The 109,780-nt window shown below is 68.9% G+C and carries 110 protein-coding genes, 3 tRNA genes and 1 pseudogene (1 of these 114 running past the window's edge); 60 read left to right on the forward strand and 54 right to left on the reverse strand.

Going from position 1 to position 109,780, the window contains the following annotated elements; genetic code table 11:
* Positions 1–149 precede the first annotated feature (149 nt).
* Together DFR41_RS13130 and chrA are read left to right on the forward strand one after the other, a co-directional pair.
* Entirely contained in the window at positions 150–1,697 is a 1,548-nt protein-coding gene (locus tag DFR41_RS13130; RefSeq protein WP_017762229.1) for a helicase HerA-like domain-containing protein, read from the forward strand.
* 478 nt (positions 1,698–2,175) lie between these two features.
* The gene (gene chrA, locus DFR41_RS13135) at positions 2,176–3,525 is read left to right on the forward strand and encodes a chromate efflux transporter (protein WP_114802990.1); all 1,350 of its coding nucleotides are present in this window, start codon (positions 2,176–2,178) and stop codon (positions 3,523–3,525) included.
* Between the two features lie 243 nt (positions 3,526–3,768).
* Here the strand turns inward: chrA and DFR41_RS13140 are convergent, their stop codons facing one another.
* The 3 genes from DFR41_RS13140 to DFR41_RS13155 form a co-directional block, all read right to left on the reverse strand.
* A complete protein-coding gene (locus DFR41_RS13140) occupies positions 3,769–4,056 on the reverse strand; it encodes a hypothetical protein (RefSeq protein ID WP_114802991.1) in 288 nt (95 codons plus the stop codon).
* Positions 4,053–4,724: an SOS response-associated peptidase gene (locus DFR41_RS13145; RefSeq protein WP_114802992.1), complete on the reverse strand. Its 672-nt coding sequence runs from the start codon at positions 4,722–4,724 to the stop codon at positions 4,053–4,055. Before DFR41_RS13145 ends, DFR41_RS13140 begins: the two co-directional genes overlap by 4 nt.
* A gap of 236 nt (positions 4,725–4,960) precedes the next feature.
* Complete coding sequence (locus DFR41_RS13155; RefSeq protein WP_114802994.1) at positions 4,961–5,155, reverse strand: hypothetical protein; 195 nt, start codon at positions 5,153–5,155, stop codon at positions 4,961–4,963.
* A gap of 55 nt (positions 5,156–5,210) precedes the next feature.
* Between DFR41_RS13155 and DFR41_RS13160 the strand changes: the two genes are divergently transcribed.
* From DFR41_RS13160 to DFR41_RS13250, 20 genes are all read left to right on the forward strand, one after another.
* Positions 5,211–5,453: a hypothetical protein gene (locus tag DFR41_RS13160; protein ID WP_147284348.1), complete on the forward strand. Its 243-nt coding sequence runs from the start codon at positions 5,211–5,213 to the stop codon at positions 5,451–5,453.
* On the forward strand, positions 5,437–5,679 hold the full coding sequence (locus DFR41_RS13165; RefSeq protein WP_244917741.1) for a hypothetical protein: 243 nt from the start codon (positions 5,437–5,439) through the stop codon (positions 5,677–5,679). Before DFR41_RS13160 ends, DFR41_RS13165 begins: the two co-directional genes overlap by 17 nt.
* A gap of 62 nt (positions 5,680–5,741) precedes the next feature.
* Positions 5,742–6,719 (forward strand): hypothetical protein, encoded by a 978-nt coding sequence (locus tag DFR41_RS13170; RefSeq protein WP_114802997.1) that lies wholly within the window; start codon positions 5,742–5,744, stop codon positions 6,717–6,719.
* Positions 6,716–8,332, forward strand: a complete 1,617-nt coding sequence (locus tag DFR41_RS13175; protein ID WP_114802998.1) for a hypothetical protein — start codon at positions 6,716–6,718, stop codon at positions 8,330–8,332. The genes DFR41_RS13170 and DFR41_RS13175 overlap by 4 nt, the downstream gene beginning before the upstream one ends.
* Positions 8,333–8,342: 10 nt before the next feature.
* Positions 8,343–9,842 carry a hypothetical protein gene (locus DFR41_RS13180; protein WP_211322583.1) on the forward strand — a complete coding sequence of 500 codons (1,500 nt, stop codon included), beginning with the start codon at positions 8,343–8,345 and terminating at the stop codon, positions 9,840–9,842.
* 4 nt (positions 9,843–9,846) lie between these two features.
* Positions 9,847–10,923, forward strand: coding sequence for a hypothetical protein (locus DFR41_RS13185; RefSeq protein ID WP_114802999.1), 1,077 nt, complete (start codon positions 9,847–9,849; stop codon positions 10,921–10,923).
* Positions 10,924–12,131: 1,208 nt separating this feature from the next.
* Complete coding sequence (locus tag DFR41_RS13190) at positions 12,132–14,795, forward strand: phage protease (protein ID WP_114803000.1); 2,664 nt, start codon at positions 12,132–12,134, stop codon at positions 14,793–14,795.
* 5 nt (positions 14,796–14,800) lie between these two features.
* Positions 14,801–15,310 (forward strand): hypothetical protein, encoded by a 510-nt coding sequence (locus DFR41_RS13195; protein WP_114803001.1) that lies wholly within the window; start codon positions 14,801–14,803, stop codon positions 15,308–15,310.
* Positions 15,311–15,329: 19 nt separating this feature from the next.
* Positions 15,330–15,953, forward strand: coding sequence for a hypothetical protein (locus DFR41_RS13200; protein ID WP_114803002.1), 624 nt, complete (start codon positions 15,330–15,332; stop codon positions 15,951–15,953).
* Entirely contained in the window at positions 15,953–16,486 is a 534-nt protein-coding gene (locus DFR41_RS13205) for a hypothetical protein (protein ID WP_114803003.1), read from the forward strand. The genes DFR41_RS13200 and DFR41_RS13205 overlap by 1 nt, the downstream gene beginning before the upstream one ends.
* Positions 16,483–16,917 (forward strand): hypothetical protein, encoded by a 435-nt coding sequence (locus tag DFR41_RS13210; RefSeq protein WP_114803004.1) that lies wholly within the window; start codon positions 16,483–16,485, stop codon positions 16,915–16,917. Before DFR41_RS13205 ends, DFR41_RS13210 begins: the two co-directional genes overlap by 4 nt.
* A complete protein-coding gene (locus tag DFR41_RS13215) occupies positions 16,914–17,234 on the forward strand; it encodes a hypothetical protein (RefSeq protein ID WP_114803005.1) in 321 nt (106 codons plus the stop codon). Before DFR41_RS13210 ends, DFR41_RS13215 begins: the two co-directional genes overlap by 4 nt.
* Entirely contained in the window at positions 17,231–17,791 is a 561-nt protein-coding gene (locus DFR41_RS13220) for an N-acetylmuramidase family protein (RefSeq protein ID WP_114803006.1), read from the forward strand. The genes DFR41_RS13215 and DFR41_RS13220 overlap by 4 nt, the downstream gene beginning before the upstream one ends.
* Positions 17,792–17,793: 2 nt before the next feature.
* Complete coding sequence (locus DFR41_RS13225; RefSeq protein ID WP_114803007.1) at positions 17,794–18,210, forward strand: 3TM-type holin; 417 nt, start codon at positions 17,794–17,796, stop codon at positions 18,208–18,210.
* Positions 18,211–18,236: 26 nt separating this feature from the next.
* A complete protein-coding gene (locus DFR41_RS13230; RefSeq protein WP_114803008.1) occupies positions 18,237–18,422 on the forward strand; it encodes a hypothetical protein in 186 nt (61 codons plus the stop codon).
* Positions 18,412–19,344 (forward strand): phage tail tube protein, encoded by a 933-nt coding sequence (locus tag DFR41_RS13235; protein WP_147284349.1) that lies wholly within the window; start codon positions 18,412–18,414, stop codon positions 19,342–19,344. The genes DFR41_RS13230 and DFR41_RS13235 overlap by 11 nt, the downstream gene beginning before the upstream one ends.
* A 2-nt stretch (positions 19,345–19,346) precedes the next feature.
* Positions 19,347–19,706 (forward strand): hypothetical protein, encoded by a 360-nt coding sequence (locus DFR41_RS27370; RefSeq protein ID WP_147284350.1) that lies wholly within the window; start codon positions 19,347–19,349, stop codon positions 19,704–19,706.
* An 86-nt stretch (positions 19,707–19,792) separates the two neighbouring features.
* Positions 19,793–20,089 (forward strand): DUF1799 domain-containing protein, encoded by a 297-nt coding sequence (locus DFR41_RS27700; RefSeq protein ID WP_280525157.1) that lies wholly within the window; start codon positions 19,793–19,795, stop codon positions 20,087–20,089.
* A gap of 9 nt (positions 20,090–20,098) precedes the next feature.
* The gene (locus DFR41_RS13245; protein ID WP_114803011.1) at positions 20,099–22,759 is read left to right on the forward strand and encodes a phage tail tape measure protein; all 2,661 of its coding nucleotides are present in this window, start codon (positions 20,099–20,101) and stop codon (positions 22,757–22,759) included.
* Between the two features lie 2 nt (positions 22,760–22,761).
* The gene (locus DFR41_RS13250) at positions 22,762–23,124 is read left to right on the forward strand and encodes a hypothetical protein (RefSeq protein ID WP_114803012.1); all 363 of its coding nucleotides are present in this window, start codon (positions 22,762–22,764) and stop codon (positions 23,122–23,124) included.
* 8 nt (positions 23,125–23,132) lie between these two features.
* On the opposite strand, the gene DFR41_RS13255 is transcribed toward DFR41_RS13250, so the two are convergent.
* Entirely contained in the window at positions 23,133–23,609 is a 477-nt protein-coding gene (locus tag DFR41_RS13255) for a hypothetical protein (protein ID WP_114803013.1), read from the reverse strand.
* 296 nt (positions 23,610–23,905) lie between these two features.
* On the opposite strand from DFR41_RS13255, the gene DFR41_RS13260 reads away from it, so the two are divergent.
* The 10 genes from DFR41_RS13260 to DFR41_RS27375 all read left to right on the forward strand — a co-directional run bounded on the left by DFR41_RS13260 (position 23,906) and on the right by DFR41_RS27375 (position 35,612).
* Complete coding sequence (locus DFR41_RS13260; protein ID WP_114803014.1) at positions 23,906–24,250, forward strand: hypothetical protein; 345 nt, start codon at positions 23,906–23,908, stop codon at positions 24,248–24,250.
* Positions 24,251–24,354: 104 nt separating this feature from the next.
* Positions 24,355–25,230 (forward strand): DUF5131 family protein, encoded by an 876-nt coding sequence (locus DFR41_RS13265; protein WP_114803119.1) that lies wholly within the window; start codon positions 24,355–24,357, stop codon positions 25,228–25,230.
* Positions 25,185–26,153, forward strand: coding sequence for a three-Cys-motif partner protein TcmP (tcmP, locus tag DFR41_RS13270; RefSeq protein ID WP_114803015.1), 969 nt, complete (start codon positions 25,185–25,187; stop codon positions 26,151–26,153). Before DFR41_RS13265 ends, tcmP begins: the two co-directional genes overlap by 46 nt.
* A gap of 76 nt (positions 26,154–26,229) precedes the next feature.
* Entirely contained in the window at positions 26,230–26,706 is a 477-nt protein-coding gene (locus DFR41_RS13275; RefSeq protein WP_114803016.1) for a DUF1833 family protein, read from the forward strand.
* Positions 26,707–26,711: 5 nt separating this feature from the next.
* Entirely contained in the window at positions 26,712–27,134 is a 423-nt protein-coding gene (locus tag DFR41_RS13280; protein WP_147284351.1) for a hypothetical protein, read from the forward strand.
* Positions 27,131–31,552, forward strand: a complete 4,422-nt coding sequence (locus DFR41_RS13285) for a host specificity factor TipJ family phage tail protein (protein WP_147284352.1) — start codon at positions 27,131–27,133, stop codon at positions 31,550–31,552. The genes DFR41_RS13280 and DFR41_RS13285 overlap by 4 nt, the downstream gene beginning before the upstream one ends.
* Before the next feature lie 2 nt (positions 31,553–31,554).
* The gene (locus DFR41_RS13290; protein WP_114803019.1) at positions 31,555–32,163 is read left to right on the forward strand and encodes a hypothetical protein; all 609 of its coding nucleotides are present in this window, start codon (positions 31,555–31,557) and stop codon (positions 32,161–32,163) included.
* Between the two features lie 3 nt (positions 32,164–32,166).
* Positions 32,167–32,493, forward strand: coding sequence for a hypothetical protein (locus tag DFR41_RS13295; protein ID WP_114803020.1), 327 nt, complete (start codon positions 32,167–32,169; stop codon positions 32,491–32,493).
* Entirely contained in the window at positions 32,493–34,859 is a 2,367-nt protein-coding gene (locus DFR41_RS13300) for a hypothetical protein (protein ID WP_114803021.1), read from the forward strand. Before DFR41_RS13295 ends, DFR41_RS13300 begins: the two co-directional genes overlap by 1 nt.
* A gap of 9 nt (positions 34,860–34,868) precedes the next feature.
* On the forward strand, positions 34,869–35,612 hold the full coding sequence (locus DFR41_RS27375; protein WP_147284353.1) for a hypothetical protein: 744 nt from the start codon (positions 34,869–34,871) through the stop codon (positions 35,610–35,612).
* A gap of 62 nt (positions 35,613–35,674) precedes the next feature.
* On the opposite strand, the gene DFR41_RS13305 is transcribed toward DFR41_RS27375, so the two are convergent.
* Complete coding sequence (locus DFR41_RS13305) at positions 35,675–36,034, reverse strand: hypothetical protein (RefSeq protein ID WP_147284354.1); 360 nt, start codon at positions 36,032–36,034, stop codon at positions 35,675–35,677.
* Positions 36,035–36,113: 79 nt separating this feature from the next.
* On the opposite strand from DFR41_RS13305, the gene DFR41_RS27380 reads away from it, so the two are divergent.
* The 16 genes from DFR41_RS27380 to DFR41_RS13365 all read left to right on the forward strand — a co-directional run bounded on the left by DFR41_RS27380 (position 36,114) and on the right by DFR41_RS13365 (position 47,285).
* Entirely contained in the window at positions 36,114–36,278 is a 165-nt protein-coding gene (locus tag DFR41_RS27380; protein WP_147284355.1) for an Arc family DNA-binding protein, read from the forward strand.
* A gap of 47 nt (positions 36,279–36,325) precedes the next feature.
* A complete protein-coding gene (locus tag DFR41_RS13310) occupies positions 36,326–36,805 on the forward strand; it encodes a phage regulatory CII family protein (RefSeq protein ID WP_114803023.1) in 480 nt (159 codons plus the stop codon).
* A gap of 470 nt (positions 36,806–37,275) precedes the next feature.
* The gene (locus DFR41_RS13315; RefSeq protein WP_114803024.1) at positions 37,276–37,941 is read left to right on the forward strand and encodes a tyrosine-type recombinase/integrase; all 666 of its coding nucleotides are present in this window, start codon (positions 37,276–37,278) and stop codon (positions 37,939–37,941) included.
* Entirely contained in the window at positions 37,938–38,225 is a 288-nt protein-coding gene (locus DFR41_RS13320) for a hypothetical protein (protein WP_114803025.1), read from the forward strand. The genes DFR41_RS13315 and DFR41_RS13320 overlap by 4 nt, the downstream gene beginning before the upstream one ends.
* Positions 38,210–38,488 carry a hypothetical protein gene (locus tag DFR41_RS13325; RefSeq protein WP_114803026.1) on the forward strand — a complete coding sequence of 93 codons (279 nt, stop codon included), beginning with the start codon at positions 38,210–38,212 and terminating at the stop codon, positions 38,486–38,488. The genes DFR41_RS13320 and DFR41_RS13325 overlap by 16 nt, the downstream gene beginning before the upstream one ends.
* A complete protein-coding gene (locus tag DFR41_RS27705) occupies positions 38,464–38,640 on the forward strand; it encodes a hypothetical protein (RefSeq protein WP_211322584.1) in 177 nt (58 codons plus the stop codon). Before DFR41_RS13325 ends, DFR41_RS27705 begins: the two co-directional genes overlap by 25 nt.
* A complete protein-coding gene (locus DFR41_RS13330) occupies positions 38,637–39,074 on the forward strand; it encodes a hypothetical protein (RefSeq protein ID WP_114803027.1) in 438 nt (145 codons plus the stop codon). The genes DFR41_RS27705 and DFR41_RS13330 overlap by 4 nt, the downstream gene beginning before the upstream one ends.
* A gap of 67 nt (positions 39,075–39,141) precedes the next feature.
* Entirely contained in the window at positions 39,142–39,267 is a 126-nt protein-coding gene (locus tag DFR41_RS28170; RefSeq protein ID WP_280525156.1) for a hypothetical protein, read from the forward strand.
* A complete protein-coding gene (locus DFR41_RS13335) occupies positions 39,264–40,598 on the forward strand; it encodes a hypothetical protein (RefSeq protein WP_114803028.1) in 1,335 nt (444 codons plus the stop codon). The genes DFR41_RS28170 and DFR41_RS13335 overlap by 4 nt, the downstream gene beginning before the upstream one ends.
* Positions 40,595–42,535 carry a DNA cytosine methyltransferase gene (locus DFR41_RS13340; RefSeq protein WP_114803029.1) on the forward strand — a complete coding sequence of 647 codons (1,941 nt, stop codon included), beginning with the start codon at positions 40,595–40,597 and terminating at the stop codon, positions 42,533–42,535. The genes DFR41_RS13335 and DFR41_RS13340 overlap by 4 nt, the downstream gene beginning before the upstream one ends.
* Positions 42,532–43,179 (forward strand): DnaJ domain-containing protein, encoded by a 648-nt coding sequence (locus DFR41_RS13345; RefSeq protein ID WP_114803030.1) that lies wholly within the window; start codon positions 42,532–42,534, stop codon positions 43,177–43,179. Before DFR41_RS13340 ends, DFR41_RS13345 begins: the two co-directional genes overlap by 4 nt.
* Positions 43,176–43,598, forward strand: coding sequence for an ASCH domain-containing protein (locus DFR41_RS13350; RefSeq protein WP_211322585.1), 423 nt, complete (start codon positions 43,176–43,178; stop codon positions 43,596–43,598). The genes DFR41_RS13345 and DFR41_RS13350 overlap by 4 nt, the downstream gene beginning before the upstream one ends.
* 25 nt (positions 43,599–43,623) lie before the next feature.
* A complete protein-coding gene (locus DFR41_RS13355) occupies positions 43,624–43,917 on the forward strand; it encodes a hypothetical protein (RefSeq protein WP_114803031.1) in 294 nt (97 codons plus the stop codon).
* Positions 43,914–44,150, forward strand: coding sequence for a hypothetical protein (locus tag DFR41_RS13360; protein ID WP_114803032.1), 237 nt, complete (start codon positions 43,914–43,916; stop codon positions 44,148–44,150). The genes DFR41_RS13355 and DFR41_RS13360 overlap by 4 nt, the downstream gene beginning before the upstream one ends.
* Positions 44,151–44,212: 62 nt before the next feature.
* The gene (locus DFR41_RS27385; protein WP_147284356.1) at positions 44,213–44,491 is read left to right on the forward strand and encodes a hypothetical protein; all 279 of its coding nucleotides are present in this window, start codon (positions 44,213–44,215) and stop codon (positions 44,489–44,491) included.
* The gene (locus DFR41_RS13365; RefSeq protein WP_114803033.1) at positions 44,460–47,285 is read left to right on the forward strand and encodes a toprim domain-containing protein; all 2,826 of its coding nucleotides are present in this window, start codon (positions 44,460–44,462) and stop codon (positions 47,283–47,285) included. The genes DFR41_RS27385 and DFR41_RS13365 overlap by 32 nt, the downstream gene beginning before the upstream one ends.
* Positions 47,286–47,408: 123 nt before the next feature.
* On the opposite strand, the gene DFR41_RS13370 is transcribed toward DFR41_RS13365, so the two are convergent.
* Positions 47,409–47,675: a hypothetical protein gene (locus DFR41_RS13370; protein ID WP_114803034.1), complete on the reverse strand. Its 267-nt coding sequence runs from the start codon at positions 47,673–47,675 to the stop codon at positions 47,409–47,411.
* Positions 47,676–48,293: 618 nt separating this feature from the next.
* Between DFR41_RS13370 and DFR41_RS13375 the strand changes: the two genes are divergently transcribed.
* The 3 genes from DFR41_RS13375 (at position 48,294) to DFR41_RS28265 (ending at position 51,649) form a co-directional block, all read left to right on the forward strand.
* Complete coding sequence (locus DFR41_RS13375) at positions 48,294–49,319, forward strand: tyrosine-type recombinase/integrase (protein WP_114803035.1); 1,026 nt, start codon at positions 48,294–48,296, stop codon at positions 49,317–49,319.
* A 447-nt stretch (positions 49,320–49,766) separates the two neighbouring features.
* On the forward strand, positions 49,767–50,081 hold the full coding sequence (locus DFR41_RS13380; protein WP_114803036.1) for a hypothetical protein: 315 nt from the start codon (positions 49,767–49,769) through the stop codon (positions 50,079–50,081).
* Positions 50,078–51,649 carry a recombinase family protein gene (locus DFR41_RS28265; RefSeq protein WP_425326702.1) on the forward strand — a complete coding sequence of 524 codons (1,572 nt, stop codon included), beginning with the start codon at positions 50,078–50,080 and terminating at the stop codon, positions 51,647–51,649. Before DFR41_RS13380 ends, DFR41_RS28265 begins: the two co-directional genes overlap by 4 nt.
* Here DFR41_RS28265 and DFR41_RS13395 read toward each other — a convergent pair.
* A tRNA-Asn gene (locus DFR41_RS13395) sits at positions 51,608–51,683 on the reverse strand. The two genes, DFR41_RS28265 and DFR41_RS13395, sit on opposite strands and share 42 nt — an antisense overlap.
* A gap of 279 nt (positions 51,684–51,962) precedes the next feature.
* Between DFR41_RS13395 and DFR41_RS27995 the strand changes: the two are divergent.
* Together DFR41_RS27995 and DFR41_RS28000 are read left to right on the forward strand one after the other, a co-directional pair.
* A pseudogene (locus tag DFR41_RS27995) lies at positions 51,963–52,532 on the forward strand (SOS response-associated peptidase family protein); the annotation flags it as partial.
* A gap of 27 nt (positions 52,533–52,559) precedes the next feature.
* Entirely contained in the window at positions 52,560–53,612 is a 1,053-nt protein-coding gene (locus DFR41_RS28000; RefSeq protein WP_425326703.1) for an HD domain-containing phosphohydrolase, read from the forward strand.
* Between the two features lie 45 nt (positions 53,613–53,657).
* On the opposite strand, the gene phoR is transcribed toward DFR41_RS28000, so the two are convergent.
* The 7 genes from phoR to pstS form a co-directional block, all read right to left on the reverse strand.
* Positions 53,658–55,016, reverse strand: a complete 1,359-nt coding sequence (gene phoR, locus DFR41_RS13405; RefSeq protein ID WP_114803122.1) for a phosphate regulon sensor histidine kinase PhoR — start codon at positions 55,014–55,016, stop codon at positions 53,658–53,660.
* Between the two features lie 112 nt (positions 55,017–55,128).
* The gene (phoB, locus tag DFR41_RS13410) at positions 55,129–55,821 is read right to left on the reverse strand and encodes a phosphate regulon transcriptional regulator PhoB (protein WP_114803038.1); all 693 of its coding nucleotides are present in this window, start codon (positions 55,819–55,821) and stop codon (positions 55,129–55,131) included.
* A gap of 178 nt (positions 55,822–55,999) precedes the next feature.
* A complete protein-coding gene (phoU, locus tag DFR41_RS13415; RefSeq protein ID WP_043113809.1) occupies positions 56,000–56,701 on the reverse strand; it encodes a phosphate signaling complex protein PhoU in 702 nt (233 codons plus the stop codon).
* Between the two features lie 20 nt (positions 56,702–56,721).
* On the reverse strand, positions 56,722–57,501 hold the full coding sequence (gene pstB, locus DFR41_RS13420) for a phosphate ABC transporter ATP-binding protein PstB (protein WP_017762158.1): 780 nt from the start codon (positions 57,499–57,501) through the stop codon (positions 56,722–56,724).
* 19 nt (positions 57,502–57,520) lie between these two features.
* Complete coding sequence (pstA, locus tag DFR41_RS13425; protein WP_043113807.1) at positions 57,521–58,387, reverse strand: phosphate ABC transporter permease PstA; 867 nt, start codon at positions 58,385–58,387, stop codon at positions 57,521–57,523.
* A 32-nt stretch (positions 58,388–58,419) separates the two neighbouring features.
* Positions 58,420–59,343: a phosphate ABC transporter permease subunit PstC gene (pstC, locus tag DFR41_RS13430; protein ID WP_017762160.1), complete on the reverse strand. Its 924-nt coding sequence runs from the start codon at positions 59,341–59,343 to the stop codon at positions 58,420–58,422.
* Between the two features lie 218 nt (positions 59,344–59,561).
* On the reverse strand, positions 59,562–60,599 hold the full coding sequence (pstS, locus tag DFR41_RS13435; protein WP_114803039.1) for a phosphate ABC transporter substrate-binding protein PstS: 1,038 nt from the start codon (positions 60,597–60,599) through the stop codon (positions 59,562–59,564).
* A gap of 218 nt (positions 60,600–60,817) precedes the next feature.
* Between pstS and DFR41_RS13440 the strand changes: the two genes are divergently transcribed.
* Entirely contained in the window at positions 60,818–62,335 is a 1,518-nt protein-coding gene (locus tag DFR41_RS13440) for a Ppx/GppA phosphatase family protein (protein ID WP_114803040.1), read from the forward strand.
* A 158-nt stretch (positions 62,336–62,493) separates the two neighbouring features.
* Here the strand turns inward: DFR41_RS13440 and DFR41_RS13445 are convergent, their stop codons facing one another.
* From DFR41_RS13445 to DFR41_RS13455, 3 genes are all read right to left on the reverse strand, one after another.
* Positions 62,494–62,955, reverse strand: coding sequence for a SixA phosphatase family protein (locus DFR41_RS13445; protein ID WP_017760638.1), 462 nt, complete (start codon positions 62,953–62,955; stop codon positions 62,494–62,496).
* A gap of 33 nt (positions 62,956–62,988) precedes the next feature.
* The gene (ppk1, locus tag DFR41_RS13450) at positions 62,989–65,127 is read right to left on the reverse strand and encodes a polyphosphate kinase 1 (RefSeq protein WP_052383788.1); all 2,139 of its coding nucleotides are present in this window, start codon (positions 65,125–65,127) and stop codon (positions 62,989–62,991) included.
* A gap of 97 nt (positions 65,128–65,224) precedes the next feature.
* Entirely contained in the window at positions 65,225–66,049 is an 825-nt protein-coding gene (locus tag DFR41_RS13455; RefSeq protein ID WP_114803041.1) for a GNAT family N-acetyltransferase, read from the reverse strand.
* Between the two features lie 312 nt (positions 66,050–66,361).
* On the opposite strand from DFR41_RS13455, the gene DFR41_RS13460 reads away from it, so the two are divergent.
* Entirely contained in the window at positions 66,362–67,069 is a 708-nt protein-coding gene (locus DFR41_RS13460) for a glutathione S-transferase N-terminal domain-containing protein (protein ID WP_114803042.1), read from the forward strand.
* Positions 67,070–67,083: 14 nt separating this feature from the next.
* A tRNA-Pro gene (locus tag DFR41_RS13465) sits at positions 67,084–67,160 on the forward strand.
* Positions 67,161–67,204: 44 nt separating this feature from the next.
* On the opposite strand, the gene DFR41_RS13470 is transcribed toward DFR41_RS13465, so the two are convergent.
* From DFR41_RS13470 to DFR41_RS13570, 21 genes are all read right to left on the reverse strand, one after another.
* On the reverse strand, positions 67,205–67,783 hold the full coding sequence (locus DFR41_RS13470; RefSeq protein ID WP_114803043.1) for a MarR family winged helix-turn-helix transcriptional regulator: 579 nt from the start codon (positions 67,781–67,783) through the stop codon (positions 67,205–67,207).
* A gap of 221 nt (positions 67,784–68,004) precedes the next feature.
* Complete coding sequence (locus DFR41_RS13475; RefSeq protein WP_114803044.1) at positions 68,005–68,790, reverse strand: SDR family NAD(P)-dependent oxidoreductase; 786 nt, start codon at positions 68,788–68,790, stop codon at positions 68,005–68,007.
* 2 nt (positions 68,791–68,792) lie between these two features.
* The gene (locus DFR41_RS13480) at positions 68,793–70,400 is read right to left on the reverse strand and encodes an ATP-dependent acyl-CoA ligase (protein WP_114803045.1); all 1,608 of its coding nucleotides are present in this window, start codon (positions 70,398–70,400) and stop codon (positions 68,793–68,795) included.
* Positions 70,387–71,124, reverse strand: coding sequence for an ABC transporter ATP-binding protein (locus tag DFR41_RS13485; protein ID WP_170159368.1), 738 nt, complete (start codon positions 71,122–71,124; stop codon positions 70,387–70,389). Before DFR41_RS13485 ends, DFR41_RS13480 begins: the two co-directional genes overlap by 14 nt.
* Positions 71,125–71,186: 62 nt before the next feature.
* Positions 71,187–72,974, reverse strand: a complete 1,788-nt coding sequence (locus DFR41_RS13490; RefSeq protein ID WP_114803046.1) for a branched-chain amino acid ABC transporter ATP-binding protein/permease — start codon at positions 72,972–72,974, stop codon at positions 71,187–71,189.
* Positions 72,971–74,026 carry a branched-chain amino acid ABC transporter permease gene (locus tag DFR41_RS13495; RefSeq protein ID WP_114803047.1) on the reverse strand — a complete coding sequence of 352 codons (1,056 nt, stop codon included), beginning with the start codon at positions 74,024–74,026 and terminating at the stop codon, positions 72,971–72,973. The genes DFR41_RS13490 and DFR41_RS13495 overlap by 4 nt, the downstream gene beginning before the upstream one ends.
* Before the next feature lie 61 nt (positions 74,027–74,087).
* The gene (locus DFR41_RS13500; RefSeq protein WP_114803048.1) at positions 74,088–75,257 is read right to left on the reverse strand and encodes an ABC transporter substrate-binding protein; all 1,170 of its coding nucleotides are present in this window, start codon (positions 75,255–75,257) and stop codon (positions 74,088–74,090) included.
* Between the two features lie 39 nt (positions 75,258–75,296).
* Complete coding sequence (locus DFR41_RS13505) at positions 75,297–75,776, reverse strand: aromatic-ring-hydroxylating dioxygenase subunit beta (RefSeq protein ID WP_114803049.1); 480 nt, start codon at positions 75,774–75,776, stop codon at positions 75,297–75,299.
* Positions 75,773–77,086: an aromatic ring-hydroxylating dioxygenase subunit alpha gene (locus DFR41_RS13510; protein ID WP_114803050.1), complete on the reverse strand. Its 1,314-nt coding sequence runs from the start codon at positions 77,084–77,086 to the stop codon at positions 75,773–75,775. The genes DFR41_RS13505 and DFR41_RS13510 overlap by 4 nt, the downstream gene beginning before the upstream one ends.
* Positions 77,087–77,109: 23 nt before the next feature.
* Positions 77,110–78,261 (reverse strand): ABC transporter substrate-binding protein, encoded by a 1,152-nt coding sequence (locus DFR41_RS13515; protein WP_114803051.1) that lies wholly within the window; start codon positions 78,259–78,261, stop codon positions 77,110–77,112.
* Between the two features lie 125 nt (positions 78,262–78,386).
* The gene (locus DFR41_RS13520) at positions 78,387–79,553 is read right to left on the reverse strand and encodes an ABC transporter substrate-binding protein (protein WP_114803124.1); all 1,167 of its coding nucleotides are present in this window, start codon (positions 79,551–79,553) and stop codon (positions 78,387–78,389) included.
* Between the two features lie 216 nt (positions 79,554–79,769).
* Positions 79,770–80,510 carry an SDR family oxidoreductase gene (locus DFR41_RS13525; RefSeq protein WP_114803052.1) on the reverse strand — a complete coding sequence of 247 codons (741 nt, stop codon included), beginning with the start codon at positions 80,508–80,510 and terminating at the stop codon, positions 79,770–79,772.
* A complete protein-coding gene (locus tag DFR41_RS13530; RefSeq protein WP_114803053.1) occupies positions 80,507–81,328 on the reverse strand; it encodes a cyclase family protein in 822 nt (273 codons plus the stop codon). Before DFR41_RS13530 ends, DFR41_RS13525 begins: the two co-directional genes overlap by 4 nt.
* 22 nt (positions 81,329–81,350) lie before the next feature.
* Positions 81,351–82,604 carry an SDR family NAD(P)-dependent oxidoreductase gene (locus DFR41_RS13535; RefSeq protein WP_114803054.1) on the reverse strand — a complete coding sequence of 418 codons (1,254 nt, stop codon included), beginning with the start codon at positions 82,602–82,604 and terminating at the stop codon, positions 81,351–81,353.
* A gap of 31 nt (positions 82,605–82,635) precedes the next feature.
* A complete protein-coding gene (locus tag DFR41_RS13540; RefSeq protein WP_017757233.1) occupies positions 82,636–83,811 on the reverse strand; it encodes a thiolase family protein in 1,176 nt (391 codons plus the stop codon).
* A complete protein-coding gene (locus tag DFR41_RS13545) occupies positions 83,811–85,439 on the reverse strand; it encodes an AMP-binding protein (protein WP_114803055.1) in 1,629 nt (542 codons plus the stop codon). The genes DFR41_RS13540 and DFR41_RS13545 overlap by 1 nt, the downstream gene beginning before the upstream one ends.
* A gap of 13 nt (positions 85,440–85,452) precedes the next feature.
* Positions 85,453–85,950, reverse strand: coding sequence for an aromatic-ring-hydroxylating dioxygenase subunit beta (locus DFR41_RS13550; RefSeq protein WP_114803056.1), 498 nt, complete (start codon positions 85,948–85,950; stop codon positions 85,453–85,455).
* A gap of 2 nt (positions 85,951–85,952) precedes the next feature.
* Positions 85,953–87,272, reverse strand: coding sequence for an aromatic ring-hydroxylating dioxygenase subunit alpha (locus DFR41_RS13555; RefSeq protein ID WP_114803057.1), 1,320 nt, complete (start codon positions 87,270–87,272; stop codon positions 85,953–85,955).
* 31 nt (positions 87,273–87,303) lie between these two features.
* Positions 87,304–88,308 carry a PDR/VanB family oxidoreductase gene (locus DFR41_RS13560; RefSeq protein WP_114803058.1) on the reverse strand — a complete coding sequence of 335 codons (1,005 nt, stop codon included), beginning with the start codon at positions 88,306–88,308 and terminating at the stop codon, positions 87,304–87,306.
* A gap of 12 nt (positions 88,309–88,320) precedes the next feature.
* The gene (locus DFR41_RS13565; protein ID WP_114803059.1) at positions 88,321–89,886 is read right to left on the reverse strand and encodes an indolepyruvate oxidoreductase subunit beta family protein; all 1,566 of its coding nucleotides are present in this window, start codon (positions 89,884–89,886) and stop codon (positions 88,321–88,323) included.
* A gap of 19 nt (positions 89,887–89,905) precedes the next feature.
* The gene (locus tag DFR41_RS13570; RefSeq protein WP_114803060.1) at positions 89,906–92,077 is read right to left on the reverse strand and encodes a thiamine pyrophosphate-dependent enzyme; all 2,172 of its coding nucleotides are present in this window, start codon (positions 92,075–92,077) and stop codon (positions 89,906–89,908) included.
* A gap of 142 nt (positions 92,078–92,219) precedes the next feature.
* Here DFR41_RS13570 and DFR41_RS13575 point away from each other — a divergent pair, with 142 nt between their 5' ends.
* Positions 92,220–92,696, forward strand: coding sequence for a MarR family winged helix-turn-helix transcriptional regulator (locus DFR41_RS13575; protein ID WP_114803061.1), 477 nt, complete (start codon positions 92,220–92,222; stop codon positions 92,694–92,696).
* Between the two features lie 69 nt (positions 92,697–92,765).
* On the opposite strand, the gene DFR41_RS13580 is transcribed toward DFR41_RS13575, so the two are convergent.
* Genes DFR41_RS13580 through DFR41_RS13595 form a run of 4 tightly spaced genes read right to left on the reverse strand, consistent with a single transcriptional unit; the run spans position 92,766 to position 96,559 of the window.
* Complete coding sequence (locus DFR41_RS13580; protein ID WP_114803062.1) at positions 92,766–93,632, reverse strand: quinone oxidoreductase family protein; 867 nt, start codon at positions 93,630–93,632, stop codon at positions 92,766–92,768.
* Positions 93,629–94,435: an alpha/beta fold hydrolase gene (locus DFR41_RS13585; RefSeq protein ID WP_114803063.1), complete on the reverse strand. Its 807-nt coding sequence runs from the start codon at positions 94,433–94,435 to the stop codon at positions 93,629–93,631. The genes DFR41_RS13580 and DFR41_RS13585 overlap by 4 nt, the downstream gene beginning before the upstream one ends.
* Entirely contained in the window at positions 94,432–95,496 is a 1,065-nt protein-coding gene (locus DFR41_RS13590; protein ID WP_114803064.1) for a 3-hydroxybutyryl-CoA dehydrogenase, read from the reverse strand. The genes DFR41_RS13585 and DFR41_RS13590 overlap by 4 nt, the downstream gene beginning before the upstream one ends.
* Complete coding sequence (locus DFR41_RS13595) at positions 95,486–96,559, reverse strand: NAD/NADP-dependent octopine/nopaline dehydrogenase family protein (RefSeq protein WP_043118972.1); 1,074 nt, start codon at positions 96,557–96,559, stop codon at positions 95,486–95,488. The genes DFR41_RS13590 and DFR41_RS13595 overlap by 11 nt, the downstream gene beginning before the upstream one ends.
* 287 nt (positions 96,560–96,846) lie before the next feature.
* On the opposite strand from DFR41_RS13595, the gene DFR41_RS13600 reads away from it, so the two are divergent.
* Positions 96,847–96,922 (forward strand) — tRNA-Lys (locus DFR41_RS13600).
* A gap of 88 nt (positions 96,923–97,010) precedes the next feature.
* Positions 97,011–97,172 carry a hypothetical protein gene (locus DFR41_RS27710; protein ID WP_017757712.1) on the forward strand — a complete coding sequence of 54 codons (162 nt, stop codon included), beginning with the start codon at positions 97,011–97,013 and terminating at the stop codon, positions 97,170–97,172.
* 71 nt (positions 97,173–97,243) lie between these two features.
* On the opposite strand, the gene DFR41_RS13605 is transcribed toward DFR41_RS27710, so the two are convergent.
* The 12 genes from DFR41_RS13605 to DFR41_RS13660 all read right to left on the reverse strand — a co-directional run bounded on the left by DFR41_RS13605 (position 97,244) and on the right by DFR41_RS13660 (position 108,927).
* Entirely contained in the window at positions 97,244–97,984 is a 741-nt protein-coding gene (locus DFR41_RS13605; RefSeq protein ID WP_114803065.1) for an IclR family transcriptional regulator, read from the reverse strand.
* Positions 97,985–98,092: 108 nt separating this feature from the next.
* On the reverse strand, positions 98,093–98,689 hold the full coding sequence (locus DFR41_RS13610; RefSeq protein WP_114803066.1) for a nitroreductase family protein: 597 nt from the start codon (positions 98,687–98,689) through the stop codon (positions 98,093–98,095).
* 194 nt (positions 98,690–98,883) lie between these two features.
* Positions 98,884–100,311 (reverse strand): NAD-dependent succinate-semialdehyde dehydrogenase, encoded by a 1,428-nt coding sequence (locus DFR41_RS13615; protein ID WP_114803067.1) that lies wholly within the window; start codon positions 100,309–100,311, stop codon positions 98,884–98,886.
* A 22-nt stretch (positions 100,312–100,333) separates the two neighbouring features.
* Entirely contained in the window at positions 100,334–102,040 is a 1,707-nt protein-coding gene (locus DFR41_RS13620; protein WP_114803068.1) for a bifunctional 3-(3-hydroxy-phenyl)propionate/3-hydroxycinnamic acid hydroxylase, read from the reverse strand.
* Between the two features lie 41 nt (positions 102,041–102,081).
* Positions 102,082–102,378, reverse strand: a complete 297-nt coding sequence (locus DFR41_RS13625; protein ID WP_017757010.1) for an NIPSNAP family protein — start codon at positions 102,376–102,378, stop codon at positions 102,082–102,084.
* Positions 102,375–103,247: an alpha/beta fold hydrolase gene (locus DFR41_RS13630; RefSeq protein ID WP_017757011.1), complete on the reverse strand. Its 873-nt coding sequence runs from the start codon at positions 103,245–103,247 to the stop codon at positions 102,375–102,377. The genes DFR41_RS13625 and DFR41_RS13630 overlap by 4 nt, the downstream gene beginning before the upstream one ends.
* Positions 103,248–103,266: 19 nt before the next feature.
* The gene (locus DFR41_RS13635) at positions 103,267–103,869 is read right to left on the reverse strand and encodes an amino acid synthesis family protein (RefSeq protein ID WP_017757012.1); all 603 of its coding nucleotides are present in this window, start codon (positions 103,867–103,869) and stop codon (positions 103,267–103,269) included.
* A 44-nt stretch (positions 103,870–103,913) separates the two neighbouring features.
* Positions 103,914–104,414, reverse strand: a complete 501-nt coding sequence (locus DFR41_RS13640; RefSeq protein WP_114803069.1) for a VOC family protein — start codon at positions 104,412–104,414, stop codon at positions 103,914–103,916.
* A gap of 16 nt (positions 104,415–104,430) precedes the next feature.
* Entirely contained in the window at positions 104,431–105,468 is a 1,038-nt protein-coding gene (locus DFR41_RS13645) for a WD40/YVTN/BNR-like repeat-containing protein (RefSeq protein ID WP_114803070.1), read from the reverse strand.
* 35 nt (positions 105,469–105,503) lie between these two features.
* On the reverse strand, positions 105,504–106,298 hold the full coding sequence (locus tag DFR41_RS13650; RefSeq protein ID WP_114803071.1) for an SDR family NAD(P)-dependent oxidoreductase: 795 nt from the start codon (positions 106,296–106,298) through the stop codon (positions 105,504–105,506).
* 40 nt (positions 106,299–106,338) lie between these two features.
* Positions 106,339–107,901 (reverse strand): acetolactate synthase large subunit, encoded by a 1,563-nt coding sequence (locus tag DFR41_RS13655; protein WP_114803072.1) that lies wholly within the window; start codon positions 107,899–107,901, stop codon positions 106,339–106,341.
* A 39-nt stretch (positions 107,902–107,940) separates the two neighbouring features.
* Positions 107,941–108,927, reverse strand: a complete 987-nt coding sequence (locus DFR41_RS13660) for a Bug family tripartite tricarboxylate transporter substrate binding protein (RefSeq protein ID WP_017762379.1) — start codon at positions 108,925–108,927, stop codon at positions 107,941–107,943.
* Between the two features lie 503 nt (positions 108,928–109,430).
* Here DFR41_RS13660 and gstA point away from each other — a divergent pair.
* Positions 109,431–109,780, forward strand: partial view of a glutathione transferase GstA gene (gene gstA / locus DFR41_RS13665; protein WP_017759580.1) — the 5' portion only. The gene runs 277 nt beyond the window's last position; 350 of the gene's 627 nt are visible here — the first part of the coding sequence; it begins with the start codon at positions 109,431–109,433; its stop codon lies beyond the right edge, outside the window.

A 109,780-nucleotide genomic window follows, 5' to 3' on the forward strand; every position in this document is an offset into this window, starting at 1 on the left:
ACCGTCGGCCACAGCCCGTACGGCAAAAGAGAAAAATTATAGGAGTCGCCCCGATGGCCATGGCCGCGGCCGGCGCGGCCGCGACACCCTGGCGCAGCCCTCGCCCTTCGGTAGACTGCCGCGGTTTTTCGCCCTCATCCGGGAGTCCCATGGCCGATCCTCTGCTGCTGGCGCGCCACGGCGCCATCGAATGCTTCCTGCTGCCCGCCCTGGCCAATCGCCATGGTCTGATCACCGGGGCCACGGGCACCGGCAAGACCGTCACGCTGCAGACCCTGGCCGAGCGCCTGTCGGGCATCGGCGTGCCCGTCTTCATGGCGGACGTGAAGGGCGACCTGAGCGGCATCAGCCAGCCCGGCCGCATCGGCGAACGGATGGCTGCCACGCTCAAGGAGCGCGGCATCGAGCTGCCCACGCCGCAGGCCTGCCCCGTGACGCTGTGGGACGTCTTCGGCGAGCAGGGGCATCCGGTCCGGGCCACCATTTCCGACATGGGGCCGCTGCTGCTGGGCCGAATGCTGGACCTCAACGAGACCCAGGCCGGCGTGCTCAACCTGGTGTTCAAGATCGCCGACGACAACGGCCTGCTGCTGCTCGACCTGAAGGACCTGCGGGCCATGCTGGCCCATGTGGGCGAGAACGCCAAGCAGTACACCACCAGCTACGGCAACATCAGCGCCGCCAGTGTGGGCGCCATCCAGCGCGGGCTGCTGGCCATCGAATCGCAGGGCGGCGACCGCTTCTTCGGCGAGCCCATGCTGGACATCCAGGACTTCATGCAGACGGTAGAGGGCCGCGGCGTGGTCAACATCCTCGCGGCCGACAAGCTGATGAACGCGCCGCGCCTGTATGCCACCTTCCTCCTGTGGATGCTGTCGGAGCTGTTCGAGCAGTTGCCCGAGGTGGGCGACCTGGACAAGCCCAAGCTGGCCTTCTTCTTCGACGAGGCGCACCTGCTGTTCAAGGACGCGCCCAAGGCGCTGGTCGAGCGCATCGAGCTGGTGGTGCGGCTGGTGCGCTCCAAGGGCGTGGGGGTGTACTTCGTGACGCAGAACCCGCTGGACATCCCGGACTCGGTGCTGGCCCAGCTCGGCAACCGGGTCCAGCACGCGCTGCGTGCCTTCACGCCGCGCGACCAGAAGGCCGTGCAGTCCGCCGCCAGCACCATGCGCCCCAAGCCGGGCCTGGACATCGGCCAGGCCATCACCGAACTGGCCGTCGGCGAGGCCCTGGTCAGCCTGCTGGATGAAAAGGGCCGGCCCGGCATCACCGAGCGGGTGTTCGTGCTGCCTCCCGCGGGCCAGATCGGGCCGGTGTCGCCGGAGCAGCGCCGCTCGCTCATGAGCGGCTCGCTGGTGGCCGGCGTTTACGAACAGGCGGTGGACCGCGAATCAGCCCACGAGAAGCTCAAGGGCCGTGCCGCGTCGGCACCGGACGCGCCGGCGACGGCCCGGCCCGACGGGAACCGCCCTGGCAGCGCTGCGGGAACGGGGGCAAACGGAGGAAATGCGGGCCAGGCCGAAGGAAGCTTCCTGAACGATCTGCTCTTCGGGACGACCGGGCCGCGAGGCGGGCGCAAGGACGGTCTGGTGCAGACGCTGGCCAAGTCTGCGGTGCGCACGGTGGGCACCAATGTGGGCAAGGAAATCCTGCGCGGCGTGCTCGGCGGCATCTTCGGCGCCAAGAGCCGGCGCTGAGACTGCCGCCTGTTTCAAGCAGTGCCGCGGCCGCATTGCGGCGTCGCGAAGGAGCGCACGGCGATGTCACCGGCATCCGATGCCGGCTCCTGCGGCGGCAGACGACCTTAGTAGGTCGGATAGCGCACGGCGTCTTCTTCGGCGTTGCGGCTGCGGCCGACCATGAAGCCGACCAGAACGGTGCCGCACACCACGCCCAACATGAATCCTGCAATGACCATCAACATGGCGCGTCTCCATTCGTTGTGAGGGAAGCCCTGGCGGCCGCTGTCGGACGCCCGCCGTGCTTCCTGAATGTGACGATACCGTGATCGTTCCTCCGCAGCGATGGGAGTTAACCCAGTGTTAACAACTCCGACCTGCGCGTCGGTGAGGGCCGCGCCAGCCCGTCGGCGGCGACGCGCGGCGCGCCGGACTGGCGATTCAGTCCGCCGTCATGGCGCGATGGGATGATCCGGAGTCGCTGCCCCTGCAACCCATGCCGCCATCGCCCGACACGTCTTCCAATACTCCGCCGATCGGCTTCGGCCGCGCCCTGCTCTTCTGGCTCAAGCTGGGCTTCATCAGCTTCGGCGGGCCGGCCGGCCAGATCGCCATCATGCATGCCGAACTGGTCGAGCGCCGGCGCTGGATCAGCGAGCGCCGCTTTCTGCATGCCCTCAACTACTGCATGCTGCTCCCCGGCCCCGAGGCACAGCAACTGGCCACCTACCTTGGCTGGCTGATGCACCGCACCTGGGGCGGCATCGCGGCAGGCCTGCTGTTCGTGCTGCCCTCGCTGGTGCTGCTGATCGGGCTGTCGTGGGTGTACATGGCTTTCGGGCAGCAGCCTCTCGTCTCCGCGGTGTTCCACGGCATCAAGCCGGCGGTCACCGCCATCGTGCTCCAGGCGGGCTGGCGCCTCGCAGGCCGTGCGCTGCACAGCCGCCCGCTGATGGGCATCGCTGCGGCGGCCTTCATCGCGATGGCCGTGCTGCACCTGCCTTTCGTGCTCGTGCTTACCCTGGCGGCACTGGCCGGGCATTGGGGCGGAAGGCGCTGGCCCGGTGCTTTCCAAGGCCGGGGGGCCCCTGCAGTTGCGGCGTCCGGCGATGCGTCGGCGCCCGCCGCCTGGATCGACGACCACAGCCCGCCCCCGGCGCACGCCCGCTTCTCGCGCGGCCGGATGGTCCGCGTGGTGGCGGTGTGCGTCGCCCTCTGGGCTGCGGGCATGGCCGCCGCCATCGCCATCGGCGGACTTCAAGGCACCCTGGCGCGCATGGGCTGGTTCTTCACCAAGGCGGCCTTCATGACCTTCGGCGGCGCTTACGCCGTCCTGCCCTATGTGTACCAGGCGGCCGTCGAGCACTACCACTGGCTCTCGGGCCCGCAGATGATCGACGGGCTGGCGCTGGGAGAGACAACGCCCGGCCCGTTGATCATGGTGGTGGCGTTCGTGGGCTTCGTGGGGGGCTGGAACCAGCTGGCACTGGGCCCGGACCTGCCTTTCCTGGGCGGCGCAGTGGCAGCGGTGGCCGTGAGCTTCTTCACCTTCCTGCCGTCGTTCCTGTTCATCCTGGCGGGTGGCCCGCTGGTGGAGTCGACCCGCGGCCGCCTGGGGCTGGCCGCGCCCATGGCGGCGATCACGGCGGCGGTCGTGGGCGTGATCGCGCAGCTAGCCCTGTTCTTCGCCGGCCATGTGCTGTGGCCCGAGGGACAGGGCTTCGATGCCGGGGCTTCGGTGCTGATGGTGCTCGCCGCCTTTGCGCTGATCCGGTTGAAGTGGGGCGTCATGCCGGTGCTAGCGGCAAGCGCGGCGGCAGGACTGGCGCTGCGGATGCTGGCCTGAGCAGACGGCGACGCGGGCGATCGGATCGACGAAGGCGCGACCGTACAATCCGCGCCCGCCGCTCCAAAGCAAAAAGCCCGCACTGGGCGGGCTTTCTGAGCAGCCTGGTGACGACCACCAAGTGCTTCGTTTGGCTCCCGAGGCAGCTATCACTACGAACAACTCGGGTGCAACTGAATCTGCCGCCCTCTCTCACACGAGAGCCCAAAAGCCGCAGTGAGGAGGGTATGACCAGCTAGCTGGTCACTCCTCCCGAAAGCTGAGCATCGCGGGCCGGCCAGGGGGGCAGTTCAGCACCTCGCATGCGGCCACCTGGGCCTCCGAGAACACTTCGACGGCGCGCTGCTCGGTGGGCGTCAGCCCGGCATCCTCCGGGAAACCCCTGTCGTCCCAGTCTTCCTCCATGGCCAGCGCGCCCCAGGCGGCCATTGGATCCACGTCAGCCGCGGCAAAAACCGCCATTGCGGCCCTCAGGGCCGCCTCCAGTTCGGCTGGCGTGGCGCCCTCGTGCACTACTTCCAACTGCATCATGGGGTGATCTCCTCGACCGGGCCGGCCCGGAAGACTTCGACAGGGGCGAGGCGCAGCAGCGAGCGTGCTTCCTCGACGGTACCGGCCAGCCACTGGTCCCAGTCGCTGGACTCCAGCGGGATGACGCTCCGTTTGTCCTGCTGGTCGGACGGCAGTTTCGGATCGGGCTTGTGCATGCGGCGCATCAGAGGATGCTGGTCGGCATTGACGGTCAGCATGGTGTAGCTCTCGACCGTCTCGCCGGTGGCTTTGTCCGTCCAGGTGTTCCAGAGGCCCGCCAGGCCCCACGGCGCACCATCTGCACGGCGAAATGTCCACCAGACGTTCCGCCCGCTTTCCCAGTTTGGCTCGTCGAAGCTCAAGGCCGGGATGATGCACCGCTGACCGCGCTTCCATGGGTCTCGGAACGTGGCCTTCTCCGCCAGCTCCTCAGAGCGGGCATTGTTGGTGGAGTAGGTCAACTTGGCCGTCTTGGCGAACCACGGCACCAGACCCCACTGCCCCACGATCAGCTCGCGCTCGTAGCCCGTTTCGTTCCGGGCGCGGCGGATGAAGGGGGCCGGTGCACGAGGGAAAACGTGCTGCTTCCAGGGCATCGGGTTGCGGGCACCAATGTGGAACAGCCGTTCCAGCTCGGCCTCATTCGGAGCGACGTATCGGTTGCACATGTCCGATTCTGTGGCGCCGCGCTGGCGCGAGCCAATAGGACCACGCCCCTTTCGCCCAGGCAGCGGTGTACAGCATGGCCAGCGCGAACATGCCCCACTGGCCTGCGCTCCAGGTAGACGCGAGGAAAAAGGGCTGGCTGACCAGCCCGAAGAGGCATGCCCATCGCGCCCAGCTGGGACGACGATCCTGCGACAGCCAGGCCGCGGCCGCGCCGCAGGCCAGGATCACGGCCTGATCAGCTCCCACGAGCCGATTCCACCGGGGCGAGCCAGCGTGCCGCGGCCGCGGCCGGCGCGAGCTGACGCAGATCCGCGTCGTGTGCCAGTTCGCGCGCAGTCGCCTCCAGTTCGAGGGGATCGACAGAGCGCCAGTGCTGCTGGAGACGGTGGGCGCAAGCCGCAATCCATAGTTCGTCGTCGTGGTGTTCCATGAGCGCAGTCTAGCCATTAACACTGTATATTTCACCAGTGTTTTCGGAGATATTCATGACATGGAACCAAAGCAGCGGCGTGCTCTGCAAGATGCTGGGACCGGAGGTGTCCGATGCGGCGCGGTTGCTGCCGACCCCCGGCCCTGACCAGCCGAAGACCGCAACGGTCGAGATGGACACAGCCCAAACGGGACGGGTGCGGGTGACGCTGGAATGCCGGCTCTGGAAGCATTACAAGATGCGCCACTGGGGCTGGCACGCTATCCACGCGGAGCGCATCGATGGCAAGGATCAATGAGCCCATGGCCGCGAGCGCCCTGGGCCACCCCACCCTATTGCGCGTGCCGGCCTGGTACAGCGAACGCATCCAGGACGAGATCGTGCTGCCTCTCCCTCCGGAGGAATACGACATCGAGCCCGGCGAGGGCATCAATGGGCGCTGGGTGGTGACCAGCAGCAGCGGCGCGGTCGTCTACAACGGCATCGGCCCGGTCGAGGTGGTGCGCTCACCCGCGCCGTTCTGAGCCATTCCAGGGCCGACCGCCCCCCTTTTTTCGCCTTGCGTCGGTGCCCATGATGGCCGACCGTGGCAAAAGACTGGTCATCGCAGCTCAATCAGGTCAACTTCCAGTGTCGGCTGTGCCGCCACGCGTGGGAGGGACCGCCTGACCTGATCGAGGACGATCCGGAGGCCGAGCACCACCCCTACCGGTACTTCGCCGACTGTCCACGGTGCGACTCGCCGAAGCAGCCGCAGGCCGGCTGGGCCCGCGCCCTGCTCAAGGCCCACCAGGCTGCCACCGGGCCGGTGACGCCGAAGGGCAAGGCGGCAACCGCGGCCAATCTGGCCGGCCACCCCACGCCAGAGGAGACGCTGCGGACCCGCTTCAACGCGATGAAGCACGGCATGGCGGCGCGCACGGCCACCTACTTCCCGGCCAAGCCTGACCGCTACGCCTTCTGCGAAGGCTGCGAGGTCAATCGGCTGTGGTGCTCGGAGCAGCCGGCCTGCGTGAAGCAGACCGAGATCTTCATGCTGCACCACGCCGCCTTTGAGCAGCGCAATCCCAAGGTGCTGGGCAAGCTGCATGCCGACCTCCAGGCCTCCCTGACCGCGAGCCTGCAGATGCTGCTGCAGTCGGTGCTGGGGGATGGCGTGGTCATCAAGACGCCGCGGGTGGAGCTGTCCCGGGAGGGCGTGCCTGTGGCGCTCACCTACACCGACGCCGCCGGCGAGGTGCACCACATCTACGACTACCGGGCGAACCCTGCATTCAAGCCCATCGCGGACCTGGTGACGCGCCTCGGCCTGTCGATGGGCGATCTGGGCCTGACGGTGCGCGCGGGCGAGAGCGAAGAAGACCGGATGGCTGGCACGCTCAAGCTCGACCAGGCCTCCAAGGAAACGCTGGTCGAGTTCAACCAGCGCATGGCGGTGGGCGTCGAGGCGATGCGCGAGCGCCTGGGCCGCGCTGGCCAGCGCATGCGCGCTGATCCGGTCCTGATCGAGCACCAGGCGCAACAGCAGGCCGAGGACCGCCGAACAGGCGGCAAGGCCGAATGAGCCGCACCAGCGCGGCCCAGCGCCGCAAGAGCAGCATCGTCGCGGAGGAGGAGATCCTGCGCTTCGCGTCGCCCGATCCGGCCACCGGCGTGCGCCCGCATGCCCTTTGGCACAAGCACATCCATAACGTCGAGCTCGACCCCATGCAGCTGCTCAAGATGCAGGAGATGGACGAGCACGAGAACACGGTGGACTTCAGCTGCCGTCGCACCGGCAAGACCGCGGTGAAGGAGATGCACATCCTGGAGCAGCTGGCGACCCGCCCTCACCAGGAATGCGGCATCGTGGCGCCGCGGATGCAGCAGAGCCTCAACAACCTCACCTACCAGACCGACGCCATCAAGCGCAGCCCCATCCTGAGCGCCTTCGTGGCCTATGAGGCCGGCCGCCCCCAGATCAAGGACACCGGCTTCGGCTTCGTGAACAAGAGCAAGGCGGGCGCCTACGGGATCATGTCGCAGATCGACGGCGACTCGATCACCATCGCCGACATCGAGGAAGTCGACGACATGCCGCAGGACCGGCTGCTGAGCCGCTTCCTGCCCATGCTGGGCGCCGCCCGCCGCCTCGGCGCCGACCCGCGGCAGCATCAGTTCAAGCCCAGCGTGCGGATCACCGGCGTCTACAAGGGCGCCGACGTGCTCAAGAGCCTGATCGACACCGGCGAATACCACGTGCTGCCCGCCGTCGACGTGCACCTGGGCGTGGAGATGGGCATGGTCGATGCCGGCTGGGCCGACAGCATGCGCAAGCAACTGCCGGCGGATGAATACCTGCGGCAGTTCCTCTGCCAGAACGTCCAGGCCCGGAACTGGATCTGGGAGACCTACATCAAGCGCGCCGGCGCGCTCGGCCTGGAGGCCGGCCTGCAGCGCGCGCAGCCGCTGCCCGGCGTCCGGTACCGCCGGCGCGGCCTGATCGGCTTTGGCTACGACCACACCGGCCACGGCGAGAAGCCGGAGGCCTCGAAGAGCGCCCTGGTGGTGACCGAGCAGCTCGGCAACTGGCTGACCTTCCCCTTCGTGTACGTCTGGCCGCCCGGCATCGACGACAGGGTGATCGGGCGGGACCTCGTCGCCTTCTGGGACTACTTCCGGCCCGACTACGCCATCGGCGACGCCTACGGTGTGGGCATGCTCACCGCGGTCAACGACGATCTGTTCCAGAAGGGCCTCACGCACGTCAACCGCGAGACGGTCAACGACGGCGAGAGCAATGCCAGCGCCTGGAGTGGCTGGGCCTTCGCTCCCATGCGCTTCGAGGGCATGACCAAGCACGTGATGGCCAGCGCGCTGCGCGAGGCCTTCCACCACGGCCGCGCCGCCTATCCCTACGTCGACCTGCTGGACGATGCGCACGAGCCCGACGAGTGGCTGGCCTTCGTGCGACAGCTCGGCAACATGAAGGCCGAGCCCACCAAGGCCAGCTACAGCAGCTTCGTCATGGCCGACCCCAAGGTCGGCGACGACTTGTTCGACGCCGCGTGTGCCGCCGTGTACGCCCTGCTCACCCGAGGCCTGGCCGATGCGCCGGCCGTGATCTCCCAGCGCAAGATGACGCGCGAGCAGCTGCTGGCCTCGCCCGCCGCCGGCCTGGCGCTGGGCTACCGATGAGGACCATCCCATGAACACCGCTCCCACCGGCGCCCCGCGCGGCCTGCTCGGCGCCCTGCCCGCGCTGTGGTCCCGGCTCTTCCAGCGCTCACCCGCCGCGGCGCCGCGGGCGCTGGCCGAGGCGCAGCCCTCCAAGCCCATGGGCGAGGCCTTCGCCGACTTCAACCCCGGCGCGTCTCGGCCTCCGAACGAGGTCGGCGCGCGCGTGCCCAGCGACCTGGCCATGGAGCGGCTCTACCGCACCATGTGGATCGACACCGAGCGGCGCGCGCTCATCCGCTCGATCCGCGAGATGGACGTGCTCGACGGCCGCGTGAAGCGGATCCACGGCCGCGTGGCGCGCGACTGCATCCGCGGCGGCCTCGTCTTCCAGGCGGCCGAGCGCAGCAGCAGCCAGACCCTGAAGCGCGAGTGGGAAGCCTTCCGCGGCCGCCTGCAGCTCGACGTGGGCGAAAAGCTCAAGAGCGACGCGCGCGGCTTCGTGATGGAGGGCAATCTGCCGCTGCAGCTGGTGCTGGACGATGCCAGCCCGCGGCGCGTGGTGTCCGCCATCCGCATGCCCAGCGACACCATCCAGCCCATCACCGACATGAACGGCCGCTTCAGCGACCCGGCCCGCGCCTACGAGCAGCGCGACGTGATGACGGGGGAGGTGCTGGCCCGCTTCGCGGCCTGGCAGCTCATGATGGCCCGGCTGGACCCGGACAACTATGACGATCAGGGGAGCCTCGGCCGGCCCTTCCTCGACGCCTGCGCGACCACTTGGCGCAAGCTCGTGATGACCGAGGAAGACCTGGTGATCCGCCGGCGCGTGCGCGCGCCGCTGCGCCTGGCTCATGTGCTCGAAGGGGCCGACGATGCGGTGATCGCCAAATACCGCCAGGACGTGGAAGGCGAGCAAGGCCAGATCACGACAGACTTCTACCTGAACCGGAAGGGCAGCGTGACGGCCATCCAGGGCGACGCCAAGCTGAACGAGATCGAGGACGTGGTCCACCTCCTGGACACGTTCTTTGCCGGCTCGCCAGCTCCCAAGGCCTTGTTCGGCTACACCAACGGCCTGTCGCGCGACATCCTGGAGGATCTCAAGCGCGACTACTACGACGAGGTGGACGGCGTGCAGGACAGCCTGGCGCAGGCCTACAACCTGGCCTTCCGCATCCACCTGCTGTTCCGCGGTATGGATCCGGGCGCCGACGAGTTCACCATCCGCTTCGCAGAGCGCCGCACCGAGACGCCGAACCAGGTGGCCGACCTGGCCCTGAAGTGGCTGGCCCTCGGCTTGCCACGCGACTTGATCTATGCCGACATGGGGCTGGATCCGGCCTTCGTGCGCTCCAAGGCAGAAGAGGAAGCACAGCGCACCGACCCCTACCCGGTGCCCCCCGGCGGCACCGGCGCGCCGCCCACGCCCTCGCGCGTGAGCATCACTCCCGGCAACGCTCGCAAAGGCGAGAGCGGCACGGCCGTGAGCCAGCCGGGCAGCAACGGCGGCGCCGGCCGCGCCTGAGCCCATGAGGGAGGCCGCCGCCATCCGCCGGGCCAGCCGGCAGGCCCGCGTGGCCATGCAGGCGTTGGACCAGGCCAGCGCCGAAGAGCTGCTGCAGATCCATCAGGACGCCGCCGCCGAGGTGCGCGCGCGCATCGCCGCGGCCGCCGACGCCGGCGGGCTGGTGCAGGTCGCCCAGCTGCGCAACCTTCTCCGCCAGATCGAGGACGTGATCGACACGCTGGCGCAGCGCCGCGACGAGCTGCTGGCCAGCCGGCTGGATGACGCCGCCCGCCTGGGCGCGCGCCCGTTCACCCTCCAGGGCGTGGCCGCCGTGGGCGGCGGCACGGCGCCGCTCGACTCGGCCATGGCAGACCAGATCGCCACCAGCGCCGTCAATTTCGTCCGCTCCCTTCGAGAGGCCGATGGGTTGGTGCTGTCCGATCGGCTCTGGCGCCTCAACCGCGGCGCGCGCGAAGCCGTGACGCGCGTCGTCGAGCAGGCCGTGGTGCAGGGCACCAGCGCAACCCAGGCAGCGCAGCAGTTCATCCTGCGGGGCGAGCAGGTGCCAGGCGACATCGCGGCGCGCGTCATGCGCGGCCGCGCGAGCGAGCTGGCCCAGGCCGCTGGCGATCTGCTGGGCGACCGCAACCGCGGCGCCTTTGCTCAGGCCGAGCGCGTCATGCGCACCGAGATCAACCGCGCCCACGGCGAGGCCTACATGGCCGCCGCTGTGCAGACGCCCGGCTTCGCGGGCTTTCGGTACCTGCTGAGCCCGGCCCATCCGGCCCCCGACATCTGCGACCTGCTCTCGACGCAGAACCTGCACGGCCTTGGGCCAGGTGTCTACCCCTCCCGGGAAGAGACACCATGGCCAGCGCACCCCAACACGCTGAGCTTCCTCGTGATGGTGTTTGCCGACGAGATCACCGACCAAGACCGCGCCGGCAAGGAGACGCCCCTGCAGGCGCTGGGCCGGCTCACTGCCGAACAGCGCGACGGCGTCCTGGGCAAGACCAAGGCGAGCTACTTCGACCAGGGGCTGCTTCGCACTGGGATGATCCGCAGCCCCCTGCGCGCGGTGCGCGGGCGAGTCGAATAGCGCGGTACCTGCGCATCGAAGCGGTGCAGTTCTTCAACTTTGGTCGCGAAAACTTCGAAGTTTTCAGCCGCTGAATTTTCAGACTCGAAGAAGGGGCTCCGAAAATTAGGCCCTCTAAAACAAGTGTAGATAAGCGTAGACAAGTGGCGTTGGGTTCGCGGGAACGAATTTCTAACCTAATATTTGAAAACCAATTTGATGCATTGTTTGATTAATCATTTGATAGTTCTAATTAGAGAATCAAAAATAGACAGCGATTTCCGCGAGCGAAACAGGGCTCCCGAACCGAACCGCCGCGCCCGCGCTCACGGCCGCCGCGCTCGCGGCATAGGGCCGCCGTGCTCGCCGTACCGGGCCGCCGTGCCCGCGCCGTGCGGCCGCCGTGCCCGCGGTACCGGGCCGCTATGCTCGCGCCGTGCGGCCGCCGTGCCTGCGGTACCGGGCCGCCGTGCTCGCGCGGTGGGGCCGCCGTGCTCGCGGTACCGGGCCGCCGTGCTTGCGCTGTAGGGCCGCCGCAGCAGCGCGCGCAAGCCTGCATGCGCGCGAATCCGTAGCCACGCCGTGCGGAAATTCGCGACCGCACTGACACCACAACCGTCCAGACGACGGGGCAGCGCCGGCGCATCGCGTCCACGCCAGTCCGCCAGAGTTCACGGCCGTCCAACTCCCATCACGATTCGGTTCGATTCGGCCTCATTGAGCACTATTTAAATCTAGGACGTCAAAGACCTTTAATTGCCGCCCGGAACCTGTTTATGATTGCTGCCAACTCCCAGGCGCAAAAAAGGCCAGGTCCGGTTAAGGAACTGGCCTGGTTTGCCCTCGGAGGAGGAACCATCAGGGTGACACCCGGACGGGCTTGGTCGGCTCCCCGAGTGTCACCTCTGCTGGATGTTTCGACAACCTAAGCAGAAAGGAGGCACGGATGGCTGCATGTATGCACTGCCGTCCAGCAACCTCCCGCGTCATGCTGAGCCCTGAGCTTGTCCGCCTTGTCGGCGGCGCCATGCTGTCTCAGCTGATCGGGAAGGTGTTGGAGGCCCTGCAGAGTCTGTTCTGACTGCGCACGAGTGGTGGACCTGTTCTGCGGAACAGGTGGGTTCGCCGTAGTGGGCGAACCGCTTTCAAGACGATCCAGGGGGCCGGTTGGCCCCCTTTTTTTGCCCCGATGAAGCCCGAATGATCCAGCCCGCAACGGGTACTGGATCATGAAGAAACAACGCTCCCTCATCGCCCTGGCGGCAGCACTGCTCGCAGGCTCTGCAGCAGCGCCGGCCGGGCGGCACATCCGGCTCGCCGAGGATGACAAGCCCACGCCTGGGCTGGTGCGCTTCCTCTCACAGGCGATCACGCTGGCCGATGGGGCGACGCAGTCCTGGGTGACGGTCACCCGGGCCGGCGACTTCTCCGACCCGCGCTACGGCAACTTCAGCATCACGCTGTCGATGCTGCAGCAGATGGTGCGCAACTTCGACGCACGCGTCGTAGGACAGGACATCTTCCTGGACGTCGCGCACCGGCACAGCGATGGCGCCGCCGCGAAGGTGCTCAAGCTGGCCGTCGAAGGCAGCAAGCTGCGCGCCCTGGTGGAGTGGACGCCATTCGGCATCCAGGCCGTCAAGGACCGCGGCTTCGCCTACCTGTCCGCTGAGTACCACGAGGCCTTCGAGGATCCCGAGACCAAGAAGCAGCACGGCTGCACGCTTCTGGCCGCCGGCCTCACCACCCGCCCCGTCATCAAGCGCCTGGACCCGATCCAGCTGTCGGCCGACGACGCCGACCACGACGCCCCCGCACGGACGGCGATCTCCCCTTCCCTTCTTCGAGAACTGCAGGAGCAGCACGTGAACTATCTCGACCAACTCAAGGCCAAGTACAAGGCACTGGGCCTTTCCGACGACGTGGCGACGAAGCTGCTGGCCGAGGCCAAGAAGCAGTTCGACGCCGCGGCCAGCGACCAGGTGAAGAGCCTGGCCCTCGTCGACACCTGGGCCGCCGCCGGCCAGAGCGTGCTCGACCAGCTCAAGGCCCTCGGCCAGGGCAACCCGGCCCAGCCCACGCCGCAGAACGTCACCATCACCCTGGCCACGCCCCAGACCGACGTCGCCGCCGCAGTGCAGAAGGCGCTGGCCGATCGCGACACCGCCGCGGCCGATGCCCAGACCAAGCTGCAGGGCCGCCTCACCCTCCTGAGCGACACCCTGAAGGCCGACCTCAAGGAACTGGCCGAGCCCGAGATCAAGGCGCTGGCCGATGCCGTGGCGCCGCTCATCACGGTGGCCAGCACCGACGACCAGGTGAAGGCCCTGGCTGGCCTGCAGGTGCGCCAGGTGCAGCAGCTGTCCGCGCAGGCCAAGCTGCAGGGGCTGGGCTACGTGGAGATCGCAGGCAGCGCCCGCATCGCCGTGGACAGCAGCAACAGCATCAAGTCGCTGCAGGAGACCGTGGACAAGCGCCTGGGCTACACCGGCATGAGCGAGGCCGTCCGCTTCGAGAAGACCGGCGGCAAGCTGCTTGCGGCCAACAAGGAATTCGCCGAGAAAGCCCTGGCCGCCTTCGACCGCGAACACGGCCACAAGCTGGACGCGGAGCACAAGATGCTCGCCGGCGGCGTGGGCAGCGTGGCCGACGTCAAGGTGCCCGTGGTGGCCGAGCGCACGGTGCTGCGCGAGGCGCTCTACCAGCTCACCAGCCTGAACCTGGTCAACGTGGGCACGGCGCCGTTCGCGAACGTCATCACGGTGCCCTTCAGCTACCGCGACGTGACGGCCGCCGGAGTCTCGGCGCTGCGCCGCTACGAAGGCCAGGGCATCCGCCGCGCTGGCGTGATCCAGACGCAGGAAGAGGCCCGCCCCCTGCCGCAAAAGCTCGCCTACCTGGTCAGCTCCGAGCTGAAGCTGCTGATGAGCGCCTCCCCCATCGACTGGGACCCGGTTGCCGAGAACGTGCGCAACATCGTCCGCATCGTGGCCGAGGACACCGAGGCACTGAACTACAACGAACTGGTCTTCAGCGCCGACGAGGCCGTGCTGGCCGACCTGAACGACGTGCTGACCGCCCAGGTCAACGGTAACAACACGGTGTTCGTCACCACGAAGTTCCCCGTGGTGCGCCCCCGCACGATGTACGACATCCAGGGCAATCAGGTGGGTGCCACCGTCAATCCGCTGACGGTGACGCTCAACGGCGTGGCCCGCGCACCCTACGTGCTGCCGGCGGACGGCTCGGCCCTGGCCAACGGCCTCTACTACGTCATGGACTGGAACCTGGGCGAGCTGCGCTTCGTCGACCAGACCGGCGCCGTGGTGGCACCCACCAACGGCTGGGTGCTCTCCGTGGTGGGCAAGGCCAGTACCAACCGCTCGCTGTTCGACACCGACGCGGTGAACGGCGAGACGGTGCGGCAGCGCTACGACCGCCTGCTGACCGCCATCGGCAGCCGGAAGGTGGTGGTGGAGAACGACCGCTTCTACACGGCCAACGTGGCCATCATGAGCGGCGCGCTCGACAACGCCTTGACGCAGGCCGAGAGCTTCACTGCCTCCGGCGCGCGCACGGCCACGGGCCTGGGCCCGGACGGCAGCGTGGGCATCACCAAGGGCGTGCCCACCTTCAACCCGCGCGCGCCGGGCCTGGTGATGGGCGACACCCGCATCATGGTGGGCGAGCGCGGCAACACCCGGTTCCGCATGGTCAAGCCCTTCTCCATGACGGAGCAGCAGCAGGTGCGCAACGCCCAGGGCCTGTTCACCGACCAGCAGGAGGCCTTCGGCACGCAGTGGGTGGTGTCGCACACCCCGACGCCGCTGAAGAACAGCCTGACCAGCATCATCGTGTACAGCGCCGGCGCCCGGGTGGCGCGCGTGGCCTGATCGCCATGGCCAAGAAGTACATCGAGAACACGGGCCGCGAGGTCATGTTCGTGGGCGGCTGCATGATCCAGCCCGGCGAGGGCCGGGACATCGACGAGATGTTCCTGCCGCCCGAGCACCGCACGCCACCGCCCGCCGACGAGCCGCCGCCCGCCGCCTCCCAGGACGAGCTGCTGGAGCAGCTGCGCGCCCAGTCGATCGCTGCCATCAAGCCGGAGCTGTCTGCACTCAAGCAGGAGGCCCTGGACCGCTTGGCGGAGCTGGAAGGCGCCCAGGCCACGCCGCGCACCACGCTGCTGGGCCTGATCGACGCGGAGCGCCTGCGCCGCTCGAACGAGGCGCTGGAGGCCGAGCAGGAGGCCCATCGCATCGCTGCGCTGGGCACTGCGGAGCAGCGCGTGAAGGACGCCGAGGCCCTGCTGGCCGCCGCGACGCCCGAGACCCGCGCGGCCGCCGATGCCGAGCTGACCGAGGCGCGCGCGGCACTGGCCGCCCTGCAGGGCCCGGACGCCTGAGGCGCACCAGGGGAGAACCATGGCCGGCACGATGTCGCTCGAAGACCTGATCGCGGACCTCAAGGAGACGCTGCACGATGCGGCGACCGTCTTCGAGAGCGACGACGACGCGGCCTTCAAGCGCTTCCTGGTCCAGGCGCTGCCGGACATGGAGACCAAGCGGCCCCTGACGCGCCTGGGCGGCGTGGAGCTGCAGGCTGGCCTGCCACGGTACAGCCTGGCCAACGTGCCGGACTTTGCCGCCTACAAGACGCACCTGTGGGACCGGTGCATGCCGCGCCCCTGGGAGCCGGGCTATCCCGGCGCCCTGCCCCGCGTGAGCGCCGCGCGCGACGATGGCCAGTGGTGGCTGCTGTTCGACCCCGCGCCGACGTGGAAGCACATCGGCGCGCTGGGCTACAGCTTCCGCTTCTGGTACTTCGGCCGCCACGTGCTCGGCGCGGTAGCCGAGAACACCACCATCGCCGAGGCCGATCGCGGCCTCCTGCTGCTGCGCGCTCAGGTCGAGGCCATGCGCGAGCTGGCCATGCGCAACGCCGGCAAGCCCGTCCAGATGCGTGACGGCGTGAGCGGCGTGGCGCGCAACAGCACGCCGGCCGCGCTGTACGAGCAGCTGCTGCGCGTCTTCAAGGAGACCCGCTGATGTCCGGCGTGCAGCACAACGCACACGAGGCCGCGGCCCGCATCGCCGCCCGCGCCGCGGCGCTGCCCGGCGCCGTGCGCCGGGAGATGCTGGTGCAGGGCGGCCGCGTGGCCGTGCGCATGCGCGAGCTGGCCCCCAAGGCGCAGTCGCTGCTGGCCAACAGCATCCGCCCGGTGCTGGAGGGCGACACGGTCGCCATTCGGCCCGCGATGCCCTATGCCGGCTGGCGGGAGCGCGGCACGCGCCCCGGCCCCATTCCGCGCTTCGAAGATCCGGCCGCCACCGACCTGGTCCGCTGGCTGGAGCGCCGCGCCTTCGCCGGCACACGCACCCCGCGCCGCGGTTCCCGGGCCGCGGCTGGCCGAAGCCGCGAGCTGCGCGACCGCTACGAAGGCCTGGCCTGGCACATCCGGCGCCGCGGCACCCAGGCCACGCCCTTCGTGGAGCCCACGGCGCGCGAGCTCGCCGGCAGCGTGGCGCAAGCCCTGCGCCGCGTGGTGCTGGCCAGCAGCGGCGCAGGGGGTACGTCATGACCTCGGCCCGCGTGAGCCAGCGCGACACGCTGCTGGAGCTGATGAAGACCGACATGCAGACGCTGCTGCCCACCCGCGTGGTACAGCGCACGCTGCTGGACCCCGCCCAGATCCCGATCAAGGACCTGCAGAAGGGCGTGGTGTGCGTCGTCGCCGCCGGCGGAGGCAGCTTTGCCAACTACCAGGGCCGCGAGGGCGAACTGGGCACCGTCAAGGGCTCCATCGTGGGCTACGTACAGGTGGGCGAGAAGGAAAAGCCCATCGAGACGGAGCGGGCCGAAACGGCGCTGCTCGAAGAGGTGCTGGGCTGGTTCGGCCAGGCCCACCCGCCCGGCCTGGGCAGCGCCTACCCCCTGGAGTACACGCAGAGCCAGCAGATGGAGCACCCCATCGGCTGGTTTGCCCTGCGCTTCGAACTGAGGCACGTATGACCGACGACACCCCGCATTCCGAGGAAAGGCGCCTCATGAAGTTCGACCCGACCATCAACACCGGGACGATCCTGCAGATCTGCGTGCTCGTGGTCGGCATGGTGATGGGCTACGCCGCCCTCAAGAGCGAGCTGGAGACGCAGAAGGTGGAGGTGACCGCCAACAAGCTGGCCGCCGAGCGTGCCGACCTGGCGCAGGAGAACGCGCTGAAGGATCTGCGCACCGACATGCGCGAGCTGCGCAAGACCGTCGACGACATCAAGGAAGGCGTGGCCATCCTGCGCGGCCGCGCGGCGGACACGGGGGCCAAACGATGAAGCCCGTCCTGACGCCGGCGGACTTCGCCCGCGCCGCCGCCACGCTGGGCTGCGAGATCGCCGCCATCCAGGCCGTGTGCCAGGTGGAGGCACCCCGCGGCGGCTTCCTGCCCGATGGCCGGCCGGTGATCCTCTTCGAGCGGCATCAGTTCAGCAGACGAACGGGCAGGGCCTACGACGCGAGCTACCCCGACATCAGCAGCCCCAAGCCCGGCGGCTACATCGGCGGAGCGGCGGAACACGACAGACTGGCCCGCGCCGCCGCTCTTGACCGTCCCATGGCTCTGCAGTCGGCCAGCTGGGGGCGGTTCCAGATCATGGGCTTCAACTACGAGGCCTGTGGCTTCAGCAGCCTGCAGTCCTTCATCAACGCGATGTACCGCAGCGAGGGTGACCAACTGGACGCCTTCGTGGAGTTCATCGCCTCCGAGGGGCTGGCCGACGAGCTACGCGAACACCGCTGGGCCGACTTCGCGCGCCGCTACAACGGCCCCGAATACGCCGCCAACCGCTACGACACCAAGCTGGCCGCCGCGTACGCGGCCGCGAAAGGCTGACCATGGGCGCCCTGCTTCAGCTCCTGCCGTTCATCACGCAGATCTTCGACAAGGTGCTGCCGGACAAGACGGCCGCCGACGCCGCCAAGCTCCGCCTGGTCGAGCTTGCCCAGCAAGGGGACCTGGAACAGCTCAAGGCCGACGTGGCCATGGCCACGGCCCAAACGGAGGTCAACCGGATCGAGGCCGCCAGCACGCGCCTCTTCGTCGCCGGCTGGCGGCCCTTCGTCGGCTGGACGTGCGGGCTGGCCGTGGCCTTCAAGTACATCGGTGGCCCCGCCCTGTTCATGCTGTGCCAGGCCATCGGCCATCCGGTGACCCTGCCCGAAATCGACACCGCCGAGTTGTGGCCCCTACTGCTGGGCATGCTGGGCCTGGGCAGCCTGCGCACCGTCGAGAAGGTCAAGAAGGCCGCCTGAGCACCTTCGCACTTCCAGGAAGACCCATGCCCAAGAGAACCAGCCCCGACACCTCCACCGCCACACCGGGTGCACCGGTACCCGACCGCGGCGGCGTCTACCAGCTCGACCCCGCCGCGAACACCCTGACCCAGCTGGAGGGCCTGCCCGACCCCGCCGCGGCGCCACCGGCGCCCACCGCACAACCCGAAGGAACCAGCGATGAAAACTAACCGCCGCCTCGTCCAGGTGAAGGTGGAGGCCACGCCCGGCACGCCGGCCGTGCCCAACCCGGCCACCGACGCCCTCATGGCCGTCGACTTCAAGTGGGACAACGCCGCCGAGCCCGTCACCGACGAGTTCAAGTACGCCGCGGGCTACTACGGCGCCAAGGACAGCTTCACCGTGAGCCTGTCGCGCCGCTGCAGCTTCACCCTGCCCGTGGTCGGCGGCGGCACGCCGCTGGGCACTAACCTGCCGGCGCCGCTGCTGGCCATGTACCGCGCCGCCGGCCACGCCGCCGTCGTCACCGCTGCCACCAGCGTGGTGTTCAACCCCGTCTCCGATGCGATGGAGGCGGCGACGCTGCTGGTGAACGACGACGGCTTCCTGCGGCGCATGACCTACTGCCGCGGCGACGTGAACTGGGTGTTCGAGGAAGGCAAGGTGCCCCGCGCGAACTTCTCGCTGCTCGGCACCTACGAAACGCCGACCGACCAGGCCATGCCGGCCGCCACGATGCCGACGCTGCAGAAGCCCCAGGGCTTCAACAAGAGCAACAGCGTGGTCACCCTGGGCGCCCTGGCGCTCAAGTGCCAGCGCGTCGAGATCCGCGCCGGCCGGCAGAACAGCTACCGCAACTTCGCTGGCGCCGAAGACGTGGTGCCCACCGACGCCGAGGCGCAGGCCATCCTGAAGTTCGAGCTGCCCACCGTGGCCCAGTCCAGCGTCTACGCTGACCTGGAGACGAACCAGGTGCGTGCCCTGTCGCTCACCCACGGCCAGGTCGCCGGCAACCGCGTGGCGTTCGGCGCCGCCGCGGCGCAGCTGGTAACCCTCTCCGAGGAAGAGGACCGCGGCATCCTGATGGTCACGGCGACCTACAACCTGAAGCCGCAGGCCGGCAACGACCAGTACCTGATCACCCTCACCTGACCATGCCTGACGACAAGACCCCGTTCTTCGCCCTCGTGGAGCCCAAGGACTTCCGCTGGGAGGTCAAGGTGCCCGTGCCCGCCGATGGTCGCTACGTGTTCGCCACCTTCACGGGCGTGTTCCGGTACCGCCGCGCCGAAGATCTGGCGGAATGGCTCGCCCCCGGCGGCAAGCCGCGCACCGACGCCGACCTGGCTGCAGACGCCCTGATCGCGGTCGAAGACGTGCGCGGCGATGACGGCGACTGGCTGCCGAGCGACGCTGCGCTGAAGGCCCGCATCCTCGCCGTCGACCGCGCGCCGGCGGCGGTGGTGGCGACCTACCTGGCGGCGCTGCGCGGGGTGGCCGCCGAAAAAAACTGAGGGCGGCCGCCCGGCACTGGGCCCGCAGTGCCAGGCGGCCCAAGCGCGACGCCGAGGCCGACCGAAGGGAGCGGCAGCGCTGGGGCATCGATGAGGCAACGTGGGAGGCCGCAGGCGCCTGGGCCGATGAGGACAGCGGACGCGACGACACGCCGGCAGCGCCGGGCCCCTTCGCGGTGTGGCCGGAGAACTGGCCCGCCATCGCGCTGTTCTGGCGCGTGCAGCGCTGCTGGCGGCTGGCGCCGCTCGGCGGCTGGGTGGGACTGGACTGGGCTCAGTTGCGGGCCCGGCTCGGCCCCAAGGGCCAGGACGAGGTGGACGCCCAGGCCCACCGGCTGGACATGATCGAAGACGAGGTGCTGGACGTGCTGGCCAGCGATTGAAGGAGGCCCATGAGCCAGGTCGAAGAAGTCGGAATCATCATCCGCGCCGATGGCACGGTCGAGCTGGCCAACGGCATGAAGCTCTCCAGCGACCAGGTGAAGAACCTGGCCCGCAACCTGGACGAGATGAGCGGCCGCCTCGACACGGCCGACAAGAACGCGAAGAAGGCCGCGCCCACCATGCGCGAGATGGGCGAGCAGCTCGGCCAGGCGGGCCAGGCGGCCGTCCAGCTCGGCAAGGACCTCGCCTCCGGCAACCTGCAGGGCGCTGCCGGGAGCCTGGGCACGCTCACGAACGCCGCCGGCGGCCTGAACCTGTCGCTGGGCGCCATGGTGGGCATCGGCGCCGCGGCCGCGGCCGGCGTGGCGCTGGTGGGCTATGCGGCCTCCAAGGGCAAGGACGAAGTGCGCGGCCTCGCCGACGCGCTCATCCTCTCCGGCAACTACGCCGGCACCACCTCCGCCCAGATGTTGGACATGGCGGCCAGGATGGACAAGGTGATCTCGACCGAGTCCAAAGCCATCGACGTTCTGCAGCAGCTGACGGCGAGCGGGCAGATCGCCGGCAACGAGTTCGAGAAGCTCGGCGTGGCCGCCATCGCATGGGAGCGCGCCACGGGCACGGCCATCTCCAACACGGTCAAGGAATACGTGCGGCTGGGCGAGGACCCGGCCAAGGCCTCGGCCAAGCTGAACGAGCAGATGAACTATCTCTCCATCAGCACCTACAAGCGGATCCGGGACCTGGAGGAACAGGGCCAGAAGGAAGCCGCTGCCGCTGTTGCCCAAGAGGCCTACGCGCAGGCGCTGAGCACCCGGGCCCGCCAGGTCGAACAGAACGCCGGGATCATGACCAAGGCCTGGCGCGCCGTGCGCGACGGGGCCATGGAGGCATGGGACGCAATGCTGGGCATCGGCCGAACCTCGTCCACGAACGAGAGGATCGCCACGCTCGAACGGCAGATCTCCGGCATCCAGACAGGCACCGAAGGCCGCTCGGCCAGCGGCCAGACTCGCCTCGCAGGCCTGCAGGCGCAACTGGCCGCCCTCAAGGAGGTAGAGCTGCTGCAACGCCGCGCCGCGACCGCGGAGGGTGACCGCGCTCGCGAGGTGAAGGCCTATCAAGCCGCCGATCAGGAGTGGAGCAAGATCGTTCAGGCCAACCTGACCAAGCAGGAGCAGCTCGAAAAGAAGATCGACAACATTCGCACCACCGGCCGCGCGATGAAGTTGCCCGAGAAGGACATCGAAGAGCAGGTGCGCCGGGCTCGCGAGGCCGCGGCCGAGAAAGGCAGCGCCCCCAAGGCCTACACCGACGACGCAGCCACCCGCTATCTGCAGGGCCTGCGCGACTCCAATGCGGCGACGCTGGCGCAGCTGGCCAGCACCGACCGCCTGACCGAAGCCCAGCGCAAGCAGGCCGAGTTCATCCAGCTGATCGCCGACCTCAAGGAGAAGAAGGTCCTGACGGCCGATCAGAAGAGCCTGCTGGCGGCCGAAGGCCTCATCGAGGCTCAGCTGAAGGAGAACGTGCTGGCCGAGCGCCTGGTGGCGATCAAGGACGCCCAGGCCAAGAAGGAGAAGGAGCGCGAAGAGGTGGCCAAGCGCGCCGAGCAGGCGCTGATCGGGCTGCGCGCGAACCGGGAGGAGCTGCAGCGCAACCTCACCCAGCAATACGACCGCCGCCTGGCCGTCTTCGGCCTGGGCAGCGAGGCGCGTGAGCAGCTCGAATCCACCTTCAACCTGCAGGACCGGTATGTGAAGCTGCAGCAGGACCTGACCGAGCGCGCGTCAAAGGGCGGCTGGATGGGCTCGGCCGCCTACCAGGCTGAAGCCCGCGAGATCGAGCTGGCCCTGAAGAAGTCGCTGGCGGATCACGACGCCTACTACGCCGGCCTGAAGGAGCGGCAAGGCAACTGGGCGTTGGGCGCCCTGCAGGCCTTCAACAACTACCAGACGAGCGCCGCCGACGTGGCCGGCCAGACCGAAGCCGCCTTCACCAACGCCTTCAAGGGCATGGAGGATGCACTGGTGAAGTTCGCCCAGACCGGGAAGCTGGACTTCAAGAGCCTGGCCAACTCGATCATTGCGGACATCATCCGGATCCAGACCCGCGCGGCCATGTCGGGCGTGCTGAAGTCGATCATGGGCGCCGCCTCCGGATGGCTTGGCGACGAAGCCGGCATGAGCATCAACAACACGTATGGGCCGAAGACTCAGGCCGGCATGGACAACCTGGTCAACAACATCCTGGCCGATCCGACCAAGAACGCCAAGGGCGGCGTCTACACCTCGCCCTCCCTGTCCGCCTTCAGCAGCCAGGTCTACAGCAGCCCGCAGTTCTTCGCCTTCGCCAAGGGCGCCGGCGTGTTCGCAGAGGCCGGGCCCGAGGCCATCATGCCGCTCAAGCGCGGCCCGGACGGCTCCCTGGGCGTGGGCGTGCACGGGGCTGGCGCCGGCGCCGTCACGCTGCCGGTGCAGGTGAACGTGACGAACAACGGCCAGCCCGTCAGCGCCACGGTACAGCAGCGCCGCACCGACCAGGGCCTGCAGATCGACATGGTGCTGGACCAGCTGGAGGGCCGCATGGCCGAGCGCGTGGCCACGGGCCAGGGATCCATGAGCCGGGCGATGGAAAGCCGCTACGGCTTGTCGACGGCGGTGGGCTGACCATGGCAGCCTTCCCCCACGACTACGTCCGGCTGAGCTGGACCGACAGCGCCGACAAGCCCGCGCCCATCATGCTGCGCAGCGAGATGGAGCGCGGCGTGCCCAAGCAGCGCCGCATTGCCGCCGACGCGCTCACCGAGGTGCCGGTGACGCTGTTCTTCAACACGGCCCAGGCCGCGGCGGACTTCGAGACCTGGTTCTACAGCCAGGGCCTGGCCTGGTTCGACTTCACCCACCCACGCACCGGCACCGTGGTGCAGGCCCGCATCGTGGGCGGCGACCTGGGCGCGCTGACGCCGGCGACGGGCACCTGGGCGCGTAGCAAGCGGCAGGTGACGGTGGAGTACCTGCGCGCCGTGCTGTAGCCCAGGCCCTATTTTCTGATCGCCGACGGCATCAGGGCCCAGAACTCTCTTGCCTTGCCGCGAGACACGACGATGGAAAAGCTGTCGACGAACAGGAAGGTGTGCGTCTCGTAGTCATCCAACTGCAGCACCAGTCTGTCCCCACCTCCGAAGGTGTCGATGGAGGCTTCGATCAGCCGGGCAATGGGGATGCGCTTCAGGATGCTGAAGCGATCCGAGTCCCACTGCTCGATGTAGATGCTCTGATTCGTCAGCACGATCACGCCGGACTTCGGATACGAAGCCATCCGGAGATTTCTGGCATCGCTGAAGCCGCGCGTGTTCGCGTGCCATTCAACGGGCGAGACGAAGCGCACCGCGTTGTCTGCGACGGGCAGCGCATCTGCGGCACTCTGCTGGAGCCTCTGCGCATCGACGGGCCCCACCGCGCATCCCGCCAGCGCAACGACAGCGAGAACAGCCCCCAGCAGCCTCCACAGCTTCATGAACGTTCCCTCTCCTAGTTGATCACTGCGACTTTAATGCAGTAAAGTCGCAGTGCCTGATGGTGAATCAGGCCGAGTTTGACAGCTCGAAGATCACTGCCGCGTCGGCCGCATCAACGCTTCCTGTTGAAATGCGGCTTTTTCGTTCGCGCCCCAGTTTTGGCGGCTCGGCGGGAGGGCTCACGCCCTGCCGGCTTACGCAAGTGGTCCCGGTCTGTCAACCCGTTCGAGCCGCCGCCCTCGTTTGACAGCGGGAGCGGTGGTTGTAGCAAATCGACCATCTGCGAGGCCACACCATGGCTACCACTGCCACCGCCACCGAGTCCGTCAGGGCTCCCTCCCCCTTCAAGTCCTACCCCGCCAAGATCCAGCGGCAGCTCAGCATCGAGCTGATCGACATGCTCTCCGGCGTCACTGACGACGCTGCCCGGGCCAGCAGCGCCCTGCAGGGCCTGGCCCAGCTGCTGGAGGGCTGCGCCCCCGGCCACGAGCTGCAGGCCGGCAACCTGCGCGAGCTGGTGGAGCCCATCTGCCTGTCGATGGACAACGTGGCGGCCGACCTGGCGGCCATGCTCAACGTGGAAGGCTGGCGCGCCCGCGCCGGCGCACTGGCCAACGCCACGAAGGGCGCTGCGGCCTGATCCGACTGGGAGCGCCGCCCGCGCTGCTCACCGGACAATGGCGGCGGCGCCCCTACCTTTCGGCCGATAGCGGCCGTGCCCCCAACACATAGACTGGACTGAACATGGCCAAGGATTCACGCATCGAGTGGACGCACCACACGTTCAACCCCTGGTGGGGTTGCGTCAAGGTGTCGCCGGCCTGCGATCACTGCTACGCCGAAGCCTGGGCCAAGCGCGTTGGCTCGGACGTCTGGGGCCCCGAAACGGGCCGCCGCTTCTTCGGCGACGCTCATTGGAAAGAACCGCTGAAGTGGAACCGCGACGCGGAGGCCGAAGGCGTGCGCCGCCGGGTGTTCTGCGCCTCCATGGCGGATGTGTTCGAAAACCGCGACGACCTGATCGAGCCCCGCAAGCGCCTGCTGGACCTGATCGAGGCCACGCCCATGCTGGACTGGCTGCTGCTGACGAAGCGCATCCACCTGGTGAAGAAGCTGCTGCCCAAGGGCTACAAGTTGCCAAAGCACGTGTGGCTCGGCACCACGGTGGAAAACGCCGAATACGCCAAGAAGCGGCTGCGCTACCTGCTCGAGTTCGACACGCCCTCGGTGCGCTTCGTGTCGTGCGAGCCCCTTCTAAGTGAGTTGGATCTGACCGCCTACCTGCAGCCGAATGCCGCAGGCGTGCGTGTCGACTGGGTGATTGCGGGTGGTGAGAGCGGGCACGGTGCAAGACCGATGAACCCAGCGTGGCCGGAGGCGCTGCAGAAGCAGTGTGCCGACGCGGGCGTGCCCTTTCACTTCAAGCAATGGGGGCACTGGGCTCCGGTCGATCCCCTTGCACTTCCGCAAGGCCTGCCGGAGAAGAAGGTCGTCCGCTTCTACCGCGGTAGAGAGGCCGTGCCTGTCGTCAGTGTTGGCAAGACCGCCGCAGGGCGCATTCTTCGAGGACGCACATGGGATCAATTCCCCGCGACAAGGGGCCTGACACACACAGCCTGAAGCTTTTCGACGCCGACGAGCTGACCGACCCGCCGCAGACTGCCGGCGGCGTGGTTGAGATGCCGTCCACCTTCCGGAAGAGCGCCTTCGATGGCTATCCGGTGTGGACCGAGAACAAGTCGAAGCTGATTCAGCAGTACGTCTACCACTTCATCATGGTCACGCACCATGGGACGTACATCGATGGCTTCGCCGGCCCCCAGGTCGAGGAATACAACGACGATTCCTGGTCGGCCAAGCGTGTGCTGGAGATCAAGCCGCCATGGATCAGGCGCTTCATGCTCTGCGATCTATCCCCCGCCCAGGTGGGCCGCCTGGAACAACTGAAGCAGGAGCGCCGGGACGCCGGCGACAAGCGGAAGATCGAGATCCTCGGCGGCGACTTCAACGTGGTGGTCGACTCGATCCTGACCCCAGACAACATCGGCGAGCGCGAGGCAACCTTCTGCCTGCTGGACCAGCGCACCTTCGAATGCCAGTGGAAGACGGTGGAGAAGCTGGCGGCTTACAAGTCGCTGTCGAAGATCGAGCTGTTCTACTTCGTGCCCGTAGGCTGGCTCAACCGGGCGATGTCGCGAACCACCAAGCAGGAGGACAAGCTGCGGGCCTGGTGGGGCCGTGACGACGTGGACATCGTGCGGAATGCACGGCAGGTCGACGTGGCCGAGCTGTTCGTGGACCGCTTTCAGCGGGAGCTGGGCTACAAGAAGGCCCTGGCGTGGCCCATCCACGACCGCGGCAGCGAAGGTCGGGTGATGTACTACATGATCCACGCCACGGACCATCCGCAGGCGCCGAAGCTCATGAACCGGTCCTATTGGAAGTCCACCAAGGCGGCCGAGCCCATGGCCCACACCCAGGCGGTGCTCGAGGGCTTCGAGCTGGGTGGTGCGCCACTCCAGGGGCCGCCGGCGGGCGAATAGCGCCGGCACGCCGTGCACTCTGGGGGCCGATTGGCCCCCTTTTTTCGTCCTGCCGCGGCACCTAAGGTGCCGGGCCATGAGCTTGACTCCCAGCACTGTGCGCGCCCTGCAGCGCGTGGACGACACCGGCGGCATGCTGGTGCTGCTGGACATCGACCATCCCTCCCTGTCGGGGCCGGTCCACATCGTCAACGACACGCGCGGGCTCACCAGCCGCGGCATCGACTACATCGCCCTGCCCTTTGCGGTGACCCTGCCGCAGGACAAGAGCAAGGAGATCCCGCGCGCCCAGCTGCAGGTGGACAACGTGGGCCGCGAACTGACGGCCGAGCTGGAACGCCTGCCGCCGGGCGCGGTGCTGACGGCCACCATCTCCATCGTGTACCGCGGCTCGCCGGACACGGTGGAATACGCCTTCACCTCGCCGCTGTCGTCGGTGCGGGCAACCGTGCAGAGCGTTTCCGCGTCGATGGGGCCGGATGACGTGATGCGCCTGCCGGCGGTGCGCGTGCGCTTCGACCCGCGCACGGCGCCGGCCGTCTTCCCGGGGTGATGGGCATGGACGAGATGCTCCGGCGCGCCCAGGCCTACGTGGGCCTGCCCTACCTGGATGGAGAGTTCGACTGCGCCGACCTGGCCGTGAAGGTGCAGTGGGAGCTGTGGGACCGACTGGTGACCCTGCCGCTGCACCGGCGCCGGCCGATGGGGGCCCGCGGCCAGGCGGCGCAGATCCGCGCGCTGCGCGACGAGCTGGCCGACCGGATCGAGGCGCCGCAGACGGGCTGCGGCGTGCTGCTGCTGACCGCCGACGACGCGGGCGCGGAGCTGTGGCACATCGGCACCGTGTTCCAGTCCGCCGGCGAGACCTGGGTGCTGCACAACAGCCACGCCCTGGGCTCGGCCCACCTGCAGCGGCTGGCGGACCTGCGCCGGCGCGGCATGCGCGTGGAAGGCTTCTACCAGTGGCGGGAGGCACTGTGAGGCGGCCGGACCCGGACGACGTGCTGGAGGTGCAGGCCCGGGTGGTGCCGGACGCACCCGACGCGCCGGAGGCCGTGCAGGCGGCCAAGGTGCCGGCGCTGATCGTCACGCCCCACCCGATCACGCTGGCGGGCCAGCGCGTGCTGGACGTGCGCCATGCGGCCCTGGTGCCGGGCGAGACGCTGGCCGACCTGCTGGCCCGCCAGGGCGTGCTGCCGGCCGAGCGCTGGGCGGTGACTGTGGGCGGCCTGGCCGTGCCGCCGGCGATGTGGCACCGGCTGAGGCCGAAGCCGGGCATGCTGATCGAGGCGCGCCGGGCGCCCGGCAAGGAGTACATCGGCTACATCGCGGCCATCGTGATCGCGATATTCGCGCCCTACGCCGGCGCAGCTATGGCGGGCACATGGGGCATCGGCGCAGCAGGGTGGACGGCGATCTTCTCCATCGCTGGCTCCATGATCGTCTCGAAGCTGCTGGCACCCAAGGCCCAGAAGCAGCTGAGCAACGCCACCCAGGGCCTGACCTACAGCCTGCAGGGCGGCCGCAACAGCACGCGCCCCTTCGAGCCCATGGGCCTGGTGCTGGGTGAGCCCTACTGCGTGCCCGACCTGGCCGCGCAGCCCTTCGTGTTCTTCGAGGGCGACGATCAATACCTGCTCCAGGTCTTCCATGCCGGCCTGAACTGCGGCCACGTGCACAGCCTGCGCCTGGGCTCCACCAGCATCGACGGCTACAGCGGCGTGACGCTGAGCTATGACGGCTTCAGCACGGGCAACACCGGGTTGCCAGCCATGTACGGCAACGTGGACACCGTGGCCGGCGCGGTGCTGACGGCCGAAGGCGGGCCCGGCGCGTGGGTGATGCGGACCACGAGCCCGAACACGATGCAGATCGCGCTCGACTTCGAGCTGATCGGAACCGCCACCAATCCGCAGAACGGGCTCTTCATCCTCCTGGTGATCGAGCTGCAGATGGAGTTCCGCCCGGTGGGCGGCAGCGACTGGACGCGCTTCTGGGACGGGGTGAACGAGAACGACGCCGTGGCCTGGGGCACCTACGGCAGCAAGCCGGCCCGCCACACTCTGCGCCGCAGCGTGCCGCTGGGGCAGTACGAGGTGCGGGTGCGCAAGTTCAACGCCGACTACCCCAGCGGCTTCAGCAGCGTGCAGATGGTCACCACCTGGGTGGGCCTGAAGAGCTACCAGCAGGACACGGCGAGCTACGGCGGCCAAGGCCGCGTGGGCCTGCAGATCAAGGCCAGTGGGCAGCTCAACGGCAGCGTGGACACGCTCAACTGGATGGCGGTGGCGCGCTCCATCCCCTTCTGGAACGGCGCCGCCTGGACCACGGCCACGAACCGGGATAACGGCCTGTCCAACCCCGGCGCGCAGATCCTGATGCTGGCCCGCGGCATCTACGAGGACGGCGAGCTGGTGGCCGGCCTGGGCCTGCCCGACGAGCAGATCGACATCGAGAGCCTGAAGGGCTTCATGGTGTTCTGCGCGGTGAAGGGCTTCAAGTTCGACTTCTTCCTGCAGGAGACGATGTCGATCGGCGACCTGATCGACACCATCGCCGCGGCGGGCATGGGCTCCAAGAGCTGGCACACCGGCAAGCTGGGCGTGATCTGGTTCAGCGACGACGATCCCATCGAGGGCGTGCTGAACATGGGCACGATCAAGGCCAAGAGCTTCAGCGTGACCTACGACACGCTGGCCACGGCCGACGAGCTGGAGTACCAGTATTTCGACCGGGAGCGGGAACACACCTGGCAGAGCATCCGCGTGCTGGCCCCGGGCGTGGTGAACCCCACGCAGACGGCGCGCGTGCAGCTGCAGGGCGTGACCACCGAGGCGCATGCCGCGCTGCTGGCCCGCTTTGCGATGGCCCAGAACGTCTACCAGCGCAAGACTGTGGCCTGCGACGTGGACCTGGAGCACCTGGTGTTCCGCCGCGGCACCGTGATGGCGGTAAGCCACGACCTGACCCAGTGGGGCTACAGCGGCCGCCTGAATGGCTTCAGCCGCGACGGCGGCGGCATCGTGACGCTGACGCTGGATGACCTGGTGCCGGCCGTCTCGCCCACCGGCGCGACCAGCCGCTACGTGGGGCTTCGCCTTCCTGGGGAGACCGGCTACCGCGTGTTCGCTGTGGCCGCCTTCACGGGCGAGACGCGCACCCTGGTGCTGGCGGGCGCCTGGCCGGCCGGCGCCGCGCTGCCGGGCACGGCCGACAACCCCGCGCACGACACCGTCTGGATCTACGACTTCAAGGCCACCCCCGGGCAGAAGCTGCGCGTGGCCGACGTGTCGCCACAGGGCAACCTGGACGGCGCCAAGGTGTCGCTGGTGCCGGAGTCGCCCGAGTTCTGGAACTACGTCTGGAACGGCATCTATGCGCCGCCGCCGGACAACAGCTTGCTGGCCCAGGACCTGCCCAAGGTGCAGGCCCTGCGCGTGGTGCCGGAGCAGGAGCGGCAGGGCGAAGCGTGGGTGACCCTGCTGCACGTGCTGTGGGAGGTGCGCGGCGCCTTCGCCGTGGCCCAGGTGTGGGTGGGCGTGGACGGTGCCGAGCTGCGCCAGGTCGCCGGCGACGTGGTGGTGCAGTCGTACACGCTGCAGGCCCAGCGCGATCAGACCTGGCAGATCGAGATCCGCGTCTTCGACAGCCTGGGGCGTGCCGGCGAGGCCGGCCGCATCACCTATCACGTGGCCGCCGTGCAGCCCGAGGACGTGGCCGGCCTGGCGCTGACGGTCGGCGATGACGGGATCTACGCCAGCTGGACCCTGCCGCAGGCCCTGGCGGGCGTGGACTGGTCGACCACGGCGCTGCGCAAGGGCGACACCTGGGAAGACGGCGTGCCGCTCTTCGAGGGCAAGGCGGACTCGTGGCGGCTGGGCTGGATGCCGGCGGGCACGCTGCGCGTGTGGGCCCAGCACAAGAACACGGCCGGCGAGGTGAGCACGCCTGTCTCGGCCACGCTCGAAGTGCTGGACCCCGACACGCCCACAGTCGCCGGCGTGGCCATGGGCCGCACGGTGAACCTGGCGTGGCAGGACTGCCGCACCACCCAGCCGGTGGCGCGCTACGTGGTGAAGCTGGGCGACTTGGAGGCGACGGCCGAAGAAGTCGGCCGGACGCCGGCCACGTCGCTCCAGCGCATGGAGCCCGACAGCGACGTGCTGGTTTGGTACCACGTGCAGGCCGTCGACGTGGCCGGCAACACGAGCGACTGGGGCTCGCGCTCGGTGATGCTGCTGCCCTACTTCGACCAGATTCCGGAGCTGGGGCAGTACATCGAGCGGGTGGACACGCTGGCGATCCAGTTCCGCGACGAGCTGGCCGCACTGGGCCTGAACGGCGTGCTGCGCAGCGAAGCCGCCGTGAGCGAGGCCCGCAAGCAGACGAAGCGGCAGGTGAACATCCTCGAAGCGAAGGTGGACAACAACTACGCGCTGTATGTCGAGCAGGTGGAGCTGCTGGTGACGGCGGACGAAGCCATGGCCAGCCAGATCAGTCTGCTGAGCGTCGGCCTGGACGAGGCCCGGGCGGACATCCTGGAGGAGAAGACGGTGCGCGCCACGGCCGACACGGCGCTGGCCAGCAGCATCACCACGGTGGTGGCCCGCGTCGACGACATCGAGGCGGCGTACGTCAACCAGATCGAGGTGGAGGCCACGGTGAATTCCGCCGTGGCGCAGAACAACACCTATCTGACCAGCAGCGTGGGGCCCATCGGCACGCTGTCGGCCACGGTGAGCAGCCAGAGCACCACCATTGCCACGCTGGACGGCAACCTGGCGGCGCAGTCGCTCATCAAGACCGAGATCGTGGGCAGCACGGGCAAGCGAGCCATGGCCGGCATCCGCATCGGTGTGAGCAGTTCCAGCGGCGGCAGCGACGTGCAGAGCGAGGTGGTGGTGCTGGCCAGCAGCTTCCGGGTGGCCAACGACCTGGGCGGCACCGGGCTCTTCGCCCCCTTCAAGGTCGAGGACGGCGTGACGTACATCGACGTGGCGCGGATTCGGGATGCCGACATCAGCACGTTGAAGGTGGCCGGGAACGCCATCATCCAGCCCGCGTGGGCGGTGGGCTACAGCACCGTGTCCATCGGCTTCACCGTGCCTGCGGGCCAGGTGTGGGAGGTGATGGCGCTGGCCTTCTTCCGCCAGACGGACAGCCAGACCACCACGCCCGCCGTCCACGTGCGCACGCTCACCGGGGCGCCTGACGCCACCGTGTACCAGGAAGCCCAGTGGATTGACGTTGGAGAAGGCGGCTCGAATGCCTGGCGCAGCCCCTCGGGCTCCATGGGCAGCGTCTTCACCTGCACCGAAGGCGGCCACGGTTGCACCGCGACCACCACGGACGGCGGCCACATCACGGTGCTGCTCTTCATCGCGAAGAAGAAGGCCTGACGATGCTCGCGCCCTACTCCGTCGTCGACGCCTGCGGCCGCGTGCTCATGGGCACCATGGCGCCGCAGCGCCCGCATGCCGAACCCGGCTGCACCGTGGTGGACGAGCTGCCCCCGAGCGAGGCGCACTACCGCGACCTGGTGGCGGAGACGTGGGTGCCGATGCCGCCCCGGCCGAGCGCTGCGCACGTCTTCGACTGGCCCACGCATGTTTGGATCGATCCGCGCACGCTGGACGAGCTGCGCGCCGCCCAGCTGGCGGGCATCAACGCCGAGGGCCGGCGGCGCGCCGCGGCGCTGACGGCCGGCTATCCCGACTTCGAACAGCGCACCTGGCCGAGCCAGGAGCGCGAAGCCCTGGCGTGGGCCGCCGACCAGGCGGCCCCCACGCCTTATCTGGACGGCATCGCCGCGGCGCGCGGCATCGAGCCGGCCCAGATGCGCGCGCTGACGCTGGCTGCCGTGCAGGCCTTCCAGACGGCCAGCCAGCAGCTGGTGGGCACGCGGCAGGCCCTGCGCGATGCGATCCAGGCCGCCGCCACGCGCGAGGAAGTCCTGGCCGTCGCGTGGCCGCCGCTGCCCGAGCCATCCCCTCCACCCTCCTCGGAGTGACCCATGAGCACCCCTGCCCCCGCACCGATCATCGGCCTGGAGAAGGCCATCACCTGCCCGCGCACCGAAGCGCCGCTGCTCTTCCACAAGCTGTTCTTCTGCCAGATCAACTTCGTGCAGGAGAGCACCGTGGCCACGCTCGGCTCCTTCAGCTCGCGCACCGCCAAGCAACACGTCAGCACCGTGCAGGTGGCGATCAAGGCCGTGCCCCAGGGCGACAACGCCCAGTGGATCTACGAGCAGATCCTGGCGGCCCAGGGCGAAGAGAACGTGCTGGCGGGCGCCACGGCCGTGCGCGCCGAAGCGCCGGCGGCGTCGGAGGGTGACTGATGGCCTGGTATCGCGCCGGCACCATCACGCTGACGACTGGCTCCGCCACTGTGGTCGGGGCGGGCACGGCCTGGGTGAAGTACGCCCGGGCGGGCGACCTCCTCTCCCTCCCAGGCCAGGCCCTGGAGGTGAAGAGCATCAACAGCGACACGCAGCTGGAGCTGGCGCTGCCCTACAGCGGCGCCGGCGGCGCAGGCATCGGCTATGCCCTGGTACCCACGCAGGGCTACGTGCCCGATGCGCTAGCGGCGATGCAGCAGATCCTGAACGAGTTCGGGGACATCTGGCAGGCGTGGCAGGCCGGCGACCTGCAGGGGCGGGGGCTGGTGCTCAAGGGCTCGGAGGATGCCGTCGAAGATCTGCCTACCGAAGGCAATACGGCAGGTGATGGCTACATCGTTGCCGGCTCGAAGCTCTATGTCTGGAACGGCACGGAGTGGAAGTATGCGGGTGAGTTGGTCACCACGCCTGAGCTTCAGCAGTTGCGCCAAGATGCACTTGATGCCGCATCTTCGGCAAGTACATCAATGGAAGGCGCTGCGGCTGAGCGCATCGCGACGGAAACGATTCGTCAGGTTGTGGAGGGCGCGCGAGATGACGCCGCGCTCTACGCGCAGGCTGCGCAATCCGGCGCGGGCGTTCAAGAATCGTTCCCCATTGGCGTCGGCTTGAGCGGTGACACGAGCGGCCCGGCCAGCTTCTTTCAAGTCAAAAAGGGCGGACTCGGCTCGGACGGAGTTACCCCCTTGCCGCGTCAATCCATGTTCCAGCGGACGGGGCCGACCACGGCCAACTTTCTCTACTCACTCCTGCCCGCTGGTGAGTTCGACGCAAGCTTCCAGGTCCTGAACACTCTGCTCTCCCGGTATCTGCTGACCATTGCAGATCCTGCGACGGAGAACACCATCTTCGGGATCGACAAGACGGGCATGCCCGACAGCTTGCCGATGCGCGCTCTTCGAGCATCCGTCGATGCCAACACCGCTGCCCTCGCGCCGTTTGCTGTGGAGCCTGGCGCGCTGACGGATTCACTGCTTGTGCTGCGCGATCCGCTAACTGGCAATGAGATCGCCAAGATCCTCAAAACGGGCGAGTTCGACTCGATCCCTTCGCGCGCATTGAAGACGCGCATCAACGCCATCGCATCCGCAGTCGCCGAGCTACGCCGCGGCGAGTTCATCGAAGACTATGAGCTAGAGCTTGCCATTGCGTACGGGCAGTCCCTTTCAAGTGGCATCTCATCTGGGCAAGCCGCGATCAGCACGACGCAGCCCTATGGATCGCTCATGCTGTCCGGTGGGATTCGCACCTTCGGCCGGGCGCCATACACGGGCGAGACGCTTGTCCCGATGGTCGAAGCAGTGACAACTGGAACTGCTGCGGGCGTCGAAACGCCCCTCTCCGGCATGGCTGAGATGTGCAACGCCCTGATCGAGACCGAGAACGAAGTTAAGTGGACCGACCACGCCTGGCATCTTGTCGGCGCTGCCTGTGGCGGGGATGGCGTCAACATCACGAACCTCGGAAACACCGCGGGCTCGAACTACCAGGGGCTGCTGTCTGTCGTGGATCGCGTCAAGGCTATCGCCGACGCCGACGGGCGGCCGATGGTTGCTCGACACGTCAACTGGATTCATGGCCCCGCAGACACGGCCGGTGGGATGGCTCGTGAAGAGTACGCATCGCGCCTGACTACGCTGCATGCGAACCTCGACGCGGATATCAGAGCGCGCACCGGACGCACAGAGCCAGTGCTCATGGCCATCTCGCAGACCGCGAGCCATTCTGTCTATAGCAAGCCCCCGCTGGTGGCTCTAGCCCAGGCCGATGTATGCGACGGCGTGACGCGGTTTCTCATCACGCCGGAATACTTTTTCAACTACCGGGATCAGGTTCACCTGTATCCGGAGAGCTACAAGTGGTTTGGCGCGTACTTCGGTCTGTGGCGCAAGCGTGTGCTGATCGACGGCAAGCCGTGGAAATGGCTCAAGCCGGTGCGCAAGATCAGCCAGGGTCGCGCGGTCGTCGTGATTTTCGATGTGCCCGTGCGGCCTCTTGTGCTCGACACAAGCATGGTGACAAACCCGGGGAACTACGGCTTCTCCCTCGTCGACAGCGTCGGCACCGCGATCCCCATCGCGTCAGTCGAGCTTGCAGGCCCCACGCGGGTGAAGATCGTCGCTGGTGCTGACTTGCCTGCAGGCTTCAAGGTTCGCTATGCGTACGACAACGGCACCAACGCCGGCGCGGGGCCGCTCACAGGCGCGCGCGGGAATTTGCGCGATGGGATGGGCTACCTGTATTCGACCCTCATCCAAGGCGTTCGCCGGCCGCTTCATAGCTGGTGCGAGATCTTCGAAATCTGAGGCATCACAATGCAAGTCATCAAAGTAATTGGCGCGGACACGGGCTCCAACAACATTGGTCGCTCTGCGCTCCTGACAAGCAATCGCGAAGGGCTGGTCGGTGAGTATCTGCTGAGCAAGAGCGCAGCAGCGAGCATTCAGAACACAGCGAACTCCGACAAGCCACTGACGGTCGTGGGTGAGCCCGTCTTCAATCCGGACCATGTAGTCTGTTCCAGCCCAAATTGGTTCGAGACCGGTCTCTATGAAACTGCGGAGCTGACCGCAATGGTGGTCTGCGATGCCGCCGTGAATGGAGCATTTCTGCTCGGTACTTTCGCAGGCTCAACGGGTCAGCGCTCGATGATGATGTGGCAATCGGCATTGCTCGTCCTGCAGGGGCATGGCACCGATGCAAACGGCACAAACCCGACTGAGAACAGCTCGTCCGTTGCAAAACTCAATGTGACGACCGACTTTCGAATCGTTGCCGGGCGTATTTCTTCAGGCGCTGATTACACGCTCAAGCTCGATCAATACAAAGGCGGGGTGCAGACCAGCAGTGCTGCCACAGTTGTTGCCGGGAAAACGCGGGCGGTCAATGGCAGTCGGTCCATCGCAATCGGATCACCCCGCGGGGCCGTGAGTCCTGGGGGCTTGGTCAAGATCGCAGCTGTGCTCCTCTGGGCTCGTCGCTTTGCAGACGCTGAGCTCGCGTCGACATTTCCCGAGGTAGCGGCGCAGGTCAAGGCTCTAAGGGGGCTAGTTCTCTAACACCCCTCGACCGTCGCAATCGAGGGAGTTTCGACCAACCTCATTCATGGACCGCAGGAGCGCTAAAGGTCAGCCAGAAGTATTAGCAGCGCTTGCCGCTGCCCCTCAGTGAGCCCCTTGTAGAGCGTCAGCAAGTGCCGCTCATCCTCGCCAAGCTCACGCCCAGGGCTGGCGAGCCACGAGGCGATGGCCGGCCGGCGATCCGCCGGCACCACGCCACCACGCCCCGCCGCGCCCATCGGATCCACCTCCAGGCTCTGCCGTAGCCGCAGAACGATCTCTGCGGTGCGGGTGCGCGCATTCGCAAAGGCTGAGCGATCCACGGCCTCCTTCACGTCGTGCGGCAGTTCGAGCAACAGCCGGGGCTTGCGCCGGCCCTTCGCCACTGGCTCTTCCTCGTCGTCAACGCGCGATTTCGTCACGGTGGGATTATCCGGGGCTTGCGCCGGATGGATATACGTGGATACCTTTGGATGTACTTCGGATGCAACTCCTATATCCATGAACATCCAACCTCCCAAAAAGCGAAAAGTCCTCGTCACCTTCCCTGAGCCCGTGCTGGCCAAGGTCGAAGCCGTTGCGCGCCGCGAGGCCCGCAGCCGCAACGCCATGGTGGTGCGCATCGTGGAGCAGAGCCTGCGGCGCCGTCCGGCGAAGGCGTCCTGAGCGGCATGGTCGCTCGGACACCCTGCCCGCTCAACTGAGACAAGGCGATGCGTTCACACCGCACCGACATAGACGCGGTCCCGGACAGCCCGCACGAGGCCTTCCGCGTGGTCGTGCACAGCTACGGCGTGAAGGACATGGCAGCGCAGATGCTGTGCAAGCCCGGCACGCTCTACAACAAGTGCGACAGCGACGAAGACGGCCGCCACCAGCCCACGCTGCGCGACCTGGTGCAGGTGACCCGCATCAGCGGCGACATGCGCATCCTGGAGTCGCTCAATCGCCTGTTCGACCGCGCGTGCTTCGATGCCTCGACCGAGGGCGTGAGCTACAGCGATGCGGCCATCCTCGAACTGCTGTGCGAGGTGTCGAGTGAGAAGGGGCACCTGTTCCAGGCCCTGCGCGACGGCCTGAGCGATGGCAAGTGGAGCGCCGACGACATGCGCGCGGTCCGCAAGGAAGCGTTCGACCTGTTCCGCGCGGTCCAGGTGTTGATGCTGCGCCTGCAGGGGATGGTCGATGCCTAAGCCCGGCCGTCCCGCTGCGCTCCCTGCCCGGCGTTTTGCCGTGCACCACTGCATTCCCGTGGGCGCCGTGGTCGATGTTGCGCCCGCGTTGGTCGGCCTGTTCGGTCGCGATATCCACGACGCCCTGATGCGGAGGTCCTGCGAGGTCCCCTCCCTCCCAGAAGAGCCATGCCCCACAGGCGGAGCTGCCGCTGGATCACGCGCCGGCGCTGGAGCAGCGCATGCGCGCGGTGTTCGACCGGCAGTGGCGCCGGTGGCATCCGGCCCGGAGCTACGAAGAAGCCGTGGCCGACCCGCTTACCCACCGGCTGCTGCTGCTGACGGTGCAGCACCTGCCGGCCCCTCCCACCCCTAGGAAACCCCGATGCAAGCGCTGACGCGATGGGCGTGCGCGCTCCTGTGGGCCGGCTTGGTGTGCGCCGCGACCACCGACTTTTTCAACGCACACCGCAACGACGAGGAATCACACGATGCAGAAACGCTACCTGGACGAGGCGCAGCAGCGCCGGCTGCTGGAGGGGCCGAAGCGCAGCACGGACCCGCTGGCGCAGCGCGACTATCACTGGCTGGCGGCGCTCATGTTGACGGGCATGCGCATCACAGAGTTCAGCCGCCTGTCGGTATCGCTGGTGCGCCGAGCGCTGGACGCCGGCTGGCTGGTGAGCCCCAAGGAGCATTGCAAGGGCAAGCGCAAGGCCAACGACTACAAGATCACGCTGCCCCTGAGGCAGCACCTGCAAGCGCTGCTGAAGCTGAGCGATGCCCACCCGCAGGCGGGAGAGCCCGACCAGCCCCTGGTATGGGGCCGGGACATCTCTGGCCGCGCCGGGCCGCTGTCCGTCCGCTCGTATGAGGACCGCATCAAGCACTGGGCGCAGGTCGCCGGACTGGACCCACGCATCAGCCCGCACTGGCTTCGCCACACCCGCGCGATGAACGTGATGCGCCGCGGCCGTGGCAAGGAGGAGAACCGCCTGAAGGTGGCGCAGATCGCGCTGAACCACGCGAGCCTGAAGAGCACCGGCGTTTACCTCGGTCTGAGCCGCGAAGAGTACGAGGCCGAGATTCAGGCCATCGACGGCGGCCGCATGCGCAAGCGCGAAGCGCGGCGGGCGGTTGAGGAGATGACGTCATGAGCGCGCAGCCTGTAGTGCTGACTGCAGCGGACTCGTTCAGTCTCATGAGCATCCGACAAGACATCGGCGTCGTTTGGTTCACCGGAGCCGCCGAGTTCGGCCGTTTGCCCGGGTACGACCTCTGGGCCGATCGCTGGGGTGCACCCACCACAGAGAGCACCTGGGCCTGGACGGTTCGCGAGCAGCGGACGGACGAGTCCGGGCGTCGGTGGGGCCGCTTTTACTCGGCGGTAATGAGTGATTTCGGCGCGCTGGTCGAGGTGGACGAATGCCCGGTTCTCTGATCCAGCAGGGCAAGGCCCTCTACCTCACCCTCCCCCAGGCCGGTTCCATGCTGGGGCCGGAGCTGACGGTCTACCAGCGCCGCGACGGCGAGACGGCGGCGCATGTGGTGCTGCACCTGTCGCATGCGGGGTTCGTCGCCAGCCAGCGCCTGACGCCGGCCGAGGCGCGCGACCTGGCGCGTCGGCTGCTGATGACGGCCGCAGCCATCGATCCCTCCATCGTTCCGGAGGCACAGCCGTGCCCCTCCAAGCTGTCCGTGTGACCCACGTGGATGCGCGCAACCGGCGGCGCCGGTTGCACGTGATCGCCGTGAACGTGCGCGCCGCCATCGACCAGGTGCTGGCGCTCTACGGCGATGCCCGCTCGCTAAGCGCTCGCCGACTCGTCGGCCCCTACGACCGGAAGCACCCATGAGCGGCGAATGCATTCCGTTGCGCCGACGTGTCCTCGACGCGCTCGCAGCCGCCGGCACCTGGGTAGCCAGGGCGGATCTGGACGGGTTCACCCACTGCGCATCGGCCCTCGACGACACGCTTGCCGACCTGGTGATCGACGGCACGGCTGAATACCGCCAGCACGCCGGCTATCGCCTGGTCGGCGACGCATTGGCCCGCGACGCCCTGCGCCGGCTGCACGCCAACCCGCAGGACCACCGCGTGGTGCTTGGTGCCGACGAGGGCGCCAAGGGCATGCGGCTGGCCTTTGCCCAGCGCGTGCCCACCGTGGGGCTTGTGCACTGGGTGATGCACCTGCCTCCCATCGATGACGCGGACGCCGCGCTAGCGCGCTCTCTGGGGGTCATGCAGATCTTCCAGGACAGCAAGGCGCCCCCGGAGGCCTCCGCGTGACAGCTCCAGCCGCATGCCGCGTGACAGGGGGCATGCACGGGCGCTGACCCGACATGAAAGGTGATGCATGAAATACGACGACTACGACGAGGACCGGCCCGAGGGCCCGGGCATGCTCGCGAGCTGCGCGGTGATCCTCCTGGGCATGTTTGTGGGCTTCGCCCTGGGCTGGTTCCTGAAGGGGTGCCCATGAACCCGGTCACCCACCCATCGAACACCCGCACGCTGAACCCACCACCCGGCTGGGACCAGGACAAGCTGCCCGTGGCAAGCGTGCCCGTCAGCGACGTCAGGCTAGGCGATGTGCAGGCCGTGGCCACGTTCTGGAAGCCTGAGCCCGTCGAGCTCGACGCGCTGCTGCTGGGTGGCACCGTGATGCTGTCGGTGATCGGTCCCACGATGCCGCCGGTCGCCGTGCAGGTGGCCAGGGCCACCGAGCGGCATGAGCCCTCGGGGGAGCCGACGCGCGAGGACCTGAATGCGCTGGCCCGGGCCTGCGCCGTGCCTGGGCACGCCACCATGATCGATCACCTGGCTTTCGGCCGCTTGGTGCTGGCCAGGCACGCGCGTCAAGCCATGGAGAACGCCTACGCCCGGCGCTACCTCTACCTGCGCGAGCGACCGCTGGACAGCATCGCGGGGGGCGGCCTGTTCGTCGGCCGCACTCCGGAGAACCAGGTGATCAACGGCGAAGACCTGGATCGCGCTGTCGACGAGCGGATCGCAGCGGAGTGGCCGGCGGCCCCTGCCCTGCGCTTCGGCCTGGACCGCGAGGCACTACGGCAGGATCTGGGCGAAGCCCTGACCACGGCGCTGGCCGCCGTCTGCGAAGACGGCGTGGCGCCGGACTGGTTCGACAGTCGCAACGTCGACACGGTGCTGGACGAGGTAATGCCCACCATCCGGATGCATGTGGATCCGGAGATGGTGAATGCGGCGTGGTCGGCTTCGGAGCCTGAGCCGCAGGGCGCCGACGCCAAGTGCATAGCCTGTGGCTGCACGGACAGCCGGGCCTGCATGGGCGGCTGCAGCTGGGCGTGGGTGGATCGCGAGGCCCGGCAGGGGCTGTGCAGCTCGTGCGTCGCCGACCATGTTTCCGCGGAGATCGAGCGCGCCGGTAAGCCACTGGAGCATCCGATGCCACCGCGCATCCAGGGCCTCGGCACCTGCTGCCACGACGACGCGCCCGCGGCCGGCTTCGATCCGGCGCGTGCGCTCAACGGCGAACTGCGGACCGAGATGCTGGACATGCTCCGCTGCATGGCGCGCGGCGACCTTGCAGAGCGCATCAAGGACGAGCCCCTGAAGACCATTCTGGCCGCCATCTTCACCGAACTGTCGGACGCCGACAGCGACGCGCAGGACGTACCCAAGCTTCACGAGCGCATCGAGGCCCTGGAGCGGGATCTGGCCGCGGCGGGTGATGCGCCCAAGCAGCTAGCCGCGTTGAATGAACGCCTGATCGCCGCAAACGCACAGGTCGACGCACTGCAGCTGCGGCTGGGGAAGGGCGGTGCAGCATGACGCAGTCCACCCTCACCGAGATTCGAGACTTCCACGCCTTCATGGGCGTGGGCGGCGGCAAGGCCGGCTTCGGCGATGCGCGGCCGCAGATCCCTGGCCTTCAGGGCCGCTTCCGCTACATCGGCGGCATCGACGTGGATCCGCGGGCCGTCCGCACGGCCGACCGCCTGTTTCCCCGTGGGCTGTCCAGCACCGTGATGGACGGCTTCTCCCGCGACCAGTTCATCGCTTTCCACGGCCACGAGCCGCCGGCCGACTGGCGCGAGGCCACTCCCGACGACATCCGGCGCGCCGCGCACGGCCTCAATCCGAACGTCATCTTCCTGTCTGCGCCCTGCAAGGGCTTCAGCGGGCTGACGCCCGAGGCGCGGGCGCGCAGCGCGAAGTACCAGGCCCTGAACCACTTGGCCGAGCGGGCCATGTGGCTCATGCTGGAGGCCTGGGCCGATGACCCGGCGGAGTTCTATCTTTTCGAGAACGTGCCGCGCATTGCCACCCGCGGCCGCGAGATGCTCGACCGCATCAGCGCGCTCCTGCAGCACTATGGCTATGTCGACCGCGAGACGACGCACGACTGCGGCGAGATCGGCGCGCTGCACCAGAGCCGGAAGCGCTTCCTGAAGGTGAGCCGGCACGTCGCCAAGGTGCCCAACCACCTGTACGAGCCGCTCAAGCGGCCACTGCGGCCGGTGGGCGAGCTGCTGGAACGCCTGGCGCTGCCCGGCGACCCCGCCGCTGGGCCAATGCACCGCGTGCCGCGGCTCAACTGGAAGACGTGGGTTCGGCTCGCCTTCGTGGAGGCCGGCAAGGACTGGCGGAGCCTGAATCGCCTGGCCGTGGAGAACGGGCAGCTGCGCGACTTTCTCATCGTGCCGGAGGGTACGGCCTGGCACAGCGGCGTGCTTGGCGTGAATGACTGGGGTACACCCGCCCCGACCGTGATTGGCAGTGCAGGTCCGACGAATGGCCACTACAGCGTCGCCGACCCGCGCGCGCCCGCTGGCGCGGCGCAGTACCAGCAGTACGGCGTGCTGCGCTGGAACGAGCCGACCGGCGCCGTGATCGGCGTGAAGAGCCCGGGCCAGGGCACGTATTCGGTGGCCGATCCACGGCATGCCGGACCCGCCAAGCACAGCAACGAGTACCGGATCGTGCCGTGGCAGGGCGCCGCCGGCGCCGTGACAAGCGCGCACGGCACCGGGCAGTGCGTGGCCGACCCGCGATCCGGCTCTGGCTTCGGCGGCGCCGGCAAATACCAGGTCACGCCGTTCGACGCGCCGGCCGGGACGGTGATCGCTGCCAGCACCACGGGCCAGGGCGCCTTCGCCGTGGCGGATCCGCGCTGCGGCAACTGGCATGCCGGCGCCTCCCGGAACAAGCTGAAGGTGACGCCCTGGGACGCGGCCGCGGGCTGCGTGACCGGCTCGCAGCAGGTGGCCAGCGGCGCGCTGGTGGTGGCCGACCCGCGTCCAGGCCTCCAGCGCGGCCGCGGCGACCACTACTTGACCGCCGGCCACTACGGCGTCCAGGCATGGGATGCGCCGACGCTGGCTGTGTCGGGCAGCGCCTGCCACGACAACGGCTTCTGGTCGGTGGCCGACCCGCGGCTGCCGGCGGCGACCGAGCAGCTCGTGGCCGTCATCCGCTCGCTGGATGGCACGTGGCATCGCCCGTTCACCACGCTGGAGCTGGCGGCCCTGCAGGGCCTCTACGACCCCGACGACGAGCAGGTGCTGGTGATGGACAGCGGCAGCGACAGCGCGGCGCGCGAGCACATCGGCAACATGGTGCCGCGGCAGGCTGCGCGCGCCATTGCCGAGGAGATCGGCCGGGCGATCCTGCTGGCGCGCACGGGCAACACGTTCCAGCTGAGCGCCACGCCGGTGTGGGTGCGGCCGGTGGCGGCCGCAATCAGCGTGGCAGGAGGCATGGCATGACGGTCAAGGCATTTCCACTGCAGTGGCCTGTGGGCTGGAAGCGGACCGATGCTGCCGCTCGCGCGGTCGGGCGCTTCGTCTCCCGAGGCGGCCACTCCGGCAAGCTGCTCACCACGGAATCGATCAGCATCCACGCCGCGACCGTGAGGCTCAAGGACGAGTTGGGCAAGATGGCCGTGGCCGACGACGATCTGGTGCTGTCGACCAATCTGACTCTTCGCCTCGACGGCATGCCCCGCAGCGGCCAGGCCGAGCCATCCGACCCTGGCGCGGCCGTCTACTGGCTGGACCCATGGACCAACGCGCCGCGTTGCATGGCCATCGACCGTTACACCAAGGTGGCGCAGAACATCGCTGCGCTCGCCGCCACCATCGAAGCGATGCGGGCGATCGAGCGGCATGGCGGTGCACTCGTCCTTGAACGGGCCTTCACCGGCTTCACAGCCCTGCCGGCACCGGGCAGTGCCGGCACCTGGTGGGAGGTGCTGGAAGTCACACCCGACGCCACCGCTGAGCAGGTGCAGGCGGCCCATCGCCGTCTCGCCGCGGCGCATCACCCCGACCGAGGAGGCGACGCAAAGCGAATGGCCGAAGTGAACCGGGCGCGAGACGAAGGCCTCCAGCAGCTGGGGGGCCGCCGATGATCCCCGCCCTCAGCATTCGCCAGCCCTGGGCCTGGCTGATCGTCCATGGCTACAAGCACGTGGAGAACCGGGACTGGAACACTCACTTCCGCGGCCGCGTGTTGGTGCATGCCGGCCAGACGCTGGCACGCCGGCACTACGACGAGCTGCGCGACAGCTTCCTGGAAGACGGCCTGTGCCCGGCGGACTTCCCCGCCTATGAGCAGCTGCCGCGCGGCGGCATCGTGGGCTCCGTGCGCATCGCGGATTGCATCGCTCCGGAGCGCTGGGCCACGCCGCCGCACGTCAACCCCTGGTACGTGCCCGGAAGCTTCGGCTTCATGCTGATCGAGCCGCGGCCGCTGCACTTCGTGCCCTTCCCGGGGAAGCTGGGGTTCTTCAATGTGCCGGTCGGCACGGGAGGGATCACATGCGCCTGAACCCCACACGGAAGGACGGCACGCAATGACCGGCCACCCTGTCATCGAACTGTCGGCCGCGTTCTTCGGCGTGCTCGGCACGCTGCTGCTGGCCTTCCGCTCGCGCTGGGCCGGCTGGGGATTCGTCTGCTACTTGGCGAGCAATGCCGGCTGGCTGGCGTTCGCCTGGGAGCATGGTCATCGCTTCCTGCTGGCGCAGCAGGTGGCCTTCACTGTCACCAGCCTTCTGGGTATCTGGAAGTGGCTGATCGACCCATGGCTGGGCCCGCTGCTGTCTCGCCTGTGCGACCCCTTCGACGGGGACCTGGATCAGCCATGAGTAGCGCCGAGCAGAAGCGGGCCATCCCCGTCCCGCCGGAAGTCGCCGCGACCATCGCCTGTATCTGCCGCGACGCTGGCCAGAAGGCCGATGGGGCCCGGCGGCGGGCAGATCAGGCGCGCAAGCAGGGGCTGATGCAGAAGGTGCAGCGCTACCAGGGCGAGGCGCGGGCCTACGACTGGATCTGCGAGCGCCTCCACGCTGAGTTCCTGGCCCCAGAGGTGACGCAGTGAGGGTGCCTCTGCATCGCTGCGCGGCCACCGGCTGCAGCAGGCAGGTTCCTTCCCACCTGCTCATGTGCATCGATCACTGGCGCCTGGTGCCGGCGCCGATCCGCCGCGAGGTGGTGTCGGCCTGGACCTGGCGGCAGCGATCTGCCCAGGCACCTGGCGGCGCCGCCGTCGACGCGGTGCGCGCCCACCAGACGGCTGTCGAGAAAGCCGTGGCAGCTGTGGCCACGAAGCAAACCAACAAACAAGCCCGGCGGGCAGCGGTGGAGGGAGACCTGTTCGCCGCCACGCCGGGCACTTCACAGCGAGAAGATGGCACTGAACACAACCAGCGGCCGGCCTGACACGGCCGCGGAGATCAACGCAAAGGTCGACTGCGAGGACTTGGCCGAGCGCCTCGGCCTGGAGCGGCCGACCGGTAAGGGCAACTTCCGAAGCCCGCACCACCCCGACAAGGAGCCCTCGGTTTCCGTGTTCCGGGCTCGATCTGGCGTGAACGCCGGCGCTTCCCGCTTCAAGGATCACTCGACCGGGGAGACCGGCGGCCCGATCGACATGCTGATGTGGGCCCGCGGCATCGACTTCGTCGACGCGGTCAAGGAGCTGGCGGACATGTACGGGATCCGCGTGCACAGGCCGGCGCCCCCCGGCGCCGTGGTCGCGCCGCCAGCGCCGCGCACCCTGGCCGAGACCATCGCAGACGCCTGCATCCGGGACGCCGGGCCCGGCCGCGATGACCTGGTGGCGTACCTGGAGGGGCGGTGCATCAGCCGTGAAGTGATCGATCACGCCATCAAGCGGCGGACCCTCGGCTGGAACACCTGGCGCAGCCCCAGAGTTCCGGAGGGTGAACGCGGGCACGGCGGGCCTGCCGTGGCCACCATCGTCCGCTCGCCGATGAACGACCAGGTGATGGCGGTGGACATGCGCTACACCGACCCTGAGAAGAACGGCGGCCAGAAGACGGGCAGTCAAGGCGAGAAGGCTGGCTATCCGTGGTGCAGCGACTGGCGCCGCCTGCAGGCGGCTCACAAGGTGTTCGTGGTGGAGAGCGCGATCAACGCCATGACCATCGAGACGTGCGGCATCCCCGGTTCGGCCGCGCTGGCGGTCCGCGGCACAGGCACAGTGGAATCCATCGACTGGACCATCCTGCGGGGCAAGCAGGTCATCGCCGTCTTCGACAACGACCGGCCACAGGAGCATGGTCCCGCGGCCGGCTACTGCCCGGGCTTGAAGGCGGCGTGGCGGCTTCACGAGCTGCTGACCGCACTGGACATCAGCTGCCTTCTGGTCGACCAGTCCGACTGGTGGGAAGACGAGGAGAACCAGGAGGGGCTGATCAACGACATCAACGACTTCGCGAAAGAGCGCGGCGTCGACGCAACCAAGAAGGCGCTGGCCAAGCTGGAGAGCTGGCTGATTCCGGGCATGGCCGGCGACGACAAGCGGCTGGGCAAGCCGCGGCTGTTCCTGCCGAGCCACGACTACATGGCGTATTGGCGCTACCGGGTGCAGCCCGACTTCACCAAGTTCGTGGCCAAGGTGGACAAGGACAGCGACGGCAACGAGAAGCTGGAGTACCAGGACGTGTGTGGCTTCCGAGTCGCGGCCGTGAGCCGCGTGCAGATCGCCTCACCCACGTCGACGATGACGGGGGACGTGGACCACAGCCCCCGCACGATCTTCGCCCTGAGCGTCCAGGTGCCGCGCCACGGCGCGCGGCTGCAGCGCCGCGTGGTCGACGACGAGAAGCTGCACAACATCGACGTTTGGAAGAAGCTGGGTCCGGTGTTCGCCCCCACGCCGTTCGCCCGCATGCTGAATGTGCTGGAGCGTGCTGCCGACATCGGGGCCCGGGACGCCGTCAACTTCGTGGGCCTGGCCTGGCGGGGCGGGAAGCTGGTGGTGAACGAGGGGCCGGACTGCTTCTTCGCCGACCCGCGGCAGCAGTGCCCCTACCACGAGCTGATTTTCCCCTCGGGGACCATGACCGATGCCCGCGAGGTGGCCGCCCAGTTCCAGGCGACCTTCCGCGACAACGCGGCGATGATCCCGCTCGTGTGGGCGCTGGGGTCGCACCTCAAGGCCTTTTTGGGCTTCTGGCCGCACTTCGAGATGCAGGCTGAGAAGGGCACGGGCAAGACCACCCTGGTGAAGCGCCTGGAGCGCGCGCTGGCCATGATGACCAGCAGCCGCCAGAGCCTGCAGACCGAGTTCCGGCAGCTGACGTCGCTGAGCTATACCAGCCACCCCGTGGGCTGGGGCGAGATGTCGACCAACAAGCAGGACGTGATCAACAAGGCGATCAGCAACCTGCAGGAGTGCTACCAGTACGAGCACACGCGCCGCGGCGCCGAGCTGATCGACTTCCTCCTGTGCGCGCCCGTGCTGCTGTCGGGCGAGGATGTGCCCGTGTCCAGCCTGGTCGGCAAGATCGTGCGCTCCGAGCTGACCAAGGCCAAACGCGGCCCGCTGATTCCCGAGGACCTGCCCGTCTTCCCGGTCAAGCAGTGGCTGCAGTTCCTGGCCAGCAAGAGGAAAGACCAGGTGCTCGAGCTGCAGCGCTCGTGCGTGGCGGATCTGTTCGGCCGCTGCATCGCCAGCACGTCGGACTCGGGCGCCGAGCGGATGGTGGCCAACTACGCCGGCGTGGCCACGGCCTGGGAGCTGCTGTGCGAGTTCCTCGATCAGCCGCGGGAGACCGGCGACTTCCTGACCAGCCTGACGGCCGAGATGAACGCCCACATCCGCGAGAGCGCTGCCGAACGCCAGCCCTGGGCCTGGATCATGGAGAAGCTGCTCAGCGAGATCGCCAGCGGCGCGTTCCGCTACCCCTATGCCTTCAGCGAAGAGGACGAGGTGCCCGTGCTATGCGTGCGTACGGGCTTCGTCATGGCCCACATGAGCCAGACGCCGGCGCTGCGCGAGTTCTGGGACGGCCTGCCGGTCAAGAGCGATCGCGTGTTTAAGAAGCAGCTGGCCGCGGCGGGCGTGCTGGCCACGGAGCGGGCTGTGGAACGGACCATCGGCCACACACGTGTCGGCCACATGGTGGCGCTCAGCCTGCCGGCGCTGGAGCAGTTTGGGCTGCATGCCGTTCAGCCGAAGCGGGTCGATTCCGGCGCGCATGCTTGAAGTGTCAACCGAAGACCGGCCGGCCGAAGCCCTGAACACAGGGCCGTAGGTCGGCCACACGAGGCCTTTCGACCTACAGGCTTCCGGCAAAAGTCGAAGGTTCACAAGCAGGAGTCCAAGATGTCACGTTCCCGGCCCCACGCCGCCGGCGCGGATGCGCGCGCCCCTCTCCCTGAGATCCACACCCGCGAGACGCTGCGCGCTCTGCATGGCGAGGCGCAGACGCTCCACCAGGGCCTGGATCTGCTCGTCGAGCTGCTCGGCCAATGCGCGCCGGCCCACCAGGTCAGCGCCGGCGCCGTGCTTGCACTTCTCGATCCCGTCGCCGGCGGACTCGAGGCGCTCAGCGCGGACCTGCACATGCTTGCTGCCGACCGTGCGGCCGCGCATCACGGCCCTCCCCCGCTCCGCGGAGCAACCCAATTCCGCGCCGCAGGCGCCTGATGGGATTGATGACGAATGCGCAACGCTCGCCCGCCGGCCCCCCGCACCCCCCGACCGAGAAACGCCGCGGCCCGCAGGGCTCGACTGGAAGGCCGAGGGGGACGCCGGATAGGTTCAGGCTATCCCGGGACACAGGGGCGCACGCCGGAACACGTGGAAGCGATCTTCATGCAACCACCAAACGCTGATTTCACTAAGGCGATCCGGCCGTTTGCAACTTTTGGAATTCCACGGGTTGCCCTGTTTTCTCCACGGGTTGCCCATTTTTTTCCACGAGCGTCAATTCCTGGCCTGCGCCGACCTTTTCTCTCTTTCTCTCTTTTTTATAGAGAGAGAAGAGAGAGAAAGAAGGGCGGACGAAGGCCAACAACGGTCCACGGGATGAATGACCGGAAACAATATGTATCCACGGGTTCGGCTTCTGTTCCACGGGTTTTCCGTGGATTAAAAAATGGGCAAAGTCCAATGCCTGCAAGCACTTACAGCCTGGGCGCCGCCTTCCCCCGCCTTTTTCGGGGAAATGCCCTCCTCCCTGCGCCGACCTGGCCAATCTGAGTACGAACCATGAATGGCAACTGGACCCAAACAACCGCAATTGATGCGTGGATGGAATACATCCAGGCGAACAAGGGCCGCAGCCCTCGGACCGCAGAGGCATATGGCATGGCCCTGCGCAAGCTGAGCGAGTTCCTCGGTCGCGACGTCCTTGATGCCACGGCTGAGGAGCTGGAGGCGTTCACGGGCCTCTGGCTGCACAAGCGCGGCGTGGTGGCCCTGAGTCGCAAGCCCTATATCTCCGCGGTGAAGGGCTTCTTTGCCTGGGCGGCCTGGCGCGGGATCATTGACGGCAATCCGGCGGGCGAGCTGGTGCACCCCAAGACCGGCTTGGTGCTGCCGGAGACCATCAGCCTTGCCAACGCCGAGCGCCTGGCCTGCGCTCCGGACCTGGCAACGTTCACCGGCATCCGGGACTCGGCCATCCTCCACGTGCTGCTGGGCTGCGGTCTGCGTGTGTCCGGCCTGGTGGGCCTCAACGAAGGCGACCTGCTGGAGATCGAGGTCGACGGCCGCCGGCGCCTGGCAGTGCGCACCTTCGAGAAGGGCAGCCGGGAGCGCCGCGTGCCCATGCCCAAGGAGGCGGAGGCCATCGTGCGGGTGTACCTGGGCCACGAAGAGTTGCTCGAGATCGATCGCGATGTGGTCGACCGCCGAGGCCATGCGGACAAGGTGCTGTTCGTCAGCACGCGGAACTCCACGGTCAGCGAAGACCGATATCGGGGCGAGGAGCGCCGGCTCTCCCGACAGTCGGTGCACGACATCATCCAGAAGCACGGCAAGGCTGTCGGCATTCCGGAGCGTGAGCTGCACCCGCATGCGCTGCGCCACATCTACGGCACCGAGCTGACCGAGGACGAGATCCCGACGCTTGGCGTCCAGGACCTCATGGGGCACTCGGATCCGAAGAGCACGGCGGTCTACACCGCGCTGAGCATGCGCAAGAAGACCAGGTGGGTGGACAAGGCTTCCCCCCTGGCCAAGGTTCGCACCCCGGTGAGCGAGCTGCTCAAGCGCCTGCCCGATCAGGGCTGACCCCCTCCCCGTTATTTCTGGCGGTTTTTTAGGACGGCCTCCACATGCCCATCCGCACAACACGTATACACAAACCTAGTTCCCGCAACCGGCTACAGCCCGAACACGGCTGCGGCAGTGCGGTCTCGCACGTTCTCCAAACATGTAACAGGAACGGGCTAAATCAGCGGCCCCCTGCCCTTGCCCCACTGCGGAGACTGTCAAAAGGCGCAGTGGCTCGCGTGTGCTCCCCTGGGGCGGAGGGGCGCTGCGATGCCTGAATCTCGCAGTGGCGCACGTGCACACGCACGGCCTGGCCCGGGCGGGGGTGGTCAGGCGCAGGGGGTGGGGGGTCGGCAAGGCGACCTCTTCGCCCCCGAAGGGGGGGGTGGGTACCTGGATGAATGCAACCCCGTAGAACTTCCCCAGGGGGCCGTCGAGGACACGAAATTTCGCGAGCTGGAGGAGATGGGCCTGCCCGCCGTTTGGCTGGAGGGAGCCCGGCTGATCGGCTACGAAAATTTCGTGCGCCTGTGGAAGCACCTCGACGGCGCCGCCGCGGGCGGCTCGCTGCCGCTGTCCGACAACGAATCCATGATCGAGGTCCGCCTGCGCCGTTTCGCCAGCTTCCAGCGCTTCCAGCGGAACCGGTTCATCGAGAGCCTGGCCGCGATGGGCCTCGGGGGCAGCGAGATCCACGCCGCTGTCAAGGCCCAGCTGGGTGAAAACCTCACGCGGAATCACATCCTGCGCCTGGCCCGGCGTGGCAGGATGGCCCGATGAAGACGGCCGTGATCTATGCCCGCGTCAGCACCCAGCGGCAGGCCGACGAGGGGGTGTCGCTCGACGCGCAGGTCGAGCAGTGCCGGGGCCGCGCCGAGCAGCTCGGCGCCGAGGTGCTGAAGGTCTTCAGGGACGAGGGGGTAAGCGGCCGATCGACAAAGGGGCGCCACGGCTTCCAGGCCGCCGTCGACTTCTGCGGCCAGGCCGGCGTCCACTTCTTCATCACGTGGGCCACCTCGCGCGTGGCCAGGAACGCCGTGGACCTCATCATGGCGCAGGAGACTCTGCGTGATGGTGGCACGCGGCTGGAGTGCCTCAACGCTGACGTCAACGACGACACGGATGCCGGCTTCATCAATCGCACCTTCATGGCGGCGATGGACGAGCTCCACTCGCGCAACATCAGCCGCGACACCCTGCGATCCCAAAAGCGTGTGGCGGCCGAGGGATTCTTTACCGGCGGGCGCGTGCCCTACGGCTACACCGTGGTGGACGAGGGAAAGCGGCGCCGCATGGTGCCGGATGCGGACGCCGCTGCTACCGTCCGGCGCGCCTTCGACCTATGCCTGCAGGAAGGCCTTGGCGCCCAGGCAATCGCCCATGCGCTCAACGATGCCGGCCTGTTCCGCGCCGGCGCCCGGTGGGGGAAGAACAGCGTCCAGTACCTGCTCAACAACCGGGTCTACACGGGCGTGAAGACCTACAACCGCAAGCACAGCCGGACCGGCCGTGCGAAGCCGCTGGACGAATGGGTGTCCGTCGACGCCCACGAGCCGCTGATCAGCAAGGAAGCATTCGAAAGGGCTCAGACCATGATCAAGGACCGAACGCCCCACGAAGGCGGTGGCACGCCGCGCAGCGAGTTCGTTTTCGCGGGCAAGCTCACCTGCGGCATCTGCAGCAGCTTGCTGCAGATCACGAACGGCACATCCCGCAGCGGGGCTCTGTACAGCTACTACAGCTGCGTGGCGCACAAGCACGGGCGGCCTCAGTGCCTCTTTCGGCCGATCCGCGCCGACCTCATGGACGAATGGCTTACCCAGACGATCCTTGAGCGCGTGCTGACGCCTGAGGTGGTCTCCAAGGCCCTCGACGACGTGGCGGCAATGACGGAAACCTGGCTGCGGGACAGAGAGGCAGCGCGCGGCCGCCTGGTGCGCGACCTGCGCGCCGTTGAGGGAAAGCGGGACGGGCTGCTGGACTTCGTGGCAGAACACGGGAGGGCCACGCCGGCGGATGTCATCGGCAAGCTGAACGAAGCACGTGCCCAGATCGATGAGCTGCAGGCCGAGCTGGACCGCCTGGAGCGCGCCAAGGTGCCGCGGCGCAATCGGCACATCGACCCCGAAGTGGCCATCGAGGTGATGCACGAAACGATAATGGCGGCCGATGCCAAAAAAAAACGCGCCTTTATGGGCGCGTTCTTAGACCAGATCACGGTCTCCAACTCGGAAGTCGAAGTCGCTTATCGGGCGGATGCCTTGCTGCAAACGGGTCCGGTGAAGGATGTTCACAGTGGCCTTGATTGGCTCCCCGACCTGGGCTCGAACCAGGGACCTACGGATTAACAGTCCGGCGCTCTACCGACTGAGCTATCGGGGAAGGAAGCCCTAGAGTATAGCGACGGTTTTCGGGTCGCACAGAGTAACCAACATAAATAGTCGGAAATAGGACCGAACGGCGAACCCGCCGCTCAGGCCGTCCGAGCAACCGCCACGTCTGCGCGCGCCTCCCTCGACCCCTGCGCTTTCTGACTCTGGAGGCGTTTCTGCTGACGCATCGCTGACCCGCAAACGCTTATGCTGGATATCGATGATCTCCCGATACGCTCCTGCTCAAGATCGCCACTGGGATGTCCTTGCGCGCGATCTTCGACAGAGCATGCCGCTCGAACTCCCGGCGGCATATGCGGACGATGTCCTGCCCGGCGGCCAGGGCGCCTTCATCCACAAGCAGACCGGCGCGCCTGTGGTGGGCATGGGGCGCTGGGGACTGGTGACGGCGGAAAGCCGGCGTGGCGGCATGGAGGCGGCACTGCGACTGCGCACCGCCCTCGTGCGTGACGACGAAGTGCGCAAGTCGCCCTACGCCACAGCCTGGACCAAGGACCAGCTCTGCGTGGTGCCGGTGGCGGCCATCTATGTGCAGGACTTCCGCGTCGACCCGCGTGTGCCGCAGCTCGCACGCATCAGTCGGCGCGACGGCCATGCCCTGTGCATCGCCGGCCTGTGGAGCAGTTGGCTGGACGACAACGGCGTTCGGCAACTGAGCTTCGCCCTGCTCACCATCAACGCGGACGACCATCCGCTGATGGCCCGCTACGGCGCGAGTGGCCATGAACGGCGGATGCCGGCGCTACTGCCGCGGGGGCTGGTGCGGGCCTGGCTCGAAGCGAGGGGCCGTGAGCGCCACGAGTTCCTGCGCCCGCTGCCCGCCGAACAGCTGGTGGGCGAGGCTGTCGCACCGCAGGCGCCGGAGATGCCGGCCCCCGCCCCCGCGGCTGCGCCCATCGCCCTGCCCGCCACGGCGGGCGAAGCGCCCGCCCCGCGCCATCGCCGGCCCTGCCTGCTGCTGGTGGACGACGAACCCTCCAACCTCCAGGTGCTGCGTCTGGCGCTTCAGGCCGACTACCGGCTGGTGTTCGCTACCGACGGGCGGCGGGCCCTGCAACTCGCCCGCGAACACCGGCCCGACCTGATCCTGCTCGACATCATGATGCCGGAGCTCGATGGCTATGCCGTCTGCCGCGTGCTGCAGGAGGACCCGGCCACGGCGAGCATCCCGGTGATCTTCTGCACCGCGCGCGCCGACAGCCAGGGTGAGGCCCTCGGCCTGGAAGCCGGCGCCGTCGACTACATCACCAAGCCGCTCTACCCGCCGGTGGTACGGGCGCGCGTGCGCACCCACCTGTCACTGGTGCGCGCGGAGGAACTGCGCCGCACCCAGTTGCAGATCGTCCAGCGGCTCAGCCGCGCCGCCGAGTACCGGGACAACGAGACGGGCATGCACGTCATCCGCATGAGCCACTACGCCCGCGAGCTGGCGCTGGCCGCGGGTAGCACGCAGGAATGGGCCGACGACCTGCTGCATGCCGCGCCCATGCACGACGTGGGCAAGATCGGCATCCCCGACGCCCTGCTGCGCAAGGCCGGACCGCTCGACAGCCACGAATGGGACGTGATGCGCCGCCATCCGCTGATCGGCGCCGAGATCATCGGCAACGACAGCTCGGAGATCCTGACCATGGCCCGCGCCATCGCCCTGTCGCATCACGAGAAATGGGACGGCACCGGCTATCCGCAGGGCCTGCGCGGCGAGGCGATCCCGCTGGAGGCACGCATCGTGGCCATCGCGGACGTGTTCGACGCCCTCACCTCGCGCCGTCCCTACAAGGAGGCCTGGACTGCCGAACGGGCCCTCGACTACATCCGCAGCGAATCGGGACGGCACTTCGATCCCACGCTGGTCGCGATCTTCCTGTCCATTGCGCCGCGCCTGGCCGAAGTGCGACAGCGCTGGCCCATCGACTGAGCGCGCCGGGCACCGGCCTGGCCACAAACGGTGGTGCGTGGCGCCTCAGGCGGCCGACGCGGGGGCCGAGGCCGCCAGCCGCGCCCGCACCTCGCGCACGCGCGTCGCCGGGAAGGTGATCGAGAAGCGCGACCCCTTGCCCACCTCGCTCTCGATGCGCAGTTGCCCGCCGTGGCGCTGCACGATGTGCTTGACGATGGCCAGGCCCAGTCCAGTCCCACCTGTCTCGCGCGAGCGACTGCGGTCGATGCGGTAGAAGCGCTCGGTCAGCCGCGGGATGTGCTCGGCGGCCACGCCCGGCCCGGTGTCGCGCACCGTGAACTCGCCGCGGCCGTCGGACAGCAGGCGCCAGGTAACGACCACCTCGCCGCCACCGGGCGTATAGCGCACGGCGTTGGTCACGAGGTTGGACATGGCGCTCTGCAGTTCGGTCGGCACGCCCGAGACTTCCGAATCGGCCTCGACGGCAAAGAAAAGCTTGTGCGGCTGCGACGCGATGCGGCCCGAGAGCCCACGCGCCTCGTCCTCGCAGTGCGCCATCAGCGCCCTCATGCGCGTCCACTGGTTGACCGGCGGCGCCGCACTGCCTTCGAGGCGCGACAGCGTCAGCAGGTCGGCCACCAGCGTGCCCATGCGCTGCGCCTGCTGGCCCATCAGGGCCAGGTAGCGGGCCCGCTCGTCGGCGTCCAGCGGCAGCGTCTGCAGCGTTTCGACGAAGCCGGTGAGCACGGTCAGGGGCGTGCGGATCTCATGCGACACGTTGGCGACGAAGTCACGCCGCATCTCCTCGGCCTTCTCGAGCGCCGTGATGTCGCGCGTGAGCAGCATCCGGCGGTTGCCCGCGTAGGGATGCGCCTGCACCGACAGCCGCATCGGCTGTCCGGACGCGGAGCGCGAGGCCACCGGCGCATCGATGACCACCTCGCGGCTGTAGTTCCACGAGGCGAGGTAGCCGATGAAGGCAGGATCGCGCACGAGGTTGGCGATGAGCTGCTGCAGGTCGCGTTCGACGTCCAGCCCCAGGTGGACGCCGGCGGTCTGGTTGCACCATTCGATGCGGCCTTCCTCGTCCACCAGCACCACGCCGTTGGGCGAGGCCTGGATGGCGGCCAGGAACTCCTGCAGACGCTGCTCCGCCTGCTGGGTCTGCTGCTCGCGCAGGCGCAAGGCGCGGCGGATGCGGTCCGACAGCTCGCCCCACAGGCCGAAGCGGCCGGGCGGCAGTCCCAGGGCGTCGTTGCGCATCGCCTGGATCAGGCTGTGGGCCCGAAGCATGTCCAGCACCAGCCAGCCCAGCGCCCCCGCCCAGGCCCCGGCCCATGCCAGGCGCCATCCCATCAGGAAGCCGGCGGCAGCGGCGCCTGCAGCGGACAGGCAGAGAAAGGCGGCTAGACGACCGGGCATGGCCATGGATTATCGGCAGGCACCGCCTCGGCGGGCCCGCGGGCAAAGTCGCGCACGGAAGGAAGGAAGACGGGCAGCGGCCGGCGCATCCGGCGGCCCGGCGCCAGGCAGGTCAGACGGTCGCCTGGACGGTGAAGCGGTAGCCCGCGCCCCGCACGGTCTCGACCATGCTGGCGGCGGCGCCCAGCGACTCGCGCAGGCGCTTGACGTGGACGTCGACCGTGCGCTCCTCGATGAAGACGTGGTCGCCCCACACCTTGTCGAGCAGTTGTGAGCGGCTGTGCACACGCTCGGCGTTCTGCATCAGGTAGGCCAGCAGCTTGAACTCGGTCGGGCCCATCTTGAGGGCGGCGCCCTGCCAGGTCACGCGGTGGGTCGCGGTGTCGAGCACCAGCTCGCCGGCCTCCAGCCGTTCGACCGCAGCCTCGGGCGCGCGGCGGCGCAGCACGGCGCGGATGCGGGCCAGCATCTCCTGCGTGGAGAAGGGTTTGGTGATGTAGTCGTCGGCGCCGGCGTCGAGGCCGGCCACCTTGTCCGGCTCGTCGCCGCGGGCGGTGAGCATCAGGATCGGCACCTGCTTCGTGCGGACGTCGCGGCGCCACTGGCGCGCCAGCTGCAGGCCGCTCTGGCCCGGCAGCATCCAGTCCAGCAGGATCATGTCCGGCAGCACCGCATCGATCTCGCGCTGTGCGCTCACGCCGTCCTCGGCCCAGATGGGCTCGAAGCCGTTGTGCCGCAGGTTCACAGCCAGCAGCTCGGCGATGGAGGACTCGTCCTCCACGATCAGTACACGAGGTTTCTTCATGTCGTTCTTCCAGGTCAGCCGCCGAGTACCTACCGCCGGCAAGTCATGCCCGGCCCCGACTCGAGAGGCCGCGGAGCAGGCCATGCGCGGACATCCGCGGAACCGGCTTTGCCGGGCCGCCGGATGTGCCCCCCCTCCGGGGGGTGGGCGGAGCGCGAAGCGCGCAGCCTGGGGGGCTTCACTTCAACGCGCTCTCGATCTCTTGCATCGAAGTGTGCCGCACGTCCTCACCCTTGACGATGTAGATGATGAACTCGGCGATGTTCTTCGCATGGTCGCCGATGCGCTCGATGGCCTTGGCCAGGAACAGCAGGTCCAGGCTGGGCGAGATGGTGCGCGGGTCCTCCATCATGTAGGTGACCAGCTTGCGCACGAAGCCGTCGAACTCCTGGTCGATCAGGTCGTCCTCCTTGAGGATCGACAGCGCGCCGGCGGTGTCGAGGCGGGCAAAGGCATCCAGCGCCTTGCGCAGCAGGCCCGACGCCAGATCGGCCGCGATGCGCAGCTCGGAGCACGGCAGCGCCCGGGCCGAGCCGCTCTCGATGATCGACTTGACCATGCGGGCGATCTTGGTCGACTCGTCGCCCACGCGCTCCAGATTGGCGGTGGTCTTGGAGATGGCGATCAGGAGGCGCAGGTCGCGCGCCGTCGGCTGGCGTCGGGCGATGATGGACGAGAGCTCGCGGTCGATCTCGATCTCCATCGCGTTGACGCGCGGCTCGGTCTCGATCACGCGCTCGGCGGCGTCCGTGTCGAACTGCAGCAGCGCATAGACGGCCTGGCGGATCTGGGACTCGACCATGCCGCCGAGTTCCATGACGCGTGAGGACACGCCGTTGAGTTCGCTGTCGAACTGGGTGGAAAGATGTTTGTCAGCCATCGCTGTGTCTCCCTGCGGCATCAGCCGAAACGGCCCGTGATGTAGTCCTCGGTCTCCTTGCGCTTGGGCTTGAAGAACATCTGCTCGGTGGCGCCGAACTCGATGAGATCCCCCAGGTACATGTAGGCCGTGTAGTCGCTGCAGCGGGCTGCCTGCTGCATGTTGTGGGTCACGATGACCACGGTGTATTCGTCCTTGAGCTCGGCGATCAGCTCTTCGATCTTGGCGGTGGAGATCGGGTCCAGCGCCGAGCAGGGCTCGTCCAGCAGCAGCACTTCGGGCTTGATGGCGATGCCGCGGGCGATGCACAGGCGCTGCTGCTGGCCGCCGGAGAGGCCAGAGCCGCTCTGGTGCAGCTTGTCGCGCACCTCGGTCCACAGGGCGGCCTTCTTGAGCGCCCATTCGACGCGGTCGTCCATGTCGGAGGCCGACAGGTTCTCGAACAGCTTCACGCCGAAGGCGATGTTGTCGTAGATCGACATCGGGAAGGGCGTGGGCTTCTGGAACACCATGCCGACCTTGGCGCGCACCAGGGCGACGTCCTGCTTGGAGGTCAGCAGGTTCTCGCCGTCCAGCTCGATGGCGCCTTCGGCGCGCTGCTCGGGATAGAGCTCGAACATGCGGTTGAAGGTGCGCAGCAGCGTGGACTTGCCGCAGCCCGAGGGACCGATGAAGGCCGTGACCTTGTTCTCGGGGATGTCGAGGTTGATGCCCTTGAGCGCGTGGAATTTGCCGTAGTAGAAATTCAGGTCCTTGACGGCGATCTTGGAACGCGGGGGGGTGGAGACGGTGGCAACCATGGCTTGGCTCTTCTCGGTATCAGTTTTTGCCGCGTGTGAGCACGCGGGCCAGGATGTTGAGGGCGAGGACGGCGACGGTGATCAGGAACACGCCGGCCCAGGCCAGCTGTTGCCAGTTCTCGTACGGGCTCATCGCGAACTTGAAGATGGTGACGGGCAGGCTGGCCATCGGCTGCGTGACGTCGGCCGTCCAGAACTGGTTGTTCAGGGCGGTGAAGAGCAGCGGCGCGGTCTCGCCCGCAATGCGGGCCACGGCCAGCAGGATGCCGGTCACGACGCCGGCACGGGCCGCACGCAGCGTGATCGACAGGATCACCTTCCACTTGGGCGTGCCCAGGGCGTAGGCGGCCTCGCGCAGGCCCGGGGGCACCAGCTGCAGCATGTTCTCGGTGGTGCGGATCACCACCGGGATGGTGATCAGCGCCAGCGCAATGGAACCGGCCAGGCCCGAGAAGGACTTGAACTGCGCCACCACCAGCGAGTAGACGAACAGGCCGATGACGATCGACGGCGCCGACAGCAAGATGTCGTTGACGAAGCGGATCACCGACGACAGCCAGCCGTGCGGGTTGTATTCCGCAAGGTAGATGCCGGCCATGATGCCGATGGGCGTGCCGACGAAGGTGGCCACGCCGACCATCACCAGCGAGCCGAAGATGGCATTCAGGATGCCGCCGGCCTCGTTGGGCGGGGGCGTCATCTCGGTGAAGGTGGCCACCGACAGGCCGCCGATGCCGAGGTACAGCGTCTGCCAGAGGATCCAGATCAGCCAGAACACGCCGAAGGCCATCGCGGCCAGCGACAGGGCCAGGGCCATCTGGTTGACGCGCGCCCGGCGGGCGTACTTGGCCTCGCGGGTGCGGGCCAGGGCCTGGGCGGCCAGCAGCTGCTGGGAAGTGCTTGTGGGGCTGGAGGTGCTCACGAACGGGCTCCTTCGCTCTTCTTCATGCGGGCCAGCAGCAGCTTGGACAGCGCCAGCACGACGAAGGTGATGAAGAACAGGACCAGGCCGAGGTACATCAGCGCGGCCTGGTGCAGACCGGCGCCGGCCTCGGCGAATTCGTTGGCCAGCGCCGAGGTGATGCTGTTGGCCGCCTGGAAGAGCGACAGCGAATCGAGCTGGTTCATGTTGCCGATGACGAAGGTCACGGCCATGGTCTCGCCCAGGGCGCGGCCCAGACCGAGCATGATGCCGCCGACCACGCCGGCCTTGGTGTAGGGCAGCACGACCTTGCTCACCACCTCCCAGGTGGTGGCGCCCAGGCCGTAGGCCGACTCCTTCAGCATCGGTGGCGTGACCTCGAAGACGTCGCGCATCACCGAGGCGATGAAGGGGATGATCATGATGGCCAGGATGATGCCGGCCGACAGGATGCCGATGCCCACGGGTGGGCCGGCCACCAGCGCGCCCAGCACGGGCACGCCGGTCAGCAGCTTCTGCAGGGGCTGCTGCACATAGGTGGCGAGGATAGGGCCGAAGACCAGCAGGCCCCACATGCCGTACACGATGGAGGGCACGGCGGCCAGCAGTTCGATGGCGGTGCCCAGCGGGCGCTTGAGCCAGCTGGGCGAGAGTTCGGTGAGGAAGAGCGCGATGCCGAAGCTCACCGGCACCGCGATCAACAGGGCAATGATGGAGGTCGCCAGCGTGCCGTAGATCATCACCAGGCCGCCGAACTCTTCCTGCACCGGGTCCCAGACGCTGCTGGTCAGGAAACCCAAGCCGTACTTGGCGATGGCGGGCCAGGCGCCGATGACGAGCGAGACGAGGATGCCGATCAGCAGGGCCAGCGTCAGCAGCGCAGCGCCCTTGGCGGCCCAGCCGAACAGCAGGTCGGCCATGGGGCCGGAGCGGGGACGCTTGACCGGCGGAGGCACCGCGGGGCGGACCCGCTCGGCGGGCCGCTCGAGCCCCTGGCCGTCGGCGGTGAGAGTGGATGACACGGTATGAACCTCCTGCGGGCGCGCATCGACCCGCACCGTCGACTCGGCAGCGATGCGGGTCATGCGGCTCCCTGTTCCTGGTTTGTCTTAGTTATGGAATCCCGAGGGGGCCGGGGTCAGTGCGAGGCGACGACCTTGCCCGAGCCGTCCTTGATGCCATCCCACGACTTGCGGATCGTGGCCTTCACGGCGTCGGGCATCGGCACGTAGTCCAGGTCGTCGGCGGTCTTGTCGCCGTTCTTGTAGGCCCAGTCGAAGAACTTGAGCACGGTGGTGCCCTGGGCCGGCTTGTCCTGCACCTTGTGCATCAGGATGAAGGTGGCACCGGTGATGGGCCAGGCGCCGTCGCCAGGCTGGTTGGTCAGCACCTGGTAGAAGCTCTTGTTCCAGTCGGCGCCGGCGGCGGCGGCCTTGAAGGCGGTGTCCTCGGGCGAGACGAACTTGCCGGCCGAGTTCTGCAGCAGGGCGTAGGTCATCTTGTTCTGCTTGACGTAGGCGTACTCGACATAGCCGATCGAGTTGGGCAGGCGGCCCACGAACGCGGCGACGCCTTCGTTGCCCTTGCCGCCGGCGCCGGTGGGCCAGTTCACGGCGGTGCCTTCACCGACCTTGTCCTTCCACTCGGTGTTCACCTTCGACAGGTAGTTGGTGAACAGGAAGCTGGTGCCGGAACCATCGGCGCGGCGCACCGGGGCGATGGCGGCGTCGGGCAGGTTCAGCGAGGGGTTCAGGGCCTTGATGGCGGGGTCGTTCCACTTGGCGATCTTGCCCAGGTAGATGTCGCCCAGCACCTGGCCGCTCAGCTTGAGTTCGCCAGCCTTGATGCCCTGGATGTTCACGACGGGGATCACGCCGCCGATGACGGTGGGGAACTGCAGCAGGCCCTTGGACTCCAGCTCGGCGTCCTTCAGCGGGGCATCGGAGGCACCGAAGTCGACGGTCTTGGCCTCGATCTGCTTGATGCCGGCACCGGAGCCGACCGACTGGTAGTTGATCTTGACGCCGGTGGCCTTGTTGAAATCGGAGGCCCACTTGGCGTACAGCGGGGCGGGGAAGCTGGCGCCGGCGCCGGTGGCTTCCTGGGCGAAGGCGGGCACATGCGCGAAAGCGGCGAGGGTCAGGCCGGCGGCGGCAATTTGAAATACGGACTTCATGGTCTTCCTTTCCGAAGGGTCACCACCCCCGGGTCCGGGGGTCTGCGGCGGACTGTAGAAAGGCCATGTGACAGCCATGTGACACCCCATCTCCGAGGGAAAACCGCCCCGGGGCGCGCTCGCCCACCATGACACTGTCATCAATTCGTCATGTCTCGGACGGAGGATCGCCAGCCTGCCGCCGCTACCATCGGGGCCGACTTTTCCCTCCTTGATGTATGCAGAACGGAACGCGCCTGGCCGCCATTGATCTCGGCTCCAACAGTTTTCGCCTGGAGATCGGCCGCGTGGACCACGGGCAGATCCAGCGCGCCGAATACTTCAAGGAGACGGTGCGCCTGGGCAACGGCCTGGACAGCGCACGCAACCTGACCCACGAGGCCATGCAGCGCGGCTGGGACGCCCTGGCCCGCTTCGGCGAGCGGCTGGCCGGCTTCGAGCGCGCCCAGGTGCGTGCGGTGGCCACACAGACGCTGCGCGAGGCGCGCAACCGCGAGGAATTCCTGCTGCGGGCCCGCACCGTGCTAGGCTTCGGCATCGACGTCATCCCCGGGCGCGAGGAAGCACGCCTGATCTACCAGGGCGTGGCCCACCTGCTGCCGCGCAACGAGGTGGCCGACAGCGAGCGCCGGCTGGTGGTCGACATCGGCGGACGCTCCACCGAGATGATCATCGGCTCGGGCCTGCAGGCGCAGACCACCGAGTCTTACCGGGTTGGCAGCGTCGCGTGGTCGATGAAGCACTTTCCGGATGGCCAGTTCTCGGCCAGTGCCTTCCGCGTCGCCGAGATCGCGGCCAAGGCCGTCATGGACGACGCCCTCAACAACTACACCCGCGACCAGTGGGACACGGCCTATGGCGCCTCGGGCACCATCGGTGCGGTGGGCGACCTGGTGGCGGCGGCTGGCGGCCGCGCTGGCGTGATCACGCGCGCCGACCTGGACTGGCTGCTGGACCGCCTGCTCAAGGCCGGCAGTGCCGAACGCCTGCGGCTGGACGGCCTGCGCGAAGACCGCAAGCCCGTCATCGGCGGCGGCCTCGCCGTACTGCGGGCGTTGTTCGACCTGCTTTCCATCGACGAGATGCGCGTGGCCCAGGGCGCTCTGCGCCACGGTGTGCTGTACGAATTGCTCGAGCGCGACGACGGCGTGGCCGACCTGCGCGACAGCACGGTGGCCCGGCTGGCGCACCGCTTCGACGCCGACGAGGCCCAGGCACGGCGGGTGGGCGACGCGGCCGCGGCGCTCTTCGTGCAGCTGGTGCCCGAGGCCAGTGGCGGCGCCAGCGCCAGCCGGGCCGGCCGGGCGCTGCGCAAGCTGCGCTGGGCGGCCCAGCTGCACGAGATCGGCATGCACATCTCGCACAGCGACTACCACAAGCACGGCGCCTACATCCTCGACAACGTGGACGTGCCCGGCTTCGCGGTCAACGAGACCCATGCCCTGAGCCAGCTGGTGCTCGGCCACCGGGGCAAGCTGCGCAAGGTCGAAGCCTCGATGGCCGACGAAACCTTCGCTGCCCAGCTGCTGGCCCTGCGGCTGGCGGTGATCCTCTGCCACGCGCGGCGCGATCCGGAGGCCGATGCGCTGGCCGTGGAACTGTCGGGCGCACGCGGCTTTGCGGTGCGGGCGCGCCAGGACTGGGCGGAGCGCTATCCCCAGTCGGCGCACCTGCTGCGCGAAGAGGTGCTGGCCTGGCAGAAGACGAGCTGGATGCTCGCACTGCATCTGGACTGAAGGCTGTCCCTGGACTGAAGGCTGTCCCTGGACTGTAGGCTGCACCTGGACGGAGGAATGCATCTGGCCCGAAGCCGCGCCGCTGCGCCTCGAGCGCCGCTCGGCTCACCGGCAACCGTTCGGGCTGAGCCTGTCGAAGCCAGGGCGCAGGACGACGTTCAGAGCAGCTCGGGCGCCTGCACCGTGACCATCACGGTCTGCTCCTCGCCGTCGCGCTCGCGCGTGCGCAGCCACCACACCGAGCCCTTGCGCACGGCGCAACTGTCCTGCTGAAGCCCCAGCAGGCGCGCGACGGCCTGTCCCAGGGCCGGCTGGTGGCCCACCAGCACGATCACCGACTTGCCATGCGGCCAGCCGGCCGCGGCCAGCAGTTCATCACCGGTCGCGTGCGGCGCGATTTCCTCGCGCAGCTTGTACTTGCGGCCCAACGCCAGCACCGTCTGCTCGCAGCGGCGCGCCGGGCTGCACAGGATGCGCGTGCCCTCGGGCAGTTGCCGATCCAGCCACGCCGCCATGCGCTTGGCCTGCTTCTCGCCCCGCGGCGTGAGCGAGCGGGCCAGGTCGTCGCAGCCCTCGTGCCAGTCTTCGGCTTCGGCATGGCGCCAGAGGATCAGGTCCATGGTCTCTTCCTTCCCTTGCGAACAGTGCGCGTCTCAGACACCCGGGCCGCGGCCGCGAAAGGCATAGCGCCCCATGAGGGCCGCCTGCGCGCCGTGCGCCTCGATGGCGCGCGAGGCGCCGGGCTCGCCCGCATGCAGGTTGCGGTCCACCCGCTCATAGCGGCCGTCGGCTTCCAGCTCCCAGGCATCGCGGCCATCGTGCAGGTAGGCCACCAGGCATTCGTCGATCAGCCGCTGGCGCAGCACCGGGTGCGTCACCGGCCAGGCCACCTCGACGCGCCGCATCATGTTGCGGTTCATCCAGTCGGCGCTGGAAAGGTACAGGCTCTCGTCCTCGTCCACGCGGAAGTAGAAGACCCGCGAATGCTCCAGGAAGCGCCCGATGATCGAGCGCACGCGGATGTTCTCGCTCACGCCCGGCACCTGCGCCGGCAACATGCAGGCGCCACGGACGATGAGGTCGATCTTCACGCCGCGGCTGCCGGCGCGCAGCAGCGCGGCGATCAGCGCCTCGTCCGTGAGCGCATTCATCTTGGCGACGATGCGCGTGGTCTTGCCCTCGCCCGCAGCCTCGGCCAGCGCGTCGATGCGGGCCACCAGGTTCCTGTGCAGGTCGAAGGGCGCCACCCACAGCCGCTGCAGCTTGGGCAGCCGGCTCTGGCCAGCCAGGTGCACGAAGAGCGCATCCATGTCCGCCGTGAGTTGCGGGTCGGCCGTCAGGTGGCTGATGTCGGTGTACAGCCGCGCGGTGCGTGGGTTGTAGTTGCCGGTCGAGAGATGGCCGTAGCGGCGGATGTGGCGGCCTTCGCGGCGGGTGACCAGCAGCATCTTGGCGTGCGTCTTGAGACCCACCACGCCATACACCACCTGCGCGCCGATGGATTCGAGCACCTCGGCCCAGTTGATGTTGGCCTCTTCGTCGAAGCGGGCCTTGAGCTCCACCACCGCCATCACCTCCTTGCCGCGGCGCACGGCCTCGCGCAGCAGGTCCATCAGCACCGAGTCGGAGCCGGTGCGGTAGATGGTCTGCTTGATGGCCAGCACCTGCGGATCGGCCACCGCCTCGCGCAGGAATTCGATGACGCCGTCGAAGCTCTCGAAGGGCTGATGGATCAGCACATCGCTGCGCTGCAGCCGGTCGAAGAAGGACTGGCCGGTCGACAGGTTGATCGGGTAGGAGGCCTGGTAGGGCGTGAAGCGCAGGTCCTTGAAGCGCGGCTCGTCGATCAGGTCGACCATCTGCGAGAAGCGCGCCAGGTTCACCGGACCCGGCACGCGGTAGAGCGCGCCCTGCGGCAGGTTGAACTGCGCGAGCAGGAAGCTCCACAGCGACTCGTCGCAGTCGGCCGACACCTCCAGCCGCACGGCCTGGCCGAAGTTGCGGTGTTGCAGGCCCTGGCGCAGGGCGGTGCGCAGGTTCTTGACGTCCTCCTCGTCCACGGCGAGGTCGGAATGGCGCGTGACGCGGAACTGCGAGAACTGCCCCACCTCGCGCCCCGGGAACATCGCATGCAGGTGCGCCCGCACGATGCTCGACAGCGCCACCACGAGCGTCTTGCCCTCCGACACCTTGGCCGGCATGCGGATCAGCCGCGGCAGCACGCGCGGCACCTTGAGGATGGCGATGGGGTTCTCGCGGCCGAAGGCGTCCTTGCCCGAGAGCTTGACGATGAAGTTCAGCGACTTGTTGGCCACCTGCGGAAAGGGATGGGCCGGGTCCAGCGCGACGGGGATCAGCAGCGGCCGCACCTCGCGCTCGAAGTATTCCTGCACCCACTTGCGCTGCGCCGCATTGCGCTTGCCGTGCGAGATGACATGAATGCCATGCTCGGCAAAGGCCGGCAGCAGTTCGTCGTTGTAGAGCTGGTACTGGCGTGCCACCAGCGCATGCGCGGCCGCGGACAGGGCATCGAAGGATTCGGCCGTGTAGGGCCCGGTACCCTGCGCTTCGAGGCACGCCCGCACGTGCGGCTCGGCCCGCACCTCGAAGAACTCGTCGAGGTTGGACGAGACGATGCACAGGTAGCGCAGCCGCTCCAGCAGCGGCACTTCGGGCCGCTCCGACCAGTTCAGGACGCGCCGGTTGAAGGCCAGGATGCTGTGGTCCCGGTCCAGCAACGGGGTGGCTGCCGGCACATTCGGCGTCGGCAGGGACTCTTCGGAAAAGGGCATGACGTCGGGGTCGAGGGACAGAGGCAAGACTGTCATCCCATTGTCATGTTTGAATGTGACGCCGTCATGACACTGTCATGTGCCGCGCCGCCCCCGCTCAGGCGCCGAGGAAGTGGCGGCGATAGCGCGGTGGCAGGTCGGCCAGGCGCGTCATCATCGGCAGGTCGGCGGTGTTGAAGTCCGGGTCCCAGGCCGGCGCGCCCAGCACCTTGGCGCCCAGGCGCAGATAGCCCTTGATGAGCGCGGGCGGCTCCACATCGAGCGAGCCGTCGAGCTGGTCGACCGGCAGCGGCAGGCGCGGCTGCACGTGGTACTGGATGGGCGCCATGTGCGTGGCCGACAGCTGACGCCAGATGCTGGCCGCGGCATCGCCCCCATGCACGCCGTTCTGCAGCATCGGAATGCTGGCGCAGCCGATCATGGTGTCGAGACGGTTGCGGTGCATGAAGGCCGCCAGCGCACCCCACAGGGCCAGGATCACGCCGCCCTGGCGATGGTCCGGATGCACGCAGCTGCGGCCCAGTTCGACCATGCGCTCACGCAAGGCCCGCAGACGGGTCAGGTCGAACTCGGTGTCGCTGTAGGTGCCGCCCACCCGGCGCGCCTGGGCCGGCGTGAGCACGCGGTAGGTGCCCACCACCTCGCCGCCAGGCTCCGCGCGCACCAGCAGGTGTTCGCAGAAGTCGTCGAACAGGTCCACGTCATGGCCCGGCAGCGGCGTGGGCAGGCGCGCGCCCATCTCTTCCACGAAGACACGGTAGCGCAGGCGCTGGGCCTCGCGCACCTCGTCCTGGTGGCGGGCCCAGGCGGCCGTCACGCCGCCGGCCACCGTTGGCTGGGGCAGTTGGGCAGGCTGCGGCCACAGGGTCTCGCGCAGGCCGAGGCGGGACAGTGCGAGGGTGGGCGTCGGCAGTTCTTTCATGAGCGGCTTTGGTCTTTTCGGATTGCCGCGCAGTCTGTGCCGCGCCGATGAAGCTCGCATGTCGAAGCCGTGGCAATTGCATGACGGCCCAGCACGGACGGCCGAGCGGCGCTATCCTGCGGCCCGCCTGCGCAGGGATGCGCTTCACGAATGCGCGCGCCGTGGGCATCTGCGGAATCGGGCGATCTGCGTCGTTGCAAATGCTCGCAATAGCTGGGCTATTGCTGCGCTTTGCGCCTAGCATCTCATCCCGATCCGCAGCGCCCACTTGCCGCTCGATTCGTGAAGCGCATCCCTAGGAGCCATCCGACCATGTCCGAACAACCTGTCATCGACGTCTATTCCTGGCCCACGCCCAACGGCCACAAGGTCCACATCATGCTGGAGGAGACCGGCCTGCCCTACCGGGCGCATGCCGTCGACATCGGCCAGGGCGACCAGTTCGCGCCCGACTTCCTGGCCATCAGCCCCAACAACAAGATCCCGGCGATCACCGACCCCGTGGGGCCGGACGGGCAGCCGATCTCGCTCTTCGAATCGGGCGCCATCCTGGTCTACCTGGCGGCCAAGACCGGCCAGCTGCTGCCCCAGGGCGACCGTGCGCGCTTCGAGGTGCTGCAGTGGCTGATGTTCCAGATGGGTGGCGTCGGCCCCATGCTGGGCCAGGCCCACCACTTCCGCATGTACGCGCCCGAGAAACTGCCCTATGCCATCGAGCGCTACACCAACGAGGCGAAGCGGCTGTACGGCGTCATCGACCGCCGCCTGGAGAAGAGCGCCTTCGTCGGCGGTGCCGACTACTCGATTGCCGACATCGCCATCTTCCCGTGGCTGCGCAGCTGGCAGAACCAGGGCGTGGAGATGGCCGATTACCCGGCGCTCAAGGCCTGGTTCGACGGCATCGCGGCGCGTCCGGCGGTGCAGCGGGGCGTGCAGGTGCTGGCCGATCGGCGCAAGCCGATCACCGACGACAAGTCGCGCGAGATCCTGTTCGGCAAGACCCAATATCAGAAGCGCTAGAATGGCGGGCTTGTCGGAACGTAGCGCAGCCTGGTAGCGCATCTGCTTTGGGAGCAGAGGGTCGCGAGTTCGAATCCCGCCGTTCCGACCAATCCATGCGAATGCCCGCAGTGACTTCGGCCACTGCGGGCGTTTTCATTTGCGGGGCTTGCGCGCCGCGCGCTTCTCGCCCCCCGCCGCGCCGGCTTCCGGCTCGGCCGGCTTCTGCACCAGATGCACCCGCAGGCGGCCCAGGTGCTCGTACAGGGCTTCCTTGCTGCCCGCGGGCAGCCCCTGGAACATGGCGATCAGCCATTTCTCGTGCTCGGCCGCCATGGCGGCGAATTCGGTGCGGCCCTTGTCGGTGAGGCACACGCGCCAGGACCGGCGGTCCTCCGGATCGTCGATGCGCTCCACCAGGCCTTCCTTCACCAGCTGGTCGGTCAGGCCCGTCACATTGCCGCCCGTCACCATGAGGTAGCGCGACAGCACGTTCATGCGCAGCCCCTCCGGATAGCGGTCGAGCTGGGCCAGGTAGTCGAAGCGCGGCAGCGTGGTGCCGAAGCGGGTACGCAACTGCTGGCGGATTTGCTGCTCGATCTGCGTGCTGCAGGCCAGCAGACGCAGCCAGATCTTGGTGTCCAGGTGGTCGTCGACCTGGGCACGGGCCTCCAGGCCGATGTGTTCGTCGCCCAGCGACTCGACGAGGCGGAAATGCTTGGAATGGGTGGCCATTCGGGTTGTCCTGTTGTTGTGTCTTCAGTCACGCTCGTGGGGCCGAGACGCCCCAACACGCCCCCACCCGCCGGCCAGCGCATGCCGGATCCCTGGCGCCGAGCATAGCCGGCAGGCCTGCCTCGGCTGTCGGCGCAGGGCGTGCCCATCACCTCGCCACGTGCGCCGGCTTCGCACCGGCCCGGGCCAGTGAATGAAGAACGTGTGTGGCGCGGTGGGCATCAGCGCATCAGCCGCCCGCCATTGATGTCCAGCGTGGCGCCCGTGATGAACGCCCCCGCGTCCGATACGAGAAAGACCGCCGCCGCGGCGACCTCCTCGGGCTCGCCGAAACGGCCCAGGGGAATGGCGCTCAACAGTCCTTCCTGCCGGGCAGGCGCCAAGGCCTCCAGCGCCGGACTGCGGATGGCGGCCGGGGCGATGGCGTTGACCGTGATCCCGTCGGCCGCCAGTTCCGTGGCGAAGCCGCGCGTGAGCGCCAGGATGCCGGCCTTGGAGGCGGCGTAATGAAGCCCCGTGGCGGCGCTCGCCTGCTGTCCGGCGAGCGAGGCCAGGTTGATGATCCGCCCGCCCTGTCCCCGCGAACGCATGTGCGCACCCAGGGCACGGCAGCCCAGGAAGCAGCCGCGCAGATTGACGGCCATGAGGGCATCCCATTCTTCGATGCCGATGTCCCACAGCGGGGTGGACGCCGTGCGGGCCGCGTTGTTGACGAGCACGTCGACGAAGCCCCAAGCGTCGCAGCCGGCCTGCAGCATCTGCTGCCAGCCGGCCTCGGTGGCGACGTCGGCGGCCACCGCGCAGGCCGCCAGGCCGCCGGCGGCGAAGCGCTCGGCCACCTCGTGCACGGCAGGCTGCGCATCGGCCAGCACCAGCCGCGCGCCGGCCTCGCCAAGCGCCCGCGCGATGGCCAGGCCCAGGCCCTGGGCCGCACCGGTGACCAGGGCCACGCGGCCGGCAAGCACGGGACCGGCTGTGACGGCAACGGTGTCAGGAACCTCAGCCATGCTCAGGCCCGACGGGCGCGGGCCTGCGCCGGCCGCTCCCAGGCAGTGGGCGTGACGCCGCGCTCACGCAGCTTGTATTTCTGCACCTTGCCGTTCTCGGTGCGCGGCAGGTCGTCGACGATGTCGAACCAGCGCGGCACCGCGAAGTACGGCAGCCGCGCCTCGCACCATTCGGCCAGCTCCTGCGGCGCTGGGGCGTGGCCCTCGCGTAGGATCAGCGCGGCCATCACCTCGTCTTCGGCCAGCTCGGAGCGCACGGGATACACCGCCACGGTGGCCACGGCCGGATGGCTCTGCAGCACCTGCTCCACCTCGAAGGAGGAGATGTTCTCGCCGCGGCGGCGGATCGCGTCCTTGATGCGGTCCACGAAGCGCAGGGCGCCGTCGGCCTCGCGCACCACGCGGTCGCCGGTGTGGAACCACAGGTTGCGCCAGGCCTCGATGGTCTTGTCGGGCATGTTGAAGTAGCCGCTGGCGAAAGCATGCGGCTCGTGGGCGCGCAGCAGCAGCTCGCCGGCCTGGCCGTCGGGCAGCTCGGCATCGTGCTCGTCGGCCACACGGGCCTCGAAGCCGGGCAGCACCCAGCCCATCACGCCACCGCGCGGCGAATCGGGCGCGGTGGCGATGACGAAGTTGGTCTCGGTGGAGCCATAGCCTTCGAGCAGGCGCACGCCGGTGCGGGCCGCGAACGCTTCTCCCGCGGCGCCCGGCACACCCGGCCCCAGGCCGACGCGCACGCGGTGCTCACGTTCGGCGGCGCCTTCCGGCTGCGCCAGCAGGATCGGCACCATGGCACCCAGCAGGTAGACCACGGTGGCGCCGCAGGCCTGCATGGCCGGCCAGAAGCCCGAGGCGGAGAAGCGGCCCTCGAACGCCACCTCGGCGCCCGACAGGCAGGCCTGGGCGAAGGTGTTGAGCGCATTGATGTGGAACAGCGGCAGCGTGGTGCACAGCACGTCGTCGCCGCGCACGCCCAGCACGCGCAGGCTGTTGACGCCCCACCAGTAGTACTGCGCATGCGGGCAGAGCACGCCTTTCGATGGACCGGTGGTGCCGGAGGTGTAGAGGATGGCCAGCGTGTCGGCGGGGCCGACCTCGGCCGCCGCGACCGCCTCGCCGGCCGCTGGCCAGGCTTCAACGACGACGCCCGGCAGATCGACGCCAGGCGTGCCGCCCTCGCCTTCCAGCACCCAGATGCGCTGCAGCGACGTGCGCGCCAGGTCGGCCGTGGCCAGACGCGGCAGGTACTGCGCCTCGATGACCAGCAGCTTCGCCTGGCTGTTGGCCAGGAAGTACTCGATCTGCGGCCCCATCGATGCGCTGTTGATGGGCACCGCCACCGCGCCGGCCCAGCCACAGCCGAGAAAGGCTTCCAGGAACTCCGCTCGGTTGCCCGCGAGGATGGCCACCCGGTCGCCACGTTCGATGCCGGCGGCCTGCAGCGCGCCCGCACGGGCCGCGGCACGGCGCGGCACGTCGTCGTGCCGCCAGCGCTGGCCGCCGATGCGCACCGCCGGCGCATCGCCGAAGCGCGTGGCCTGTCGCCGCAGCATCTGCGGCAGCGTGCGCTGCGCGACCGGCAGCAGGGCGTCGGCCTCAGTCGTCGTCATGGGTGCCGCCGCCCAGGTAGGTCGCACGCACACGCTCGTCGTCGGCCAGGGCCGCCGAATCGCCCGACAGCGCCACTTCGCCCGTCTCCAGCACGTAGCCGAAATCCGAGCTCTCCAGCGCCGCCCGGGCGTTCTGCTCGACCAGCAGGATGGACACGCCGTCCTCGCGCAGCTGCCGCACGATGGACAGGATCTCCTGCACGATGAGCGGCGCCAGCCCCAGGCTGGGCTCGTCGAGCATCAGCAGGCGCGGCGCGGACATGAGCGCACGGCCCACGGCCAGCATCTGCCGCTCGCCGCCCGACAGTGTGTCGGCCCGCTGCCCGCGGCGCTCGGCCAGGCGCGGAAAGCGCGCGTACACGCCGTCGAGGCGCTGGCGCAACGCGTCCGACCGCAGGCGGCGCGAATAGGCGCCCAGGCGCAGGTTGTCCAGCACGGTGAGTTCGCCGAAGAGCTCGCGCTTCTCCGGCACCAGGCACAGGCCGCGCTCCACGCGCGATTCGACGTCCAGCCCGGCCAGGTCCTCGCCCTCGAAGCGGATCGTGCCGCGCGAGGGCAGCAGGCCCATGGCCGCCGCCAGCAACGTGGTCTTGCCCGCGCCGTTGGGCCCGATGACCGAGATGATCTGCCCTGGCTGCAAGGCCAGCGAAACACCGCGCACCGCCTCGACCTGGCCGTAGCCCACGTGCAGGTCGGCGATCTCCAGCATGGGGGTGGCGCTCATCGCTGCGACACCTCCGGTTTCGCCTGCGGTGCGAACGCCCTTCGGAACGGCTGTGCGGGCGCTCATACCCTGCTCCCCAGGTAGGCCGCCTGCACGCGCTCGTCCGCGCGCACCGCGGCTGGCACACCCTCGACCAGCTTGGCGCCGAAGTTCATCACCACCAGGCGGTCCACCAGCTTCATCACGAAGTCCATGTCATGTTCCACGATCAGGATGGTCACGCCCTCGTCACGCAGCTTGCGCAGCAGGTCGCCCAGCGCCATCTTCTCCTTGCGGCGCAGGCCCGCGGCGGGCTCGTCCAGCACCAGCAGCACCGGGTCGGCCGCCAGGGCGCGGGCGATCTCCAGGATGCGCTGGGTGCCCAGCGGCAGGGCGCCGGCCATCTCGTGGGCGCGGTCGCCCAGGCCGATGCGGTCCAGCTGGCGCTGGGCCTCCTGCAGGATCTGGCGCTCCTCCTGCCGGTCCAGCCGCAGGCCGGCGCGCAGCACGCCGGCGCCCGCGCGGGCATGGGCACCCAGGGCCACGTTGTCCAGCAGGCTCATGTGCGGGCGCAGCTTGACGTGCTGGAAGGTGCGCGCCAGGCCCAGCCGGGCCACGTCGCGCTGCTGCATCGTGCTGATGTCCTGTCCCAGGAACTGCACCCGGCCCGAGGTCATCTGCGCGGTGCGCGTGAGCAGGTTGAACATGGTCGACTTGCCCGCGCCGTTGGGCCCGATCAGGCCCACGATCTCGCCGGCCTGCACGTCGAAGCTCACGTCGTTGACCGCCACCAGCCCGCCGAAGCGCTTGACCGCACCCTGCACCGACAGCAGCGGCGTGCCGCGTGCCGGCATGGCGCGCTGCGCCAGGGGCGGCACCGGTGCGGCCAGTTCGGGCACGGCGACGGGCGCGCGCGCACCGCGGCGAAGGCGCCAGCGGCGCACATAGCCCATCACGCCGCCGCGCGCGAAGTGAAGCAGCGCGATGAACAGCGCAGCGAAGGTCACGGCCTCTAGCTGGCCGGCCCATTGGGTCACCAGCGGCAGCACGTCCTGCAGCACGTTCTTGAGCACCAGCACCAGGCCTGCGCCCACCAGCGCGCCGGCCAGGCTGCCCAGGCCGCCGGCCAGGGCCATCAGCAGGTATTCGATGCTGGCCCGCACGTCGAAGGGCGAAGGGCTGACGAAGCGGTTCATGTGCGCATACAGCCAGCCCGCCAGCCCCGCGAACAGCGCGGCCGTGACGAAGAGCGTGAGCTTGACGCGGTAGGCATCGGCCCCCACGCTCGCCAGCAGCGTGGCGCCGCCGCGCAGCCCGCGGATGGCGCGGCCCGGCCGCGAATTGAGCAGGTTGTGGCTGAACAGGCAGGCCAGGCCCACGATGGCCCAGATCAGGTAGTAGATGGAGCGCGGGTCCGACAACGCCCAGCTGCCGATGCGCAGCGGCGGAATGTTGGACAGGCCCGTGTGCCGCCCCAGCCCGTCCACGTTGCCGAAGAGCAGCGCGATCGACAGCCCCCAGGCGATGGTGGACAGCGGCAGGAAATGCCCACCCAGCCGCAGCGTGAGCGCGCCGATGGCCAAGGCCGAAAGGCCCGTCAGCAGCAGCGCGAAGGGCAGCCCCAGCCAGGGCGACAGGCCCTGCGCCGTGGTGAGCCAGGCCGTCGAGTAGGCCGCAATGCCCACGAAGGCTGCCTGTCCGAACGACGTGGCACCGCCCACGCCGGTCAGCAGCACCAGCCCCAGCGCCACCAGCGCGCCGATGCCGATGTCGTTGAGCAACGAGACGGTGAAGCTGCCGGCCACCGCCGGCAGCAGGGCCAGCACGACGACCACCGCCGCGATGACGAATGCGGAAGTGCCGCGCTTCATTGGTCGATCTCCTCGGCTTCTTCCTCGTGGTGGCGCGCCATGTACGAGCGCGCCATCAGCACCGGGATCAGCAGGCTGAACACGATCACGTCCTTGAGCGCCCCGCTCCAGAAGGAGGCAAAGCTTTCGATGATGCCCACGGCCAGCGCGCCGATGGCCGTCACCGGGTAGCTCACCAGGCCGCCGATGATGGCGGCCACGAAGGCCTTCAGGCCGATGATGAAGCCCGAGTCGTAGTACATGGTGGTCACCGGCGCGATCAGCACGCCGATCAGTCCCGCCAGCAGCGAGGCGCAGCCATAGGCCAGCAGCGCGGTGCGTGCCGGCCGGATGCCGACCAGCCGCGCGCCCGTGCGGTTGACCGCGGTGGCCCGCAGCGCCTTGCCGGTGACGGTGCGCTCGAACACCAGGAAGAACAGGCCACTGAGCACGATGGCCGCGCTCACCATCAGCACCACCTGGCCGCTGACGGTGAAGCCATCGCCCAGGGTGAGCGTGGCCGAGGTCAAGGCACTGGTGCGCGAGCCTTCGGGCCCGAAGAACAGCAGGCCCAGACCCGACAGCAGGAAGTGCAGCGCCAGCGACACGATCAGCAGCACCAGCCCCGAGGCATCGGCGATGGGCTGGAACACCACCCGCGCCAGCAGCGGCGCCACCGGCACCACCAGCAGCACCGAGGCCACGATCTGCAGCGCCACGGGCACGCCGGCGCGTGCCGCGGCCCAGGCGATGGCGCAGGGCACCAGCGGCAGCACACCCCACAGCAGCAGCGCCTTGGGGATGTGCCGCGACTCGCCCTTGCGCAGCAGGCTGCCCACTTCCGTGAGCAGCGCCAGCGCGGCCAGGAAGATCACCATGCCGATGGTGGGCGGCAGCTTGCCGGTCTCGAAGGCGGCCAGCGTCAGCGCGGAAAAAGCCGCGATGTCGCCGAAAGGCACGAACACCACCCGCGTGACCGAGAAGATCAGCACCAGTCCGATGCCGGCCAGCAGATAGATGGCACCGTTGGCCAAACCGTCGATGCCCAGGATGAGGGCGACGTCCCAGGTCATGGTCGGGCGGTCCTTTGCGTCATTGCGTTCTTTCCCATGTGTCGGATGCGTCCGCGGGCGCTCAGGGCGCCAGCTTCCACTGGCCCTTGTCGAGCGTGACGATCACGCGGGCGCGCTCGTCCACGCCGTACAGGTCGCCGGGCTTGAAGTTGTAGACGCCGTGCGTGCCCACCACTTCGCGGGTGCTGAAGATGGCATCGCGCAGGGCGGCGCGGAACTCGGGCGTGCCGGGCTCGCCCTTGCCGGCCGCCAGCACGCGCTGGGCGGCGTCGGCGAACACCAGCCAGCCGTCGAAGGAATAGGCCGAGAAGGCATCGCTGGTGGGCGCGTTGTTGACCTTCTGGTAGATGTCTCGGAAGGCCAGGCCCATCTTGCGGGTCGGATGGTCGGCCGGCAGCTGCTCGGCCACGATGACGGGGCCGGTGGGCATCAGCGCGCCCTGCCCCGCCGCGCCGACCACGCGCACGAAGTCGGGGTTGATCAGCCCGTGCTGGCCATAGACCTTGCCCTTGAAGCCGCGCTCGGCCAGGGCCAGGAAGGGCAAGGCACCCGGCGTGCCGGCACCCCCGGTCATCACCGCGTCGGGCCGCATGGCCAGCAGCTTGAGCACCTGGCCGGTGACCGACTGGTCGGAGCGTGCATAGCGCTCGTTGCCCAGCACCTGAATGCCGGCATCCTTGGCCGCCTGGTTGAGGGCGCTGAACACCAGGTCACCCCAGGCGTCCGAGAAGCCGATGTAGCCCACGCTGCGCACGCCGTCCTTCTTCATGCGCTGTACCACCGCGTCGATCATCAGCTGCGTGGGCTGGGCCACCGTCATCACCCAGGCGTTGTCCGCCGGGTTCAGCAGGATGGGCGTGAGGCCGATCATCGGCACCTTGGCATCGCGGCCCACCTGCGCCATGGCGATGGCGGCGGGCACGCCCGAGGTGCCCATCAGCACGTCTACCTTGTCCTCTTCCACCAGCTTGCGGGCGTTGCGGCCGGCAGTGGTGGGGTCGGAGCCGTCGTCCAGCACGATGAGCTGCACCTTGCGCCCGGCAATCTCGCCCTTGTAGGCCAGCGCGGCCTGCATGCCCTTGGCATAGGGCACGCCCAGCGAGGAGTTCGGGCCGGAGAGCGACACGCTCAGGCCGACCTTGAGGTCGGCCGCCTGGGCGGCAACCGCGGCCGCGACCAGGGCACCGGCAGCCAGCGCACCGCGGCCGAGGGACATCAGCTTCTTCTTCATGGAGGAACTCCTGGTTGGGAGAGGCAGGGACGGAAGGGACTAGACGAACAACTGGATGGCCGGCAGCGGCTGGCCCGCATCGAGCAGGTTGACCCGCTTCTCGTGGATCAGCCAGCCCAGCGGCCCGCCGGGCACGAGCGTGTGGATGCAGTGGCCGGCCAGCAGCACCTGCTGCGGGCCGCGAGATTCGATGTAGAGGAAGGCGGTGCGCAGGCGGATGGACTCGCCGCCGGCCGGTGTGGCGGACAGACGCCGAGGTGCCTGCAGCACATGCTGGCAACGGCTGGCCGGATGCTGCGAATGGGCACGCGGGCTGTGCAGTCGCTTGACGCGCAGTTCGAGCAGCAGCCGGTCTTCGAGCGCCAGCGCGTTGTGGGTCTGGTCGTCGGCCTGCGCAGCGCCCTGCAGCGGGATCCAGTAACGGCCATCGGGCGCGAAGAGGGCCAGCCAGTCGTCCCAGCAGCGGTCGTCGATCAGCTCGGCTTCGTGGACGACGAAGTCCTCGGCGGAAAGCGTCATGCAGCCTCCCCCATCCACCGTGCCCACGCGCGGAACTGGTTGCGCATGAGGCGCTCGTCGGTGCCGCTGGTCTCTTCCACCACGTCGCTGCGCTCGCCCTCGGCAAAGCCGCGGTGCAGGCTGACCCATTCGTTGCCCTCGCCGCGCAGGCCCTGCTGCATGCTCTCGAACAGGTGCACGTCGTCATGCGCAACCACCGACATGGGCGAGAACACCAGCCGGTTGTAGTTCATCGAACGTTGCAGCAGCAGCTCGGGGGCGCCCTCGGCGCGGAAGCTCCAGGCCTCCACCAGCGTGCGGTCCGCCGCCAGCGGCCGGATCACGCGGATGGCCTGCGGCGAGCCCTTGACCGACAGGCTGGGAAAGAGCACCGCGTTCTGCGGCGAGCGCTGCAGCACCTCGTTGGCGCGCTCTTCGCCCAGAGCGGCGCGCAGCGCGTCCTCATAGTCCTGCAGCTGCGCGTAGCTGGAATGGATGCTGAAGCGCGTGCCCAGCACGCTGTGGCCGTTGGGGTAGACGCGTCCGCCCATGCGGTCGAAGAAGTCGTAGCCCGAACCGAAGGGCAGGATCTGCTCCATGGCCATGGGCTTGGGCGCATCGGCCGGCTGGTCCTTCCACAGTGCGTTGGCCGCCTGGGTGGCCGACTCATGCGTGGACATGGGATGCACCGTGTCGTTGATGTTCTCCAGGTACATCTTCCAGTTGCAGTGGATGACGTTGCGCAGCACGCCACCCGCCACCGTCAACCGCCGCTCGGGCGAGCGGTCGACCATGTTGTCGATCATCTGCAGGATGTCGCCGAAGTACGCGTCGAAGCCCGGGCCGTCCTTCGCCAGGCGCACGAAGACGAAGTCGCGGTACACGGCGACGCCTGCCACGGGCTGCAGGCCCTGGCCCGACTCGCACTGTGCGAGGCCGGTGCCCTCGTAGCCCGCCTTCAGCGGCAGGGCCAGCGGCGCGCCGTCCAGCTTGTAGGTCCAGGCGTGGTAGGGGCAGCGGAAGAAGCGGCCGGTGTTGCCGCGCTCTTCGGTGACCAGTTGGGCGCCCTTGTGAGCGCAGCGGTTGTAGAAGACGCCCACGCCGCCATCGGCCTGCCGCACCATCAACAGTGGCCGGCCCGCGATCTCCCGCGTGCAGTAGTCGCCCGCCGCGGGCACCTCGCTCGCATGGCCGGCGAACTGCCAGGTGCGGGCGAAGAAGCGCTCCTGCTCCAGCGCGAAGAGCTCCTGGCTCAGGTACAGGTCGCGGTGAACGCGCCGATCCTGCACCAGGGCCTGGATCGCGGCGGGGTCGTGGCGGTAGGCGGTCATGGCCGGGCGTCGTCAGCCGAGGCTCAGGGCACCAGCTTCCACTGGCCCTTTTCCATGCGCACGATCACCACCGCGCGCTTGTCCGAGCCGTAGCGGCTGTCGGGCGTGAAGTTGTAGATGCCATGCGTGCCCACCAGCTCGCGGGTGGCGACGATGGCGTCCTTGAGCGACTGGCGGTAGGCCGGCGTGCCGGGCTCGCCCTTGGCGCGTGCCGCGGCATTGGCCAGCAGCAGGTAGGCGTCGTAGGTGTAGGACGAGAAGGCATCGACCGGCGGCGCGCCATTGGCTTTCTGGTAGGCGGCGCGGAAGTCCATCGACACCTTGCGGATCGGGTTGTCGGCCGGCAACTGCTCGGCCACCAGCACCGGGCCGCTGGGCACTTCCAGGCCCTCGATGGACTTGCCGCCCACGCGCACGAAGTCGGCGTTGATCAGGCCGTGCGTACCGTAGATGCGGCCCTTGTAGTTGCGCTCGGCCAGCGCCAGGTAGGGCAGCGCGCCGGGCGTGCCCGAGTTGCCGGCGAACACTGCGTCGGGCCGCTGGGCGACGATCTTGAGCACCTGGCCCGCCACCGAGCTGTCCGTGCGCGCATAGCGCTCGTTGGCCACCACCTTGATGCCGGCCTCACCCGCGCTCTTGACCAGCGAGTCGTAGGCCAGGTCACCCAGCGCGTCGGAGAAGCCGATGAAGGCCACCGTCTTCACGCCCGCGGCCTTCATCTTCTCAACCACCGCGGCGACCATCAACTCGAAGGGCTGCGACACCGACACCGTCCAGCCGTTCTCGGCGCCCGGCAGCGACACCGGCGTCGGCGAGATCAGTGGCACGTTCAGCTCGCGCGCCACGGCGGCGATGGCCATGGCGCCCGGCACGCCGGAGGTGCCGATGAGCACGTCCACCTTGTCCTCGGTGGCCAGCTTGCGGGCATTGCGGCCGGCCGTGGTCGGGTCGGAGGCATCGTCCAGCACGATCAGCTCGACCTTGCGGCCAGCGATGGCGGGCATCTGCGCATAGGCCGCGCGGATGCCCTTCTCGTAGGGAATGCCCAGCGCGGACACCGGGCCGGAGAGCGAGCTGATGACGCCCACCTTGAGGTCGGCCGCGAAGGCGCCGACGGCGAAGGCCGAGGCAGCCAGCAGGGCAAGGGGACGAAGCACACGAGAACGAGAGGCCATTGAGCGGGACTCCAAGAAAAGAATGGGAGGGAGAGCGGGAGGAGGCTGCCGGAGCCATCGGCCGCCGGCGTCTGGTCAGTGGCGTGCGCCGGCGGCCGCCCGCATGGCGGCGCGAGGGAGGTGGCTCAGGGCACCAGCTTCCACTGGCCCTTTTCGAGCCGCACGACCACGCGCGAGCGCTCGTCCGAGCCGTAGCGGTCGTTGGGCGTGAAGTTGTAGACGCTGTGGGTGCCGGCCAGCTCCTTGGTGCTGGTGATGGCATCGCGCAGGGCCACGCGGAACTGCGGCGTGCCCGGCTCGGCCTTGGCCGACGCGCGCTTGGCGGCGTCCAGGAAGATCAGCCAGGCGTCGAAGCTGTAGGCCGAGAAGGCATCGGTGGGCGCCGCGCCATTGGCCTTCTGGTAGGCGGCGCGGAAGTCCATCGACACCTTGCGGATCGGGTTGTCGGCCGGCAGCTGCTCGGCCACGATCACCGGGCCGGTGGGCGCCAGCAGGCCTTCGACGGATGCTCCGCCCACACGCACGAAATCGGGGTTGATCAGCGCATGCATGCCGTAGATCTGGCCCTTGTAGCCGCGCTCGGCCAGCGCCAGGTAGGGCAGCGCGCCGGGCGTGCCCGAGGTGCCGGTGAGCACCGCGTCTGGCCGCAGCGCCACGATCTTGAGCACCTGGCCCGTCACCGACGAATCGGCGCGCGCATAGCGTTCGTTGGAGACCACCTTGATGCCCGCAGGCTCGGCGCTCTTCTGCAGCGCGTCGTACACCAGGTCGCCCCAGGCGTCGGAGAAGCCGATGTAGCCCACCGTCTTGACGCCGGACTTCTTCATGCGGTCCACCACCGCGCTGACCATCAGCGGCGCCGGCTGCGGCAGCGTGACCATCCAGGCCCCCTCCTCGCCCGGCAGGTTGGCATTGGCGATGGAGATGAGCGGCGTCTTCGTCTCGCGCGCCACGGCAGCGATGGCCAGCGCGCCGGGTGAGCCGGCCGTGCCGATGATGACGTCGACCTTGTCCTCGTCGATCAGCTTGCGGGCATTGCGCGCCGCGGTGCTCGGGTCCGACGCATCGTCGAGCTGGATGACCTGCACCTTCTTGCCGTCGATGTCGGCCTTGAAGGCCTGCGCCGCGGCCATGCCCTTCTGGTAGGGAATGCCCAGCGACGAGACCGGGCCCGACAGCGAGGTGATGAAGCCGACCTTGTAGTCGGCGGCCAGTGCTGCAGGGGCCGCAGCCCCCAGCAGCGTGGCACAGGCCAGGGCAGCCAGGCTGCGCAGGGGACGTAGTGACTTCATCATCTTCATCGCGAACTCCATCTCTTCGGTGGCAACACGGTGGAACAACGCCGGTGTCGACGAGCCGCCTCTTCCACGCTCCTGCGGCTGTCGCACTGGCACATGACTTATCAATTATTTAGTCTTAAACAATCCTAGCGAGCACATCCAGGCGTTGCAAGGGGACTGTCCTCATGGTGGAAAGCCGCGACGCAGCATGGTGCGCCGATGCACGCCCTAGAGCGTCAGGCTCCCCACGCTGGTGCCTCCGCACACGTAGAGCACCTGTCCGGTCACGAAGCTGTTGGCCGGCTCCAGGAAGAAACGCACGGCCCGTGCCACGTCCGCGGCCTCGCCCAGGCGCTTGACGGGCACGCTGGCCGCGAGCGCCTTTTCCTTCTCGCTGCCCGCATCGACCACGTCGTAGAACATGTCGGTGCGAATGGGCCCGGGCGCGACCACGTTGACGGTGATGCCCTCGCCGCCCAGCTCCAGCGCCCAAGTGCGGGCCATGCCCAGCATGCCGGCCTTGGTGGCCGAGTAGCTGGTGCGCGTGGCCAGACCGAGGGCCGCGCGCGAAGAGAGCAACACCACCCGGCCGAAGCCGGCGGCACGCATGGCCGGCAGCGCGGCCTGCACCAGTTGCACGGCGCAGCCCAGGTGCAGGTCCACCAGCGCGTCGAGGTCCGTCAGCTGCACCTGCGGCAGCAAGGCGGCGCGGATCACGCCAGCGTTGTGCACCACGGTCGTCACCTGCCAGCGCGACGCAACCTCGGCCACGGCCTGGGCCGTGGCGGCGCGGTCGCTCAGGTCCACCTCGATGCTGTGCAGCCGCGCATGGGCGATGTCGGCCATGCGGCGGGCCAGGCTCACGACCTCCCAGCCACCGTCCAGCAGGTCCTGGCAGATCGCTTTGCCGATGCCGGCGCTGCCGCCGGTGACGACAGCGACGCCGCGGTCCGGGGGCGCCGCGCTCATGCCGCCCCCACCAGCGCCAGCACGCGCAGCGGGCTGCCGCTGCCCTTCTCGATCTTCAGCGGCGGGCAGATGAGCACCGCACCGGCGGGCGGCAGCAGGTCCAGGTTGCACAGGCATTGCAGTCCGTAGCGGTTGGCGCCGTGCATGTAGTAGTGGCACGGGTACGGCGGGCGCAGGTGGTAGCCCTGGCCGGCGTCGGTGCCGATGGCCTCGGAGCCGAAGCCCAGCACGTCCCGCTCCTCCACCAGGAAGCGCACGGCGGCCGTGCTGGGGCCGGGCGTGTGCTGGCCGGTCTCGTCGAAGTTCTGGTACTCGGCCGGATCGGTGCGCTTGGACCAGTCGGTGCGCATCAGCACCCACGCGCCCTTGGGAATGCGGCCGTGCGCGGCCTCCCATTCGGCGATGTCCTCCAGCGTCAGCAGGTAGTCCGGGTCGTCCTTGACCTGCGGCGAGCAGTCGATCACGCAGGCAGGCGCCACGAAGTTCTGCACGGGGATGGTGTCCACCGCGTTGTTGGGCAGGTCGCGGCCGGAGATCCAGTGGATGGGCGCGTCGAAGTGCGTGCCCGTGTGCTCGCCGCAGGAGAAGTTGTTCCAGTACCAGCCCGGGCCGCGCTCGTCGTAGCGCGACACCTCCTCGATGCGGAAGGGCCAGCACTGGCCCATCTCCGGCGGCAGCGCGATCTGCGGGAACTCGGGTGTCAGCGTCTGCGTGAGGTCGACCACGCGGATGCGGCCGGTGGCCAGGGCACTCACCAGGCCAGCCAGGGCGTCGAGGCCGGTGGGGGCCGCAACGGGGGGTAGGGTTGCGTTGCTCATGGGTGTCTCCTTGCCAGTGGCCTCATCCACCATTCGTCGCCAGCTCGCGTTCGAGCACCTTGGGGTTGTCGCGCCAGCGCTGCAGCCATTCCTGCGCCACGTCGCCGGGGTAGACGTCCTCCACGCCGTCGCGCAGCGCCTTCACGATGGCATTGGCCAGCGCGTCGGGGCCGAGCTTCGGCGGCGGCATGTGCTGGTTCCATTCGTCGTCGATGGGACCGGGAAAGACATTGATGACGCGGATGCCGGCTGGCCGCATCTCCGCGCGCAGGCACTGCGCCAGCGAATGGGCCGCGGCCTTGCTGGCGCTGAAGGTGCCGTGCGGCGGAAAGTTGGACAGCGCGTAGATGGACAGCAGGTTGACCCAGGCCGTGGCCCCCGTCGCGCCGTCGGCCGAGCGGCCCTTGAGTGCCGGGCCGAACTCCTGCGCCAGCCGCAGCAGGCCGAAGTAGTTGATGTCCATCTCCAGCTTGGCCACGTCGGTGCCGCGCCGCGCGCCGATGCCGAAGGTGCGGTGCACCTCGGCGTTGTTGATGACGATGTCCACCTTGCCGCCGATCTCGCCGGCGAGCTCGGTGACGGCGCGGCCGTTGGTCAGGTCCAGCGGCACCAGCGTCACCTGCGGCAGCGCGCTGATGTCCTCCAGGCCGCCGAGCTGCTTCCAGGGCTCAGCATGGCCGACCCAGACGATGTCGGCACCGGCCTTGACCAGGGCCCGCACCAGGGCCTGGCCGGCGGGCGTCTTGCCGTCGGTCACCAGCACCTTGCGGAACTTGGGGTCGCTGGTCATCTCGCGCAGCATCGGGTCGTCGGCCATGTGTGTGCTTCCTTCGAAAGGGAATCCGATCAGTACCGCCTGTCCGGCGCGGTCGAGCCGGGCACCCACGCGCACGCGCTGCGGTGCCTCGCCCACCTCGCCATGCAGGTGGACCATGAGGGAGGGGCCGCTGTCGAGCTTGACCATGCCCAGTCGCCAGGGCAGGCGCTCGCGGAAGAACAGGTCGTTGCTGTGGTGCAGCGTGGTGGCGCTGAGCAGTTCGCCCTCGCCGGTCTGCGGCCGCCAGCGCAGCGCGGTCGACAGGCACTGCTTGCAGGCGCCGCGCGGCGGGTACTGCACGGTGCCGCATTCCTCGCACACCTGCAGCTCGAAGCGGCCCTCGGCCGCGGCGGCGGTGATGCCCAGCGCCTCGCGCCCGCGCGCCCAGGGGGGCAGGTTCATCTGGCGGGTGCGCAGGACGGGGTTCTTGCGCTTGGGGCGCATCAGGGGCATGGTCATCGTGCGGCCCCCATCGCGGCAAACCAGTGGTTCATTCCTGCCTCCCGAGGATCACGGCACCGGTGCACAGGCAGCGGTCGTAGGTCACCATGCCGAAGCCCGCCACCAGGCCCAGTTGCGCATCGGGCACGGTGCGCGCGCCGGCCTGGCCGGTGAGCTGCCGCAACGTCTCCGTCATGCCCAGGAAGCCCCCTGCGGCGCCCGCCTGGCCGGCCGAGAGCTGGCCGCCGCTGGTGTTGTTGGGAAAGCTGCCGTCGTGCGTGAGCGTGTGCGACTGCACGAAGGCCGGGCCCTCGCCCTTCTCGCAGAAGCCGAGGTCCTCGAAATGCATCATCACGATGACCGGGTAGTCGTCGTAGGTCTGGATGAAGTCGATGTTCTTCGGCTGCACGCCGGCCTGCGCATACAGGTCGTCGCGGTCGCGGGCCCAGCCGCCGCGCACCATGATCGGGTCGTCGGCGAAGGCGTTGTGGCGCTCGATGCTGCCGCGCACCGTGGCATAGGCCAGCCCCAGGTCCCGGGCGCGCTCGGCCGTCATCACCAGGAAGGCCTCGGCGCCGGCGCAGGGCATGACGCAGTCGAAGAGGTGCAGCGGATCGGAGATGGGCCGCGCCGCCATGTACTCATCGAGCGTCAGCGCCTTCTTGAACATCGCGTTGGGATTGCCCAGGGCGTTCTGCCGCTGGGCCACGCAGATACGGCCGAAGTCCTCCCGCCGCGCGCCGAACTGCCGCATGTAGTGCGCCGTGATCATCGCGAAGATGGAGTTGGGCCCGCCCGAGCCGTAGGGGTAGGTGGCGTCGCGCGCGAAGTTGCTGAAGGCGCCCAGCGTCTGGCGGAAGGAGTCCACATGGTTGGTGTCGGCCGCCACGCAGGCCACCACCTCGGCGTCGCCGCACTGCACGGCGCGCGCGGCGCGGCGCAGGCACATCACGCCGGAGGCACCGCCGGTGGGCACATGGTCCAGCCAGCGCGGCGACAGGCCCAGGTGCTGCGTGACGCCGACGGCGGTGTCGGGCGCCAGCGAGAAGCTCGACAGGCACAGTCCGTCGATGTCGTCCTTGGCGATGCCGCTGGCCTCCACCAGCGCGCGCACCGCCTTGCCCAGGAAGAAGTGCGCACCCTCGGTGGAATAACGCTGGTATGGCACCGTCACCGGCACGGCCACGGCCACACCGTCGTAGTTGCTGCGTTGTCGGCGGCCCATCAGTCCTGCCTCTTCTTCATGGCGCGGGTGTCGAAGCAGGCCGCAGTGCCGGGCAACGCCTGCGCCATCTGCCGCAACTCGCCGCGCTGGATCTTCTGCGAGGCCGTGAGCGGCAGCGCCTCGACGAAGGCCACGTGGCCTGGCGCCTTGTAGTAGGCCAACTGAGCCAGCGCATGGCGCACGATGTCGGCCGCCAGGGCCTCGCCAGGTTCGGCCGCGGCGTCGGGGTCGATGACGATGCAGGCCAGCACCTCGTCGCCGCGCACCGCATCGGGCGTGGCGGCCACGGCCGACACCTTCACGGCCGGGTGCTGGTTGAGCACGCTCTCGACCTCCACCGCCGAGATGTTCTCGCCACTGCGGCGGATGACGTTCTTCTTGCGGTCGACGAAATAGAGGCTGCCTGACTCGTCGCGCCGCACCATGTCGCCGGTGTGGAACCAGCCGCCCTGCCAGGCTTCGTCGGTGGCCGTCTGGTCTTTCAGGTAGCCGCCGAAGAAATGGCGCCGCGGGTCGTCGCCGCTGGAACGCACCAGCAGTTCGCCCGGCATGCCGGCGGGCACGTCCTGTCCCTCGTCGTCGACCAGGCGCACCTCGACGAAATCCTCAGCCCGGCCGAAGCAGCTGGTGCCCACGCGGCGCGGCTCATGGTTGGCCATGATGCAGGCGGCGGCGCCGGTCTCGGTCATGGCCCAGGCCTCGACCAGCGGGAAGCCGAAGCGGGCCTCGAAGGGCGCATGGTTCTTGCGGTCCACGCCAGCGCCGAAGGCCCAGCGGATGGCATGGTCGCGGTCGGCCGGCGCCTCGGCCGCGGCCAGCAGCATGGCCGGCATCACGCCCAGATAGTGGACGATGGTGGCGCCGCTGTCGCGCGCGCTCTGCAGCCAGCTGCGGGGGTGGAAGCGGTCCAACTGCACCAGGCAGCCGCCGGCCACCAGCACCACCATGGTCGAGAAGGCCATCGCGTTGACATGATTGAGCGGCAGCGGCGTCATCAGCCGCTCCTGGTCGCGACGGAAGGCGCACACCCCATCGAGGCCCGCGTACCACTCGCCCGCGCGCAGGAAATAGGCATTGCTCAGCATGCAGCCCTTGGGCCGGCCGGTGGTGCCCGAGGTGTAGAGCAACGCGCATTCGGTGTCTGCGCCCACCACTTCGTTTGCGCGGGTTGCAGGCTCTGTGGGTGCGGGCACGTGCGTGGCGTCGGCCGCCATGGTGTGCAGCTTCCGGCCGGCTTGGGCTGCGGCGGCCTCCAGGTCGCGGGCGCGCTGCGGCAGCGTCACGGCCAGGCCGATCTCGCTGTGGCCGATCAGGTAGGCCAGCTCGGCCGAGCGCATCTCGGCATTGATGGGCACCACGCTCACGCCCAGGGCATTGAGCGCGAACCAGTGGTAGAGGAAGGCCGGCCGGTTCTCCAGCAGCAGGCCGACCCGGTGGCCATGGCCCCAGCCGGCCTGTGCGTAAGCCAGACGCAGGCCCTCGACCTCGGCGGCGGCCTCGGCCCAGGCGGTGGCGCCGGGCGGAATGCCGTAGACCTCGGCCGTCACCGGCTCGGTGAAAAGAAAGTCCGCCTGCGGCGTGCGCGCGGCGCTGGCAGTGAAGGCGTCGTGGATGGTGAGGTGGTCCATGCCGGAGTTCACTTCAGAGAAAGAGCTGCACCGCCGGCAGCGCGGCATCGCTGTTGATCAGGTCCACGCGCTTGAGCGTCATGCGCAGCGCGCCACCCTCCACGCACAGGTGGTGCCAGGCCACGCCGGTCAGAAACAGCATCTCGTCCGCCTGCGCCTCGCTGTAGTGGAAGGGCGTGCGCAGCACGAAGCGGTTGGCCGCTTCGTCGCGCGACTCCAGGCCCGGCAGCTGCAGCACATGCTGGCAACGGCTGGGCGGCTGCTGCGAGAAGGCACGCGGGCTCTTGAAGCGTTCGATGCGCAGGTCGCGGAGCAGCTTGTCCTCGTACAGGTGCGAGGTGTGGTTCAGGCCGTCGGGCTGGCCCGGCGTGAGCGGTACCCAGTAGATGGCGTCGTCGGTGAACAGCGCATTCCATTCGTCGAAGCGCTTCTCGTCGAGCAGCCGGGCCTCGTGCATGACGAAGTCGATCAGCTGATCGCGGGTGACGGTGGCGGGCGTGAGTTCGGCCATGTTCAGGCTCCCATCGTCAGGGTCATGTGCTTGAGCCACGACCGGTACTGGTTGCGCATGGGCAGCTCGTTGGTGCCGTTGCTGGTCTCTTCGCGCTCACGGCCCTCATGAGCGTCGTAGTTGCGGTGCAGGCTGACCCAGTCGTTGCCGCTGGCATGCAGGCCGGCCTGGATGCCGCGGTAGGCCTGCAGGTCGTCGTGACCCACCACGGAGAAGGGCGAGTTGATGAGGCGGCTGTAGGTGGTGGTGCGCTGCAGCAGCTCGTCCGGCGCGCCCTTGAGGCGGAAGGTCCAGCTCTCGACCAGGGTGCGGTCCACCGCGATGGGCCGCGCCACGCGGATGGCCTGGATGGCGCCCTTGATCGTGAGGTTGGGGTAGTACACGGTGTTGTGCCGCGCCATGCCCAGGATCTGCGCCGTGCGCTCCTCGCCGTAGCGCGCCTTCATCGCCGCCTCATAGCCCGGGATGCCCGAGTACTTGCTGTGGATGCTGAAGTGCACGCCCGAGAAGCTGTGGCCGTTGTCGTAGACCCGCACGCCCATGCCGTCGAAGAACTGGTAGTCGGACATGAAGGGCACGAACTGCTCGATGGCCATGGGCTTGGGCGCATCGGCCGGCTGGCCGGCCCACATGGCCTTGGCGGTGCCGGCCGAGGACTCGTGCGCCACCATCGGGTGCATGGTGTCGTTGAGGTTCTCGACGAACATCTTCCAGTTGCACTGGTGCATGAAGCGCAGGCAGCCGCCGGCCACCTCCAGCTCGCCCTCGGGCGAGCGGTCGGCCATGTTGTCGATGGACGAGAGCGAATCGCCGAAGTACTCCTCGAAGTCCTGCCCGACGTCATTGAGCTTGACGAAGATGAAGCCGCGGTAGAGCCGCACATGTCGCACCGGCACCAGGCCCTTGGCCGCATCGCAGTCCTTCAGGCCCGTGCCCTCGTAGCCGTTCTTGAGCGGGATGGCCAGCGGCGCGCCGTCGGTCTTGAAGGTCCAGGCGTGGTAGGGGCAGCGGAAGAACTTGCCCGTGTTGCCGCAGGCGCCGTTGACGACGCGCGAGCCCTTGTGGGCGCAGCGGTTCATCAGCACCTTGACCGTGCCGTCGGTGTGGCGCACCACGATCAGCGGCCGGCCGGCGATGTCGACGGTGATGTAGTCGCCGGGCCTGGGCACCTGGCTGTCGTGGCCGGCGTAGTTCCAGGTGTTGGCGAAGAAGTGCTCCTGCTCCAGCGCGAAGAGCTCGGGGCTGATGTAGAGGTCGCGGTGCACCTGCTGCGGCTGCACCAGCGCACGGATCGCATCGGGGTTGTCTCGGTAGCGTGTCATGGCAGGCCTTTCTCTTCGGGTCGTGCAGTGCCTACAGGTCGATCACCAGGCGCGGGCCCTTGGCGCGGGAGATGCAGATCTGCATCACCTGGCCGCCGTCCTTCTCGGCTTGCGAGAGCACGTAGTCGCGGTGGTCGATCTCGCCCTCGATCACCGGCACGGCGCACACGCCGCATTCGCCGCGCTTGCAGTCGTAGAGCGGGTCGCAGCCGTGTTCGATCAGGCAGTCCAGGATCGTCTGGTCGGCCGGCACGGTGAAGCGCCGCCCCGATTGCGCGAGTTCGACCTCGAAGGGCTGGTCGCCAGCCTCCACCACCGGCGCGCTGAACAGCTCGAAGTGCACGCGGCCGGCCGCCCAGCCGCGGGCCTGCGTAGCGGCCAGCACGGCGTCGAGCAGCGGCTTGGGGCCACAGACATACAGCGGCTCGTCCGCCGCCATGCCGTCCAGCAGTGTGCCGATGTCGAAGCCGGCGCCGCCGGCCTCGTCGTCCGCATGCAGGCGAAGATCGGCGCCCAGCAGCGCCTGCAACTCGTCGGCAAAGGCCAGCAGCGTGCGGCTGCGGCCGGCGTAGTGCAGGGCAACGGGCCGGCCCTGCGCCCGGCAGCGGGCCGCCATGCTGGCCAGCGGCGTGATGCCGATGCCGCCCGCCAGCAGCACGGCGCGAGCCGTGCCCTCGTCCAACGGAAAGTCATTGCGCGGCGCCTGTACCGTGACGCTGTCGCCAGGCTTCAGGCCCTGGTGCACGAAGCGCGAGCCGCCCCGGCCGCCCTCCTCCAGCCGCACGGCGATGGTGTAGTCCGCCGGAGCGAAGCCGGGCGTGCCGGCCACGCCGTGGAAGTCGATCAGCGAATAGTGGCGCCAGTCGGACTGGCCATCGGGCAGTTGCACCTGCACCTGGATGTGGGCGCCGGGCGTCCAGCCGGGCAAGGCGGCGCCCTCGGCATGCTCCAGGCGCAGCAGGCGGATCAGCGGGTTGAGGGCGCGGGCCTCGGCCACGCGCAGCGGCAGGGTCGCGATGGTGGGCGATGCGGTCATGCGCGCTCCGCGTCAGGCCGGCAAGGCCATGGCAGCGGCCGGCGGCATGGCCTGGCCGGTCGCCGTGCTTGTGGTCGCCGCATGCTGCGCAAGCGCGGCCTTGAGCGCATGGCCATGCTCGTCGGCCAGCGCGGCCTCGCGCCAGGCCCGCAGGGTGGCGGGGGCCAGCGTCGTGCCGGCCTGCCGCCATGCGGCGATCACGGTGTCGTAGTTGCGAACGCCGCGCTCATGGGTGTCGCTATAGCCCTTCACCAGCTTCTGGCAGCGGGCCAGTTCCACCGCCAGCTCCGGCGAGGCCATGGCCGCGTCGCGAATGCCCAGCAGCCATTGCTCGATGCGGCCGTTCTCGTCCGTATAACGGATGGTGCTGCGGCGCCAGCGGCGGGCGAAGGCCACGGCCGACAGCAGCAGGAAGCCGTGCACCGAGCTGGTCTGCACCACGCGGCCTTTCTTCGTCATGCTCTCCACCAGCCGGCGCGGCGCGCCCGAGCCCATGAGCCAGCGGCCGATGCCGCCGGGCAGGGTCTCGCAGATCTCGCGCAGGCCGGGGTGCATGTACTCGTTGATGGCGATGACTTGGTCGGCATTCACGCCCGTCTCCTGCTTCACGCGGGCGAAGCGGCTGGAGCGGGTCTTGAGCTGGGCGACGCGCGCCGTGTCTTCGTAGCTCATCCACAGGGCCAGGTGGCGCGCCGTCTCGCAGGCCAGCGTGCGGGCTGCGTCGTCGGGCAGTTGGCAGACCTCGGCCATGCGGTCGAGGTAGAGCGCGGCATAGGCCACGTCCTGGTAGTCGACGAGGCGGCGCAGGCCTTCGAGCATCAGCGGCTGGGCCTGGACCGGGAACTCGCCGTACAGGCGCGTGAGCAGCGCCTGGATGTCCGGATCGGCCGACGTGGCACGCGGCGTGGCGGGCGCCACCGGCTCGGCCTGGACGGTCGCCTCGCCCGCCTGCGCCCGGGCGAAAGCCGCGCCGAAAGCCTTCAGACTGGGCTTCACGCCGACACCGCCCCGCTCGATGGTGGCCTCGAACTGTTCGCGGGCGAAGGGCAGCACGCCGGTGCCCGCCAGCGCGCCGAAGAGCACCGCGCTGATCACGCTGCCGTTCTGCGCCGCGGCCTCGGCCATGTCGAAGCGCACGAAGCGCTGCGCGGCCTGCTCGGCATGGGCCAGTAGCTGCGCGCTGTCGACCCGGCCGTCGCCCATGGCGCTCTTCTCGGCGATCGAATAGACGCGGTGCGTGGAGGCGACCAGGGTGGTGCGGTCGGGCGAGACCAGCCCGCGCTGCACGGCCCGTCCGGCTTCCATCAGCTCGGAGCACAGCACCACGTCCACGTCGCCAGGCAGCGGCATCAGCGCCAGCACGGGCTGGCCGCCGTCGGCATGGGCCTGTGCTTCGGGGTACATCTCCACGTAGTAGATGGTGGCGCCGGTGCGCTGGGCCACGCCCGGCACCGAAGTGGTCTGCGCGATCCAGCCGTTGGCCTCGCCCAGGTCCACCAGCCAGTCGGCCAGCACGCCGCCGCCTTCGCCGCCCATGGCGAGGATGGCGATCTTGATGGGTTGTTGCGGTTGCGTCATGTCGAACTCCTGCCTCGCATCAGAAGGCCAGGCGCGCGCGGCGCTCGGCATCGCGGCGCTGCATCCAGCCGATGACGGCGCCGCGAACACGCTCGCGCAGCCGGTCCAAGCCGGTGGGGTTGCTCACCACCTGCGCCTTGTAGAAGGAGGGGCACAGCACCGCGGCATGCGAGACCTCGCCGCACACGCCGCAGCCCACGCAGCTGTCCATCACGGCGGCAACGGGCTCCTGCCGCAGTGGATCGGGGTTGGGCTTGATCGACAGCGAAGGGCAGCCCGAGAGGCGGATGCAGGAATGGTCGCCGGTGCAGGTGTCGGGGTCGACGCCGAACTTCTCGCGCACCATGCGCTTGCCATCGGCGATGGCCTTGCGCACCAGCGGCTTCTCGCGACGCTGGCGGTTGAGCATGCACTCGGACTGGGCAATGATGACCTTGGGGCCCTTCTCCCTGGTGGTCAGCGCTTCCTTGAGCGTGTCGCGCATGCCGGCCACGTCGTAGGTGCGGCGCAGGGTCTTGACCCATTTGACGCCCACGCCGCGCACCGCTTGCTCGATCTCGTGGCCAGTGCTGCGCGTGGCGTTCACCGCCTTGGACGACAGGATGTCCTGCCCGCCGGTGGCCGAGGTGTAGTTGTTGTCGACCACCACCGTGAGGTTGTCGCTCTGGTTGAACACCGCGTTGGCGATGCCGCTCGTCAGCCCGTTGTGCCAGAAGCCGCCATCGCCCATCACCGCGATGGCGCGCTTGTCCGCCTGGGTGTTGAGCGCCGCGGCGCCGGCCGCGCCCAGGCCGTAGCCCATGGTGGTGTTGCCGATGTTGAAGGGCGGCAGGATCGAGAACAGGTGGCAGCCGATGTCGGCCGACACGTGGTGCTGGCCCAGCTCGCGCTGCACCAGCTTCATGGCGCTGAAGATGGGCCGCTCGGGGCAGCCGGTGCAAAAGCCCGGGGGTCGCGCATGCACGCTGCGCTCCAGCGGCATGAGCTGCGCCTCGCTGATCAGCGGGATGATCTTGCGCGGCCTGGCGGGCACCACCTCGGCGGGTGCGGCCCTGGGCGCGAGGCGGCCGTAGCGCTCGCAGAAGGCGCGCGTGCCGGCCATCACGGCCTGGGCCGTGTACTCGCCGGCCACGGGCAGCAGGTCCTTGCCATGCAGCGCCGTGCTGCTGCCGGCCTGGCGCAGGATGGTGGCGATGTTCTGCTCGACGAAGTTGGGCTGGCCTTCTTCGACCACCAGCACGGCGCGCTTGCCTTCGCAGAAGCGCCGCACCTCGCTGTCGATGACCGGATAAGCCACGTTCATCACGTACAGCGGCACCTTCGAGCGGCCGTATACGTCGGCCAGGCCCAGGCGTTCCAGGGCCCGCACCTGCGTGTTGTAGCAACCGCCCTGCACGATGATGCCGATGTCGTCCGCGTCCTCCGCGAAGAACTCGTTGAGGCCGCGCTCTTCGATGAAGCGCACGGCCGCAGGCCAGCGCTGCTTGATCTTCTCCTGCTCGTGCAGGAAGCTCGCGGGCGGCAGCACGATGCGATCGACGTCGCGCCGCGGGTTCTCCAGCGCCTCCTTCAGCGTGAAGCTGGCGCGGCGGTTGTCGGAGGCGGTGAACTGCCCGTGCACATGACAGGCGCGGATGCGCAGCTGCAGCATCACGGGCGTGTTGCTGGCCTCGGAGAGTTCGAAGCCGGTCTTGACCGCCTGCACGATGCTCGGCAGGTTGGGCCGCGGATCGAGCATCCACATCTGCGACTTCATGGCGAAGGCATGGCTGCGCTCCTGCATGATCGACGAGCCCTCGCCGTAGTCCTCGCCCACGATGATGAGCGCCCCGCCCGTGACGCCGCCGGAGGCCAGGTTGGCCAGCGCGTCGGACGCCACGTTGGTGCCCACCGTGGCCTTGAAGGTCACGGCGCCGCGCAGCGGATAGTTGACCGAGGCGGCCAGCGTGGCGGCGGCGGTGGCCTCGCTGGCGCTGTTCTCGAAGCGGATGCCGTGGTCGGCCAGGATGTCCTGCGCATCGGCCAACACGTCCATCAGGTGCGAGATGGGTGCGCCCTGGTAGCCGGCCACGTACGAGACGCCGGACTCCAGCAAGGCCTTGGTGACGGCCAGAATGCCCTCACCGCGAAAGGTCTCGCCTTCGGCAAGACGCAGTTTCTTCACTTCTTCGACGAACGAACGCTCGGCCATGGCACTGCTCTCCTGGGAAACGCGTACGGCGCTTCCAATCGTGGGGTGGCAAGATCCAACTCTATTTAGACCTGAATCTATTCACAATCATGCATTACCCTAGCCAAGCAATCGGTATGCCAGCGAGAGGATCATCCCGGCCATGACTTTGCACACCCCCGAATCGCGCCTGTTCGTGGACGACTACCTGCCGGCGCTGCTGGCCCAGGCCAGCCAGCTGATTTCCGGCGAGTTCCACAAGGTGGCGAGGCAACACGGCTTTTCGGTGTCCGAATGGCGGGTGATGGCCTCGCTGGCCGACGGCGAGGCCATCAGCATCGGCGACCTGGCCCAGGTGACCGTGACCAAGCAGCCCACGGTGACGCGCCTGCTCGACCGCATGGAGGCCAAGGGCCAGGTGGAGCGCCTGCCCCATGAGAGTGATCGCCGCATCACGCTGGTGCGCATCACGCCCCAGGGCGCCGAGGCGGTGGCGCAGCTCATGAAGCTGGCCCGCGAGCACGAACACCGCGTGCTGGAGCCCTTCGGCCTGCAGCGCGCGGAAGAGCTGAAGAAGACGCTGCGGCAGATGATCGCGCTGCACGCGGACCAGGCCGAGGACAGTGAAGACGTGGAGTGACTGACGCTGTCGGCCGGGAGCGCTGCGCCAACCCGGCATCCGCGCCGTGGGCCGCGCACGCCGGCGTCTTCAGTCGAAGGCCAGCACGGCCCTGCCGCGATGGCCGCGCTGGGCGATCCATGCCAGCGCTTGCACTGCCTGTTCAAGCGTGAAGCGCTGCGTGGCCAAGGTCAACGTGCCGTCTTGCAGCAACTCGAGCAGTTGTGGCGCGGCCGCCCGGCCCTGTGCCTCGCGGCGGTACATGTTGAGCGGCAACAGCCGCACGTCCCGCTGCATCAAGAGCGGCAGCGACAGGCCCACCTGCTCGCCCGCGGTGTAGCCCACCAGCACGATGCGGCCACCCGGCGCGATGGCCGACAGCGACTGCTCCAGCACCGGGCCGCCGACGGTGTCGACCAGCAGGTCCACCGGCTCCGTGGCACTGGGCGCTTCAACGAGGTCGGCACCCCATGCGCGCGCCAGTTGCCGCGTGATGCTGCCGACGGCCCCGCTCGCGCCGGTGACACCCACGCGCTCGCCCGGCTGCAGATCCGCCACATGGCGCAGCGCCACCCACGCCGAGGTGCAGGGCGAGAAGAAGGCCGAACCCAGCGCCATGTCCACGCCCTCGGGCAGCAGGCCGACGGCCTCATCGGGCGCATCGATCAGTTCGCACCAGGTGCCGTCGCGCCGCGTCCCGAGCCCGCCGCCGCGCAGCCACACGCGGGTACCGGGCGCGAAGCGGTCCGACTGCACGACGATGCCCGCCGCCTCCACCCCGGGCGTGTAGGGCAGCGGTGGCGGCTGCAGGAAGCCGCCTTTCATCACCGTACGGTCCACATGGGCCACGGTCGCGGCGGCCGTGCGCACCAGCGTGTGGCCGGCGCGCGGCTGCGGATCGGGCACCTCTTCCAGCACCGGTGGCTGGCCCCAGGCATGGACGCGCCAGACCTTCATGCCGGCAGGCCCGAAAGAAAGCCATGCACCGCCGCCGCGAAGGCCTCGGGCATCTGGTCGGGCAGCGGCACCATGCCGCCTTCGATCTCCACCAGCGTAGCCTGCGGCAGCTGGTGCATCAGCTCCTGCGCATGCGGTGCGGCGAAGGGGTCGGCCGTCGCGCGCAGGAGGCATACCGGCTGCGTGAGCCGGCCGATGCGGTCCTCCATGCGGTAGGCCGCCACGGCACGGTGGCCGGCCTCGGGGTCGGCCACGGCCAGCGCGTCGCGCACGAAGGCTTCGAGCAGGTCCGGCCGCTGGGGCGGGTAGAAGCCCTGGCGCCGCTGCCACAGCGCCATCAGGTGGCTGCCGTCGGTGCTGGGCGCCACCGCGTCGATGGGCGGCCGTTCGGCGCGCGCCTTGCGGAAGTCGGCATCGGTGAAGGGCGTGGACGACAGCACCAGCGACGCCACGCGCGAAGGCGCCAGCGCGGCCAGCTCGATGGCGACCACGCCGCCGGTGTGATGGCCGACCACATGCACACGCGGCAACTGCAGCGCGTCGATCAACTCCAGCGCAACGCGCGCGAAGTGTTCGATGGAGGCCGGCCCCTCGCCCGCGGCCGAGTCGCCGAAGCCGGCCGTGTCCATCGCGATCGCATGCCAGTGCGCGCCCAGCCGCGGCAGCACGGCTGCGTACTCGCGCCAGCTGCGCGGCGACTGGTGCAGCAGCAGCACCGCCGGCGCGGACGGATCGCCGCAGGCGGCATGATGCACCTGGCCCACCGACAGCTCGGTGAAGGCGCGGCGGACGGCGAGGCTCATGCCAGCGTCTCGTCCTGCGGGCCGCGCCACATGCCGGCGCTGCGCAACTGGGCCAGCGTGCGGGCCAGCACGTCGGCGCGGTAGGCCGCCAGGTCGCGGCCTTCATAGGCATAAAAGCCGCTGCCGGTCTTCAGCCCCAGGCGCTGCTGGCGCACCATGTCCTCGACGATGGCCGGCGCGGCATAGCGCGCCGGGTCGATGGTCTGCGACATCTCGCGGCTGGCGTGGTGCAGGATGTCGCAGCCGCCGAAGTCGATGAACTCGACCACACCCAGTGCGGCGAAGCGCAGACCCAGGCCGAATCGGGTGGCCTTGTCGATCTCCTCGGCGGTGGCAGCGCCCTCCTCCACCATGCGGGCCGCCTCGTTCATCACCAGCGCCTGCAGTCGCGGCACGATGTAGCCGGGCGTCGGGCCGCAGACCACGGGCAGCTTGCCGATGGCCTCCAGCAGTGCCTTGGTGCGGGCCAGCACCTCGGGGTCGGTGCCGGCATGGCAGCTCAGCTCCACCACCGGGATTACGTAAGCCGGGTTGAGCCAGTGCATGTTGAGGAAGCGCTGCGGCCTCCGCACCAACGCCGCCAACTGGGTCACGAGGATGCTGCTGGTGGTGGAGGTGAGGATGGCGTCGTCCCGGCAATGGCGGTTGAGCCAGTCGAAGGCCTCGCGCTTGGCCTCCATCGTCTCGGGCACGCCCTCGAAGACCAGTTCGGCGGCAGCAAGGGCGGCCGGCGCTTCGTCCACACGCACCAGTTGCACGCGGGCGGCGATGGGCGCGACCTGCTCTTCGCGCAACACGCCCTGGCGGGCCAGGCCGCGCAGGGCGCCCTCGATCTCGGCCGTGGCTTCGGTCGTCAGGCGCGCCCAGGCCTCGTCGCTGCGCGGGCGCAGGTCGACGAGGGCGATGCGATGGCCGGCATAGGCGAAAGCGATGGCGATGCCGCGGCCCATGCGGCCGGCGCCGACGGCGACGAAGCGGGGGCGCGGCGCCGTGCCATCCGCGCCCGCCGGGCCGGCGGACTCGCCGACAGGCGCCTCGGTCGCACCCGGCTCATTCGCCATCTTGCAGCCTCTTCGCCAGCGCCTCGCGCGACAGCGAGGACAGGCCCAGTGCCTCGAAGCTGCGTGGCCCCTGGCGCAGGTCGCGCCCCAGGAAGCCACCGACGATGGCCAGCAGGCCGTGCGCGATGGGCGCATCCACGCCCGCGTGCCGCGCGGCCGAGGCCAGGAAGGCCAAGCCCAGTTCGGTGTCCTCGGTGATGTAGCGGTGACCGTAGAGGTCGATGTTCTCGCGCCAGTCGCCCGACTTCACCAGCTGCTTGTGAGCATCGCCGTACATCCACTGGTCGTTGTCGTAGTGGTCGGCCAGCGGATAGTGCGGCGCGCCCTGGCCGAAGGCCTCGCGCACGGCGATGCGCTCCTGGTCCAGCCGGTCGGTCACCTCGCGCACGGCGCGCTGCGTGCCTTCGTTGTGGATGTCCCAGCGCTCGAAGTGCTGCAGCGGCGCTGCATTCATCACCATCAGGGGCGGATGGATGATCGGCCCCGCGTTCATCAGGGCGCCCGAGAGCGCATCGCCGCAGCCATGCACCGCCGGGTAGGCGCCGCGGATCACGGCGATGGCCCGCTCGGCATGGCGCGCCGGATAGACGCCCGTCGGCAGGCGGATCGCGCGAATGGTGACGTTGACTTCGCGCTCGCCATGCTTGCGCGCGAGGTAAGGCAGCGTACCGGTCTCGGCCCAGGCCACGTCGGCCCGGTTACCGCACTCGCGCACGATGCGCGCCATGACCACGCTTCCGAAGGTGCCCGGCGGCAGGAAGACCACTTGTCCGTCAACCAGGTGCGGCGCCATGGCGCGGGCGATGTCGGCCTGGGCGGTGGCCGGCACCGGCACCACGATCAGCTCGGCGTCGCGCAGGGCCTGGCCGATGTCGGCGGTTGCCAGGGCGATGGGCACGTCGCGCGCCCCGGTCGCGTCCTTCAGGCGGATGCTCCCCGCCTCGACCACGGGCTGCAACGCCTGCGCGTCACGGCGCCACAACCGCACCTCGTGGCCGGCCTCCGACAGATCGGCGGCCGCGGCGTAGCAGCCGTGCCCTCCACCCAATACCGCAATCCTCATGTCTGCTCCTGGAATGGCTGGCGGACGAGGGTCTGCCGAGGCCTCATAAACATTACTTTTGATTGGTTTAGTTGTCAACTTAATTACCACCACCTGGCTGTTGGGACCGACCTTTGAGTGCAGGTGCCATGACCACCAGTCGATGGCTCGCTTGCCGACCCTGATCGCAGCTCTTCGCGGGGCGCCACACTCCGAAGAAAAAATTTCTGCGAGGGGTGTTGACCGTCCAGAAAAACCCTGCATATAATCGAGTTCTTCGCTGAGTTGAACGACAAATCAACGCAAGCGGGCTCTTAGCTCAGTTGGTAGAGCAGCGGACTCTTAATCCGTAGGTCGAGTGTTCGAGTCACTCAGGGCCCACCAAAATTAAGAATGGAATCAAGCACTTAGGTCTCGCGACCTAAGTGCTTTTTTCTTGTCCGTCCCGGCCTGTGACGGATTTGTGCCATGAATGGCCGCTTCCACCAACCGCGCCGTCGACGAGCCCGCGCGACTTTCACAAATGCACCAAGCCTATGCCGACTGGTGCGCCAGCCTGCCGGTCGTTCCACCCGATGCCGATTGCGACCTGGTCGTCACCGGGCGCGACATGTCCGGCGCGCACCTGAGATAGACCACGACGGCCAGCGCGCTGGAGGCGTACGGACGCCCAGGCCGCGCTGCCACCGGAGAAGTGCGGCGCGCCTACTGCTGAGCGATGCGCGCCGTGAGTTCGGCGGCGGCCGTGGTCACCAGGTTGCAGAGGTAGCTTTCCTGGAAGGCCCGGAAGCGCTCGTTGCGGCCCACCAGCGTCATGCTGCCGAGCACACGCTGCTTCTCATCGAAGATGGGCGCCGCCACGCCGGTGCGGCCAGCATGCAGTTCGCTCTCGCTGATGCAGTAGCCCTGCTTGCGGATGGCGAGCAGGCCCTTGGAGAACGCCTTCCATTCCAGGCCCTGGCCCTGCGCCTCGGGCGTGCTGGCATGGGCATCGAAGATGCGGCGGATCTGCCGCGGCAGCAGGTAGGCCAGCACCACGCGCGAGGTCGCGCTGTGGAACAGGTCGATGGGCCGTCCGCGGCCACCGCCCGCCGGGCCCGGGTCGGGGCCACGCCGGATCAGCACGTTGACCACCGCATCGCCGTACCACTCGCTGATCATGGCGTCCAGGCCGGTCTCGGCCACCAGCTTCTCGACCAGATCGCGGCTGCGCACCAGCACGGGGTCGTAGTCGGTCATCTGGTGCTCCAGCGCGATGATGCGCGGGCCCAGCGCATAGCCGCGCGGCAGCCGCACCAGCAGGCCCGCGTCGCCCAGTTCGCGCAGGTAGCGGTATGCGCTGGCCGGGGTGTAGCCGAGCTGCTGGCAGATGATCTCGACGTCGATGACCGGCTGGTCGGGCCGGAAGAGGTCGAGGACATCGAGCATGCGTCGGAGGCTGTTCATCGTCGGGGAAGCGCGGTCGGGATGGAGGATGGGCAGAGGCCGCAGCGGCGCGGCAACATTGCATTCTCCAGTAAGCCCCGCGTCGCCGGGGCCGAGCCCGGCGGCCCCTCAGCCCTGCGCGCCGAACTTGCCCTCGAAGGCCGACTCGGCCAGCGGGCGGCGGTTGCTCGGCACTTCGCGGGCGCGGACGCCTTCGGGCAGCACGGCCGGATCGCCCTTCCGGCCCACGGCCACGACGGTGTCGATGGCGTACATCTCGGGCAGGCCGATGGCCGTGCGCAGCTTGCCGGCGTCGAAGCCGGCCATGGCATGGGCCGACCAGCCCGACAGCTGCGCCTGGAAGGCCAGGCTGGCCCAGGCGGCGCCAGCGTCGAAGGCATGCGCGGCGTTGGGCACCGGCTCGGTCTTGCCCGGGAACACGGCTTCGCGGGCCGAGGCGATCACCACCAGCGCGGCGGCGCGCTTCGTCCACATCTGGTTGAACTCGACCAGACTGTCGAAGATGGGCTGCCAGGCGGCCGTGTCGCGGCGGGCGTAGATGAAGCGCCAGGGCTGCACGTTGTAGGCCGAGGGCGCCCAGCGCGCGGCTTCGAGAAGGCTCATGAGGGCCGGCTCGGGAATGGCCTCTTCGGTGAAGGCGCGGGGCGACCAGCGCTCGGTGAACAGCGGGTCGATGGGATGGGCGGGTTGGCGGTGCTTGCTCATTCGAAAGTTGAAGGTGCGAAAGAAAATGCTGGGGTGCCGGATGCGCCTCTCAGAGGAGTCGCGCCTTGTCGATGCCGGTGTCGTCGACTCGGCGCTGACGTACCCGGGCTTACAGCGCGCCGGCGATCCGTTCGCCGGCCACCAGGCGCTGTGAACGCGACAGGAAGAGGTTGTTCAAGGTCGGCATGGATACGTCAAATCTGCGTGATCAGCTTGGTGTTCAGAAAGGCGTCGAAGGACTCGGTACCGCCCTCGCTGCCGAAGCCGCTGTCCTTGATGCCGCCGAAGGGCAGCTCCGGATGGGCCATGCCCGAATGGTTGATGTTGACCATGCCGGCCTCCAGGCCGTCGCCCACGCGGGTGGCGGTCTGCAGCGAACGGGTGAACACATAGCTGGCCAGGCCGAAGGGCAAGGCATTGGCCTGCTGCAGCGCCTCTTCCACGGTGTCGAAGCGCACCATCGCGGCGATGGGGCCGAAGGGCTCCTCGTGCATCACGCGCGCGCCGGCCGGCACGTGCACCAACAGCGTGGGCGCGTGGAAGTGGCCCTGCGTGCCGAGGCGGCCGCCCCCCGTCAGCAAATCGGCGCCGGCCCCGCGGGCGTCTTCGACCAGCACCTGCACCGCCTGGAAGCGCCGTTCGTGGATCAACGGCCCCATCTGCACGCCGGCCTCCAGCCCGTGCCCCACCTTCACCGCGGCCAGCGCATCGGCAAAGGCGGCGGCGAAGCGGTCGTGGATGCCCGACTGCACGTAGAAGCGGCTCGGCGAGACGCAGACCTGGCCGGCGTTGCGCGTCTTCAGGCGCGCCAGTAGCGCCACGGCGGCGTCCACGTCGGCATCGTCGAAGACCAGCACCGGTGCATGGCCGCCCAGCTCCATGGTCATGCGCTTCATGTGCTGCCCGGCCAGCGCCGCCAGTTGCCGGCCCACCGGCACCGAGCCGGTGAAGGAGACGACACGCACCCGCGGCGATTCGATCAGCCGGCGCGAGATGTCCGCCGGTGCGCCCCACAGCAGGTTGAAGACGCCCGCCGGCAGCCCGGCATCGTGGAAGAGCTGCGCCATGGCCACCAGGGCGCTGGGCGATTCCTCCGGCCCCTTGAGCACGATGGGACAGCCTGCGGCGATGGCGGCCGCGGCCTTCTTCATGGCCTGGCCGAAAGGGAAGTTCCAGGGGCTGAAGGCCGCGCACACACCGACCGGCTCGCGCACCACCAGCTGGCGCACGCCCGGCTGGCGCGCCGGCACCACGCGGCCGTAGATGCGGCGGCCTTCCTCGGCATGCCATTCCACATGCTCGGCCGCATTGAGCACCTCGGCCACCGCATCGGCGAGCGGCTTGCCGTTGTCCAGCGTCATGGCCTGGCCGATGACCTGCGCCCGCTCGCGCGCCAGCGCTGCGACGCGCCGCAGCAGGTCGGATCGCTCGACAGGCGACACCCGGCGCCAGTGGGTGAAGGCAGCGTGGGCCACCTGCACGGCAGCGTCGACATCCTCGGGTTCGGCCCAGGGCAGGTGGCCCAGCGCCTGCTGAGTGGCCGGGTCCTGCACGGCCTGCGTGCGGCGACCTTCGGCACCGACGAAGCGACCGGCGATGTAGAGGAAGAGTTCGGGGTACATGGGGAGGGTGGCGGGCACGGCGTCAGGCAGCGAGCGCCTCTGCCTCGACGCGGGAAAGCTGGGCCGCCGTGCCGCCCGCCTGCGCGGCGTGCATGGCAGGGGTGGCATCCGCCGCCGGCAACACCGCCGCGCAGAACGCGCCCAGTTCCGTCACCGCGTCCCCGACGCGGCCGACGGCCGCGATGAAGCGGTCGGGCCGCACGAGCACCCAGTCCACGTCCTTGCCCTGGAACCACAGGTGCAGGCCGTTCTCCAGGTCCTCGACGACGGTGCCCGAGGGCTGCGCCGGCATGGGCGAACCCGCCTCGTTGCCCGCGCTGCGCGAGCGCACCGCCAGGTAGTGGTCGCAACCCAGGCGCGCCAGCTGCTCGCGCAGCGAAGGCGGCGCATCGGCCAGCGCATCGCAGCGCCAGCTGATGAGCGCGAAGCGCGGGCCGACCACGTCGTCCAGCTTCTCGGCGCCGCCGCGCCGGCGCTCCACGTTGGGCTGGATGAACATGCGCCCCACCAGCGCATCGCGCGCGGCCACGCCGCTGTTGCGCACCACGCCCTGCACGAAGCGCGGCATGGGCTTGAACTTCATCTGCAGCACATAGTCGCGCACGGCCGGAACGCCGCGGATGGCCATGAAGAAGCGGTCGCGCGCCCAGGCCAGCAGCGGATTGCGCTGCGACAGCACGGCGCCGAAGGTGTCGGCCAGGTCGATCATGGCCTTGGCATGGGCATGGCGCTCGTCGTGGTAGCTGGTCAGCAGCGCGGGCCGCAGCCGGCCCTGAAGGATCCAGGCCAGCTTCCAGCCCAGGTTGAAGGCATCGCGCAGGCCGGCATTGAGGCCCTGGCCGATCCACGGCGGGGTGATGTGGGCGGCATCGCCGGCCAGGCAGACGCGCCCGCTGACGAAGCGGCCGGCCACACGCGAGTTGTGGGTGTAGACCCGCGCGCGGATCACGTTGAGCGCCGACGGATCGGCCACATGGCGGCCCAGCAGCTCGCGCACCTTGTCGGGCGCCAGCATCTGCTCGCCGTCCTCGCCGGGAAAGAGCATGAACTCCCAGCGCCGCAGGCCATAGGGCAGGCGCAGGCAGACATAGGGCCTTTCCGGCTCGCAGTGCAGCGCGGTGTAGGGCGCGTCCAGCGGATCCTGGTCGCATTCGATCACCACCCACTTGGCGGGATGGGTGCGACCCTCGTACGGCAGCCCGAGCATCTCGCGCACCGTGCTGCGACCGCCGTCGCAGGCCACCACGTAGGCGGCGCGCACCTGCTGCTCGGCCCCGGCTTCGTCGCGCAGGGTGGCGGTGACGCCGGCCTCGTCCTGCGCCAGCGCGACCAGCTCCAGGCCCAGCCGCAGCTGCACGTCGGCAAAGCGTGCCAGCCCGCGGCGCAGCGTCTTCTCGCCCAGGGGCTGCGAGAACAGGTTGCGACGGAACCAGCCGAACTCGCGCGTGCTGGGCAGGATCTCGGCGAAGCACTGCTTGCGCGCCGTGTACATGCGCATGGGCACGTTCTGGATCATGTCGCGCAGCATCTCTTCGGCCAGGCCGGTGGCCTGGAAGGTGCGCAGGGCTTCGTCGTCCAGGCCCACGGCACGCGGGAAGTCCAGCACCGCGGGGCTGCGTTCGACCACCAGCGTCCGCACCCCGTAGGTGCCGAGCAGGTTGGCCAGCGTCACGCCGACCGGGCCGGCACCGATGATGAGGACGGGGACTTCTTCCGCGGAAGCGCTCATGGGAACTCCGAAGACGTGGGGAGGGGAACGGGGCCGGGAACTCAGGCTGCCGACAGCAGCCGGCTCTCCTGCCGCACCAGCAGGTGGCGCACCTGCTTGCGGAATTCGGCGAAGGCCGGGTCGGCCATCAGCGCGGCGCGGCGGCGGCTGCGCTCGTCCAGGCTGTCGAAGGCCCAGTGGAAGACCAGCTGGTTGACGTCGCCGCTCTCGGGCGTCATGAGTGCCACCAACCGGCCCAGGATGCCGGTCTGCAACTCGCGGCCGGTCTCGTTGTAGATGCGCAGGTAGTCGCGCACACCGCCGGGCACCAGGGTGTAGGTTCGCAGTTCGTGGATCATGGTCGGAGGGGGTCGATGGCGGCCGCGTCGGGCCGCTTCAGGAAGGCGGTGACGGCCTCGGCGAAGCGCGCCGGCTGGTCGTCGTGGATGTAGTGGCCTGCATCGGGAATCTCGATGGCGGCGATGCGCGGATTGAGCGCCTGCATGTGCGCGACCATGGCCGGCTGCAGGTAATCGGAGCGGCCGCCCCGCACCACCAGCGTCTCGCAGCGCAGCTGCTGCACATGCGCGGCCAGGTCCACCTTGCGGGTCGGGTCCGGGTTCAGCCGCGTGGCGACGATGCCCGCATGGTCGTAGCGCCAGGTAAAGTCGCCGCCCTCCAGCGGCTTGAGCATGTTCTGCAGCCGCTGCTGGCGCGCCTCTTCGGTCACCGTGGGGCGCAGTGCGCGCATGAAGGCCGCGGCCTCTTCCCAGTTCGCAAAGGTGGTGGGCGTGGTCGCCAGTTCCTTGCGGATGCGGGTGGCGCCGTCGCTGGCCTCGAAGGCACCGGGCCCGGCGTCCTCGATGACCAGGCGGCGCAGCTGCTGCGGATGCCGGGCGGCATAGACGATGGCGTTGATGCCGCCCATGGAATGGCCCAACAGGTCGAAGCGCGCCAGGCCCAGTTGCGCCACCAGCGCCTCGACATCGGCCACGTAGGCGTCGGTGTAGTAATCGTGCTTCGGGTCCCAGTCGGTCTCGCCGCGGCCGCGCTGGTCGAAGGCGATGACGCGCGATCCCGGCTGCAGCGCGGCAGCCACGCCGGCGAAGGTCTCGGCATAGCCGCGGATGCCGTGCAGCATCAGCACCGGCCAGGCGTCGGGGTCGCCCCATTCGGTGACGTGGAAGACCAGGCCGTTCAGGGCCAGGCGGTGGTCGCGGCGTTGCATGGAGCCTCTCCTGCGGCGCTCAGACCAGGCCGTCCGCGCCCTTGATCTCGGAGGCCTTCAGGCCGCCCAGGCGCGCATTGAGCCGGCCACGTGTGGCGAAGGCCCAGATCAGCACCACCTCGTCGCGGTTGGGGCCGTCGCCGAACATGGCGGAGACCGTGTCGTAGTGCGAGCGCACGTACAGCGCATCTTTGTGCGCAAGGGGGATATCGATGACGGTGCCCGGGCCGCCGCGCTTGCCGGTCGACGGCACCCAGGACTTGCCGCCACCCACGCCCTCGCGCACCGGGTTGGCTGCCGGGTTGGTCAGCAGCGCGTTGCCGTGCTCGTACTCGCCGTCGATGCCGACGAGGCAGGCCTTGCCGTAGCTCTCGATACGCTGGCCGGCCGCGGCCTCGCGGATGCGGCGGCCGAATTCCTTGCCCAGCTCCGGCGAGGGGCCGATCCATTCGGACAGGTCCTGCACGTAGCGACCCGCAAAGGGGTTACGCAAACAGGCGGCGATGACGATCTTGCGCAGCGGCTCGCCGTCGGCGGGGGCGCCGGTCTCGCCGGCCAGGGTGTCCTCGATCTGGAGGTACCACTTGCGGATGTGGAAGGCGCTGAGGTCGGGGGTGCTCATGGAAGGCGTCTTTCTGAATGCGGAAAAGGGTGGGGACCGGCGGCTCACAACGGCTGCAGGTCGAAGGCATCGCTGGGGGCGTTGTATTCGCCCAGCAGGCGCTTGGCCTCCTCGTCGTCGTGCACCACTTCGAGGAAGAACTCGAAGCGGTGCCCGTCGGGGTCGTGGAAGTACAGGCCGTAGCCCACCTTGTGGTCGGTGGTCTTGACCACCTCCACGTTCTTGCGCAGCAGCATGCCGTAGAGGCGGCGCAGGTCGTCGATGTCGCCCTCGATCTCCAGGCCGTAGTGCTGCAGGTTGATCGTGCCGCGCGTGGCGGTCTCCGGGTCGTCCACCTGGATCAGCGCGATGTCGTGGTGCTTCTGGCCGAAGGACAGGAACACCCAGCGCGCGCCGCGCGCCGTGACCTGCATGCCCAGTACATCCTCGTACCACGGGGCCGAGGCGAAGGGGTCCTTCACGAACAGCGCCAGGTGGGTACGTCGGATGCGCGGGCGGACCTCGGTCCCGGCGCCGTCGGCGGATGCGGGGGTGCGGGTGTTCATGGCCAGCCTTGGGATGTCAGTTGATGGACTGCGGATGCGCGTGCACGGGCGCCACGAAAGGCGTCCAGGCCACCGAGGTGATCTCGCTGAAGTCGCGCCATTCCTTGAACCAGCTGCGTCCGCCGTTGGTCGAGCGCAGCAGGTGCCCGTACTTGGTGCCGGCGAAGAGCAGGCCGCGGTCGCTGGCATGCGTGCCGAAGGCCCAGACGGTGGAGTTGGGCGCCGTGTTCAGCAGCGTCTGCGCCCAGGTCTGGCCGCGGTCCTCCGAGCGGTAGATGCGGGTGCGCGAACCCGGGGTGCCGTCGCCAATGGCCAGCAGCAGCTCGCGGCCCTCCGCGTCCAGTGGCTGCACCGTGCGCGTGTAGTAGAGGCCGTCGAAGCGGTCCTTCGACGGGTGGCAGCGGAAGCTTTCGGCATCGTCGGTGCTCTCGCACACCGAATTGACGGTCACCACGATGTGCTTGGCCGGTGCGTCGGCGGTGGCGGGCAGCACGGCGATGGCATGGATGTCGGAGTTGTTGATGCCGCGGCCGGGCGTGTCGATGCGCTCCCAGCTGTCGCCGGCGTCGCGGGTGCGCCAGGCGCCGCCCTCTTCCACGCCGAACCAGGCCTCGCCGGCCTTCTGCGGATGGAAGGCGATGGTGAGGATGCGCGGGCGGTTCACGCCGGCGCAGAACTCGGGCAGTTCCACGTCGAGCGTCTGCCAGCTGCGCCCGCCATCGCGCGAGCGGTACATGCAGGCCCGCGAGGGCGCCCCGGTGCCCGCCAGCACCAGCTGCGGATCGGTCGGACAGAAGGCCAGTGCCCAGACGGTCTGGCCGTCCGCCGGCGAGGCGACGCGCTGGAAATGCGCGCCGCCGTCGGTGGACAGGCAGATGCCCACGTCGGCGCCGGCCAGCACCCGGCGCGGGTCGGACGGATCCACCGCCAGCGCCCGCACCGTGCCGTCGAACTCGATGGCTTCCTTCAGGCCCAGGCGGTGCCAGGTGGCGCCGTCGTCCACGCTGCGCAGGATGCCCTGCCCCGCCGTGCCCACAAGAATGGTTCCGTTCATGTCGATCGCTCCTTGGATGGCTGGATGTCTCGGTCTCAGAGAAAGATGCCACGCGTGATGCCGCCGTCCACCGCGATGGATTCGCCGGTGATGGCCGCCGCCCGGTCGGACGAGAGGAAGAGCACCACGTCGGCGATCTCGTCCACCTGCAGCACGCGGCGGATCGGCGTGGCCTTGGCATAGTTGGCCTCCACCTGCGCGGGCGTCAGGCCCTGCAGCTTGGCCTCCTTGGCGTAGAGCTCGTGGATGTGCGGTGTCTCCACCACCCCGGGATGGATCACGTTGACGGTGATGCCCGAGGGGCCGAGCTGGTCGGACAGCGTCTTGGTCATGTGGGCCACGGCCACGTTGCGCATGCCCGACAGCTGCTTGCTGCCGCGCCCGGTGAGCCCCCCGATGTTGACGATGCGGCCCCAGCCGCCCTTGCGCATGTGCGCCGCGCAGGCCTTGGCGAAACGCATGTAGCCCACGACCTTGATGTCGATGTCCTGCAGCAGGCCCTCGGGGTCGGCGTTCTCGATCTCGCTGCGCACCAGGCCGCCCGGATGGGCCGCGCCGTTGACCAGGATGTCGATGCGACCGAAGTGCGCCGCCACCTTGTCGACGGCGGCCTGCACCTGCGGCGTGTCGCTCACGTCGGCCGGGGCGGCCAGCACCTCGGTGCCGGTCTTCTCGGTGATCTCGCGCGCGGCCTGCTCCAGCGCGCCTTGGCTGCGGGCCACGATGGCCACGCGCACGCCTTCGGCGGCAAAGGCCTCGGCCACCGCGCGGCCGATGCCCAGGCTGCCGCCGGTCACGACGGCCACCTTGCCCTTGAGTCTGAGGTCCATGTTCGTTTGCTCCTTGGAGGGTTCCGGCCCGAGCGGGTGCTCAGAGGGCCATTTCGATGAGGGCCGGACCGCGGCGGCCGAAGGCGTCCTGCAGTTGGGCCGCGAGTACCTCTGCCGTGGCCGCGCGCGTGGCGGGCACGCCGTAGGACTGCGCCAGCCCGACCCAGTCGATGCGCGGCCGGTCGAGCGCGGTAAGCGCCTCGGCCCGCTTGCCCAGCGGCGCGCCGCCGCGGCGCAGTTCGTTGCGCAGGATGGCGTACTGGTGGTTGGCGGCGATGAGCACGACCACGTCGAGCTGCTCGTGCGCCATCGTCCAGAGCGCCTGGATCGTGTACTGGGTGCTGCCGTCCGACAGCAGCCCCACCACTTGCCGCCCCGGGCAGGCGATGGCCGCGCCCACCGCCACGGGCAGGCCCTGGCCGATGGCACCGCCGGTGTTGGTGAGCGCCGTGTGCAGCGGCGCCGCGGCCGAAGCGGCATAGAAGGGATAGCCGCAGGTGCCGCCTTCGACCGAGACGATGGCGCCTTCCGGCAGGGCCCGCGTGAGCACTGCACCAATGGCGGCCGGCGTGAGCGGCCCGGTGGGCGCGGCAGGCAGCGGGTGCACCGGGGCCTCGAAGGCAGGTGCATCGAGCGCGTCGGCCAGCTGCTCCAGCGCCTCGGCCACCGGATGGCCGGGGGCGCCCAGGCTCAGCAGGCGCTCGGGCGCCACCAGCAGGCTGGGATGCCCCGCGTAGCCGAAGTAGGTGACCGGCGGCAGCGCACCGGCCAGCACCACCAGGTCGGCCGGGTCGAGCACGGCGCGCGCCGGCTCGGGAAAGTAGGGCAGCCGGTCGAAGGCCGGCAGGCCCTGGCCGCGTTCGGCGCGGGCCGGGAAGGTCTCGGCATAGGCGGCTGCGCCCAGGGCGGCGCACAGGCGGGACGCTGCGCGCTGGGCCCGTGCACCCAGGCCGCCCGCTTCGCCACCACCGCCGAGCAGCAGCACGATGCGGCGGGCCGCGCGCAGGCGCTGCGCGCAGGCCGCCAGGTCGAGGGAGGCCGCCTCGGGCGCCGCGGCCGCGGCAGGCTCGGCGGCCGACGCGGGCGTGCCCGGCAGCGGCTCGGCCTGGTAGTCCGCCGGAAAGATCAGCGTCGCACCCTGCCCGCCGTCGGCCAGCGACTGGCGCACCGACTCGGCCGCTGCCCGCGGCGCATCGGCCGTGCTGTCGATGCGGTGCACCCAGCCCGACACCGGCCGCGCCAGCGACTCGATGTCGGAGGTCAACGGCGCATCGAAGGGCAGGTGCCAGCTGGTGTGGTCGCCGATCAGGTTGACGATGGGCGTGCGCGCCCGCCGTGCGTTGTGCAGGTTGGCGATGCCGTTGGCGAAGCCGGGGCCCAGGTGCAGCAGCGTGGCGGCCGGCCGCCCCGTCATGCGCCCGTAGCCGTCGGCCGCGCCGGTGCAGACGTTCTCCTGCAGGCCGATCACGCAACGGATCGAATCCTGGCCTTCCAGCGCGCGCACCAGATCCAGCTCCGTCGTGCCGGGGTTGGCGAAGCAGGTGTCCACCCCTTCGCCGGAGAGCGCCGCCCACAGGGCCTGGGCGCCAGTCTGCTCAGTCATCGCCGATGTCCTCTTTGCTTGTGTGTCGAGACGCGGTGCTCACTGCACCTTGATGCCGCGCTCGCGCACCAGTCGGCCGATGCGCTCGTTGTCGACGGCGATGCGCGCATCCAGCTCGGCCGGCGTGGAAGCACCTGCGCCCAGGCCACGCTCGGCCGCCCAGCGCTTGAGCTCGGGCTGCGAGAGCACCTTGGTCAGCGCCTCGTTCATGCGCGCCAGGATCTCGGGCGGCACGCCGCTCTTCGCGTGGAAGGAGTACGAGGTGGACAGCAGCATGTCCGAGCCGCCCGCCTCCACGATGGTCGGCACGTTGGGCACGATGGACTGCCGCGTGGGCGCGCCCACGGCCAGCAGCTTGAAGTTGCCCTTCTGCACGTAGGGCAGCATGGCCTCGACGCCGCCGGAGGTGGCCTCCACCTGCCCGCCCAGCATGGCCGGGATGACCTCGGCCAGCGCCTTGTAGGGCACGTGCAGGAACTGCACGCCGGTGCCCGACTGCAGCAGCTCCATGTTCAGGTGCATCACGCTGCCCACGCCGCCGGTGCCGAAGGTGACCTTGCCCGGATGGGCCTTGGCGTAGGCGATGAAGGACTTGAAGTCGTTGGCCGGCAGCTGGGCGCTGGTGACCAGGTACAGGTTCACGTCGGCGATGTTGCTGACGGAGACCAGGTCCTTCTTCGGGTCGTAGGGCGGCTGGTAGAGCAGCGGATTCACGGTCAGCGTGAGCCGGTCGACCAGCAGGTAGGTGTAGCCGTCGGCCGGCGCCTTCACCACTTCGGTGGTGCCGATGATGCCGTTGGCCCCCGCCTTGTTCTCCACCACGATGGACGCCTTGAGCTCCTTGCCCAGGCCGTCGGCCACCAGGCGGGCCATGACGTCGGGGCCGGTGCCCGGCGGGTAGGGCACCACGATGCGGATGGGCCGCGAGGGCCAGTTGCCCTGGGCCGATGCCTGCAGCGGCAGCAGCCCGGATGCCGCCGCCAGGGCGATGGCAGCACAGGCCTGCAGAACGGATTTCCTTCTCATTGCGCGATTCCTTGGCACCCCAGCGAAGACGGGGCCGGGACCAGGTGCCGGGGGAGAGCACCTGGGCGGCGATGGACAACGGGCAACTCCGAACGGTTCGTCGATGAGCAGATCATATGCTGTTTTTTCTTAATGACGAAATGCAGCATTAATATCTCGCCACATCTTGGCTATGAGGTGCATCGTTTTGTCCAAGTGACATCAGAGCATGCAAGGGTCGTTCCAGGCCTGGATGACCGATGAAGGAGCACGAATTACCGCAATGCAGTAATCAACGATCCACCCGGATGCCCTTCTTCAAGCGAGGCCGGTCATTCGACGCGCAAAACGACGGCGGCGCGCCCTTCCCTCTCAGGTAGTTCCACCAACACACCCTCTGCGCGCCGAGTGGCACATTTATCGCATAGCAGTAATTTCATGACCACAGTTTTGACCCTATGCAACGAATCGGTGCACAGCCGCACCACAAGGCAGCAGCCGCGCCGCGCTGGGACCACCCTCCGATGAAGCTCTACCTCAGCCCCCACACCTGCGCCCTGGCAGTGGACGTCGTCGCGCGCGAGATCGGTGTGCCGCTCGACCTCGTCTGGGTGGACGTGCGCGCCAAGCGGCTGGCCGACGGCAGCGATCTCCACCGCATCAACCCCAAGGGCCAGGTGCCGGCACTGGAAACGGACGACGGCCAGGTGCTCACCGAGGCGGCCGTGATCCTCCAGTACCTCTGCGACCGGCACGGCGCCGACGCACTGCTGCCCCGCGCGCTGGACATGGCGCGCTATCGCGTGCTGGAGTGGATGAATTTCCTCGGCTCGGAGCTGCACAAGAGCTTCACGCCGCTGTTTCGCGCCAACAC

The sequence above is a fragment of the Pseudacidovorax intermedius genome (assembly GCF_003350475.1).
GTDB lineage: Bacteria > Pseudomonadota > Gammaproteobacteria > Burkholderiales > Burkholderiaceae_C > Xenophilus > Xenophilus intermedius.

Bases quoted from the DNA above. Each gene is read 5' to 3' on its own strand.
- DFR41_RS13130 (WP_017762229.1), top strand. From the start codon at position 150: ATGGCCGATCCTCTGCTGCTGGCGCGCCACGGCGCCATCGAATGCTTC.
- chrA (WP_114802990.1), top strand. From the start codon at position 2,176: ATGCCGCCATCGCCCGACACGTCTTCCAATACTCCGCCGATCGGCTTC.
- DFR41_RS13140 (WP_114802991.1), bottom strand. From the start codon at position 4,056: ATGATGCAGTTGGAAGTAGTGCACGAGGGCGCCACGCCAGCCGAACTG.
- DFR41_RS13145 (WP_114802992.1), bottom strand. From the start codon at position 4,724: ATGTGCAACCGATACGTCGCTCCGAATGAGGCCGAGCTGGAACGGCTG.
- DFR41_RS13155 (WP_114802994.1), bottom strand. From the start codon at position 5,155: ATGGAACACCACGACGACGAACTATGGATTGCGGCTTGCGCCCACCGT.
- DFR41_RS13160 (WP_147284348.1), top strand. From the start codon at position 5,211: ATGACATGGAACCAAAGCAGCGGCGTGCTCTGCAAGATGCTGGGACCG.
- DFR41_RS13165 (WP_244917741.1), top strand. From the start codon at position 5,437: ATGGCAAGGATCAATGAGCCCATGGCCGCGAGCGCCCTGGGCCACCCC.
- DFR41_RS13175 (WP_114802998.1), top strand. From the start codon at position 6,716: ATGAGCCGCACCAGCGCGGCCCAGCGCCGCAAGAGCAGCATCGTCGCG.
- DFR41_RS13180 (WP_211322583.1), top strand. From the start codon at position 8,343: ATGAACACCGCTCCCACCGGCGCCCCGCGCGGCCTGCTCGGCGCCCTG.
- DFR41_RS13185 (WP_114802999.1), top strand. From the start codon at position 9,847: ATGAGGGAGGCCGCCGCCATCCGCCGGGCCAGCCGGCAGGCCCGCGTG.
- DFR41_RS13190 (WP_114803000.1), top strand. From the start codon at position 12,132: ATGAAGAAACAACGCTCCCTCATCGCCCTGGCGGCAGCACTGCTCGCA.
- DFR41_RS13195 (WP_114803001.1), top strand. From the start codon at position 14,801: ATGGCCAAGAAGTACATCGAGAACACGGGCCGCGAGGTCATGTTCGTG.
- DFR41_RS13200 (WP_114803002.1), top strand. From the start codon at position 15,330: ATGGCCGGCACGATGTCGCTCGAAGACCTGATCGCGGACCTCAAGGAG.
- DFR41_RS13205 (WP_114803003.1), top strand. From the start codon at position 15,953: ATGTCCGGCGTGCAGCACAACGCACACGAGGCCGCGGCCCGCATCGCC.
- DFR41_RS13210 (WP_114803004.1), top strand. From the start codon at position 16,483: ATGACCTCGGCCCGCGTGAGCCAGCGCGACACGCTGCTGGAGCTGATG.
- DFR41_RS13215 (WP_114803005.1), top strand. From the start codon at position 16,914: ATGACCGACGACACCCCGCATTCCGAGGAAAGGCGCCTCATGAAGTTC.
- DFR41_RS13220 (WP_114803006.1), top strand. From the start codon at position 17,231: ATGAAGCCCGTCCTGACGCCGGCGGACTTCGCCCGCGCCGCCGCCACG.
- DFR41_RS13225 (WP_114803007.1), top strand. From the start codon at position 17,794: ATGGGCGCCCTGCTTCAGCTCCTGCCGTTCATCACGCAGATCTTCGAC.
- DFR41_RS13230 (WP_114803008.1), top strand. From the start codon at position 18,237: ATGCCCAAGAGAACCAGCCCCGACACCTCCACCGCCACACCGGGTGCA.
- DFR41_RS13235 (WP_147284349.1), top strand. From the start codon at position 18,412: ATGAAAACTAACCGCCGCCTCGTCCAGGTGAAGGTGGAGGCCACGCCC.
- DFR41_RS27370 (WP_147284350.1), top strand. From the start codon at position 19,347: ATGCCTGACGACAAGACCCCGTTCTTCGCCCTCGTGGAGCCCAAGGAC.
- DFR41_RS13245 (WP_114803011.1), top strand. From the start codon at position 20,099: ATGAGCCAGGTCGAAGAAGTCGGAATCATCATCCGCGCCGATGGCACG.
- DFR41_RS13250 (WP_114803012.1), top strand. From the start codon at position 22,762: ATGGCAGCCTTCCCCCACGACTACGTCCGGCTGAGCTGGACCGACAGC.
- DFR41_RS13255 (WP_114803013.1), bottom strand. From the start codon at position 23,609: ATGAAGCTGTGGAGGCTGCTGGGGGCTGTTCTCGCTGTCGTTGCGCTG.
- DFR41_RS13260 (WP_114803014.1), top strand. From the start codon at position 23,906: ATGGCTACCACTGCCACCGCCACCGAGTCCGTCAGGGCTCCCTCCCCC.
- DFR41_RS13265 (WP_114803119.1), top strand. From the start codon at position 24,355: ATGGCCAAGGATTCACGCATCGAGTGGACGCACCACACGTTCAACCCC.
- tcmP (WP_114803015.1), top strand. From the start codon at position 25,185: ATGGGATCAATTCCCCGCGACAAGGGGCCTGACACACACAGCCTGAAG.
- DFR41_RS13275 (WP_114803016.1), top strand. From the start codon at position 26,230: ATGAGCTTGACTCCCAGCACTGTGCGCGCCCTGCAGCGCGTGGACGAC.
- DFR41_RS13280 (WP_147284351.1), top strand. From the start codon at position 26,712: ATGGACGAGATGCTCCGGCGCGCCCAGGCCTACGTGGGCCTGCCCTAC.
- DFR41_RS13290 (WP_114803019.1), top strand. From the start codon at position 31,555: ATGCTCGCGCCCTACTCCGTCGTCGACGCCTGCGGCCGCGTGCTCATG.
- DFR41_RS13295 (WP_114803020.1), top strand. From the start codon at position 32,167: ATGAGCACCCCTGCCCCCGCACCGATCATCGGCCTGGAGAAGGCCATC.
- DFR41_RS13300 (WP_114803021.1), top strand. From the start codon at position 32,493: ATGGCCTGGTATCGCGCCGGCACCATCACGCTGACGACTGGCTCCGCC.
- DFR41_RS27375 (WP_147284353.1), top strand. From the start codon at position 34,869: ATGCAAGTCATCAAAGTAATTGGCGCGGACACGGGCTCCAACAACATT.
- DFR41_RS27380 (WP_147284355.1), top strand. From the start codon at position 36,114: ATGAACATCCAACCTCCCAAAAAGCGAAAAGTCCTCGTCACCTTCCCT.
- DFR41_RS13310 (WP_114803023.1), top strand. From the start codon at position 36,326: ATGCGTTCACACCGCACCGACATAGACGCGGTCCCGGACAGCCCGCAC.
- DFR41_RS13315 (WP_114803024.1), top strand. From the start codon at position 37,276: ATGCAGAAACGCTACCTGGACGAGGCGCAGCAGCGCCGGCTGCTGGAG.
- DFR41_RS13320 (WP_114803025.1), top strand. From the start codon at position 37,938: ATGAGCGCGCAGCCTGTAGTGCTGACTGCAGCGGACTCGTTCAGTCTC.
- DFR41_RS13325 (WP_114803026.1), top strand. From the start codon at position 38,210: ATGCCCGGTTCTCTGATCCAGCAGGGCAAGGCCCTCTACCTCACCCTC.
- DFR41_RS13330 (WP_114803027.1), top strand. From the start codon at position 38,637: ATGAGCGGCGAATGCATTCCGTTGCGCCGACGTGTCCTCGACGCGCTC.
- DFR41_RS28170 (WP_280525156.1), top strand. From the start codon at position 39,142: ATGAAATACGACGACTACGACGAGGACCGGCCCGAGGGCCCGGGCATG.
- DFR41_RS13335 (WP_114803028.1), top strand. From the start codon at position 39,264: ATGAACCCGGTCACCCACCCATCGAACACCCGCACGCTGAACCCACCA.
- DFR41_RS13340 (WP_114803029.1), top strand. From the start codon at position 40,595: ATGACGCAGTCCACCCTCACCGAGATTCGAGACTTCCACGCCTTCATG.
- DFR41_RS13345 (WP_114803030.1), top strand. From the start codon at position 42,532: ATGACGGTCAAGGCATTTCCACTGCAGTGGCCTGTGGGCTGGAAGCGG.
- DFR41_RS13350 (WP_211322585.1), top strand. From the start codon at position 43,176: ATGATCCCCGCCCTCAGCATTCGCCAGCCCTGGGCCTGGCTGATCGTC.
- DFR41_RS13355 (WP_114803031.1), top strand. From the start codon at position 43,624: ATGACCGGCCACCCTGTCATCGAACTGTCGGCCGCGTTCTTCGGCGTG.
- DFR41_RS13360 (WP_114803032.1), top strand. From the start codon at position 43,914: ATGAGTAGCGCCGAGCAGAAGCGGGCCATCCCCGTCCCGCCGGAAGTC.
- DFR41_RS27385 (WP_147284356.1), top strand. From the start codon at position 44,213: ATGTGCATCGATCACTGGCGCCTGGTGCCGGCGCCGATCCGCCGCGAG.
- DFR41_RS13365 (WP_114803033.1), top strand. From the start codon at position 44,460: ATGGCACTGAACACAACCAGCGGCCGGCCTGACACGGCCGCGGAGATC.
- DFR41_RS13370 (WP_114803034.1), bottom strand. From the start codon at position 47,675: ATGCGCGGCCGCACGGTCGGCAGCAAGCATGTGCAGGTCCGCGCTGAG.
- DFR41_RS13375 (WP_114803035.1), top strand. From the start codon at position 48,294: ATGAATGGCAACTGGACCCAAACAACCGCAATTGATGCGTGGATGGAA.
- DFR41_RS13380 (WP_114803036.1), top strand. From the start codon at position 49,767: ATGGGCCTGCCCGCCGTTTGGCTGGAGGGAGCCCGGCTGATCGGCTAC.
- DFR41_RS28265 (WP_425326702.1), top strand. From the start codon at position 50,078: ATGAAGACGGCCGTGATCTATGCCCGCGTCAGCACCCAGCGGCAGGCC.
- DFR41_RS28000 (WP_425326703.1), top strand. From the start codon at position 52,560: ATGCCGGCCCCCGCCCCCGCGGCTGCGCCCATCGCCCTGCCCGCCACG.
- phoR (WP_114803122.1), bottom strand. From the start codon at position 55,016: ATGCCCGGTCGTCTAGCCGCCTTTCTCTGCCTGTCCGCTGCAGGCGCC.
- phoB (WP_114803038.1), bottom strand. From the start codon at position 55,821: ATGAAGAAACCTCGTGTACTGATCGTGGAGGACGAGTCCTCCATCGCC.
- phoU (WP_043113809.1), bottom strand. From the start codon at position 56,701: ATGGCTGACAAACATCTTTCCACCCAGTTCGACAGCGAACTCAACGGC.
- pstB (WP_017762158.1), bottom strand. From the start codon at position 57,501: ATGGTTGCCACCGTCTCCACCCCCCCGCGTTCCAAGATCGCCGTCAAG.
- pstC (WP_017762160.1), bottom strand. From the start codon at position 59,343: ATGGCCGACCTGCTGTTCGGCTGGGCCGCCAAGGGCGCTGCGCTGCTG.
- pstS (WP_114803039.1), bottom strand. From the start codon at position 60,599: ATGAAGTCCGTATTTCAAATTGCCGCCGCCGGCCTGACCCTCGCCGCT.
- DFR41_RS13440 (WP_114803040.1), top strand. From the start codon at position 60,818: ATGCAGAACGGAACGCGCCTGGCCGCCATTGATCTCGGCTCCAACAGT.
- DFR41_RS13445 (WP_017760638.1), bottom strand. From the start codon at position 62,955: ATGGACCTGATCCTCTGGCGCCATGCCGAAGCCGAAGACTGGCACGAG.
- ppk1 (WP_052383788.1), bottom strand. From the start codon at position 65,127: ATGCCCTTTTCCGAAGAGTCCCTGCCGACGCCGAATGTGCCGGCAGCC.
- DFR41_RS13455 (WP_114803041.1), bottom strand. From the start codon at position 66,049: ATGAAAGAACTGCCGACGCCCACCCTCGCACTGTCCCGCCTCGGCCTG.
- DFR41_RS13460 (WP_114803042.1), top strand. From the start codon at position 66,362: ATGTCCGAACAACCTGTCATCGACGTCTATTCCTGGCCCACGCCCAAC.
- DFR41_RS13470 (WP_114803043.1), bottom strand. From the start codon at position 67,783: ATGGCCACCCATTCCAAGCATTTCCGCCTCGTCGAGTCGCTGGGCGAC.
- DFR41_RS13475 (WP_114803044.1), bottom strand. From the start codon at position 68,790: ATGGCTGAGGTTCCTGACACCGTTGCCGTCACAGCCGGTCCCGTGCTT.
- DFR41_RS13480 (WP_114803045.1), bottom strand. From the start codon at position 70,400: ATGACGACGACTGAGGCCGACGCCCTGCTGCCGGTCGCGCAGCGCACG.
- DFR41_RS13485 (WP_170159368.1), bottom strand. From the start codon at position 71,124: ATGAGCGCCACCCCCATGCTGGAGATCGCCGACCTGCACGTGGGCTAC.
- DFR41_RS13490 (WP_114803046.1), bottom strand. From the start codon at position 72,974: ATGAAGCGCGGCACTTCCGCATTCGTCATCGCGGCGGTGGTCGTCGTG.
- DFR41_RS13495 (WP_114803047.1), bottom strand. From the start codon at position 74,026: ATGACCTGGGACGTCGCCCTCATCCTGGGCATCGACGGTTTGGCCAAC.
- DFR41_RS13500 (WP_114803048.1), bottom strand. From the start codon at position 75,257: ATGAAGAAGAAGCTGATGTCCCTCGGCCGCGGTGCGCTGGCTGCCGGT.
- DFR41_RS13505 (WP_114803049.1), bottom strand. From the start codon at position 75,776: ATGACGCTTTCCGCCGAGGACTTCGTCGTCCACGAAGCCGAGCTGATC.
- DFR41_RS13510 (WP_114803050.1), bottom strand. From the start codon at position 77,086: ATGACCGCCTACCGCCACGACCCCGCCGCGATCCAGGCCCTGGTGCAG.
- DFR41_RS13515 (WP_114803051.1), bottom strand. From the start codon at position 78,261: ATGGCCTCTCGTTCTCGTGTGCTTCGTCCCCTTGCCCTGCTGGCTGCC.
- DFR41_RS13520 (WP_114803124.1), bottom strand. From the start codon at position 79,553: ATGAAGTCACTACGTCCCCTGCGCAGCCTGGCTGCCCTGGCCTGTGCC.
- DFR41_RS13525 (WP_114803052.1), bottom strand. From the start codon at position 80,510: ATGAGCGCGGCGCCCCCGGACCGCGGCGTCGCTGTCGTCACCGGCGGC.
- DFR41_RS13530 (WP_114803053.1), bottom strand. From the start codon at position 81,328: ATGAGCAACGCAACCCTACCCCCCGTTGCGGCCCCCACCGGCCTCGAC.
- DFR41_RS13535 (WP_114803054.1), bottom strand. From the start codon at position 82,604: ATGACCATGCCCCTGATGCGCCCCAAGCGCAAGAACCCCGTCCTGCGC.
- DFR41_RS13540 (WP_017757233.1), bottom strand. From the start codon at position 83,811: ATGGGCCGCCGACAACGCAGCAACTACGACGGTGTGGCCGTGGCCGTG.
- DFR41_RS13545 (WP_114803055.1), bottom strand. From the start codon at position 85,439: ATGGACCACCTCACCATCCACGACGCCTTCACTGCCAGCGCCGCGCGC.
- DFR41_RS13550 (WP_114803056.1), bottom strand. From the start codon at position 85,950: ATGGCCGAACTCACGCCCGCCACCGTCACCCGCGATCAGCTGATCGAC.
- DFR41_RS13555 (WP_114803057.1), bottom strand. From the start codon at position 87,272: ATGACACGCTACCGAGACAACCCCGATGCGATCCGTGCGCTGGTGCAG.
- DFR41_RS13560 (WP_114803058.1), bottom strand. From the start codon at position 88,308: ATGACCGCATCGCCCACCATCGCGACCCTGCCGCTGCGCGTGGCCGAG.
- DFR41_RS13565 (WP_114803059.1), bottom strand. From the start codon at position 89,886: ATGACGCAACCGCAACAACCCATCAAGATCGCCATCCTCGCCATGGGC.
- DFR41_RS13570 (WP_114803060.1), bottom strand. From the start codon at position 92,077: ATGGCCGAGCGTTCGTTCGTCGAAGAAGTGAAGAAACTGCGTCTTGCC.
- DFR41_RS13575 (WP_114803061.1), top strand. From the start codon at position 92,220: ATGACTTTGCACACCCCCGAATCGCGCCTGTTCGTGGACGACTACCTG.
- DFR41_RS13580 (WP_114803062.1), bottom strand. From the start codon at position 93,632: ATGAAGGTCTGGCGCGTCCATGCCTGGGGCCAGCCACCGGTGCTGGAA.
- DFR41_RS13585 (WP_114803063.1), bottom strand. From the start codon at position 94,435: ATGAGCCTCGCCGTCCGCCGCGCCTTCACCGAGCTGTCGGTGGGCCAG.
- DFR41_RS13590 (WP_114803064.1), bottom strand. From the start codon at position 95,496: ATGGCGAATGAGCCGGGTGCGACCGAGGCGCCTGTCGGCGAGTCCGCC.
- DFR41_RS13595 (WP_043118972.1), bottom strand. From the start codon at position 96,559: ATGAGGATTGCGGTATTGGGTGGAGGGCACGGCTGCTACGCCGCGGCC.
- DFR41_RS27710 (WP_017757712.1), top strand. From the start codon at position 97,011: ATGGCCGCTTCCACCAACCGCGCCGTCGACGAGCCCGCGCGACTTTCA.
- DFR41_RS13605 (WP_114803065.1), bottom strand. From the start codon at position 97,984: ATGAACAGCCTCCGACGCATGCTCGATGTCCTCGACCTCTTCCGGCCC.
- DFR41_RS13610 (WP_114803066.1), bottom strand. From the start codon at position 98,689: ATGAGCAAGCACCGCCAACCCGCCCATCCCATCGACCCGCTGTTCACC.
- DFR41_RS13615 (WP_114803067.1), bottom strand. From the start codon at position 100,311: ATGTACCCCGAACTCTTCCTCTACATCGCCGGTCGCTTCGTCGGTGCC.
- DFR41_RS13620 (WP_114803068.1), bottom strand. From the start codon at position 102,040: ATGAGCGCTTCCGCGGAAGAAGTCCCCGTCCTCATCATCGGTGCCGGC.
- DFR41_RS13625 (WP_017757010.1), bottom strand. From the start codon at position 102,378: ATGATCCACGAACTGCGAACCTACACCCTGGTGCCCGGCGGTGTGCGC.
- DFR41_RS13630 (WP_017757011.1), bottom strand. From the start codon at position 103,247: ATGCAACGCCGCGACCACCGCCTGGCCCTGAACGGCCTGGTCTTCCAC.
- DFR41_RS13635 (WP_017757012.1), bottom strand. From the start codon at position 103,869: ATGAGCACCCCCGACCTCAGCGCCTTCCACATCCGCAAGTGGTACCTC.
- DFR41_RS13640 (WP_114803069.1), bottom strand. From the start codon at position 104,414: ATGAACACCCGCACCCCCGCATCCGCCGACGGCGCCGGGACCGAGGTC.
- DFR41_RS13645 (WP_114803070.1), bottom strand. From the start codon at position 105,468: ATGAACGGAACCATTCTTGTGGGCACGGCGGGGCAGGGCATCCTGCGC.
- DFR41_RS13650 (WP_114803071.1), bottom strand. From the start codon at position 106,298: ATGGACCTCAGACTCAAGGGCAAGGTGGCCGTCGTGACCGGCGGCAGC.
- DFR41_RS13655 (WP_114803072.1), bottom strand. From the start codon at position 107,901: ATGACTGAGCAGACTGGCGCCCAGGCCCTGTGGGCGGCGCTCTCCGGC.
- DFR41_RS13660 (WP_017762379.1), bottom strand. From the start codon at position 108,927: ATGAGAAGGAAATCCGTTCTGCAGGCCTGTGCTGCCATCGCCCTGGCG.